The following is a 115,343-nucleotide window of genomic DNA, read 5'->3' on the forward strand; positions in this document are numbered from 1 at the left end:
CGCGTCTTCCAGGGCCGACTGCGTCATGTACTCTTCCATGGCGTCGTCGTCTTTGATGTATTGCTCTTGCTTGCCTTTCTTGACCTTGTACAGCGGCGGCTGAGCGATGTAGATGTAGCCACGCTCGATCAGCTCCGGCAACTGACGGAAGAAGAAGGTCAGCAGCAGGGTACGGATGTGCGAACCGTCGACGTCAGCATCGGTCATGATGATGATGTTGTGATAACGCAGCTTGTCGATGTTGTACTCGTCGCGGCCGATGCCACAGCCCAGCGCGGTGATCAAGGTGCCTACTTCTTGCGAAGAGATCATCTTGTCGAAACGCGCCTTCTCGACGTTCAGGATCTTGCCCTTCAGCGGCAGGATAGCCTGGGTGCGGCGGTTACGTCCCTGCTTGGCGGAGCCGCCAGCAGAGTCACCTTCCACAAGGTACAGTTCGGACAGGGCAGGGTCTTTTTCCTGGCAGTCAGCCAGTTTGCCCGGCAGGCCGGCGATATCCAGCGCGCCTTTACGACGGGTCATTTCACGGGCTTTACGCGCCGCTTCACGCGCACGAGCCGCGTCGATCATCTTGCCGACGACCAGTTTGGCTTCGTTCGGGTTTTCCAGCAGGAAGTCGGAGAAGTACTTGCCCATTTCCTGTTCGACCGCGGTCTTCACTTCGGAAGAAACCAGCTTGTCTTTGGTCTGGGAGCTGAACTTCGGATCCGGTACTTTCACCGAAATAATCGCGGTCAGGCCTTCACGGGCATCGTCACCGGTGGTCGCGACTTTATGCTTCTTCGCCAGACCTTCAGCTTCGATGTAGGTGTTCAGGTTACGCGTCAGTGCGGAGCGGAAACCCACCAGGTGAGTACCGCCATCGCGCTGTGGAATGTTGTTGGTGAAGCACAACAGGTTCTCGTTGAAGCTGTCGTTCCACTGCAGGGCGATTTCAACGCCGATGCCGTCTTCACGCTGGATGTTGAAGTGGAACACCTGGTTGACCGCAGTCTTGTTGGTGTTCAGGTATTCAACGAACGCACGCAGGCCGCCTTCGTACTTGAACAGCTCTTCCTTGCCGCTGCGCTCATCCTTGAGGACGATGCCGACACCGGAGTTGAGGAATGACAGTTCACGAATCCGCTTGGCCAGGATGTCCCAGCTGAAGTGGATGTTCTTGAAGGTTTCAGCCGATGGCTTGAAGTGGATCTGGGTGCCCGTGGTTTCGCTCTCGCCAACGATTTTCATCGGCTCTTGCGGAACACCGTGGACGTAAGTCTGTTCCCAGATCTTGCCGCTGCGGCGAACGGTCAGGATCAGTTCTTTGGACAGTGCGTTCACTACCGACACACCTACACCGTGCAGACCGCCGGATACTTTGTAGGAGTTGTCGTCGAACTTACCGCCGGCGTGCAGCACGGTCATGATGACCTCGGCTGCCGAAACGCCTTCTTCTTTGTGCACGTCTACCGGGATGCCACGGCCGTTGTCGCGAACGGTGATGGACTCATCCGGGTGAATGATGATGCTGATGTCGTCGCAGTGGCCGGCGAGAGCTTCGTCGATCGAGTTATCGACCACTTCGAACACCATGTGGTGCAGACCGCTGCCATCGTCGGTGTCACCAATGTACATACCGGGACGTTTGCGTACGGCATCCAGGCCTTTCAGCACTTTAATGCTCGTTGAGTCGTACGTATTTTCTTCGCTCAATGCCTTCACTCCCGATGGTCGTGGGTCTGGGTGATACGGCCCTGTTCCACGTGGAACAAAGCGACTGGCGTTTCCGTCTGCCAGCCTTCCCTCAATAATTCGTGATCTACACAGGTGATAAAGACCTGGCAGCGTAAGTCTTCCAGCAAGCGGCAAAGCGCGCGTCGGTGGTGCTCGTCCAATTCGGACGGCAAGTCATCCACCAGATAAATACACTGTCCGCGTCGGGCCTGGCTCACCAGGTGTCCTTGGGCAATCCGCAATGCACAGACCACCAATTTCTGCTGACCCCGGGACAAGATGTCCGCGGCATTATGTGCGCCCAGTCTGAGACGCAAATCAGCGCGTTGTGGTCCGGCCTGGGTGTGACCCATTTGCTGGTCCCGTTGAAGGGACCCAGCGAGTACGGCACTCAGTTCGCGGTCTTTGTCCCAGCCTCGGTAATAGCTGAGGGTCAAGCCTTCAAGCTCGACCAGTTCGCTCAAGGTCTGTTCAAAGACTGGTTTCAAGGCTTTGATGTAAGCGCGGCGGTATTCATCGATTTCAGCGCTGGCCTGGCACAGTTCCCTGTCCCAAACCGCTTGCGAAACGGCGTCAAGTGTACCATGTCGCAGCCAAGAGTTTCTCTGGCGCAGCGCCTTCTGCAAGCGCTGCCAGGTGGACATGAATCGCGGTTCCACATGGAATACGCCCCAGTCGAGAAACTGTCGGCGAATCTTCGGCGCGCCTTCAAGCAAGCGGAAACTGTCAGGGTTGATCAGCTGGAGTGGCAGGATCTCCGCCAGTTGCGCCGCGCTTCGGGCGTTCTGGCCATCGATGCGGATCTGAAATTCGCCCTGACGGTCGCGTGAAATACCTAACGCGCTGTGTCCACCCTCAGCCAATTCAACCTGGCCAAACACCGTACACGCCAATTGCTCGTACTGGATGACCGGCAACAGACGGCTGCTACGAAACGAACGGGCAAGCCCCAGCAGATGAATGGCTTCCAGAACACTGGTTTTGCCGCTGCCGTTGGCGCCGTAAAGAATGTTGATTCGGGGGGAGGGGGAGAAGGTCACCGGGTGCAAATTGCGCACCGCGGTGACCGAGACGCGACTTAGCGACATCTAGCTTCTGCTGAACATGATTACAGGCGCATCGGCATGACAACGTAAGCCGAGTCGTCGTTGTCGGATTCCTGCACCAGCGCACTGCTGTTGGAATCGGACAGGATCAGGCGAACTTGCTCAGTGGTCATCACGCCCAGTACGTCGAGCAGATAGCTGACGTTGAAGCCGATTTCGAGATTGCCGCCGTTGTATTCAACGCCCACTTCTTCTTCCGCTTCTTCCTGCTCCGGGTTGTTCGCCTGGATTTTCAGCTGACCGTTAGCCAGTTGCAGACGGATGCCACGGTACTTCTCGTTGGACAGAATCGCAGTACGGCTGAAAGCTTCACGCAGCGCCTGACGGTCGCCGAGTACCAGCTTGTCTCCGCCTTTTGGCAGAACACGCTCGTAATCCGGGAATTTGCCGTCGACCAGTTTCGAGGTGAAGGTGAACTCGCCGGTGGTCGCGCGGATGTGGTGCTGACCCAGGACGATGCTGACGATGCCGTCCGGTTCGGTCAGCAGGCGTGCCAGCTCAAGGATACCCTTGCGCGGAACGATGACCTGATGGCGATCCGGCTGACCGATATCGGCCTGCATCGAACACATGGCCAGACGGTGACCGTCGGTGGCAACAGCACGGATGATCCCGGCAGAAACTTCAAGCAGCATACCGTTCAGGTAATAACGAACGTCCTGCTGGGCCATGGCGAAGCTGGTACGTTCGATCAGACGACGCAGTTTGCTTTGTTCCAGGCTGCAGGTCAGCGAGCCCGGGCCTTCTTCCACTGTCGGGAAATCATTGGCCGGCAGGGTCGACAGCGTGAAGCGGCTACGACCAGCCTTGACCACCAGCTTCTGCTCATCGACCTTGATGTCGATCAGCGCATCGTTCGGCAGGCTCTTGCAGATGTCCATCAGCTTGCGCGCAGGCACGGTGATGGAACCTGGGTCTGCCGGCTCTTCAAGTTGCACACGACCGACCAGCTCGACTTCCAGGTCAGTACCGGTCAGCGACAATTGCTGGCCTTCGACAACCAGCAGCACGTTGGAGAGCACCGGCAAGGTCTGTCGGCGCTCAACGACGCCTGCGACCAGTTGCAGGGGTTTCAACAGGGCTTCGCGTTGAATGGTGAAATGCATGGTCTAGTCCCTTGCCTTAATAAGCTGCGCTGGTGTTCATCAAGTGGTCAGTGTACGCAGCAGGTTCTTGTAGTCCTCGCGGATGTCCGCGTCGGATTCCTTAAGCTCGTTGATCTTGCGACAGGCGTGCAAAACAGTCGTGTGGTCGCGGCCGCCAAACACATCGCCGATTTCCGGCAGGCTGTGGTTAGTCAACTCTTTGGACAATGCCATTGCAACCTGACGCGGACGTGCGACCGAGCGTGAACGACGCTTGGACAGCAAGTCGGAGATCTTGATCTTGTAGTACTCGGCGACTGTGCGCTGAATGTTATCCACAGAGACCAGTTTGTCTTGCAGCGCCAACAAGTCTTTCAGGGATTCGCGAATCAGCTCGATGGTGATGTCGCGTCCCATGAAGTGCGAGTGGGCGATCACGCGTTTCAGCGCGCCTTCCAGCTCACGGACGTTGGAGCGAATACGCTGGGCAATGAAGAACGCCGCGTCATGTGGCAGATCGACTTTGGCCTGGTCGGCCTTTTTCATCAAGATCGCCACGCGGGTTTCCAGCTCCGGCGGTTCGACGGCAACCGTCAGGCCCCAGCCAAAGCGGGATTTCAAACGCTCTTCAAGGCCTTCGATTTCTTTCGGGTAACGGTCACTGGTGAGAATGACCTGCTGGCCACCTTCAAGCAGGGCGTTGAAGGTGTGGAAAAACTCTTCCTGCGAACGTTCCTTGCGGGCGAAGAATTGAATGTCATCGATGAGCAACGCATCCACCGAACGGTAGAAACGCTTGAACTCGTTGATGGCATTCAGTTGCAGCGCCTTGACCATGTCGGCCACGAAACGCTCCGAATGCAGGTAAACGACCTTGGCATTCGGGTTTTTCTTTAATAGGTGATTACCCACAGCGTGCATCAAGTGGGTTTTACCCAAGCCGACGCCACCATAAAGGAAAAGCGGGTTGTAACCGTGCTTGGGATTGTCTGCCACCTGCCAGGCCGCGGCCCGGGCCAGTTGGTTCGACTTACCTTCGACGAAGTTTTCGAAGGTGAAGGTGCGGTTCAGGTAACTGGTGTGCTTGAGCGCGCCTTCGACCTGCACCGTGCGTTGCTCGGAGCGAACCGGAGCTTGCTGCGAACTGGCGCCGGCCATCGGGTCGAAGCTGTCACGAGACGGCTCTTCATTGATCTCGGCCACTTTTTGCGTCGCACGCTTGGTCGGTGCGTTGGCAATCGATGCTGGCGCCGGAGCGCTGACAGGTGCTTGAGCAGCTTGAGCCTGAGATGCAGCGGCAGCCAACGGCGCGTTAGGCGCAGCTCGCGGTGTCGAACTGCGTTTGCTGCCTATTAATAAGGACAGCACCGGCGCCATGCCGTTGCCATGCTCATCCAGCAGTTCAAGAACACGGCCCAGGTACTTTTCGTTGACCCAGTCGAGAACAAAGCGATTCGGTGCGTAGACACGCAACTCGTCGCCTTCGGCTTCGACCTGTAGTGGACGGATCCAAGTGTTGAATTGTTGGGCAGGCAGCTCTTCGCGCAAAAGCTCCACGCACTGCTGCCAAAGTTCCACTGACACGGATATCCCCTAAGTTGAAAGCCGGTGAGGCAAAAACAAGCGGCCATTGTAACGACCAGACGCCGACTTATCCACACGAGGTGGAGCACTGACCGAGAAGAATCAACGTTTTATACGCAAAAAAGACGACCAGCGGTCTGTGCATAAGCTCTGTGGATAACCGGGTCTAAGGTCGTTGCACAAGTGGGGGGGAAACTCGGTGGATAACCAGCCTGTGGATAACAAGCTGTTTCACACACAGGTTATCCGACAGCGCAGCACAGGCTGCCCCCTGTTTTCCACGGTAGTTGTCATTCTCTGTACAGCCCGTAGTAGAAGGCCTGAAGGCACTTATCCACAGATGACCGCCTGCCTAGCTTTTATAAGCTTTACAGAAAAGCTTTAAATAATTCCTTTCTTATTTCTATTTCTAACGAGGGGTTAATCACGAACAAAACCTCTGGAGATCTATTTATAAGGAAACGCTGGTTGGAAATTGACCTAGAGGCTTGCTTTCTCTAGAATCCCCGGTCTCTTAAAACGGGGGCCATTCCGGCCCGTTGTGGACGAACCAGGTAACACGACAATGAAACGTACTTTCCAACCAAGCACTATCAAACGCGCTCGTACCCACGGTTTCCGTGCTCGCATGGCTACCAAGAACGGTCGTGCCGTCCTGTCGCGTCGTCGCGCCAAAGGTCGTGCGCGTCTGGCAGTTTGATAATCCGGCACTGGAGGTGAGTCAGGACTTCAGTCGGGAAAAGCGTCTGCTTACTCCCCGGCATTTCAAGGCAGTCTTTGACTCCCCTACCGGCAAGGTTCCGGGGAAAAATCTCCTGCTCCTTGCGCGCAACAACGATCTTGATCACCCCCGTCTCGGGTTGGTTATCGGGAAAAAGAGCGTAAAGCTCTCCGTCGAGCGCAATCGCCTCAAACGTCTGATGCGCGAATCGTTCCGTCTGCACCAGGATTCACTGGTCGGCTGGGACATCGTTATCGTCGCGCGCAAAGGTTTGGGTGACGTAGAAAACCCCGAATTGATTCAGCATTTCGGCAAACTCTGGAAGCGTCTGGCACGCAGCACGCCAGTACCAGCAGTCAAAACCGAAACTGTAGGGGTAGACAGTCCCGATGCGTAAACTGGCACTCGTTCCGATCCAGTTTTATCGCTATGCCATTAGTCCCCTGATGGCCAACCACTGTCGCTTCTACCCCAGTTGTTCCTGCTACGCGTTAGAGGCCATAGAAAATCATGGTCTTCTGCGCGGTGGCTGGCTGGCCTTTCGTCGTTTAGGTCGCTGTCATCCGTGGAATCCCGGTGGTTATGACCCGGTTCCACCTATCCCTACCTCCCGTTCTTCTTCGATGGCCGAGTAATCATGGATATCAAACGCACGATCCTGATCGTCGCCCTGGCAATCGTGTCCTACGTTATGGTTCTTAAATGGAACCAGGACTATGGTCAGGCTGCCCTGCCGACTCAGAATGTTGCTTCCAGTACTACCGCACCGGGTCTACCGGATTCGGCTACTGGCAATAATGCTTCTGTCAGTGACGACATTCCACGCGCCGCAAGCGATACCAGTGCTACAGCACCTGCTGAAACTCCAGTAGCTGCAAGCAAAGACCTCATCCAGATCAAAACGGATGTGCTCAACCTGGCCATCGATCCACAAGGTGGTGATGTTGCCCAGCTGACGCTGCCGCTGTATCCACGTCGCCAGGACCATCCGGAAATCCCGTTCCAGTTGTTCGATAACGGCAACGAGCGGACTTATCTGGCTCAAAGCGGTTTGATCGGCACCGACGGTCCGGACGCAAGTCCTGCCGGTCGTCCGGTTTACGCTTCGGAGAAGAAGGTTTATCAACTGGCTGACGGTCAGGACCAATTGGTCGTAGACCTGAAGTTCAGCAAGGACGGCGTCAACTACATCAAGCGTTTCACACTGAAACGCGGCCTGTATGACGTAACTGTTTCTTACCTGATCGACAACGAAAGTGCCAAGCCTTGGTCGGGTGCGATGTTCGCCCAGCTGAAGCGTGACGCCAGCTCCGATCCTTCTTCCAGCACTGCCACCGGCACCGCCACTTACCTGGGCGCCGCCCTGTGGACCAGTAACGAGCCGTACAAGAAAGTGTCGATGAAAGACATGGACAAGGCTCAGCTGAAAGAAACCGTCAACGGGGGTTGGGTTGCCTGGTTGCAACACTACTTCGTGACCGCTTGGATTCCGGCGAAGGGCGAAAACAATGTCGTCCAGACCCGTAAAGACAGCAAAGGCAACTACATCATCGGCTATACCGCCCCGGCATTGACGGTTGCGCCAGGTGCTAAAGCTGAAGTGAGCGCCGTTCTGTACGCCGGCCCGAAAAGCCAGGCTGTGCTGAAACAGTTGTCCCCAGGTCTGGAACTGACCGTCGACTACGGCATCCTGTGGTTCATTGCCCAGCCAATTTTCTGGTTGCTGCAACATATCCACGCCATCGTCGGCAACTGGGGCTGGTCGATCATTTTCCTGACCATGCTGATCAAGGGTTTGTTCTTCCCACTGTCGGCTGCCAGCTACAAATCCATGGCGCGCATGCGTGCAGTGGCCCCGAAACTGGCCGCGCTGAAAGAGCAACATGGCGATGACCGGCAGAAAATGTCGCAAGCCATGATGGAGCTGTACAAGAAAGAGAAGATCAATCCGCTGGGTGGTTGCTTGCCAATCCTCGTGCAGATGCCGGTTTTCCTTTCGCTGTACTGGGTTCTGCTGGAAAGCGTTGAAATGCGCCAAGCGCCGTTCATGCTGTGGATTACTGACCTGTCGATCAAGGATCCGTTCTTCATTCTGCCGATCATCATGGGCGCAACCATGTTCATCCAGCAGCAGTTGAACCCGACACCACCGGATCCGATGCAGGCCAAGGTGATGAAGCTGATGCCAATCATCTTCACCTTCTTCTTCCTGTGGTTCCCGGCTGGTCTGGTGCTGTACTGGGTAGTGAACAACTGCCTGTCCATCACTCAACAGTGGTACATCACTCGTAAAATCGAACGGGCTACCAAAGCAGCCGCTTGATTTACACTGTGGATAACCACTCAAAACGCCCCCTAGTGGGGCGTTTTGCTATCTGTCACTTTTGTCTGGATACCGGTTTATGAGCGTTCCTCGTGAAACCATCGCAGCCGTTGCTACCGCTCAAGGTCGCGGCGGTGTGGGCATCGTCCGTATTTCCGGGCCGTTGGCGAGCCTTGCGGCCAAGGCCATCAGCGGTCGGGAATTGAAACCCCGGTTTGCCCATTACGGCCCGTTCCTCAGTGAGAACGAAGAGGTGCTGGACGAAGGCATTGCGCTTTATTTCCCGGGGCCGAACTCCTTCACCGGCGAAGACGTGCTTGAACTGCAGGGCCATGGCGGGCCGATTGTTCTGGATATGTTGCTCAAGCGTTGTCTGGAACTGGGCTGTCGCCTCGCCCGTCCCGGTGAATTCAGCGAGCGCGCCTTCCTCAATGACAAACTCGACCTGGCTCAGGCTGAAGCCATTGCTGACTTGATCGAGGCGAGTTCTGCACAAGCGGCACGAAATGCGCTGCGTTCCTTGCAAGGCGCATTTTCCCAGCGTGTGCATAACCTGACCGAGCAGCTGATAGGCCTGCGTATCTATGTCGAAGCGGCCATCGACTTCCCTGAAGAAGAAATCGACTTCCTGGCTGATGGTCATGTCTTGGCCATGCTCGACAAAGTGCGCGATGAATTATCCACAGTACTTCGCGAAGCCGGGCAAGGCGCCTTGCTGCGTGACGGCATGACCGTGGTGATTGCCGGTCGGCCGAATGCCGGTAAATCCAGCCTGTTGAATGCTCTGGCGGGTCGGGAAGCAGCGATCGTGACCGAAATTGCCGGCACAACCCGGGACATCCTGCGCGAACATATCCACATTGATGGCATGCCGCTGCACGTGGTGGATACCGCGGGTCTGCGAGATACCGACGATCACGTGGAAAAAATTGGCGTAGAACGCGCACTGAAAGCCATCGGCGAAGCGGATCGCGTGTTATTGGTCGTCGATGCAACGGCGCCTGAAGCGTTGGACCCCTTCGCTTTGTGGCCGGAATTCCTCGAAATCCGCCCGGATCCAGCGAAAGTCACGCTGATTCGTAACAAGGCTGATCTGACGGGGGAAGCCATTGCCCTGGAAGTCAGTGAAGATGGCCACGTCACCATCAGCCTGAGTGCCAAGTCTGCTGGCGAAGGCCTGGAGTTACTGCGCGACCATCTGAAGGCCTGCATGGGTTACGAGCAGACGTCGGAAAGTAGCTTCAGCGCACGCAGGCGTCACCTTGAGGCCCTGCGTCATGCCAGTGCATCCCTTGAGCATGGCCGCTCGCAATTGACCCTGGCCGGTGCTGGCGAGCTGTTGGCCGAGGATTTGCGTCAGGCGCAGCACTCGCTGGGTGAAATCACCGGTGCATTCAGCTCCGATGACCTGTTGGGACGAATCTTTTCCAGCTTCTGCATCGGTAAATAACCCTTTCGTTGTTCACAGACAGGCCATTCGCGCCTGTCTGTCCCCTCTTTTTTAAAAAATCGTCCCTCAGTGCCGAGCAGATAATGTCTGCTTGAGCGGTTTTCCTTCGCCCGGAATTAACCCGATACGCGCTTTTCTGTGGATTAAGCCCTGTGAATAACTGCCACTAAGGGCAGTTGATAACAGGGCCTGAAAACTGAAGATAACCACCTCTGTGGATAACCCCCCCTTTCATCCACAGGCTTAAACCGGTTATCCAAGGGGCTCTTGGCCACATGACCACAGGGTTTTAAATCTCTGTACACATTGATAATAAAGGCCTGTAGCGATCTATCCACAGAAAGGTGGCTCAGTAGAAATAAACATAAAAACAAAGATTTAATAAATTTCTCTCTTTTTAATTTCTATAACCCCGACTTCTCCACAGCTGGTTAAATTTTGTGCAAAGGGTTCTTTAGGAAGGGCGAAGTCCCTATACTTGTCGACCAGGTCCAGAAACCTGAGCTCAAACTATTCCTGATTACCTAACTGAAGCAGGCACGAGGTGCGTGGTGGATTTCCCTTCCCGTTTTGAAGTGATCGTCATCGGCGGCGGTCATGCCGGTACCGAGGCAGCACTGGCCTCAGCACGTATGGGTGCGAAAACCCTGTTGCTGACGCATAACGTGGAAACCCTCGGAGCAATGAGTTGCAACCCCGCCATTGGCGGGATCGGTAAAAGCCACCTGGTTAAAGAAATTGACGCCCTTGGCGGCGCAATGGCCATGGCTACCGACAAAGGTGGTATTCAATTTCGCGTGTTGAACAGCCGCAAAGGTCCGGCCGTACGTGCAACTCGCGCCCAGGCAGACCGGGTTCTGTACAAGGCCGCTGTCCGCGAAGCATTGGAAAACCAGCCGAACCTGTGGATATTTCAACAAGCCGCTGACGACCTGATCGTCGAACAGGAACAAGTGCGCGGTGTCGTCACCCAAATGGGCCTGCGTTTCCTCGCGGATTCCGTGGTGTTGACCACTGGCACCTTCCTCGGCGGACTTATCCACATCGGCATGCAGAATTACTCCGGCGGTCGTGCCGGTGATCCGCCATCGATCGCCCTGGCTCGCCGTCTGCGTGAATTGCCACTGCGTGTGGGTCGTTTGAAAACCGGTACGCCGCCGCGTATCGACGGTCGTTCTGTGGATTTCTCGGTAATGACCGAGCAAGCAGGCGATACGCCGATCCCGGTGATGTCGTTCATGGGTTCCAAAGAGCAACACCCGAAACAGGTGAGCTGCTGGATTACCCACACCAACAGCCGGACCCACGAAATCATTGCAGCGAACCTCGATCGTTCGCCGATGTATTCCGATGCGGGATTGATCGAAGGCATCGGTCCGCGTTATTGCCCGTCGATCGAAGACAAGATCCACCGCTTTGCCGACAAGGAAAGCCATCAGGTCTTTATCGAGCCGGAAGGTTTGACCACCCACGAGCTGTACCCGAACGGGATATCCACATCCCTGCCGTTCGACGTGCAATTGCAGATCGTGCAATCGATCCGCGGCATGGAAAACGCACACATCGTGCGTCCGGGCTACGCCATCGAATACGACTATTTCGACCCGCGTGACCTGAAATACAGCCTGGAAACCAAAGTGATTGGCGGGCTGTTTTTTGCCGGTCAAATCAACGGCACCACCGGTTACGAAGAAGCCGGCGCCCAGGGTTTGCTGGCCGGCGCCAACGCAGCACTGCGTGCACAGGGCAAAGATGCCTGGTGCCCGCGTCGCGACGAGGCGTACATCGGCGTATTGGTCGACGACCTGATTACGCTCGGAACCCAAGAGCCGTACCGGATGTTCACGTCTCGTGCCGAATACCGCCTGATCCTGCGCGAAGACAACGCCGACCTGCGTCTGACCGAAAAAGGTCGCGAGCTGGGTCTGGTCGATGACGCGCGTTGGGCGGCGTTCTGCAAGAAGCGCGAAAGCATCGACCTGGAAGAGCAACGCCTGAAAAGTACCTGGGTTCGCCCGGGCACCGAGCAGGGCGATGCGATTTCCGAGAAGTTCGGTACGCCGCTGACCCACGAATACAATTTGCTCAACCTGCTGAGCCGTCCGGAAATCGACTACGCTGGTCTGATTGCCGTGACCGGTGGGGGCGCAGAAGATCCACAGGTCGCCGAACAGGTCGAAATCAAGACCAAGTACGCCGGTTACATCGACCGTCAGCAGGATGAAATCGCACGCCTGCGGGCCAGCGAAGACACCAAACTGCCTGTGGATATCGATTACACGAACATTTCCGGTCTCTCCAAAGAGATCCAGAGCAAGCTCGGCGCGACCCGTCCTGAAACCCTGGGCCAGGCGTCACGTATTCCGGGCGTCACCCCGGCAGCCATTTCGCTGTTGATGATTCATTTGAAAAAACGCGGCGCGGGCCGTCAGTTGGAGCAAAGCGCTTGAGTTCGTTGGTCACCTCGCAACACGCCGAAGAGTTATCCACAGGTGCTCGCCAGCTCGGTGTCACACTGACAGAAACCCAGCACGCGCAGCTGCTGGGTTATCTGGCCCTGTTGATCAAATGGAACAAGGCCTACAACCTGACCGCCGTGCGCGATCCGGACGAAATGGTCTCTCGCCATCTGCTCGATAGTTTGAGCGTCATGTCGTTCATCGAAAACGGTCGCTGGCTGGACGTTGGCAGCGGTGGTGGCATGCCGGGCATTCCGTTGGCCATCCTGTTTCCCGAGTCGCAAGTGACCTGCCTGGACAGCAACGGGAAGAAAACCCGCTTCCTGACCCAGGTCAAACTCGAACTCAAACTGGATAACCTGCAAGTTATCCACAGCCGCGTCGAAGCTTTCCAGCCTGCACAGCCATTCAACGGGATTGTTTCCAGGGCGTTCAGCAGCATGGAAAACTTCAGTAACTGGACTCGCCACCTCGGCGATGCCGATACGCGCTGGCTGGCAATGAAGGGCGTTCATCCGGCCGATGAGCTGGTAGCATTGCCGGCAGACTTCCACCTCGATAGCGAACACGCCCTGGCCGTCCCTGGTTGCCAAGGCCAACGCCATCTGCTGATACTGCGCCGCACGGCATGATTGGGAACACAAGCAAGAATGGCTAAGGTATTCGCGATTGCGAACCAAAAGGGTGGTGTGGGTAAAACCACCACCTGCATCAACCTCGCAGCTTCCCTGGTCGCTACCAAGCGTCGGGTGCTGCTGATCGATCTCGATCCACAGGGCAACGCCACCATGGGTAGCGGTGTGGATAAACATGGTCTGGAAAACTCGGTCTACGACCTGCTGATCGGCGAATGTGACCTGGCCCAGGCCATGCACTACTCCGAGCATGGTGGTTACCAGCTGTTGCCGGCCAACCGCGACCTGACGGCGGCCGAAGTGGTTCTGCTGGAAATGCAGATGAAGGAAAGTCGCCTGCGCAGTGCATTGGCGCCAATCCGTGAAAACTACGATTACATTTTGATCGACTGCCCACCGTCGTTGTCGATGCTCACGCTGAACGCACTGGTGGCCGCCGATGGGGTGATTATCCCCATGCAGTGCGAATACTTCGCGCTCGAAGGTTTGAGCGACCTTGTGGATAACATCAAGCGCATCGCTGAACTGCTTAACCCGAATCTGAAAGTCGAAGGCCTGTTGCGGACCATGTACGACCCGCGCCTGAGCCTGATGAACGATGTGTCCGCGCAGCTCAAGGAACACTTCGGCGAGCAGCTTTACGACACCGTGATTCCGCGCAACATTCGCTTGGCTGAAGCGCCAAGTTATGGGATGCCGGCGTTGGCGTACGACAAGACTTCACGGGGCGCCATTGCCTACCTGGCCTTGGCGGGCGAAATGGTTCGCCGCCAGCGCAAAAACTCACGCACCGCCGCCGCTCAGGCAACTTAAGGAATCCCCATGGCCGTCAAGAAACGAGGTCTCGGACGTGGACTGGATGCACTGCTGAGTGGTCCGACTGTCAGCTCGCTGGAAGAACAAGCGGTACAAGCTGACCAACGTGAGCTGCAGCACCTGCCCCTGGACCTGATCCAGCGCGGCAAGTACCAACCCCGCCGGGACATGGATCCTCAAGCGCTGGAAGAGTTGGCGCAGTCGATCAAGGCCCAGGGCGTGATGCAGCCGATCGTGGTTCGCCCGATCGGCAGCGGTCGCTTCGAAATCATTGCCGGTGAACGCCGCTGGCGCGCCAGCCAGCAGGCTGGCCAGGAAACCATCCCGGCGATGGTTCGTGATGTGCCGGATGAAACGGCCATTGCCATGGCGCTGATCGAGAACATTCAACGCGAAGACCTCAATCCGATCGAAGAAGCCGTCGCGTTGCAGCGTTTGCAGCAGGAATTTCAGCTGACTCAGCAACAGGTTGCGGAGGCGGTGGGCAAATCCCGCGTGACCGTGGCCAACCTGCTACGCTTGATCGCGTTGCCGGAAGTTATCAAAACCATGCTGTCGCACGGTGACCTGGAAATGGGTCATGCGCGTGCTTTGCTCGGTTTGCCGGAGAATCAACAGGTAGAAGGGGCGCGACATGTTGTCGCACGGGGGCTGACGGTGCGCCAAACTGAAGCACTGGTTCGCCAGTGGTTGAGTGGCAAACAGGAGCCTGCCGAACCGGTAAAACCGGACCCTGATATAGCCCGACTCGAACAGCGCCTGGCCGAACGCCTAGGCTCTGCGGTGCAGATTCGCCACGGTAAGAAGGGGAAAGGGCAGTTGGTCATTGGTTACAACTCCCTCGACGAACTGCAAGGTGTGCTTGCGCACATTCGTTGAAACATTTCCTCATGTAGCGTGCAGTCGGAAATCACTACCTGACAGTTGAATAGGGGCTGAACCGCCCCTATACTCTGCGCGCATTTTGTCGGCACAAATTATGCCAAGTTATTGATTTCTGGCAGCCGACCATTGGAGAGAAAACGTGATGGAAAGACGCACGCCAAACCGCTTGCCGTTCCATCGCCTGGCAGTTTTTCCGGTGTTAATGGCTCAATTTGTCGTTTTGCTGATTGCTGCTTTGGCGCTTTGGCAATGGCATGGAGTCGTTGCCGGGTACTCAGGACTTTGCGGAGGCCTGATAGCCTTGCTTCCCAATGTTTATTTCGCTCACAGGGCATTTCGGTTTTCCGGCGCCCGAGCAGCTCAAGCCATTGTCCGGTCATTTTATGCCGGCGAGGCGGGCAAACTGATTTTGACGGCAGTGCTCTTTGCATTGACGTTTGCAGGTGTGAAGCCATTGGCGCCGCTAGCTGTATTCGGCGTCTTCGTGTTGACCCAACTGGTCAGCTGGTTCGCGCCCCTGCTGATGAGAACAAGACTTTCGAGACCTTAGGGCGTTTGAGGCAACCATGGCAGAAACAACCGCTTCGGGCTATATCCAGCACCACTTGCAGAACCTGACTTTCGGTCAGCTCCCAACTGGCGGGTGGGGTTTTGCCCACACCGCAGCAGAAGCCAAGGAAATGGGCTTCTGGGCTTTCCACGTCGATACCCTCGGCTGGTCGGTCGCGTTGGGTCTGATCTTCGTTCTTCTTTTCCGCATGGCGGCAAAGAAAGCGACTTCCGGTCAGCCTGGTGCTTTGCAGAACTTCGTTGAAGTATTGGTCGAATTCGTCGATGGCAGCGTGAAAGACAGCTTCCATGGCCGTAGCCCGGTGATTGCACCGCTGGCACTGACCATCTTCGTCTGGGTGTTCCTGATGAACGCCGTCGACCTGATCCCGGTCGACTGGATTCCTCAGCTGGCCATCCTGATTACCGGCGACCACCACATTCCGTTCCGTGCAGTGTCGACCACTGACCCGAACGCGACCCTGGGTATGGCCCTGTCGGTGTTCGCGCTGATCATTTTCTACAGCATCAAGGTCAAGGGCATCGGCGGCTTCATCGGCGAACTGACCCTGCACCCGTTCGGCAGCAAGAACATCTTCGTTCAGGCCCTGCTGATTCCGGTGAACTTCCTGCTGGAGTTCGTGACGCTGGTTGCCAAGCCAATCTCGCTGGCACTGCGTCTGTTCGGCAACATGTACGCCGGCGAACTGGTCTTCATTCTGATTGCTGTGATGTTCGGCAGCGGTCTGCTCTGGCTTAGCGGCCTGGGCGTAGTTCTGCAGTGGGCGTGGGCTGTGTTCCACATCCTGATCATCACCCTGCAGGCGTTTATCTTCATGATGCTGACCATCGTTTACCTTTCGATGGCGCACGAAGAGAACCATTAAGACCAGTCTCGACTAGTCTGATGTCCCACTCGGTCAAACGAGTGGGTGCCCGAACAGGGCTATGAAACGATTTGTTTTACCGCTTTAAAATCTAAAAAACCTAAACCATACGACGTAAAAGTCGGGAGGAAAGATGGAAACTGTAGTTGGTCTAACCGCTATCGCTGTTGCACTGTTGATCGGCCTGGGCGCACTGGGTACCGCAATTGGTTTCGGCCTGTTGGGCGGCAAGTTCCTGGAAGGCGCAGCGCGTCAGCCAGAAATGGTTCCAATGCTGCAAGTTAAAATGTTCATCGTTGCCGGTCTGCTCGACGCCGTCACCATGATCGGTGTTGGTATCGCTCTGTTCTTCACCTTCGCGAACCCATTCGTTGGTCAACTCGCTGGCTAATTACTCGAACCTTCGAGTAGTTGGTGTGATGTGTAACGAACGAGCGAGGTGTTGGCGTGAACATTAATGCAACCCTGATTGGCCAGTCCGTTGCGTTCTTCATTTTTGTACTGTTTTGCATGAAGTTCGTGTGGCCTCCGGTCATCGCGGCTTTGCACGAACGTCAGAAGAAGATTGCGGATGGACTGGACGCTGCCGCCCGAGCAGCTCGCGACCTGGAATTGGCCCAAGATAAAGCGGGTCAACAACTGCGCGAAGCTAAAGCTCAGGCAGCCGAAATCATTGAGCAAGCCAAGAAACGCGGTAACCAGATCGTTGAAGAGGCTGTTGAAAAGGCCCGTATCGACGCTGACCGTGTGAAGGTTCAGGCTCAGGCCGAGATCGAACAGGAACTGAACAGTGTCAAAGACGCGCTGCGTGCCCAACTGGGTGCTCTGGCCGTCGGCGGCGCCGAGAAGATCCTGGGTGCCACAATCGATCAAAACGCGCACGCGGAGCTGGTAAACAAACTGGCTGCTGAAATTTAAGCGAGGGCGATCATGGCAGAATTGACCACGTTGGCCCGACCTTACGCTAAGGCAGCCTTCGAGCACGCCCAGGCCCACCAGCAACTGGCCTCTTGGTCAGCCATGCTCGGCCTGGCTGCAGCAGTGTCGCAAGACGACACCATGCAGCGCGTGCTCAAGGCCCCGCGACTGACGAGCGCAAACAAGGCCGCCACGTTTATTGACGTGTGCGGCGACAAGTTTGATGCCAAGGCACAGAACTTCATTAACGTCGTTGCCGAAAACGACCGTCTCCCGCTGTTGCCGGAGATCGCCGCTCTGTTTGACCTGTACAAGGCCGAACAAGAGAAGTCGGTAGACGTTGAAGTCACCAGTGCTTTTGCATTGAACCAAGAACAGCAAGACAAACTCGCCAAGGTTCTCAGTGCACGACTCAACCGGGAAGTGCGCCTGCAAGTTGCGGAGGATGCCGCCCTTATTGGTGGTGTCATCATTCGCGCCGGCGACCTGGTAATCGATGGTTCGATTCGCGGCAAACTCGCGAATCTTGCCGAAGCATTGAAATCTTGAGTTTGAAGGGGCAGCAGAGCAATGCAGCAACTCAATCCTTCCGAAATAAGTGAAATTATCAAGGGCCGCATCGACAAGCTCGATGTGACCTCCCAAGCCCGTAACGAAGGCACTGTCGTCAGCGTATCTGACGGTATCGTGCGGATTCACGGTCTGGCCGACGTAATGTACGGCGAGATGATCGAGTTTCCGGGCGGCGTCTTCGGTATGGCTCTCAACCTGGAGCAAGACTCTGTAGGTGCCGTTGTATTGGGCGCATACCAGACTCTGGCTGAAGGCATGAGCGCCAAGTGCACCGGCCGTATCCTCGAAGTTCCGGTTGGTAAGGAACTGCTGGGTCGCGTAGTCGACGCACTGGGTAACCCAGTTGATGGCAAAGGTCCGCTGAACAACACCTTGACCGACGCGGTCGAGAAAGTTGCTCCAGGCGTGATCTGGCGTAAGTCGGTAGACCAGCCTGTACAGACTGGCTACAAGGCTGTCGATGCCATGATCCCTGTCGGCCGTGGCCAGCGTGAGCTGATCATCGGTGACCGTCAGATCGGTAAAACCGCTCTGGCGATCGACGCGATCATCAACCAGAAAGACAGCGGCATTTTCTGCGTCTACGTAGCCATTGGTCAGAAACAATCGACCATCGCCAACGTGGTTCGCAAGCTGGAAGAGAACGGCGCACTGGCTAACACCATCGTCGTGGCAGCGAGCGCTTCGGAATCTGCAGCACTGCAATTCCTGGCACCGTACTCCGGTTGCACCATGGGTGAATTCTTCCGCGACCGCGGTGAAGACGCGCTGATCGTTTATGACGATCTGTCCAAGCAAGCAGTGGCTTACCGCCAGATTTCCCTGCTGCTGCGCCGTCCACCAGGCCGTGAAGCTTACCCAGGCGACGTGTTCTATCTCCACTCCCGTCTGCTGGAGCGCGCATCCCGCGTTTCGGAAGAATACGTAGAGAAGTTCACCAACGGCGCAGTGACCGGCAAAACCGGTTCCCTGACCGCACTGCCGATCATCGAAACCCAGGCTGGCGACGTTTCCGCGTTCGTTCCGACCAACGTGATTTCCATCACCGACGGTCAGATCTTCCTGGAATCGGCCATGTTCAACTCCGGGATCCGTCCTGCTGTGAACGCCGGTGTTTCGGTATCCCGTGTGGGTGGTGCCGCTCAGACCAAGATCATCAAGAAGCTCTCCGGTGGTATCCGTACCGCTCTGGCTCAGTACCGTGAACTGGCGGCATTCGCCCAGTTCGCTTCTGACCTGGACGAAGCGACCCGTAAGCAACTTGAGCATGGTCAGCGCGTTACCGAGCTGATGAAGCAGAAGCAATACGCACCTATGTCGATCGCTGACATGGCGCTGTCGCTGTATGCCGCTGAGCGTGGGTTCCTGACTGACGTCGAAATCGCCAAGATCGGCAGCTTTGAACAAGCGCTGATTGCTTTCTTCAACCGCGATCACGCCGAATTGATGGCGAAGATCAACGTGAAGGGTGACTTCAATGACGAAATCGATGCTGGCATGAAAGCCGGTATCGAGAAGTTCAAGGCCACCCAAACCTGGTAAGCCGCAGCGGGAGCCGCAAGGCTCCCGCTTGCTAACCTGATAGGTGTTACATGGCAGGCGCAAAAGAGATTCGCAGTAAGATTGCGAGCATCAAAAGCACGCAAAAGATTACCAGCGCCATGGAAAAAGTGGCGGTCAGTAAAATGCGCAAGGCACAAATGCGCATGGCTGCTAGCCGTCCTTACGCGGAGCGCATCCGCCAGGTTATTGGTCATTTGGCCAACGCCAACCCGGAATATCGCCACCCGTTCATGATCGACCGCGAAATCAAGCGCGTCGGTTACGTCGTGGTGAGCAGTGACCGTGGTTTGTGTGGTGGTTTGAACACCAACCTGTTCAAGGCCCTGGTCAAGGACATGGCGGTAAACCGCGAAAACGGCGTCGAGATCGATCTGTGTGTAGTGGGTAGCAAGGGTGCGGCTTTCTTCCGCAACTTCGGCGGCAACGTCGTAGCAGCTATCAGCCACCTGGGTGAAGAGCCGTCGATCAATGACTTGATCGGCAGCGTCAAGGTGATGCTGGATGCCTACCTGGACGGCCGTATTGATCGCCTGTCCGTGGTGTCCAACAAGTTCATCAACACCATGACGCAAACGCCTACCGTGGAGCAGTTGATTCCATTGGTGGCAACCCCGGATCAAGGCCTCAAGCACCACTGGGACTATCTCTACGAACCGGATGCCAAAGAGCTGCTTGACGGCTTGATGGTCCGTTACGTGGAGTCGCAGGTCTACCAGGCGGTGGTCGAGAACAACGCGGCTGAACAAGCTGCGCGGATGATCGCGATGAAGAACGCTACCGACAACGCCGGTGATTTGATCAGCGATTTGCAGCTGGTCTACAACAAGGCGCGTCAGGCTGCGATCACCCAAGAGATCTCGGAAATCGTCGGCGGCGCTGCCGCGGTTTAACGGTTCAAATATTCAGAGGATCCAGCTATGAGTAGCGGACGTATCGTTCAAATCATCGGCGCCGTTATCGACGTGGAATTCCCACGCGACAGCGTACCGAGCATCTACAACGCGCTGACTGTACAAAGCGCGGCCGCAACCACTCTGGAAGTTCAGCAACAGCTGGGCGACGGCGTGGTTCGTACCATTGCGATGGGCTCCACCGAGGGCTTGAAGCGTGGTCTGGACGTCATCGACTCCGGCGCAGCCATTTCCGTACCGGTCGGTAAAGCGACTCTGGGCCGGATCATGGACGTTCTGGGCAACCCGATCGACGAAGCTGGCCCGATCGACACCGACGAGCGCTGGGGCATTCACCGTCCTGCGCCAACCTTCGCAGAACAAGCGGGCGGCAACGACCTGCTGGAAACCGGCATCAAGGTTATCGACCTGGTTTGCCCGTTCGCCAAGGGTGGTAAAGTCGGTCTGTTCGGTGGTGCCGGTGTAGGCAAAACCGTAAACATGATGGAACTGATCCGTAACATCGCCATCGAGCACAGCGGTTATTCCGTGTTCGCCGGTGTGGGTGAGCGTACTCGTGAGGGTAACGACTTCTACCACGAGATGAAGGATTCCAACGTTCTGGACAAAGTGGCACTGGTTTACGGTCAGATGAACGAGCCGCCGGGTAACCGTCTGCGCGTAGCACTGACCGGCTTGACCATGGCCGAGAAGTTCCGTGACGAAGGTAACGACGTTCTGCTGTTCGTCGACAACATCTATCGTTACACCCTGGCCGGTACTGAAGTATCCGCACTGCTGGGCCGTATGCCTTCCGCAGTAGGTTACCAGCCGACCCTGGCCGAAGAGATGGGTACTCTGCAAGAGCGTATCACTTCGACCAAAAACGGTTCGATCACCTCGATCCAAGCGGTATACGTACCTGCGGATGACTTGACTGACCCGTCGCCAGCGACCACCTTCGCCCACTTGGACGCCACCGTCGTTCTGTCCCGTGACATCGCTTCCCTGGGTATCTACCCAGCGGTCGATCCACTCGACTCGACTTCGCGCCAGCTGGACCCGAACGTAATCGGCCAGGACCACTACGACACCGCTCGCGGTGTACAGTATGTTCTGCAGCGTTACAAAGAACTGAAGGACATCATTGCGATCCTGGGTATGGACGAGCTGTCGGAAGCCGACAAGCAGTTGGTAAACCGTGCTCGTAAGATCCAGCGTTTCTTGTCGCAGCCGTTCTTCGTGGCTGAAGTCTTCACCGGTGCTTCGGGTAAATACGTTTCCCTGAAAGACACCATTGCTGGCTTCAAAGGCATCCTCAACGGTGACTACGACCACCTGCCAGAACAAGCGTTCTACATGGTCGGCGGCATCGAAGAAGCGATCGAGAAAGCCAAGAAACTGTAATCCCGGCGCCCGGAAACGGGCGCTAATTTAGGTTGAGGCAATCAGATGGCTATGACAGTCCATTGCGATATCGTCAGCGCGGAAGGAGAAATCTTTTCCGGTCTGGTCGAGATGGTGATTGCGCACGGTGCACTGGGTGATCTTGGTATCGCCCTGGGTCACGCGCCGTTGATCACTAATCTCAAGCCGGGCCCGATCCGCCTGGTCAAGCAGGGCGGGGAAGAGGAGGTGTATTACATCTCCGGTGGTTTCCTCGAAGTTCAGCCGAACATGGTCAAGGTTCTTGCCGACACCGTGCAACGTGCTGTCGACCTGGATGAAGCCTCCGCTCAGGAAGCCGTCAAGGCTGCCGAGAAAGCCCTGCATGAGCGGGGCGCGGAATTCGACTATGGTTCTGCTTCCGCACGTCTGGCCGAGGCTGCAGCACAGCTGCGCACCGTCCAGCAGATCCGCAAGAAGTTTGGCCGCTAATAGGCCATCACTTGTTGCGCGATTGATTAAAAAGGGTAGCCTCGGCTACCCTTTTTTCTTTTCCGACGTTCATAACCTGGTCGCAGCCGCTGACCACCCAGGATTGGTAGCCAGTCATGTCACTTGAAATCGTTATTCTCGCTGCCGGCCAAGGCACGCGCATGCGTTCGGCGTTGCCGAAAGTTCTGCACCCGATTGCCGGCAACTCGATGCTTGGCCATGTTATCCACAGCGCCCGCCAACTTGATCCACAGCGCATCCATGTGGTGATCGGCCATGGCGCTGAAGCCGTACGTGAGCGCCTGGCGGCGGATGACCTGAATTTCGTCCTTCAGGACAAACAATTGGGTACCGGTCATGCCGTGGCTCAGGCTGTGCCGTTCATTGAGTCCGATACCGTACTCATTCTCTACGGCGACGTGCCGCTGATTGAAGTCGACACCCTGCAACGCCTGCTCAAGAAAGTCGCGCCGCAACAACTGGGCCTGTTGACTGTCGAGCTGGACGACCCGACGGGCTATGGCCGCATCGTCCGCGATGACGCTGGCAAGGTCACGGCAATCGTTGAGCAAAAAGACGCCAACGAAGCCGAGCGTGCGATCACTGAAGGCAACACCGGGATTCTCGCCCTGCCTTTCGCCCAACTGGGTAGCTGGATGAGCCGTCTCTCCAACAACAATGCCCAGGGCGAGTATTACCTGACTGACGTGATCGCCATGGCGGTCAACGATGGTTTGGTGGTCGCCACCGAGCAGCCGCACGACGCCATGGAAGTGCAGGGCGCCAACGACCGCAAGCAACTTTCCGAACTCGAGCGTCACTATCAATTGCGCGCCGGCCGCCGTTTGATGGCCCAAGGCGCGACCCTGCGCGACCCGGCTCGTTTCGATGTGCGCGGCGAAGTCACCGTTGGCCGCGATGTGCTGATCGACATCAACGTGATCCTCGAAGGCAAAGTCGTCATTGAAGACGACGTGGTGATCGGCCCGAACTGTGTGATCAAGGACAGCACCCTGCGCAAAGGCGTGGTGATCAAGGCCAACAGCCATATCGAAGGTGCGATTCTGGGCGAAGGCAGCGATGCAGGCCCATTCGCACGCCTGCGTCCGGGCACTGTCCTTGACGCGCGCGCGCATGTGGGTAACTTTGTTGAACTGAAGAACGCTCACTTGGGCGAAGGCGCGAAGGCCGGTCACCTGACTTACCTGGGTGATGCCGAGGTCGGCGCGCGCACCAACATTGGCGCGGGCACCATCACGTGCAACTACGACGGCGCCAACAAGTGGAAAACCGTGCTGGGTGAAGACGTTTTCATCGGTTCCAACAATTCGTTGGTAGCGCCTGTGGATATCTCTTCCGGTGCGACCACGGCGGCCGGTTCAACCATTACGCAGAATGTGGATAACGCACAATTGGCGGTAGGTCGGGCACGGCAGAAGAATATCGACGGCTGGAAGCGGCCGGAGAAGGTCAAGAAGAGCTGAGTTATCCACAGCCCTTCTAAACAACAAAATCGCAGCCTGAGAACGGCCTTCAGAGCCCTCACCTCAAGCTGCGATTTTTTTTGGTTATACACAGGCCTTTTTATCCCAACACGCTTGACGAAGTTTCGCCGATAGGTTTTGATTGCTTCCGTTATCTTTCGAATCGAAACTTACTAAGCCATGTCGAAGCGCAATACACCCCAACGCCGCCACAATATCCTCACCTTGCTCAACGAGCAGGGCGAAGTCAGTGTGGACGAGCTGGCAAAACGCTTCGAAACGTCGGAAGTTACGATTCGCAAGGATCTGGCGGCGCTTGAGAGTAATGGCCTGCTGCTACGTCGTTACGGCGGAGCGATCACCATGCCTCAAGAATTGGTGGCTGACATCGGCCAACCTGTCTCCAAATACAAACAAGCCATTGCTCGCGCCGCGGTCACGCGGATTCGCGAGCATGCGCGGATCATCATCGACAGCGGCAGTACCACGGCGGCCATGATCCCGGAACTCGGTCAGCAACCAGGGCTGGTGGTGATGACCAACTCGTTGCACGTGGCCAATGCCTTGAGCGAGCTTGAGCACGAACCGGTGCTGTTGATGACCGGCGGCACCTGGGACCCGCATTCCGAGTCCTTTCAGGGGCAGGTCGCTGAGCAGGTACTACGCTCTTACGACTTTGATCAGTTGTTTATCGGTGCCGATGGCATCGACCTGGTCCGCGGTACGACCACCTTCAACGAATTGCTGGGGCTCAGCCGGGTCATGGCCGAAGTCGCCCGTGAAGTCGTCGTGATGGTGGAGGCCGATAAGATCGGCCGCAAAATCCCCAACCTGGAACTGCCATGGAGCAGCGTCCATACCCTTATTACCGATGATCGCTTGCCGCTGGAGGCACGCGATCAGATTCAGGCCCGCGGCATCAATTTGATTTGCGCGGCTGTCAGTCAGGAGAAATAGCATGTGTGGAATTGTCGGCGCAGTCGCAGAACGTAACATCACCGCCATCTTGCTCGAAGGCCTCAAGCGCCTGGAATACCGTGGCTACGACAGCGCCGGTGTGGCGGTCTTCACCAACGATGAGAAACTCGAGCGCATGCGTCGTCCGGGCAAGGTCAGCGAGCTGGAACTGGCACTCGAGGCCGAGCCTCTGGTCGGTCGCCTCGGCATCGCCCACACCCGTTGGGCCACCCACGGCGCGCCGTGCGAGCGCAACGCCCACCCGCATTTCTCCGGCGACCTGGCCGTGGTGCACAACGGCATCATCGAAAACCACGAAGCCCTGCGTGAACAGCTGAAAGCCTTGGGTTATGTGTTCACCTCGGACACCGACACCGAAGTCATCGCTCACCTGCTGAACCACAAACTCAAGGATTTGCCCGACCTGACCGCGGCCCTCAAAGCCACCGTCAAAGAGTTGCACGGTGCTTACGGCCTGGCGGTCATCAGCGCCAAGCAGCCGGATCGCCTGGTCGCCGCTCGCAGTGGTAGCCCGTTGGTGATTGGTCTGGGCCTGGGTGAAAACTTCCTCGCTTCCGACCAATTGGCCCTGCGTCAGGTCACTGACCGTTTCATGTACCTGGAAGAAGGCGATATCGCCGAAATTCGCCGCGACAGCGTGCATATCTGGGACGTTGACGGCAAAGCTGTCGAGCGCGAAACCGTGCAGTACCGCGACGGTGCCGAAGCCGCCGACAAGGGCGAGTTCCGCCACTTCATGCTCAAGGAAATCCACGAGCAACCGTCTGTTGTTCAGCGCACCCTCGAAGGCCGCCTGAGCCCGAACGGCGTGCTGGTACAGGCATTCGGTCCACAGGCTGCCGAGCTGTTCGCCAAAGTGCGCAACGTGCAGATCGTTGCCTGCGGCACCAGCTATCACGCCGGTATGGTTGCCCGTTACTGGCTCGAAGAGTTGGCCGGGATCCCGTGCCAGGTCGAAGTTGCCAGCGAATTCCGCTACCGCAAAGTCGTGGTGCAACCCGACACGCTGTTCGTGACCATTTCCCAGTCCGGCGAAACCGCCGACACCCTGGCTGCCCTGCGCAACGCCAAGGAACTGGGTTTCCTCGCGAGCCTGGCGATCTGCAACGTAGGCATCAGTTCGCTGGTGCGTGAATCCGACCTGACCCTGCTGACCCAGGCCGGTCGCGAAATCGGCGTGGCCTCGACCAAAGCCTTCACCACTCAATTGGTAGGCCTGCTGTTGCTGACCCTGTCCCTGGGGCAGGTTCGCGGCACTTTGGCCAAGGGCGTCGAAGCCACATTGGTCGAAGAACTGCGCCGTCTGCCAACCCGTTTGGGCGAAGCCTTGGCCATGGACAGCACCGTGGAGAAAATCGCCGAGCTGTTCGCCGAGAAAAACCACACGCTGTTCCTCGGCCGTGGTGCGCAATTCCCGGTAGCGATGGAAGGAGCCCTGAAACTCAAGGAAATCTCCTACATCCACGCTGAAGCCTACCCGGCTGGCGAACTGAAACACGGTCCGTTGGCGCTTGTGGATAACGACATGCCGGTGGTGACTGTGGCGCCGAACAACGAGCTGCTGGAGAAGTTGAAATCCAACCTCCAGGAAGTCCGCGCCCGTGGTGGCCAGTTGATCGTCTTCGCAGACGAGAAAGCCGGCATGACCAATGGCGAAGGCACGCACGTTGTGCACATGCCGCACATCCACGACATCCTGTCGCCGATCCTCTACACCATCCCGCTGCAGTTGCTGTCGTACTACGTTGCTGTGCTGAAAGGCACGGACGTTGACCAGCCGCGTAATCTGGCGAAGTCGGTGACAGTGGAATAAGTTATCCACAGGTGACCGAAACCCTTAAAAATCGCAGCCTACGGTTGCGATTTTTTTTATCTGAATAAAGGACATGCCCCATGGACCGATTCCAGGAAATGCAGGTCTTCGCCGCCGTCGCCAAGGCGCAAGGTTTCTCGGCGGCGGCGCGAATTCTGGGGATGTCGGCGGCGAGCGTCACCCGGGCCGTCGCGGCACTGGAGCAGCGCATTGGCACGCAGTTGATCACCCGTACGACCCGCAGCGTGCATTTGAGCGAGGCGGGGCAGCGTTATCTGGACGACTGTCGCAGGATTCTCGCCGAGGTGCAGGAAGCGGAGGATTCGGCGGCGGGGAGTCATGCACAACCCCGTGGGCAATTGACGATCACCGCGCCGGTATTGTTTGGAGAGTTGTTTGTCACGCCAGTGATGGTTGATTACCTGGCGCAGTACCCTGAGGTCTGCATCAATGCGCTGTTGCTTGATCGCGTGGTGAGCATCACGGAAGAGGGCATCGATGTGGCGGTGCGCATCGGCGATTTGCCCGACAGTAATCAGCATGCGATCCGGGTCGGCGAGGTACGGCGGGTGATTTGTGGTTCGCCAGCGCTGATCGCGGCACATGGCCGGCCCTTGCATCCGCAGGAACTGGTACAGGCGCCGATTATTGCAACATCGGCCACGGGCCAATTACGTAACTGGCCCTTCCTTGAAAATGGCGAACCGCTGTCGGTGCGTACGGAGTCTCGGCTGGTGGTCACCGCCAATCAGGCTGCCATCACGGCCGCCTGCCTGGGGCTGGGGTTTACCCGCGTGTTGTCGTATCAGGTCGCGGGAAAGGTGGCGGCGGGTGAGTTGCAAATCATCCTGTCTGAATTCGAATTGGCGCCGTTGCCGATTCACGTGATTTATCAGGGCGGGCGCAAAGCGCCAGCGCGAGTGCGCAGTTTTGTCGACTTCACGGTGAAGGCCTTGCGCGAGCATCCAGCCTTGAAGAACGAGGCACTATTGCTCCAGCTGAAATAATGGATTGCATTTGCTGGTTATTCTATTGTTTCGGTAGCAGGCGGAAGATGGCAACCCATCGGCGCCGACTCTTTCCAAAGGGCGCCTCCACCCAGCGGAGTCGACCATGCAAGCCATCAAACTCTACAACTTCCCACGCTCTGGCCACGCTCACCGTGTGGAGCTGATGCTGTCCCTGCTGCAATTGCCGACAGAGCTAGTCTTTGTCGATCTGGCCAAGGGGGCGCACAAGCAGCCGGATTACCTGGCGATCAACCCGATGGGTCAGGTGCCTGCCATCGATGACCAAGGCGTCGTGTTGGGCGACTCCAATGCGATCCTGGTGTATCTGGCGCAGAAGTATGGCAACGGTCGCTGGCTACCGACTGATCCTGTCGGCGCTGCCAAGGTTCAGCGCTGGTTATCGATTGCTGCCGGGCCGATTGCCTTTGGTGTGGCCAGAGCCAGGTTGATCACCGTGTTCGGCGCGTCCTACAACGCTGAAGAAGTGATCGCCAATTCCCACGCTTTGCTGAAAATCATCGATCAGGAACTGTCTGCCACGCCATATCTGACGGGGAGCGAGCCGACCATCGCCGACGTCTCGGCCTACAGTTATATCGCCCATGCGCCGGAAGGCAATGTCTCGCTCGACGACTACCCCCACATCCGTGCCTGGCTGGCGCGCATTGAAGCCCTGCCAGGGTTTGTCGGCATGCCACGCACGGTGGCCGGCCTGCAAAAAACTGCCTGATGTTCACGGCCCGATCCGCTCGGGCCGTTCACGATGCGCCATGGGCGCAGGGGAGGAGCCGTTATGGAACATTCACCTTGGCACGCCGGCGAGAAACAGTTGCAGGCTCATGTGGGGGTTGCCGAGCGAATGGAGGCGTTCGGACGTAAGGTGATTCGCAGTCAGATGCCGGATCAGCACCGCACGTTCTATCAGCAACTGCCTTTCATGCTGTACGGCGCCGTTGATGTCGAAGGCAACCCCTGGGCCAGCATTCTTGAAGGGCAACCGGGTTTCGCTCATTCCCCCGATCCATCGCTGTTGCAGTTCGACCACCTGCCGGGCGCCGATGACCCTGCGCAGCTGCAAGACGGTGCTGCCATCGGTTTGCTCGGTATTGAGTTGCACACCCGGCGCCGCAATCGCCTCAATGGCCGAGTCAGCGCCGTTACGGCCAGCGGATTCGGCGTCACGGTGGAGCAATCGTTCGGCAACTGCCCGCAATACATCCAATTGCGCCAGTTTCGTTCGGTGCCCTTGGCGGACCCTTCGAGTCGCGTTGCGCAGCACCTGACTGAACTGGATGATGCGGCCAGGACCATGATCGTCGACGCCGACACATTCTTTGTCGCCAGCTACGTGGACGTCGATGGACAGCGTTCGGTGGATGTTTCTCACCGGGGCGGCCAGGCCGGTTTCGTACAGGTGGAAGGGAATCGCCTGACGATCCCTGACTTCGCCGGCAACCTGCATTTCAATACGCTGGGCAATCTGCTGGTCAATCCTCGCGCCGGTTTGTTGTTCATCGATTTCAATTCTGGTGACCTGCTGCACCTCAGCGGGCGTACCGAAATCATCCTCGACGGCCCGCTAATCGAAGCCTTTCAAGGTGCCGAGCGGCTGTGGACCTTCGAAGTCGAGCACGTGGTGCGCCGGCCTGCAGCGCTGGCTTTGCGCTGGCGCTTTGACGGCGTATCGCCCACCAGTCTGCTGACCGGCACCTGGGCGCAGGCCAATGCACGCCTGCAAGCCAAGGCTTTGGGCGATCATTGGCGGTCGCTGCGGGTGGCGCGAATCGAACAGGAAAGCCACCACATTCGTTCGATCTACCTGGAGCCTGCCGATGGCGCCGGATTGCCGGTGTTCCAGGCCGGGCAGCATTTACCTTTGCGGTTCAACATTGACGGTGACGTGCATATCCGCACGTACAGCCTGTCGAGTGCGCCGTCCGATGACTTTTTCCGTATCAGTGTGAAGCGTGACGGATTGGTGTCATCGCACCTGCATGAGCGGATTCGTGTCGGTGACGTGCTGGAAGCCCGTGCGCCTCAAGGGCATTTCACCGTGGCACCGCATGAGCGGCGCCCGCTGGTATTGCTGGCCGCTGGCGTGGGCATTACGCCGCTGCTGTCGATGGTGCGTGAGGTGGTTTATCAAGGCCTGCGCACGCGGAGCATCCGCCCGACCTGGTTCATCCAGAGCTCGCGAACCCTGGCCGATCAACCATTCCGCCCTGAACTGAACCGCTTGCTCGACGGGCTCGGCGACGCGGTGCGAGTCCTGCGTCTGCTCAGTCAGCCGGAGCCCGAGGCGCGCGAAGGGGAAGATTTCGACCTGACCGGTCGAATCGACGCCGACCTGCTCAAGAACGTGCTTGAGGTGGAAGACTACGATCAGCTGGATTTTGTCCTCTGCGGCCCAGGAGCGTTCACCCAGGCGATGTACGACAGCTTGCGTGACATGGACATCCGCGATTCAAGGATTCACGCCGAGACCTTTGGGCCGTCGACGTTGCGCCGGGTAGCCGATCCGGATGCAGTGATCATCGAGCAACCACCGGCCGCCACGACGTCAGTACCGGTGGTGTTCGAGCGCTCGGCCAAAGAGGCGCGCTGGAAACCCGATAGCGGCAGTTTGCTGGAGTTGGCTGAAAGCCGTGGTTTGCGCCCGGAATTCAGCTGCCGTGGCGGTTCCTGCGGGACCTGCAAGACGCGCCTGATCAGCGGCGAAGTGACTTATCCACAAGTGCCGGCAGAAGTGCCCGGCGCTGGAGAGGTACTGATTTGCTGTGCGGTGCCGGCGCAGGGTTCGAAGCCGCTGGTGCTGGATCTGTAACCCCAGGTCCTGCGGCTCAACCCCTGTGGGCGCCGGGCTTGCCTGCGATGACGGTTTAACATTCATGTTGACTGACACGCCGCCATCGCGGGCAAGCCCGGCTCCTGCAGGAAAGCAGTCAGGCGTAAGACAGGGATTTTTCCTCAAGCAGCTCTTCGTACAATTCGGTCCATTTGCGACCCATGTCGTCGGCTGTGAATAACTGCCGATACCGGGCCTCAGCCTTCACGCCCATTTCTGCCGCACGTGTCGGGTTTTCCCACAGCGTGCGCATCGCTTCACGGAAGGCTTGTGGATGACTTGGAGGCACCACCAGCCCGGTTTCATTGTGGATGTTGATGTAACTGGTGCCGGTGCCGATCTCGCTGGAAATCATCGGCTTGCCGTACATCGCACCTTCCAGCAGCGAAATGCCGAACGCTTCAGAGCGCAAATGCGACGGGAACACCACGGCATAGCTCAGCTGCAGCAAGGCCACTTTATCCTCATCACCCAAACGTCCCAAAAAGTGCAGGTTCTGCAAACCCAGTTTTTTGGCCTGAGCATGCAGTTCAGCTTCCAGGGGGCCGGCGCCGACGATCACCACCGGATAATTCAGCCCCTGCATCGCTTCGAGAAGAATGTGCAGTCCTTTGTAGTAACGCATAACGCCGACGAACAAGAAGAACTTGTCGCCCAACTGTCGACGCCAGCGGTCAGTGCGCTCCATTTCAGGCTGTGGATAACCTGCCTTGTCCAACCCATAGGTGATTACCCGGGTTTTTTCGCGGTAATCCTGAAGAATTTCACTGGTATGAAAGTAGTTGGGTGAAGCGGCGACGATTCGATCGGCGCTGTCCAGAAACCGGCGCATCAAGGGTCGATACAGTTTGAGTAAATGACGCTGGCGAATGATGTCCGAGTGGTAACTCACTACGCAGGGCTTTTTGGTTGCGCTACAAAAATGCACCAGATCCATGAATGGCCACGGGAAGTGGTAGTTGACCACGTCGGCCTCTGCCGCCAGCTCACGAAATTGCTTGAACACACTGTAGGAGAAGCCGGTGGACGCCAGTTGAAAGTCCATTCTGGCCTGATGGACCTGATGTTCACGGATCTGGATCACGCCAGGTGCCGGGTTGTTACTCAAGGTCAGGACAGTGCTGTCGACCCCATGTCGCGCGCCGCTTTCGCACAACTGAAAAATGACCTGTTCGATACCGCCCATGGAGTCGGGCAAGTAGGTTTTGTAAAAGTGCAATACACGCATATCAGTCTCCCATAACCTGACGGTAGGCTCGGGCCGTGACCTTCGCGCAACGCTTCCAGGAAAAAAGCTTCGCTTGTTGCAAACCGGCGTCGCGGCATGCCTGCCAGTGAATGGGGTCGTCGATCAACCGGTTCATGGCATCGCGTAAATGGTCTGGATTATCCGGCTCGATGTAGTTGCCAGCGGTTGCAGCGACCTCCGGCATGGCCGAATGGCGCGTCAGAATGACCGGCGTTGCGCTCGCCATGGCTTCAAGAACGGGCAGCCCGAACCCTTCGTACAGCGAAGGAAAGATCAATGCCCGGGCACCGGCCAGCAGTTGCGCCAGATCTTCATCCGGCAGATACCCGAGCAGGCATACGTCGCCTGTGGCCAGGGCTGTGCGCAATTCTTCACTGAACTGCTCGTGTTGCCAGCCGGCCATACCGACGATCAGCAGCGGAAAACGCTGACGCACCGCCTCCGGCAACAAAGCGTGGGCGCGCAGGGCGAGGGTCAGGTTCTTGCGCGGTTCCAAGGTGCCGACGCAGAGGAAATATTCCCGCGCGACGACGCCATGGGCCTTGAGAACGGCGTCGATGGCCTCGGGAGTCCGTGGGTGGAAACGCGCCGCTGCACCCAGTGGTGCGACGACAAACCGCTCGGCTGGCAGCCCGAAATGCGCCTGGGCTTCGTCGGCAATAAACTGCGAGTCGGTAAGAATCAGGCTCGCCTGGCGTACGCCGTCGGCCAGCCGCCGTTCAATTTCCCGCAAACGCGCGGGCGGCTGTGTGTCGGGGTAGTGCAGGTGAGTCAGGTCATGCAGAGTGATGATCGTCGGGCCGTCGAACGACAGCGGCCACAAACTTGGTTCGTGGTAGAGGTCGATGGATTGCGCGCGACCTTGATCGAAGCGTTTCTGCTCCAGCCAGCGCCGGGCCTGATAGGCCCCTGGAATCTGGCGCAGCAGCGGCGTCAGTCGCGAATAACCGGGCATGGCCGCTTCCGGCAGAGCTGAGCTCCAACCCCAGCCATGAAACAGCGCCAGTTCGATATCCGGCTCATCGGCTAACGCGTTCGCCAGTTCGGCGACGTAGTGGCCAATGCCGGTACGCGGAGCCTGGAGGATCCGGGCATTAAGGGCAATTCGCATGTTGCCTCTCTGTCATGACCGGCGCTTCTACAAGATTGTGCAGGGTTCGTTCGGCCAACTGGGCACTCGCTTCACGCCAGCCGATCCAGCGCCAGTGCGCGACGTCGCGGGTGGCCGGGAATTGACCGCTGCGCTCGAAATCCACGACCAGGTCGCACAGGCTGTGTGGCTCGGCCAGATCGAAGTACGCCATGAACTCGCCACCGATTTCGCGAAAGACCGGAATATCGCTGCCCATGGCCGGCAGTCCGCGCTGCATGGCTTCCACCAGTGGCAGGCCGAAGCCTTCGACATACGATGGAAACACCAGTGAGCTGGCGTGGCTGTAGGCGTGTTCGAGGCTGGTGTCACTCAGGTCGTTGAACATGAACAGACGCTGGTTCAGTTGCGGGTGATTGCGTACCCGCGCGAGCAGGGCGTCGCACTTCCAGCCGATTCGACCGGCAATGCACAACCGGGCCTTGGAGCCCGCCGCCCAAGCCAATTCGAAAGCGTCCAGCAGGTAATCATGGTTCTTGCGCGGCTCGATAGTACTGACCATCAAGAACACCGGTTCCGGTGTTTCAAATAGCCGGGCAAGGCGCGGTTCCACAGCCGCGGTTGCTTCGCTGAGGTCGAGTTCGGAACCAAGGTGGAAATAGTCGAACCACAGCTCATTGGCCTTGGCAGGACCGAGACGGCGCTGTAATTCCTCACGCACCTGGTCACGCACCGTGGCAGAAATTGCCATGTAGCCATCGGCCGTTCGGGTGATCCAATCGAACCATTCATTGAAAACCTGGACTAGCCGGGTGTCGTAGAACTGCGGGTGAGTCAGGGGAATCAGATCGTAGACCACCGAAATGATGCCCACGCCTTCACGTTTCAGCTGTTCGGCAAACGGGAAAAAGTCGGTATGCCAGGACGAGTCCAGCAACACCAGTTGATCCCCTGGCTGATGCAGCAACGGCGTGCAGCGTTTGGGCAGTTGATACTGGTTGATGCCTTCGATCACCCGCAGTGGAATGCTGAAGCAGGTGATCGCCGTCAAACGGTAGGCCACGTGCAGCAAGCGTTTGATCACTCGCGAGTGGCTGCGGTTATGCAGGCGTTGGTGCAGTTGCCAGATACGGTGAGCCAGGCGTTCCAGGCGTCCACCGAAGGTCATCAAGTGATCGAAAATCGGGATGTTCAGCGCGCCGAGCATCAGTACTCGATAGAGCTTGCCTTTGAGCATCACTACCGGGATGCAGTCGACACCATCCACCGATTCCGGCAATTGATTGACGACGTTGCGCACCACTCGCTGGATGCCCGAGTTGACCTTGGGGTGCTGGAAAACGTGGGTGCATTCCACCAGAAGGCGCGTCATGGTGTGTTTTCCGGCATCAGCGTTTCAACGGAGCGGGTGATGGTGGTTTTCGCCCCCAGCCACGAGCAGCCCACGAAGTCTTCGTGGCGGTTATTGATCACGTGGAACACCAGACCGTAGTCCCGCCATTCGAAATTGCGGTCCAGGTGCGAATCCAGACGGGACAGACTCAGGGCCACCGAATAGTTACCCTTGCCCAGTCCCATGATGAAAGCAAAGCGGTAGGTCACGCGCTCCCCGGCCTTCAGATCATTCAGCGCCTGGTCCTGGCGATGGGTGTTGATGCCGTACATAGCCTGGCCCAGGCGATCCTTGATCATAAAGCCCAGCACCAGCCGCTCGATGTCCTGGCGGATTTCGACGTCCACCTCCAGCACCACCGGCTGACCGACTTCCGCCGCATCGATGGACCGTTCGTGCTCGTCCAGCAAGCGCACCCGCAAAATCCCGGCTTCACCGGTGCCTGAAATAGTGCTGACCTGGCCGCCTGAGAGCATTTCCTGACGCACCGTCTGGCCTTCACGCTCGGCGAGTAGCGCGTTGTAGTAATCCATGACGGCTTCGGGTGTGCTGTGCATGGCCATCCGTCCCTTTTCCAGGAGGATCGCCGAGTCGCAGATCGACTGAATTGCCGAGCGGTCGTGGGACACGATCAACAGCGTGGTACCGGCTTTGCGGAAGCTGCGGATGCGGTCGAAACTTTTGTGCTGGAAGTAGGCGTCGCCCACTGACAGTGCTTCGTCGACGATCAAAATGTCCGGTCGCCGCGCGGTGGCCACGCTGAATGCCAGGCGCATCTGCATGCCGCTGGAATAGGTACGCACGGGATGATCGATGGCGTCGCCGATTTCCGCGAAGCGTTCGATCTCGGGCATCAATGCTTCGATTTCTTCGACTTGCATGCCCAGCAGTTGGCCGGCCATGACCGCGTTCTGCCGGCCGGTGAAGTCCGCATGAAAACCCATGCCCAGTTCCAGCAGGGCGGCGACGCGGCCTTCGAGCTGGATGCTGCCGCAGGTAGGTTGGGTGGTGCCGGTGATCATTTTCAGCAGGGTGCTTTTGCCCGCGCCGTTGACCCCGACGATGCCCACGGACTCGCCGGGCGCAATTTCGAAGGCCACGTCTTGCAGCACCCAGTGCTGGCGATGACGGATCGGCGAAAACGGGATCAGCCATTCAGCCAGTCGGCTCCAGCGATTGGGGTATTGCTTGTAGGCCTTGCCCAGGCCGGTGACGCGTATGTGCCCCATCAGAGTTCATCCACCATTTCACCGACCCGCTGACGGAACAACCGCAGCCCGATCACGCAGAACACCGTGCCGCTCACGAATATTGGCAGCAGAGAACTCCAGACCGGCCATTGGCCGTAAAGGAACACATTCTGATAGCTGGTAATCAGATTGGTCAGGGGATTGAGTTGCAGCAGGCGTTGTACCCATTCCGGCAGGATGCTCATCGGATACACGATCGGCGTCAGCCAGAACCAGAATTGCAGGCAGATGGCGAAAAATTGTCCGACATCGCGAAAGAACACATTCAATACACCCAGAATCATCCCCAACCCGGCACAAAACATAACCTGCAAGGCCAAAAGCGGAATAAGCGCCAGCAGCGCCATGCCGGGCAGTCGCCCGCTAATCAGCAGAAAGCCGATGAACAAGCCGATGATGATCGCGAAGTTGATGCCGGCGTTGAACAACACGATCACTGGCAGGCAGATCCGCGGGAAGCTGATTTTCTTCAGCAGGTTGGCGTTGTCGAGAAACATGTTCTGACTGCGCACGGTGATTTCTGCGAACAACCCCCACGTCAGGAGGCCGGCGCAGAGGTAAACGCTGTAGGCCAAACCGTCATCCACCCCTGGCAAACGGGCGCGCATGATGTGGGAGAAGATCACTGTGTAGACGATGATCATCGACAGCGGGTTAAGCACGGTCCACAGGGCACCGAACAACGAATTTCGGTAACGCGCCTGGAATTCTCGCTTGACGCTACCGAGGATGAATCCCCGATAGCCCCACAGCGAGCGGTACAAAGAAAGCAGCATTCAAACCGTCCTGCCGTATTGGTCTTCGAAGCGGACGATATCGTCCTCTCCCAGGTATTCGCCGCTTTGCACTTCGATGATCACCAGGTCAATCACGCCGGGATTTTCCAGGCGATGCCTGTGGCCGGCGGCAATGAACGTTGATTCGTTCTTCGCGACCAGATGAGTACCGGTGCCGTTGTTGGTGACCTTGGCCATGCCTTCGACCACCACCCAATGTTCATTGCGATGGTGGTGCATCTGCAGCGACAACTTACCACCGGGCTTGACCACGATGCGTTTGATTTTGAAGCGAGGGCCTTCTTCGAGCACGGTGTAGGTGCCCCACGGCCGGCTGACCGTACGGTGCAGGCGATAGGCTTCGTGCTTCTTGTCCTTGAGCTGCTTGACCACCCGACGCACGTCCTGCGCGCGATCGGCGTGGGCGACCAACACGGCGTCGGCGGTGTCGATGATGATCAGGTTATCCACACCCACGGCCGCTACCAACCGTTCTTCGCTCTGGACAAAGTTGTTGTGGCTGTCGATGAACACGGCATCGCCGCTGGCACGGTTGTTTTGTGCATCGGCAGGCACGAGTGCGGCCACTGCGCCCCAGGAGCCGATATCACTCCAGTCGAATCGGGCGGGCACCACGACCACTTTGTCGGAGTGTTCCATCAGCGCGTAGTCGATGGAGATGTCGGTGATCTCGGCGAACAACGCCGGGGACAATTCCTGTTGCAGGCAACCGACGGTTTCCACCGGGCTACTGGCCGCCATGCAGGTTTTCGTCTGCTCGAGCAACTCGGGGGCGTGGATCTGCAATTCGGCCAGCACGGTGGCGATCGAGAAGCAGAACATCCCGGAGTTCCACAGGAAATGGCCGCTCTCCAGGTAATGTGTCGCGGTTTGCAAATCAGGTTTCTCGACGAAGCGCTGCACTTTGGCCGCGCCTTTTCCGTCCAGCGCAGCGCCGGTTTCGATGTAGCCGAAACCGGTATCCGGCGCGGTCGGCACCACGCCGAAGGTCACCAGGAAACCCTCCCTGGCCAGTGCCACGGCGTGTTCCACGGCGGTCTTCAAAGCATCTTCGTTGAGGATCAAATGGTCGGCGGGCATCACCACCATGATCGCTTCATCGCCGTGCAGGGCTTGCAGTGACAGGGCGGCGGCGGCGATGGCCGGGGCCGTGTTGCGGCCCGTCGGCTCCAGCATGAAGTGCCCGCGATGACGGCTGAGCTGCGCCTCCTGATAGTGATCCTTGCTCTGGAAGTAGTAGTCGCGGTTGGTCACCGTGACGATATCGCCCCAGCCATCGAGCAGGCCGGCGGCCCGCCGATAGGTTTTGCCCAGCAGCGACTGACCGTCGGGCAAGGTCATGAACGGCTTGGGATGGCCCTCGCGGGACACCGGCCACAAGCGCGTACCGGCACCGCCGGAGAGAATCACGGGAATCAGCATGGCCTACTCCTTGGCGACGCGTTTCATGTCCGCATCCATCATCATGCGGATCAAGGTATCCAGATCGGTCTTCGGCTTCCAGCCCAGTACGCGCTGGGCTTTGGCCGGGTTGCCCAGCAGCACTTCCACTTCGGCCGGGCGGAAAAACGCCGGGTCGATTTTCACGAAGTCGCGGTAGTTCAGGTCGACGTGTTCGAAGGCGATCCGGCACATTTCGCGCACGGTGGTGGTGATGCCGGTGGCGACCACAAAGTCATCAGGCTTGTCTTGTTGCAGCATCAGCCACATGGCTTCGACGTAGTCGCCGGCAAATCCCCAGTCGCGTTTGGCGTCGATGTTGCCCAGGCGCAGTTCCTGCTGTTTGCCCTGCTTGATGCGGGCAGCGGCGTCGGTCACTTTGCGGGTCACGAACTCGATGCCGCGCAGGGGCGATTCGTGGTTGAACAGGATCCCGCTGCTGGCGTGCAGATTGAAACTTTCGCGGTAGTTCACGGTGATCCAGTGGCCATACAGTTTGGCCACGCCGTACGGGCTACGCGGATAGAACGGAGTGTTTTCGTCTTGCTGCTCGGCCTGGATCAGGCCAAACATTTCGCTGGTGGACGCTTGATAAAAACGCGTGTGCGGACTGAATTGGCGAATGGCTTCGAGCAGGTGAGTCACGCCCAGGCCGTCGACGATACCGGTGGTGACGGGTTGGTCCCAGGAGGCGGCGACAAAGCTTTGCGCCGCCAGGTTATAGACCTCGTCCGGGGCTGACTTGATGACCGCGCGCTGCACCGAGCAGGCATCGGCCATGTCGCCGTCCAGGTAAACGATGTCGCCCTCGACGCCCATTTCACGCAAGCGCCAGCGTGAATCGCTGCTGCGCCGCGCCACCAGGCCGTGGACTTTATACCCCTTGTCGAGCAGCAGTTTGGCCAGATAAGCGCCGTCTTGGCCGGTGATCCCTGTGATCAGTGCACTTTTAGTCATTCTTGTCGTACTCGCTTCTCCCAGTCGGACAGGATCGCCCGCAGGGATTGTTGTGTTGTGATTTCAGGCGTCCATCCTGTGGTCTGGGCAAGCTTGGCATGGCTGCCACAAACGCGACGCTGATCTGCGCGACGAAGGCGCGCGGGGTCTTGAATCAATTGCATGTCGACCTGGGCGAGGTCCCCCAGTTGTTCGATCAAACTGCGAATGCTCTGCTCGTGTCCCGAGCAGATGTTGTAGACCTGTCCCGGCACGCCCTTTTCCAGCAGCGCCAGGTAGGCCGAAATCACGTCGTCAACGTCGAGAAAATCGCGCGTGACGTCGATGTCACCGACTTCCAGTTGCGGCGCTTGCAAGCCTTGTTTGATTCGGCTGATCTGCCGGGCTGCGCTGGCGATGGCGAAGCTTTCATTCTGGCCGGTGCCAATGTGGTTGAACGGACGGGCAACCATGACCGGCCAGCCTTCGCTCAGGCCCCATTGCAGGCTAAGGAATTCCGCCGACAGTTTGCTCACGGCATAGGGATTGCGCGGGCAGGGTGGCTGTTGTTCGGTAATGGGCAGGTCGGTTTCGATGACCTGGCCGTAGACGTCGCCAGAACTGATGTACAGAAACGTCCCGGTGAAACCGCGGGCCTTCAGGGCTTGCAGCAGGTTCAGGGTGCCGAGCAGGTTGATGTTGAGCGTGCGCGCCGGATCGCGGAAGGCTTCGGGGACGAAGGTCTGGCCGGCCAGGTGAATGACTGCATCGGGCATCTCGGGCCACAGGCCTTCGAGGCTGCCGGGCTCGGCGAGATCGTAACGGGAAGCGGCAGGCAGAAGTGTCCATGCCGAGGCATCAGCGTTCAGGCGAGATTGGATGTGTTGTCCGACGAACCCACTCAGACCCGTCACGAACAGACGCTTTTTCAAACAGCAGCCCCTTGGTCATTCATTTCGTCCGTTTCCCCACAGGCTTTATGGAGATGTCTGACAGACCGGGTGGATGGGTTGGTCGAAAGACAGGAGAAATGCATTGTTGTAGTTGTTTGGTATCCAATCTGTGCCAATTGCTCATCAATTTCAACAGGTCCAACCGTGACTGGTCAGTTCTCGTTAGCGTAGGCTGATTTATTCTCGCCGGGCGGTTCACGAATCCTCGACGGATGTGTTTAGAATGCCCCTCGTCACGATTATCCAGTGTTCGTGCGGGTTGCTCCCGGACCCCACGAGACTGACCATTAAAACAAGAACGTAGACGAGCAAAAAGACGATGGACGACGACCGGCAAACACCGGCGCTCTGTTGGCTTTGCCGTCATAGAGTGGGGCTGCCGGGATGGCGGTTTCATCGTGGGATGCCATGAATTTCATTCTTTACTCGGACGTCAACGACAGCTCGATCAGTCAGAGCCTCGGTCGTCCCGAATACAGCTACTACTTCGTGCTCAAGGCGTATCGCCCGGTGCTCGAAAGCCTTGGGCGCGTGCACATGGTGTCCTCCACCGCCGAGGTCGATCCCCTCTACAAACAACTGCTGGCCGCTGGCGAGGACAGTCTGTTCCTGTCTTTTACGCCGCCACAGAAAACCCCGAACGACCTTGAGTGCCCGACGATCTGCGTGGTGGCCTGGGAGTTTGATTCGATTCCCGATGAGCAGTGGGACAACGACCCGCGTCAGGACTGGACGCAAATGCTCGCGCGTCAGGGCCGGGTGATCACGCTATCCACTCATACCGCCCGGGCGATTCGTCGGTCCATGGGTGAGGACTTCCCGGTGCTGGTGTTGCCGACGCCGTTGTGGGAAAACTTTGCGGCCATTCGCAGCCAGCACACCAGCGTCCCGGTGAACACCGGTTCGACGCTGGACATCAAGGGCTGCATTTTCGATTCGCGTACCCTCGGGCTCAGCGCCGATGCGCTGATTCCGTCGCCGCCCACGGCCGAGGAACTCGCGGCGCTGGAAGCGTTGAAGCCGCCGCCACTGACACTGAAACGCCGCTTGGTCATTGCCCGGCATTACCTGCACATGTGGCGCCGGGACATGGGCAAAACGCTGCCGGTTCCATTGCCTCGCACGCACTATCTCAGCCAGTGGTACTGGGAAGGCATCCGCGATTTGCTCTCCGATGCAGCGCATGCTCGAGTGGCCGAATACCTGCCAGCCATCGCCGGCCCGCTGACAATGGCTGTGCCAGAACCTGAACCGCGCAATTGGCCAGACACCACCTCTTTGGTAGAAACCCGGGTCGATGGCGTGATCTACGTCACCGTGTTCAACCCGCGTGACGGGCGCAAGAACTGGCATCACTTGATCACCGCATTCTGCTGGGCCTTTCGTGAAACGTCTGACGCCACGCTGGTGCTGAAGATTACCCAAAGCGACCTGTCGTCTTACTACGACGAGCTGATGACCTTGCTCGCGCAACTCTCGCCATTCGCCTGTCGGGTGGTGGTGATGCACGGTTACCTGGACGATCCGCAATACGCCCGGCTTTACGCAGCGGCCAGTTTCTACGTCAATGCCTCGCGCTGCGAAGGGCTGTGCCTGCCGCTGATGGAATTCATGGCCAGCGGCAAACCGGTGATCGCCCCGGATCACACGGCCATGGAAGATTACATCGATGAGCGCGTGGCCTTTGTGGTCAAGTCCAGCGAAGAACTGACCATCTGGCCGCAGGACACCCGGATCATCTACCGCACCCTGCGCTATCGACCGGACTGGGGTTCGCTTAAAACAGCCTACGAAAACAGCTACCGGATGGCCAAGGCGCAACCGCAGGACTATCGGCGCATGTCCCAAGCCGCCGTCGAGCGTATGCACGACTATTGCGCTTTCGCCCCGGTGCAAAAGCGCCTGGCGGACTTTTTCGGGCTTGCGCCACAGGGCTCGCCGGCAGCGACCGCAACGGATAACGCCGCATGCTGATCATCATTCATTCGGAAACCAACCAGCACACCATCGCCCAGAACCTGGGCCGTTCGGAATACAGCTACTACTTCGTGCTCAAGGAGTACCGGCCCGTGCTGGAAAGGCTGGGGCGCGTGGTGGAAGTCCGCGACCCGCAGACTGAAGTTGATGCCTTGTACCGGGAGTGTCTGTCCCGAGGCGAAGACTGCGTGTTTCTGTCGTTTTCGCCCCCTCATCGCACGCCGGTCAATCTTGCTTGCCCGACGCTGCCGGTGTTCGCGTGGGAGTTCAGCACCATCCCCAACGAGCCCTTTGCCGGTGACCCGCTCAATGACTGGCGCACGGTGTTGCGGGCAGCAGGTGCGGCGATTACGCATTCCAGCTACACCGTGACGGCAGCGCGCGAGGCGATGGGCGCCGACTATCCGATCGTCGCGGTGCCGGCTCCGGTGTGGGACCGGTTTGCCGAGCGCGGCGCGCAATTGCAGCGTCAGCCCTTGGCCAGCCAGGTGCGATTGAAGATCAAAGGGCTGCTGGCCGACAGCCGCGAACTCGACTTGCGAGCCTTCGGGCCTGCGTCATCGCGCGAAGGCGTAGGCATCGACTTCGAGGCCCCGCCACGTGAACACGAGTTGGTTCTGGACGGCGTGATCTACACCTCGGTGTTCAACCCCGGCGACGGGCGCAAGAACTGGGAAGACATGCTCAGTGCTTTTTGCGTGACGTTCCGCGAAGTGGATGACGCGACACTGGTGCTCAAACTGACCCACCACGATGCCGAAGCCGCGCTGACCGACATCCTTCACCACCTGTACAAAAACCAGTCCTATCGCTGCCGCATCGTGCTGATTTATGGCTACCTCGCGGATGCGGATTATGAGCGTCTGGTGCAGGCGACCAGTTACGCAGTCAACACGTCCTACGGCGAGGGCCAGTGCCTGCCGCTGATGGAGTTCATGTCCTGTGGAAAACCGGCGGTGGCGCCACGGACCACGGCGATGATCGATTACCTGGATGTCGACAATGCGTTCCTCATCGAGTCCACGGACGAACTGACCGCCTGGCCGCATGATCCGCGCCGGGCGTTCCGGACATTGCGATACGTCACCAACTGGTCGTCGTTGTGCCGCGCATACCGGACAAGCTACGACGTCGCCAGGAACGACCCTGAACGTTATGCGCAGATGTCCGCGCACGCCGTGGCCAGCCTCAAGGCATTCTGCAGCCAGGCCACTGCCGAGCAGCGCCTGAAGGCCTTTTTTGCCCGGCTGTTCGAAACCCGCGCCGTGGAAACCCCCGAGGCATGATCCGCGCATTGGTCAGACGTTTCTTTCCTGAAGCGAAGCCAGAACCCGCGCCGTTGCTGGTTGAGCCCACCCGTGTGTCGCCAAGAGAAGTCGGTTTGCATGATGCGATGCATGACGGCTGGTTTTCAGGTGACAGTGGCGAACTGCTCAAGGGGTTTGCCATTACCGCCGACGACACCTTGCTGGACGTCGGCTGTGGCGAAGGGGTCGCCACCTTGTTTGCGGTGCGCCAAGGCGCGTCGGTGATCTTCACCGACAGCGAACATGACAAGGTCCGCGACCTGGCCCGGCAAGTGGAGACGCAATCGGATAAAGCCAATCTCGGTCTGGTCAGCAACAGCCTGCCATTGCCGCTGGCGGACGGTTGCGCGAGCAAAGTGGTGTGCATGGAAGTGCTGGAGCATATCGATCAACCGGAGCCGTTCATGGCCGAGTTGGTGCGCATGGGCCGACCTGGTGCGTTGTACCTGCTCAGCGTTCCGGCACCGGTGGGCGAACATTTGCAAAAGGGCATCGCCCCGGCGAATTACTTCCAATCGCCCAATCACGTACACATTTTTACCCCGGAACGCTTTGCCGCACTGGTGGAGGACGCGGGGCTGGTGATCGAGCATCGTCAGGCCACCGGGTTTTTCTGGGTGATGGGCATGATCTTCTTCTGGGCCAGCGAGCGGGCTGCCGGTCGGGATCTGGGCGGCGCGGTGCGTGACCGCATTCAGGCGCCGTACCCGCCGCTGATGGAAAGCTGGGCGAAAACCTGGCAAGACTTGCTGGCGCAACCCGACGGTTTGGCGATCAAGCAGATGCTCGATCAGTTCATGCCCAAGAGCCAGGTGATCATTGCGCGCAAACCGGTGAATGCCGATGCAGCGTCCAGGAGGACGGCATGAGTAATGACAAACGGATCATGGACATCGAGTTGTTGCGCGGTATCGCGGTACTTGGCGTGCTGTTTCATCACCTGCAAGACAGCCTCTTTGCAGCCTCGGTGCCGTTGCTGCAAACCATTACCGCGTTCGGTCAGCCGTGGTGGGGCGTCGATCTGTTTTTCGCGATCTCGGGATTTGTCATCGCGCGCAGTTTGATCCCGGCGTTGCAAGGGTGCAGCACCCGTCAGGAGTACTGGCAGCAGACGCGTAATTTCTGGCTGCGCCGAGCCTTTCGATTGTTGCCGTCGGCCTGGTTGTGGCTGGTGCTGATGTTGCTGGCGTGCCTCTTTCTCAACCGCTCCGGTGCGTTCGGTACGCTGCACGCCAACGTGCAGGCGACGCTGGCCGGTGTGGCGCAATACGCCAACTTCCGCTTCGCCGACAGCTTCTATCACTACGAATACGGCACCAGTTTTGTGTACTGGAGCCTGTCGCTGGAAGAGCAGTTCTACCTGCTGTTTCCGCTGCTGATCCTGGTCTGCCGCAAGCATCTGGTCTGGGCGTTGCTGGCGTTGGTCGCGGTGCAGATTTTCACGTTGCGCACACCGATCCTGATGGTGGTTCGCACCGATGCGCTGGCCCTCGGCGTGTTGTTGGCGATGTGGAGTGCGCAGCCTTCGTACCGGCGCTGGGAACCGACGTTTCTGCGTCGCCCCTGGGCTGGCGTATTGGCGTTGATCGTGCTGTCGCTGGCGCTCAGTTTCATGGCGACTGATCGCTTTACCTTTACCCAATACCGCATCGGCGTGATTGCCGTGTTGTGCGCGGTGCTGGTTTGGGTCGCGTCTTACAACCGTGATTATCTGCTGCCTCGAGGCCTGCTGAAAAATGTCATGACGTGGGTCGGCAGCCGGTCTTACGGGATTTACCTGATCCACATCCCGGCCTACTTGCTGGTGCGTGAATTCACGTTCCGCTTACAGGCTGCCGGGCTGCCCAGCCCGGCGGGCCATCCGGTCCTGACGTTGCTGATGGCGGGCGGCCTGATCGTGCTGCTGAGTGAACTCAACTACCGCTACATCGAAATGCCCATGCGCAACCGCGGCGCCTCGCTGGTCAAACGCCTGAGCACGTCCCGAACAGCCGTCCCATCCTCTGGAGCTACCTCATGCTGAGCCTTTTGAAGAAACTCACGGCGGGCACGCCCGCTCCCGCGACGCCTGCGGCAGACAAGGTCGAGAAAGTCGACCCGTACATGCTCGGCCTGCACGATGCGATGCTCAGTGGCTGGTTCAATCAGCAAACCGGCGAGCTGTTCACCGGGTTCCCGGTGAGCGCCGAAGACACGCTGCTGGACGTGGGCTGTGGTGACGGCGGCAACGTGCATTTCTGCGGCATGCGCGGGGCGAAGATCATCATCGCCGACATCGACGCGGCCAAGGTCGAAGCCACCCGCCAGCGCCTCGGCGATACCCCGGCGCGCGATGTTGAATGTCATGTCACCGACTGCAATCCGCTGCCGATTGCCGACGCCACCGCTACCCGTGTGGTGTCCACCGAAGTCATCGAGCATGTGGACGATCCTGCGCAGTTCCTCGCCGAACTGGTGCGGGTCGGCAAGCCGGGGGCGCTGTATTTGCTCAGCGTTCCGCACCCGAGCTCCGAAGACCTGCAAAAGGACATCGCCGCGCCGGAGTATTTCCAGAAGCCCAACCACATTCGCATCATCAGCGAAGAGCAGTTCAAGGCGATGGTCAGCGATGCCGGCCTGGAAGTGCTCAGCCACAGCCAGTACGGGTTTTACTGGTCGATGTGGATGTTGCTGTTTTGGGAAGCCAAGGTCGACTTCAGCAATGCCGACCACCCGTTGCTCAACCACTGGGCCGACACTTGGCAAGCGGTGCTGGCGTCCCCTCGCGGCGCACAGATCAAACAGGCGCTGGACGCGGTCGTGGCGAAAAGTCAGGTGATCATCGCCCGCAAGCCGATGGTGTAGACGCCCAGGTAGCCGCAGCCTACGGCAGCTGCTACAAAGGTCGGTTTTGGCTCAAGGGTTTCAATGGTGTTTTCCCCGCGTTTGATCGTCTGGCTGACGGTGCTGATGCTGCTCAACGGCTGCGAGCAACACGACGTGCCGCCGCTCGATCAACAACTCTACGTCTGGCAACGGCAATGGACGCCCGCCCATGACGCGGCCCTGCGCGACAGTCGTGGGGACTTTTCGACGTTACGGGTGTTGGCCTTACAGGTGTTTCCCAAGGACGGCTGGCGTCGTGCACGGGTCGATGCGGCGTTGCTTAAACGCGATGATCGGCCGCTGATCGCGGTGATTCGCCTGGATGGTCAGCTCCAGTCGTTGGACCAGGATGAGGTCACTGCGCAAATCCAACAGCTGCTCAGCGACTGGCAAGGCCAGGGGCTGACGCTGTCTGGTGTGGAAATTGACCATGATGCGGGGAATGCCCGGCTAGCGGCCTATCGAGCATTTCTAACGCACCTGCGCGCGGCTTTACCGACCACATTACCGCTGAGCATCACGGCGCTGCCGGCCTGGCTGGACAGCCCCGAACTGCCGGCGCTGTTATCGACCGTCGACAGCAGCGTGTTGCAGGTGCACGCGGTGAGCGATCCTCGGCGCGGGTTGTTCGACCCGGATCAGGCACGAAAGTGGGCCAAGGGCTGGGGGCGCGTCACGACGAAGCCTTTCTATCTGGCACTCCCGGCCTACGGCGTGGCCTTATTGTCCGGCGCCAGTGGTGCGCCGGTGGTGGAAAGCGAAGTGCCGGTGGGACGTGGCGGCGAACGCCGTGAACTGCTGGCTGATCCATTGCAACTGCGCACACTCGCCATGGATTTACGCGCCGATCCGCCGGCTCATCTGGCCGGCCTGATCTGGTTTCGCCTGCCGCTGGCGGGCGACCGTCGGGCCTGGAGTTTGACAACCCTGGCTGCGGTGGCACGCGGTGACGCACTCGACAGCCGCTTGAGTGTGAAACTTAGTGCGCACGACGGCCTCTATGACATCAGCGTCAGCAACCAGGGCAACCTCGACAGCCCGTGGCCCGAACGCGTGACCCTGGCCGCGCAGGGTTGTGACGGCGCCGATGCGCTGGCCGGTTACGCGTTGCAACAAAGCCCCGATCTGCTTACCTTCACCCGCCTTAGCGACGGCCGAATAGCCGCCGGTGGGCAGCGTGCAATCGGTTGGGCACGCTGCACAAAAATTGATCAAGGAGGTTCGAATGTTTCCCCGTAACTGGCCCCGCCATCTGCTCTGCCTGAGCCTTAGCCTGCCGCTGGGTTCGGCGCTGGCCTGCGGGCCGGACTTCCCGATGCGCCTGCTGGATAACCGCAGCCAGTCATTGGCGGAGCTGCCGGAAGGCAACTTCCAGTTTGAAGTCAATCGACTCGGGCATGCGATCGCGGGGCTCAAGAATGTCGCGCAGTCGCCCTACAGTATGGAGGCGACGGATTACGCAGCGCAGCGGGACACCGCTGAGCAGACCGGGCTGACGGCGGAACAGCAAGCGCTGGTGAAACAATTGCGCAGCCTGCCGCAGGCGCATCAGGTCGAAGAACAAGGTGCGAGCCTGCCGGCCGAGCTCAAGCTGTATCTGGCGGGCGCTGCGGCATTCAGTGCGGGCGATCATCGTTTGGCTGCCGAATACTTCGAAAAAGTGCTGGAGCTGCCGGCCGATCAACGCGCCTTGCGCAGCACCTGGGCCGCGTATTCGCTGGGCCGGACGCTGTTTGCCATGAGCGCCGAGGTGGACGCATCACCCGATCGGCTGGCGCAGTCGCGCAAGGCGTTCGAGCAAACCCGTCAGCTGAGTATCGATGGCTTCAGCGATCCGCTGGAACTGGGTGTCGCCAGCCTCGGCGAAGAAGCTCGGGTGGCCCGTACCGCTGGCGACTGGGACAGCGCCATCGAACTCTACGCCACGCAAAACCTGCACGGCTCGGCGGTGGGTTACACCTCATTGAAGCTGCTGATGGCCGATCTGCTGGCGATGCCTGACGATCAATTGACCGCGTTGCTCAAAGGTAAACCGGTACAACAACTGGTCACCGCGTCGTTGATCAGCCGCCTGGGCTGGTCATTTGGTGATCAACCACCCAACGAATTGAAACTGATCAAACTGCTGCAAAGCAGCACCCGCGGCAGCCTGGATAACGCGGATCGACTGGCCGCGATGAATTATCAACAAGGCGATTACGCGAGCGCCAAGGCCTTCCTGGAACACGCCGGTGACGGCGGCCTGGCGTGGTGGTTGCGGGCGAAACTGGCGTTGCGCGATGGCGATAAAACCGCGGCGGCTGCGGCGTATGCGAAGGCGGCTCAAGCGTTCCCGCAGAATGAATCGTGGGGTGAGCGTCGCACGCCGGACTACGATTACGAAACGCTTCAGCCCAAGTGTCGGGTCGAAGGCGAAAGCGCAATTCTGGCGCTGCAACGCGGGGATTATCTGCAAGCGTTCGATCAGTTGTATCGCAGCCAAAGCCTCTACTGGTTCGATGCCGCGACGGTGGCCGAACGGGTGCTGACCGTCGATGAACTCAAGCATTACGTCGACACTCAGGTGCCCAAGCCACCGCCATTGACCCAGCAGGACCGTGACAACTACGTGCCACTGCCGGTGGCGGCGAAACTGCGAAATCTGCTCGGCCGTCGGTTGTTGCGCGAAGAGCGTTACGACGAAGCGCTGGTGTACTTCGACAATCCTGATCTGCAGAAGAAAGCCCGGTTGTATGCGCAACAGCGTCAATTGGCTGATGCAGCATGGTGGCCGACCAAACGCGCCGCCGCCCTGTTCAATGCCGCCTGGACGGCGCGCGAGTGGGGCATGGACATTCTCGGTTACGAGATGGCCCCGGACTACGCCACGTTTGGCGGCAATTACAGCCTCGAAAACACTGAGCTGAAGGTCGGACCGTTAGTGGCTGAAGGTGAAGTCCGGCGCCAGCAAGCCAGTGCCGCCAAACCTGACGAGCGCTATCACTATCGGTTCGTGGCCACGGCATTGGCCAGTCGCGCCGCTGATAACTTGCCGCACACCAGCCAGGCGTTTGCGGCGGTGCTGTGCGCGGCGGCGGGCTGGAACAGCAGCCTTGAAGAGCAAAGTGCGCTGTACCAGCGCTATGTAAAAGAAGGACCTTATGTGGATTGGGCGGTGGATTTTGGTCACCAGTGCCCTTATCCCGACTTCGAAAACGCCAGCAAGCGATATGTAACCCAGGCCACTGACGCAACGCGTTCCGTACTGCGGCCCTACAAGTGGCCGCTGCAGATCGGCGGTGTCGTCGGCGTGACGGCGGTGGCATTGCTGTTGATCAACCGTCGCCGTCGTCGGACGCGGTAAGGCTTACGCTTGTTGCACAAAGGTCAGGCGCACTGCGAAACCGATCAACAGGCTGCCAAACAGCCATTGCTGGAGTCGCTGGGCCGAAGGACTGCGTTGCAGCCAACGGCCCAGTGCCGCGCCGACCAATGCGTAGGCGCTGTCGAAGAGGAAGCCGATACTGACCAGCACCATGCCCAGGATCGCGAATTGCCTGAGGACTGAACCGGCGTGTGGATCGATGAACTGTGGCAGCAGCACCGAACAGAACAGCAACGCCTTGGGGTTGAGCAAATTGGTGAGCAGGCCGCGCTGAATCGACGCCGACCAGCGCGGTTTTACTGCCGTCGTTTCGGTGCCGTTCAGGTTCGGCAGCATCGTCGTCCGCAGACATTGAATACCCATCCACAGCAGATACGCGGCCCCGGCCAGACGTACCACATCGAACGTCCAGGGCGCCGCTTTGAACAATGCCGCCAACCCCAACGCGGCCAACGCCACATGGCAGCCACGGGCAATCCCCAAGCCCACCGCCGTCGCCAATGCCGCTCCTTTTCCCTGACGGGCGCCGGTTTGCAACAGCAGGATCATGTCCGGCCCAGGCAACAAATACACCACCGCCAATGCCATGAAAAACAGCCAGAGTCCTGCCATGTTGCGCCCCTTTCGTTGTCGATTCGGTAGGGCCAGTCTAGGACGCAAGGGCAGGGCAGGTGGTTGCGAAGTCAGCTTCTAAAGCATGGAAAATTGGCATAACCTGCTGCTTTAACATGATTGAACCATCAGGATCTGCCGAACCATGAAACTGGACGCCTACGACCGCAAGATCCTCGCGGCCCTGCAACGGGACGGTCGACTGAGCAATGTGCAATTGGCTGACGAAATCGGTTTGTCTGCCTCGCCCTGTTTGCGTCGAGTGCGGATGCTGGAAGAGGCCGGGGTGATTCGCGGTTATCAGGCGAATCTGGATCGCGATGAAGTGGGGCTAGGGCTGACGGTGTTTGTCGGGGTCAAGGTCGAGCGTCACAACGACGAGCAAGCCGAAGCGTTCCGTGTGGCGGTAACGGCGTTGCCGGAAGTGATTTCGGCGTTTCTGGTGTCTGGTGAATCGGATTTTTTACTGCAGGTGGTGGTGCCGGATTTGCGTGGGTATGACCGCTTTCTCACCGAGAGGCTGCTGAAGTTGCCGGGTGTGAGCGATATCCGCAGTAACTTTGCGATTCACACGGTGAAGACGCCCGGGGCGTTGCCGTTGGGGCATCTTCCGCTTTAGACCGCATCGCCCCCATCGCGAGCAGGCTCACTTTTACACGGTTTTGTGAACGCCACAAATCAACTGTAGGAGTGAGCCTGCTCGCGACAGCGGTAGACCGGATAACGAAAACCTACAGCCTTACATCTGCGTCGCCATCCCCTCCACATTCATCGCCGCCTGACGCAACGCCTCCGACCGTGTCGGGTGCGGATGGCACGTCAGCGCAATGTCCTCGGCCGAGGCGCTGAATTCCATCGCCACGCAATACTCGCCAATCATTTCACTGACGCTCGGGCCTACGAGATGCACGCCGAGAATTTCGTCCGTGCGTTCATCGGCCAGCACTTTGGCGAAGCCTTCGGTTTCGTGGTTGATCTTGGCCCGGCTGTTGGCAGTGAACGGGAATTTACCGACCTTGTACGCGCGACCTTCGGCCTTGAGCTGCTCTTCGGTCTTGCCGACGCTGGCCAGCTCCGGTTTGGTGTAGACCACGCTGGGAATCAGGTTGTAATTCACTTCGCCGGCCTTGCCGACAATCTGTTCCACGCAGGCCATGGCTTCGTCTTCGGCCTTGTGGGCGAGCATCGGCCCGGACGTGACGTCACCGATTACCCACACGCCAGGCGCTTCGGTGCGGTGACCCTTGTTGGCGAGCATGCCGCGCTTGTCCGTGACGAGGCCGACGTTTTCCAGACCCAGGCCTTGGGTGTACGGCCGGCGCCCGATCGACACCAGCACGTAATCGGCCTCCAGCCATTCGGCGGTGCCGCCGGCCGCCGGTTCAATGCTGAGCTGAACACCGCTCGCCGTTGACGTGGCGCTGGTGACTTTCGAACTCAACTTGAAGGTGATGCCCTGTTTGCTCAGCGAGCGCTGCAGGGTTTTGCCAGCCTCAATGTCCACCCCCGGGCAGATGCGATCGAGAAATTCGACTACCGTGACTTGAGCACCCAGGCGCCGCCACACGGAGCCCAGTTCCAGGCCAATGACGCCGGCACCGATCACCACCAGGTGTTTGGGCACCTCGGCGAGCGACAGCGCCCCGGTGGAATCGAGAATGCGTTGGTTATCGATGTCGACGCCCGGCAGGGGAGTGGGCTCGGAGCCGGTGGCGATGATGATGTCCTTGGCGCTCAGCTCGGTCTTGCCGCCGGCACTGTCGGTGACCGTGACTTTGCCCGGCCCGTCGATGTGGCCCCAGCCCTTGATCCAGTCGACTTTGTTTTTGCGAAACAGAAACTCGATGCCCTTGGTCAGCCCGGTAACGCTTTCATCCTTTTGTTTCATCATCTGGGCGAGGTTGAGGGTGGGTTTGACGTCGATGCCCAGGTTGGCGAATTCCGCGCCCATGGCCGCGTCGTAGAGTTCGGAAGCGTGCAACAGCGCCTTGGACGGCATGCAGCCGACGTTCAGGCAAGTGCCGCCCAGGGTCGCGCGACCTTCGACGCAGGCCGCTTTCAAGCCCAGCTGGCCGGCACGGATCGCGGCGTTATAACCACCGGGGCCACCGCCCAGAATCACGACGTCGTAGCTGCTCATGGATGTACTCCTGAAGTGAAGGGATCGGGCTGGTTAACCGTAGTAGTTGATAAAAATTACGAGCGTAATATGAGCGTTTATCGCAGTTTCGGTCAAGGCTTCAGCCTAGCGACAGGTTCCGCGCCTTTAGATAACAGGATTTAGTACAAAAATTTCACTGCTTTCGTTATATCGTAACGAAACGCGATGTCCGCATTGAATAAGCACTGGGGTGGTATGCAAGTCGATCTCGAAGTCGATGGCGCGCAGGTAGCAGGGCTGCCGCGCTTTCAGCAGGCGCTCTTTCAGGGGCGGCGATTGCGCCAGTTCGCCATTGGCCTGAGTGCTTTGGCTGCGGCCGGGCTGGTGCTGGCGTTGTTTGTCGGGTTGTTTGCGCCGCAGTCATTGTGGGGCGCGTTGTTGGTGAGTCAGAGCGCCGCTTTACTGGTGCTGGTCGCCGGTCTGCAATCCGCCTGGTGGGTGACCCGGTGGCGAACGCAGGCGATGGACCCGCCGCTGTCCGTGGTCGTGGTCGAAGAAGCCGTTGCACCGCAAGGGTGGTATGAGCGGCTGCTGGAGCGACTCAGTCAGGGCTCGATGAGAATGCTTGGCCAGATCGGCGCGCCAACGCTCTGGCTCGGCGGTTGGGCGCTGTTGACGTTGTTCAGCATCAGTCAGTTCTGGAACCTCGCATTACCGCCCGCCGCGCTGGGGTTATCGGCCAGCGTCGGCGCGGCGCTGGCATTGCTGCTGGCGTTTGGTCTGCTGGTGGTCGAGCGGCAACTGGCCCAGGAAAACATCGCTCAATGGCCCGAAGCCGGGCCGTTGGCGCAATTGACGCGGGTGGCAATCATTTGCCTGGTGATCGGCGCGTTGTGTCTGTTGTTCGCCAGTGAAACCTCGGTCTGGCCGGTGCGATTGGCGGTGCTGATCGGTTTGCTGCCGGGGCTGGTCGCGGTCGAGTTGCTACTGCGTGCGGTGTTGTCGCTGTTCAGCCCGAAGCGTGAACAACTGGAACCGACGTTGCTGGCGCGCAGTTTTGTCGCCGACATGCTGCGCTGGCCGCCGCAACCGCTGCTTGCGTTGCAACACGAACTGCACAACCGTTTTGGCATCGACTTGCGGCAGATCTGGGCCTTCACTTACATGCGCCGGGCGTTTTTGCCGGTGCTGGCGGTGATTGCCTTTGTCGGCTGGTCACTTACCGGTATTCACGAAATACCGTTGCAAGGGCGAGGCATCTACGAGCGTTTCGGCAAACCGGTGGAGGTGTTTGGACCTGGTTTGCACGCTGGTTTGCCGTGGCCGTTGGGGCGCGTGCTGAATATTGAAAATGGCGTAGTTCACGAGTTGGCTACCAGTGTTGGCGAAGCGTCGACACCGGTCGTGCCCGAGCCTGCCGAAGGCCCGGCGCCGGCGATTGCCAATCGGCTATGGGACGCCAGCCACGTGAACGATAAATCCCAGGTCATCGCCAGCAGTCGCGCCGACAAACAGAGCTTCCAGATCGTCAACATGGACGTGCGTTTTGTCTATCGCATCGGCCTGACCGATCAAGCGGCGCTGGCGGCCACCTACAACAGCGCGGACGTGCCGACGCTGATTCGCAGTACCGCCAGCCGGATTCTGGTGCATGACTTTGCCTCGCGAACCCTCGACGGTTTGCTCGGCGAGGACAGGGTAGGGCTCGCTGAAGAGATCGGCCGGGCAGTGCAGGCTGACTTGCGGAAACTCAATAGCGGTGTGGAAATTCTCGCCACCGTGGTCGAGGCGATTCACCCACCGGCCGGCGCCGCCAATGCCTATCACGGTGTGCAGGCTGCGCAGATTGGCGCGCAAGCCTTGATCTCGCGGGAACGCGGTGCGGCTGCGGAGGCGACCAACCAGGCGCAACTGCAGGCCAGCATTGCCCGCGACCAAGCGACCGCCAGCGCGCATGAAATCAACGCCACGGCCCAGGCGGCAGACCTGAAATTCAACGCCGAACGGAAAGCTTACGCCAGCGCCGGCCAAGCCTTTGTGCTCGAACAATACCTCAGCCAACTGAGCCAGGGCCTGGCCAACGCCAAGCTGCTGATTCTTGATCATCGTCTGGGTGGCAGCAGTAATGCGCCGACCATCGACCTCCGTACATTCACGCTGCCGGCTGATCCTGCGTCGCCGCGTACGAGCGCCCAGCCAGGAGCTACCCATTGAGCCAGTCGCACACACACGATCACGATGACCACGCCGGCCACGATCACGGCCATGGCGGACATGGGCATCACCACGGGCACCACCATCATCACCACGGCGATCCACAAGAAGCCGGCCCGTTCCCATGGCGGCGCATGGGCTGGGCGGCGTTGCTCGTGGCGTTTGCCATCGCTGCCGCCAGCCTGGTCCAGGTGCGCTCGGGGGAGGCCACCGTGATCACGCGCTTCGGCAATCCATCGCGAGTATTGCTGGAGCCGGGTCTTGCCTGGCGCTGGCCGGCACCGTTTGAAGCGGCCATTCCTGTCGACTTGCGGCTACGGACCACTTCCAGTGGTTTGCAGGATGTCGGCACCCGCGACGGTTTGCGCATCATCGTTCAGGCCTACGTGGCGTGGCAGGTGCAGGGCGATCCAGACAACGTGCAACGCTTCATGCGCGCCGTGCAAAACCAGCCGGATGAAGCGGCACGGCAGATCCGCACGTTTGTCGGCTCCGCGCTGGAAACCACGGCCAGCAGTTTTGACTTGGCAAACCTGGTTAATACCGATGCGAATCAAGTGCACATTGCCGACTTTGAGGCGCAACTGCGGCAGCAGATCGATCAGCAATTGCTCACCACTTATGGCGTGCGCGTGCTGCAAGTCGGCATCGAACGTTTGACCCTGCCGTCGGTAACGCTCACTGCCACGGTTGATCGCATGCGCGCCGAGCGTGAAACAATTGCGACCGAACGCACCGCAATCGGCAAGCGTGAAGCTGCGCAAATCCGGTCCGCTGCCGAGCGGGATGCGCGAATTGTGCAGGCCGATGCAACGGTAAAGGCGGCTGACATCGAAGCTCAATCGCGGGTCGAAGCAGCACAGATTTACGGCCGTGCGTACGCCGGATCTCCGCAGCTCTACAACTTGCTGCGCTCCCTCGACACCTTGGGCACCATTGTTTCGCCGGGCACCAAACTGATATTGCGCACCGATGCCGCGCCGTTCCGGGTGTTGGTTGACGGCCCGCAGACCCTCGAAAACAAGTCCGGGTCGCAGCCATGAGTTTAGTTCCACGTGGAACACATGAGTTAAGCAGTCCCTGGATTCAGGCCGGACGCCTGGCTTTTCTGGCGCTGTATGCCGTAACGGTTCTGGCTGCATTGGCTTGGGCGTTCTCCAATGTGCGGCAGATTGATCCACAGAATCGCGCAGTGGTTCTGCATTTCGGGGCGCTGGATCGCATTCAGAATGCCGGTTTATTACTGGCGTGGCCGCGACCGTTTGAGCAGGTGGTTTTACTGCCCGCCGCTGATCGGGTCATAGAACGCCGGGTGGAAAACCTGTTGCGCAGTGATGTCGCCTTGCAGGCTGATCGCGTGGCCACGTTCGCCACACCGCTCAGTGATGCACTCGCCGGGTCCGGCTATTTGCTGACGGGTGATGCCGGCGTGGTGCAACTCGATGTGCGGGTGTTCTACAAAGTCACCGAGCCCTATGCGTTCGTGCTGCAAGGTGAACATGTGCTGCCCGCGCTGGATCGGTTGGTCACCCGCAGTGCCGTGGCCCTGACCGCCGCGCGAGATCTGGACACCATTTTGGTGGCGCGTCCGGAGCTGATCGGCGCCGACAATCAGGCTGCCGAACGCCGTGAACGTCTGCGCGGTGATCTGGTGCAGGGCATCAATCAGCGGTTGGCCGAACTGAGGGCAACAGGGCAGGGCTTGGGCATCGAAGTCGCCCGAGTCGACGTGCAATCGAGTTTGCCCGGCCCTGCGGTTAACGCCTTCAACGCGGTACTGACCGCGAGTCAACAAGCCGACAAAGCCGTGGCGAACGCACGTACCGAAGCCGAGAAGGCAACCCAGGCCGCTAACGAACAAGCGGATCGAACGTTGCAAGTGGCCCATGCCCAAGCCAGCGAACGACTGGCAAAAGCGTCTGCCGACACCGCCACCGTCCTGAGTCTGGCCACGGCTCAACAGCAGGGCACCGACCCGCAAATGCTGCTGCGTATTTACCGCGAACGGATGCCGAAAATTCTTGGTCAGGCCGGTTCCGTGACCACGGTTGATCCGAAAGACGATTCCCGCCTGATCATTCAGGGAGCTGCACAATGACCGCGCAATCCGCCGCCGCACCGAGCATGTTGTCCTCGGCCGAACAACGCAGCGCCGCTCGCCAACTGACGCTGGCCATGCTCGCACTGGGCTTGCTCGGGCTCGGTCTGATCTGGCGCTGGCTGTCACCGGAACAGACCGGCGTCAGTCAATTGCTGCTTGGCTTTGCTTCGCTGTTGGTGGCCGTGCCGGTCATGCGTTCGGCGTGGTACAGCCTGCGTTACCCCAGCTTGCACGGGATCACCGACCAGTTGATCGCACTCGCCATGCTGGGTGCCTGGGCCACGGGTGATCTACTGACCGCCGCGTTGTTGCCGATCATCATGATCTTCGGCCACGTGCTGGAAGAGCGTAGCGTGATCGGTTCTCAGGAGGCGATTCATGCGCTTGGCAAACTGACCCGCAGCCATGCGCGCAAGGTGCAGTTGGATGGTTCGATCCTCGAAGTCGACAACAGCACCCTCAAGGCCGGCGATCTGGTCGAGGTGCGGGCCGGTGATCGCGTACCGGCGGACGGTCGGGTGTTGTCCGGTCAGGCGAGCCTCGATACCGCTTCGATTACCGGGGAATCGGTGCCGATGGAAGCCGCCGTGGGCATGCCGGTGTTCGGCGGTGCGATCAACCTCGATGGGCTGCTGCGCATTGAAGTGACCCGCACCGGCAACGAGTCGACCCTGGGTAAAGTAATCGCGCTGATGCAAAGCGCCGAGCGTTCCAAGCCGCCGATTACTCGTTTGTTGGAGCGTTACGCTGGCAGCTACATGGTGTTGGTTCTACTGCTGGCGGCAGTGACGTGGTTTGTCACCAATGACGCTCAGGCAATGCTCGCGGTGCTGGTTGCGGCGTGTCCCTGTGCACTGGTGTTGTCGGCACCGGCAACGGCCATTGCCGGGGTGGCGGTGGCGGCGCGGCACGGCATTCTGATTCGCAGTTCGGCGTTCCTTGAAGAGCTGGCGGACCTCACTTCGCTGGTGGTCGATAAGACGGGTACGCTGACGTTCGGCACCCTGCGCCTGCAGTCGATCGACAGTCCGCTGGAAGACCGCAGTCATGTTCTGAAACTGGCCGCCAGCCTCGGATCCGCCAGCAGTCATCCGGTCAGTCGTGCGCTCGCCGGGCTGGTCACGCAGGAGCATTTCCTGTTGCTGTCGGACATCCATGAGCGCCAGGGATTGGGCGTGGTAGCGATGACTGAACAGGGTGAGGCCGCCCTCGGTCGTCCGGAGTTGTTCGCGCAATTGGGCATTGCCACGTCGGCGGTTCCTGAGCACGACGGTCCGATTGCCGGGCTGGCGCTTAAAGGTGAATTTCTCGCCTGGCTGTTACTGGCCGACAGTGTCAAACCCGAGGCGCGATTTGCCCTGAATGAGTTGCGAGAACTGGGCCTGGGTCGGCAGTTGCTGCTCACCGGGGATCGGCAGAGCGTCGCGCATACGCTGGCCCGCGATGTCGGCATCAGCGATGTCGAGGCGCAGGCGTTGCCGGAGGACAAGCTTAATCGCGTGCTCAAGGAAATCGGCAGCGGCTTTCGGCCGATGGTGGTCGGGGACGGGATCAACGACTCCCTGGCGCTCAAGGCCGGTGTCGTCGGTGTGGCCATGGGCGCGGGTGGGGCGGACATTGCGCTGGCCTCGGCTGACATTGTATTGATCGGCAGCGATCTGCGTCGGCTCGGCACCTGTGTGCGTCTGAGTCGCCAATGTCGCCAGACCTTACAGGTCAATGTGATCATCGGTTTGGGCTGGACCCTGGCGATTGTGGCCTTCGCTGCGTTTGGCTGGCTCGGTGCGGCGGGCGCGATGATTGCGGCGTTGCTGCATAACTTGAGCACGTTGCTGGTACTGGGCAACGCTGGGCGTTTGCTGCGTTTTCAGGAGCCTTTGCTCAAGCTCAAAGACGAGAGTTGAACGATCTGAATTTTTTTTGCATGCCTCTGTAACGCCGTTGGGGCCGCGCTCTCTAGTGCTGTGTCGGGACTGAACAACGTTCCAGCCGACAACCCTGACGATCACCGAGGATACAAAAATGAACTTCAAATCCGCTACCGCTGGTGCCGCTCTCGCCTTCGCCGCTGCAACCTTGTTTGCCGGTGTTGCCACGCAGGCCCAAGCCGCCGACGCGGCTCAGGTTCACTGCTACGGCGTGACTTCCTGCAAAGGCATGAACGATTGCAAAACCGCAGAAAACGCCTGCAAGGGTCAGGGCGTCTGCAAAGGGCACGGCTTCAAGGCGATGACTCAGGCCGAATGCATGAAAGCGGGCGGCAAGGTCGGCGAATAACCGACCGCCGCTTGGCGCCGCAGTGGCTACCCATGGCCACTGCGGCTTTTTTGCGAGGAGTCCGCAAATGTCTGCATCCCTTCCTTGTCTGGGTTATGGCCTGGGTTTGCGCAGTGCCTACTACCAACAGATTCTTGATCAGTCGCCGGCCGTGGACTGGTTCGAAGTTGTCTCCGAAAACTTCATGGTGCAGGGCGGCAAAGCCCTCTACTACCTTGATGCCATCGCCGAGCGTTATCCGCTGGTGATGCATGGTGTGTCGCTGTCCATTGGCGGGCCGCATGCTCTCGATCCGGGCTATCTGCAACAGCTCAAACGGCTGGCTGATCGCGTCAAACCGGCGTGGATTTCCGATCACTTGTGCTGGAGCCGTGGCAACGCCCATCAGTTGCATGATTTGTTGCCATTACCGTACACCGAAGAAAGCCTGTATTACGTGGCAGGTCGAGTGCGCCAGGTGCAAAACGTTTTGCAGCGCCCCTTGGTATTGGAGAACGTCTCCAGCTATGTGCGCAGTGCCGGCGATGATTTCAGCGAGTGGGAATTTCTTCGCGCCTTGAGTCAGCTGAGCGATTGCGAGCTGTTGCTGGACGTCAACAATGTCTATGTCAGCTCACGCAATCATGGCTTCGATCCGTGGACCTTCATTCAAGGTTTGCCGGCGAACAGGATTCGCCAGCTCCACCTGGCCGGCCATAGCGATTACGGCGATTACGTCATCGACACCCATGACCATCCCGTCAGCGATCCGGTCTGGGCGCTTTACCAACGAACCCTCGATTACCTCGGTCCTGTTGCTACGCTGCTGGAGCGCGATGACCATTTTCCGCCGTTTGCAGAACTGCTCACTGAACTGCAAAAAGCCCGGGAGCTGGGCGAGAGCGTGCTGGCCCGGAGGCACAAATGCGCCTGAACGAATGGCAACAGTCCTTTGAGCGTTACCTGTCGGGAGAGTCTTCGGTAGCTGACTTGGCGCTGGGCTCAAGCCTGATGGGTGGCCCGACGCTGGATGTCTGCACGGGGCTGGCGATTTATCACAACGCTTACCAAGCCCGGCTGCAGGAAGTGCTGCGCGGCGACTATCCCGCAGTCCTTAACTGGCTAGGTGACGACGAGTTCGAACGGCTCGCCACCACGTACATCCGTCAAAATCCCTCGGCTCACTACAGCCTTCGCTGGTTCGGCGAAGGCTTCAAAGCGTTTATTCGCCAGCACTTGGTGCAAGAGCAAAGTGCACCACTGGCCGAACTCGCCGCTCTGGAGTGGGCTTTCACGCTGGCATTCGATGCGCCACCGGGAACGCCGTTGACGATGCAGGACATGGCGGAGCTGGCGCCGCACGACTGGCCGACGCTGCGAGTCAGCCCCAGTCCTTCGCTGCAATGGCTTGAATGTGCTTTCAACAGTGTGGCGCTTTGGCGATCAGCCAAGGATGAAACGCAGTTCCCTGGCAGTACGGGACTCGACGCTCCCAGCGTTGTGGTGATCTGTCGAAATGATCTGGTTTGCCACTATCGAAGCCTGGAACCTGAAGAGGCCAACGCTCTAAAAGGACTGTTTGAACAGGGATGGAATTTTGCTGAACTGTGCTCCGAATTGACAGTCATCTATGGAGAGGGCGCACCACTTCAAGCTGTGACCTGGCTCAAGCAGTGGATTCACGATGGTTGGTTGCAGCGTGGCAAATCATAGAAGTCGGCTATTAATTCGATAGCCAGCTAATTTTCCAGGATGGTCTACCCTCACATCAGACGTCTGAAACCAGGGGAACACTCCATGCTCGCGCATCTTCCACCGGCCTTACAGAATCTGCAGCTACCGCTACGCCTGCGACTCTGGGACGGCCATGAATTCAATCTGGGGCCGACGCCCAGCGTCACGATTGTGGTCAAGGACCCACAAATGGTTACCCAGTTCACCCATCCAAGCCTGGACGCGCTCGGAGCGGCGTTTGTCGAGGGTAGACTTGAGCTGGAAGGCTCCATCAGCGACGTTATCCGCGTCTGCGATGAGTGGAGTCAGGCGATGCTGGACGAAAACGACGACAATCAGCCGGTTCGTACCGTCCACGACAAGGAAACCGACGCCAAAGCCATCTCCTATCACTACGACCTGTCCAATGCGTTTTACCAGCTGTGGCTCGACAGTGACATGGCGTATTCCTGTGCGTACTTCGAGACCGGTAGTGAAACCCTGGAGCAGGCGCAACAAGCCAAATTCCGTCATTTGTGCCGCAAGTTGCGGTTGCAGCCGGGTGAATATTTGCTGGACGTCGGTTGCGGTTGGGGCGGACTGGCGCGGTACGCGGCGCGGGAGTTCGGCGCCAGGGTATTCGGCATTACGCTCAGCAAAGAACAACTCGCCCTGGCCCGTGAACGCGTGAAAGAGGAAGGTCTGGAGGATCTGGTCGAGCTGCAACTGCTCGACTACCGCGACCTGCCTCAAGATGGGCGCTTCGACAAAGTGGTCAGTGTCGGCATGTTCGAACACGTCGGCCACGCGAATCTGGCTGAGTACTGCAAAACCTTGTTCGGCGCGGTGAAAGAAGGCGGCCTGGTGATGAACCACGGGATCACCGCCAAACACACCGACGGCCGTCCGGTGGGACGCGGTGCCGGCGACTTCATTGAGAAATACGTGTTCCCCAACGGCGAGCTGCCGCACCTGTCGATGATCTCGGCCGAAATCAGTGAAGCAGGTTTGGAGATCGTCGACGTCGAGAGCTTGCGCCTGCACTACGCGCGTACCCTGGACCACTGGAGTGAACGCCTGGAAGACAATCTGGAAGCGGCGTCCAGGCAAGTGCCGGAGCAGGCCCTACGGATCTGGCGGCTGTACCTGGCGGGATGCGCTTATGCGTTTGCCCGGGGCTGGATCAACCTGCACCAGATCCTCGCGGTCAAAGCCCACCCCGATGGCAGCCATGAATTGCCATGGACCCGCGACGACATCTACAACCCTTAGAGAATCGGTGAAATAAGCCGGGCGACCCGCATGCCGATCTGTTGCAGGCGGTGGGTCTCCCGGCTTTCTTCCTTGGCGATTTCATGGGCCTGATTGAAGTCTTCGTTGAGCATCTGCTCCACCTCGGCGGCAAACGCGCTGTCGACCGTCAACAACATCACTTCGAAGTTAAGCCGGAACGAGCGGTTGTCCAGGTTGGCACTGCCGATGGCGCTGATTTCATTGTCGATCAATACCACTTTCTGATGCAGGAAACCGGGCTCGTAGCGGAACACCCGCACCCCCGCGCGAACGGCCTCGAAGGCATAGAGGCTGGAGGCGGCATAGACGATACGGTGGTCCGGACGCGAGGGCAGCAATAGACGCACATCGACACCGCGCAGCACTGCCAGCCTGAGTGCGGCAAACACCGCTTCGTCGGGGATGAAGTAGGGGCTGGTGATCCACACCCGCTCGGTCGCGGCATGGATGGCTTCGACGAAGAACAATGAACAGGTTTCGTAGGAATCCGCCGGGCCGCTCGCCAGCAATTGGCAAAGCACGCCGTCGTCCGGATACACATCCGGCAGGATCAGCGGCGGCAACGACCGTGCAGCCCAGAACCAGTCTTCGGCAAAAGACTCCTGCATGCAGGCCACCACCGGACCGCGGACTCGAACATGGGTATCTCGCCAAGGCGCGAGCGGTGGTTTCTCGCCCATGTATTCGTCGCCAACGTTATGCCCACCCACGAATCCCAGGACACCATCGACCACCACGATCTTGCGATGGTTGCGGAAATTCACCTGGAAGCGATTGAGCCAGCCACTGCGAGTGGCGAACGCTTTGACTTCGACGCCGGCATCGCGCAACGGTTGCACGTAGCTGTGGGGCAGGGAGTGGCTGCCAATGCGGTCGTACAGCAAGTAAATTGCGACGCCTTCGGCCGCTTTTTCCAGCAGCAGGGTTTGCAGGCGTTGGCCGAGACGATCATCGTGGATGATAAAAAACTGAATCAGCACGGCTTCTTTCGCCTGGCTGATAGCCTCGAAAATCGAATCAAAGGTGGCTTGGCCATTGATCAACAAATGCACTTCGTTGTTCGCCAGGCACGGCATGCGGCCCAGTTTCGGCATCGCCCGCAACGACGCGTAGGCGTTGGAAGCACGAGCGGTCAGCGCCTCCTCGACCCAGGGGCGCCAGTTGAGCTCGGAGATGGCTTTGCGCATCTCTTCGTTGGCCTGGCGCCGCGCCTTGATGTAGCCATCAAAGGTACTGCGGCCGAAGACCAGATAGGGGATGAGCGTGAGATAAGGAATAAACACCAACGAAAGCGCCCAGGCAATCGATCCCTGGGCGGTGCGGACGGTGAGCACGGCGTGAATGGCAGCAATCAGGCCCAGCGTGTGAAGCAGTGCAATGGTGTAGCCGAAAATGTGCGGTCCAAAGTAATCCATGGGGCAGCCTTGCTCCTGAAGATTCAGTGCTTAACAGACCATGTTCCGTGCAGAATGTCGCTATTTAATTGGCCCATGAACCGAAGCCGATGCCCGGCGTCTAACGGCCACAACTGATCAGGAGTTACTCGATGAACGTTCGTCTGCTGGGTTTGGCCATGGCTGTTGGTTTGTCACTTCCGGTGGCGGCTCAGGCACAGATGCTGCAACCGGGGTTATGGGAATTGACCACCAGCAACATGAAGGTCGATGACCAGAACCTGCCGGACTTGCAACTGATCCTCGGGCAGTTACAGAGCCAGATGACCCCGGAACAGCGCGCACAATTGGAGAAACAGGGCATCACCATGGGCGGCAAAGGGATTCGGGCGTGCCTGACACCGGAGCAGGTGAAGACCGACAATATTCCACTGACCGACCCGCAATCGGGCTGCAAGCAGGAAATCACTGATCGCTCTGGTAACCAGTGGAAATTCCGTTTCAGCTGTCCGAAAGCGCAAGGCGCCGGTGTGGCTACTTTCCTCAGCGACCGTGAGTTTACCACCAAGGTCAACGGCACTTTCAACGCTACCGGCATTAATCAAAAGGGCAGCCTGGAAAGTCGTGCCGTGTGGCTGGGACAGGATTGCGGAACGGTCAAGCCCCGCGCTTAAGACCTTCGTCGTTACGCCCGCTCCCTACACGCTTGTGCGGGAGCGGGCTTGATTCAGCCACTGACACGCTGCCTCAATACCCATCCTGCCGAAATCCTCGCCCGCACCGCTGCGCAAACTGACGAACTCTCCTTCCTGTTCCTTCTCGCCCACGACCATCAGGTACGGCACTTTTTGACCGTGCTCACGAATCTTGTGGCGGACCTTTTCATGGCGCAGATCCACATGGACGTGCACACCGCTTCGGCGCAATGCCTCGGTCACCGACTGGACATAACTCGCCTGGCGCTCCGCCATGCTGACAATCATGACCAGGGGCGGTGCTCGCCAGCTGTCCAGTTCCTGTTGGCAAGACCAACACGTGCCGTAGACCCGTTGTTCAGACGTACCGCTGATGTAGTCGAGGGAAAACGCCTGCAACACCTTCGTGGCTGGAACCTGTGGGCCTGCCGTTAAATGCTCGAAGTCTCCCAGGCGGTATAGCGACCGTCGATCTTCTGCCTTCGAGGCTCGGCGGCGGATTGAGTGGTTGGTCGCGGCCAGCAGCTGCATGCGGGCTTCGATCAGCGGCAGGTCGTCGCGGGTTAACGATTGATTGAGGGTAAACCCGCAGAAGAAACCATCCCCCAGCGCCGACCCGGCCTGCAGCTGAACATGGGGATGAAGTTGCTTGACCGCCATCGCCAGTATCAATGCACAAGAGCGTCGAAGAATCTCCAGGCCATCGGGTTCTTGAGGCGTGACGATGTTGACCCGAGCATCGCCTCTGATCACGTATTCGCAGTCCACCAACACGCCGTCCACCCGACCGGCCACCGCCGCTTTGGCCAGCGCGGGGCTGATGCTCGCGGCGAGTTCGTACACGGACAATGGCTGATCGTATTCACGCAATGAACCATCGGGCAGGCGGATCTGAATCATGGTGATGCTCTCGAGTGCTTCTGTATTACGCGCTAGCGCATAAACCGTAATGGTAATCCCTGACAGTTGTCATTAAGACGTTTGTCGTGCCAGGCAATTTGCCCGGACACCAGCGTGGTGCTGACACTGTGACGAAAACGCTGCCGGGCGAAAGGCGTCCAGCCGCATTGAGACAGGATGGGCTGCTGGGAAACGGCAACGCCATCGGGTTCGGATTTGATCAGAACGAGGTCGGCCCAATAGCCCTCGCGCAGATAACCGCGGTCGGGGATGGCGAACAAATCGGCTACGCGGTGACTGGTCTTGGCCACGAGGGTGGTTATCGGCAGGACTTTGTCAGCCATTAATTCCAGCAACGCGGGCAGGGCGTGTTGCACCAGCGGCAGGCCGGAAGGAGCCTGATGATAAGGCTGTTGTTTCTCCGCCCACGTGTGCGGCGCGTGGTCGCTGCCGATCACATCGAGTCGATGGCTGTGCAGTGCCTGGCGCAATGCATCGCGGTCGGCTTGAGACTTGATGGCCGGGTTGCACTTGATCAGATTACCGAGGCTGGAGTAGTCCCGATCATCGAACAGCAAGTGGTGCAGGCACACTTCGGCGGTAATGCGTTTGTGGGCCAGCGGCTTGTCTTCAAACAGCGCCAGTTCGCGGGCGGTGGTCAGGTGCAACACATGCAATCGCGAGCCATGCCGCTTGGCCAGGTCCACGGCCATCGAGGACGAGCGAAAGCACGCCTCGGCGTTGCGGATCAATGGATGGGCGGCCGCCGGAATGTGTTCGCCGAACAGGTCTCGAAGGTTTGCGTCGTTGGCCTCGATGCTGGGCGTGTGCTCGCAATGGGCCAACAGAATCGTCGGCACTTGGGCGAATAACCGCTCCAGAATCCGAGGATCATCGACCAGCATGTTGCCCGTGGAGGCGCCCATGAACACTTTGACGCCGGCCACTTCGCAAGGGTTGAGCGCTGCGATGGTGTCGAGGTTGTCATTGCTGACGCCGAAATGGAAACCGTAATTGGCCACTGAACTGATCGCCGCGCGCCGCTGCTTGTCAGCCAGGTCTGCGAGGGTCAGAGTCGCCGGACGGGTGTTGGGCATGTCCATGAAACTGGTGATTCCCCCAGCCACCGCGGCCCTCGATTCCGTGTAGAAACTGCCCTTGTGCGGTGCGCCGGGATCGCGAAAGTGCACTTGGTCGTCGATCATTCCGGGTAGCAGCCATTGACCGTCGGCATCGATTTCCACGTCGGCATTTTCACCCTGGATGCTGCTGGCGATCTTCACGATTCGACCATTGCTGACCAGCAGATCTCCCTCGAACTCACGGCCTTCGTTCACCAGCCGGGCATTGCGAATCAGCACACTGGTCATGGTCAGAACTCGTTTTGCAGCGCTTTGTAACCGCGCACCAGGTCGACGTTGGTGCGCGCCACGTCTTCGGAAAACTCCGAGGCGCTGACGCTGACAGGGGGGAACTGCGACAGGTCGGTGTTCGGTCCGATGCGGGTGGTGGAGGGGACGTAGAAGTCATCGGGCAAGTCGCGACCGTCGACCACCGAGTTATGCCGCACGACGCAACCATCACCGACCGCGCAATTGAACAGCACACTGTTGAAGCCGATGAACACCCGGTCACCCACGGTGCAGGGGCCATGCACAATGGAGCGATGGGCGATCGAACTGAACTCGCCGATGGTGACGGCGGCGCCGGACTTGGAATGAATGACCACACCGTCCTGGATGTTCGAGTTGGCGCCGATGGTGATCGGCTCCATCTCACCGCTGGCGTCTACTTCGTCGGCGCGAATCACCGCGTAAGGACCGACGAAGACGTTCTCTCCAATCAGCACTTTGCCGCAAATGATGGCGGTCTTATCTACGTAGGCGGACTCCGCAATTTGCGGCAAATCCCCTGAAGGGTTCTTGCGGATCATGGTTTGCTCAACGCTTGGTAGAGGGTGTTGAGGTTGTATTCGAACAGCCCGGCAAAGGTGCTGGCCGGCCCGGTGGCGGCGAGTGCATCGGAGTACAACGTGCCACCGATCTGCGCGCCGCTTTCATCGGCAATCTGTTTCAGCAGGCGGGCGTCCTTGATGTTTTCCATGAACACCGCTTTGACCTTGGCTTGGCGAATCTGGGTGATCAGTGCAGCGACTTCAGCGGCCGACGGTTCACGTTCGGTGGACAGTCCTTGCGGTGCCATGAAGTCGATCCCGTAGGCCTGACCCAGATAGCCGAAGGCGTCATGGGAGGTGACGATTTTTCGATTGCCCGGCGGCAGGGAGCCGAGCTTGGCCTTGGCTTCGGCAAGCAGGGCGTAGATCTGTTTCAGGTAGGCCTGACTGTTGCGTTGGTAGTCGGCGGTGTTCGCCGGGTCGGCGGCGATCAACGCTTTGGTGATGTTGGCGATGTACAGTTCGGTGTTCGCCAGGTTGTGCCAGGCATGAGGGTCAGGAATGGTCTCGCCGTCTTCATCCAGCGAGCGCGGAATGACACCGTGACTCGCACTGATCACCGGCGCCTTGGTTTCGGTACTGGTCACCAGACGGTCCAGCCATGGCTCAAAACCCAATCCATTCTTGATGATCAGCTTGGCCCTGAGCAGTGCCTTGGCGTCATCCGGCGTCGGCTCGTAGGTGTGGGCGTCGGCGTCCGGACCGACCATATTGGTGATCTGGATATGCTCGCCGCCGACCTGATGGGTCATGTCGGCGAGGATGCTGAAGCTGGTGACCACCTGAAGTTTTTCCGCCGCAGACAGCGACATCGACAGCATCAAACTGAACAGTACGAGTAGAGCGCGCATCGGGCAACACCTCATTGGGATGTGAGCAAAGGCGGGCGGCGCAATAAACCGTGCACCGGCCCCAACACCACGGACAACAGATAAAAACCACCGGCCACCAGCACAATCGCCGGACCGCTGGGCAGCGAGTAGAAGAACGACAGCAGTAATCCGAGCCACACCGAGAGGCAGCCGAGCACGGCGGCGATGGCAATCAACACCGGCAAACGGCGGCTCCAGAAACGAGATGCGGCGGCGGGCAACATCATCAGACCGACCACCATCAGCGCGCCGATAGCCTGGAAACCGATCACCAGATTCAGCACCACGAGCGTCAGGAACACACCGTGGGCCAGCGGTCCGAGACGGCTGACGGTTTGCAGAAAGAGCGGGTCGAGGGTGTCCAGCAACAGCGGTTTGTAGATCAGGCCCATGGCGATCAGGCTGAAGCCCGAGACCCACAACATGCCGGTCAACGTCGGGCCATCGACCGCCAGTGCGGAACCAAACAACAGGTGCAAAAGGTCCAGGCGCTTGCCGGCAATGCCCAGGATCAGCACTCCGCTGGCGAGGGAAATCGGGTAGATCGCTGCCAGACTGGCGTCTTCTCGCAAGCCGGTACGACGGGTGATCCATGCGGCCAGTCCGGCCATGCTCAGGCCTGCGCCCAAGCCACCAAACGTCAATGCCGGCAAACTCAATCCCGCGAACCAGAAGCCGAGCGCGGCGCCGGGCAATATGCCGTGAGCGACGGCATCGCCGATCAGGCTCATACGTCGCAAGATCAGAAATACCCCCAGCGGAGCCGTGCTGCAGGCCAGGACGAGTCCGCCGATAAGTGCCCGACGCATGAACACAAACTCGTGGAAGGGCTGCCAAAGCTGAGTGGCTGCGAGCATCAGGCCACCTGCGTTTGTGGTTGTTGGCGGATCAGTTCGGTACTAGGCCCGAGTAGGCAGCCGCTGCTGTTGATCAGCAGTGTGTGTGGAATGTGTTGGCGAACGGCGGCGAGGTCATGGCACACCACAACCAGGGTTCGACCCTCGGCATGCCATTGGTGGATATGTTTCCAGAGCAGCGATTGACCGAGTTCGTCGAGCGCCGCGTGCGGTTCATCGAGCAACAACAAGGGCGTTTGCGCAAGGCTCAATCGGGCGAGCAGGGCGCGTTGCAGTTCTCCTCCGGACAAGGCCATCAAAGGGCGTTGCTCCAGACCGCTGAGGCACCAATCTTCCAACACTGTTTTCAGGCGTTGGCTGCGCAGTTCGGGCGATTGCTTGCTACCCCAAAAACCGGCGGCTACCAACTCTTGGAGACTGATAGGAAATTGCCGGTCCAGGTGTTGTTGCTGAGGGAGGAAGGACAGCGAGCCCTGGCGTGGAACATCGAGGAAGATTTTGCCTGTGAGTGGTTTTTGCAATCCTGCGATGACTTTCAGCAAGCTGCTTTTCCCCGACCCGTTGGCACCGATCACGGCGGTCAGGCTTCCCTTGGGCAATTCGAAATCCACGGGAGGTGTGAGTGGCTGGCCGGGGGCGCCCCAGCGCAATGCCTGGCAACGGATCATGCAGCCTCCCAATTCCAGCGGCTTTCGGCAACGGCATCATGGGCGTGCAGGCTTTCGGCGTGGACGACCCGGACGTGAAAGGCGTGGATGCCGGGTGCGCGTTTCAGGGCGAGGTTCAGGCGTCGCGCAGCGTCTTCGCAGAACATCAGGTTCTGACCATTGGCCAAGGCGAAGGCTTGTTCATCGGCGCGCTTGACCGCGGTTTGTACGGCAGTACCGAGAGCGGCTTCGGCGTTGTTGATGAGGGTGATCAGTGGCAGGTCATCCAGATAATCGTCCAGACGCACGCTCAAATGTGCGGTGCTGCGTTGGCTATGGGGCGTCGCAACGATGCCTTTTGTGGAACCGAGCCATGCCAATACATCGGCGTGTTGCAGCGACTGGTTGGCAAAGTCATCGACGAATTGCTGCTGAATCAACTGCCGGGACAGTGCCGCTGAACACGGGCAAGTTGAGGAATAAGCAACGCCGATTTTTAGTTCCACGTGGAACATCGCGTTTTTCAATCGCGCTTCAATGCTCACCGGGTAGCTTTTCCAACCGGCCAACGGGCTGATTAACGCTGGCCTTTTGAGCAGCAAATCAGCGTGAATTTTTAAGTAAGCGTTGCGGGACAGTCCTTCATGGCTGTCGAGAAAACTTTGCAGGATTCGTCGCAACAAGGTCGGTGTCAGGTTTTCCTGCTCGAGCATTTCCAGCGCCAGATACAACCGCGACATATGAATACCGCGTGCCTCTCCGTCATCGAGGCTCACGCCCGCATCTGCTGTTGCGCTCAGGCGTTGGCCATCGAACAGAACAGGAAGAGCAATGCCGCACATGCCCACCCAGTCGAGTGGCAGAGCTTGGCGAGAGGCTTGCGCGGCGATATCCGGCAGAGTCAGCGCATTCATGAGCAGGTCCATCGTGGGAATCGATTGGGCATGTTATGTTATTACATTAAATTCGACTACGCCTTTTTCTCGAGCGGTCCTCTTCATGCACAGACGTCACTTGCTCAACCTGATTCTGGCCAGCGCAGCCTTCGCGTTGCCCTTTGGTGTCTCGGCCACGCAAATTCGCAACGCACGGTTGTGGCGGTCGGATGACAAGCTGCGATTGGTGTTTGATCTGAGCGGGCCGGTGCACTACAAAACCTTTTCACTCAGTTCGCCCGAGCGGCTGATCATTGATCTGAGTGGCGCCAACCTCAGTGGCGATTTCAGTCAGCTATCCCTCGCCAATACGGTGATCCACTCGATCCGCTCCGGGCATTTTGGTCTGGGGGATACGCGAATCGTCCTCGACCTCAGCGGCCCGGTGCAGCTCAACAGCTTTTTGCTCCCGCCGCAGGAGGGGCAAGGCCATAGGCTGGTGCTCGATCTGAAGTCCGCTACGTCATTGCCCGTTGCTGTGCCCTCAGAGGTGATCCAGGACACGGCGCACGCCAAACGCGACATCATCGTGGTGGTCGACCCTGGTCATGGCGGGAAAGACCCTGGCGCGGTCGGCGCCAAGGGGGAGCGAGAGAAAGACGTGGTGTTGTCCATCGCTCAGCTGCTGGCCAAGCGTCTAAAACGCGAAAAGGGCTTTGACGTGAAGCTGGTGCGCAACGACGACTTTTTTGTTCCGCTGCGCAAACGGGTAGAGATAGCGCGCAAGCACAACGCCGACATGTTCATCTCGGTGCATGCGGACGCAGCCCCGCGTCTTACGGCTTCCGGTGCTTCGGTGTATTGCTTGTCTGAAGGCGGGGCGACCTCGGCCACGGCGCGCTTCATGGCACAACGTGAGAACGGCGCGGATTTGCTGGGCGCCACTCGTTTGCTCAATCTCAAGGACAAAGACCCGATGCTCGCCGGGGTCATTCTCGACATGTCGATGAACGCCACCCTGGCCGCCAGTTTGCAGTTGGGCAGTACGGTCCTGGGCAGCCTGGCGGGGATCACCACGCTGCATCAAAAGCGCGTGGAACAAGCAGGATTTGCGGTGTTGAAGTCGCCGGACGTGCCGTCGATCCTGGTGGAGACCGGCTTCATTTCCAACGCTCGCGACAGTCAGCGACTGGTCACCGCACGTCATCAACAGGCCGTGGCGGACGGTTTATTCGAAGGGTTGCAGCGCTATTTCCAGAAAAATCCGCCCGCCAACAGCTACATCGCCTGGCAACAAGCGCAGAAAAAAACGCAGGTCTAGCAGCCGGTAATCCGGCTGCAGGTGAACTTGGCGCTGCTGCCACCCGAACTGGAGAAGCGATTGATGGTGGTCCAGCCCACCCGACGGTTGTAGCCAACCCAGGCCTCGCCGTCGGAAGCGATGCCGGTGAAAAAGGTCAGTTGCCCGTAGCGGCTGTTGGTCTGTGCCCAGTAGCGCTTGCCCGCCATTTCGAAGCCGCGCAGATAGATCGTGCTGCCGACGGTGTTGACGCTGTAGGCGTTGCCGTCGACATCCACGCAGGCCAGCAGATTGGCGCTACGGGTGCATTGGGCCAGGCTCGGAATCTGCGCCCAGGCCTGTGTGGCCATCAGCAGCGAAACACTCATCAGCGCCAGTTTCAGGGCAATACGCATGGGATTTCTCGGGGACTGGACGGCCTTTAGCATCGGTCGCTTTGGTGCCATGGGCAAGAAGAGAGTGGCTTGATTGTGTTGTTATACTATAACATTTAAAAAAGCCCGACTCTGCGACCGGGCATCCTTGTGAGGAATATCTGATGCCCAATCGTCTACCCGTGACCGTCCTCTCGGGCTTTCTCGGTGCCGGAAAAAGTACGCTGCTCAACTACGTCCTGCGCAATCGCGACAACTTGCGGGTCGCGGTCATCGTCAACGATATGAGCGAGATCAACATCGATGGCAGCGAGGTCCAGCGTGATGTCAGCCTGAACCGCGCCGAAGAGAAACTCATCGAAATGAGCAACGGCTGCATTTGCTGCACCTTGCGCGAAGACCTGCTCGAAGAAGTCAGCAAACTCGCCAGGGACGGGCGTTTCGACTACCTGTTGATCGAATCCACCGGCATTTCCGAACCGCTGCCCGTGGCGGAAACCTTTACCTTCCGTGATGAAGAAGGGCAAAGCCTGGCCGACATCGCGCGGCTCGACACTATGGTCACCGTGGTGGATGGCATGAACTTCCTGCTCGACTATCAGGCCGCCGAAAGCCTTGCGTCCCGTGGCGAAACGTTGGGTGAGGAGGACGAGCGTTCGATCACTGATCTGTTGATCGAGCAGATCGAATTTGCCGATGTCATCCTGATCAGCAAGATCGACTTGATCAGCCGCCGCGAGCGCGAGGAGCTGATTGCGATTCTTCAACGCCTCAACGCGCAGGCAGACATCATTCCCATGGTCATGGGCGAAGTGCCCCTGGAAAAAATCCTCAATACCGGTCGCTTCGACTTTGAAAAAGCCGCTCAGGCGCCGGGCTGGTTGCAGGAATTGCGTGGCGAGCATGTGCCGGAAACCGAGGAATATGGCATCGCCTCGACTGCTTACCGGGCCCGCCGCCCCTTTCATCCGCAACGCTTTTTCAGCTTCATCGACCGCCCTTGGGTGAACGGAAAACTGCTGCGCTCCAAAGGGTTTTTCTGGTTGGCGAGTAAGCCCATGGACGCGGGCAGCTGGTCCCAGGCGGGGGGCTTGATGCGTCATGGTTTTGCGGGGCGCTGGTGGCGATTTGTGCCGAAAACCCAGTGGCCGCAGGATGAAGAAAGTACCGCCGGGATCATGGAGAACTGGACCGCCGCCACCGGCGATTGCCGCCAGGAATTGGTGTTCATCGGCCAGAACATCGACTTCGCACAACTCACCGCCGAACTCGATGATTGTCTGCTGACTGAGGCCGAAATGGCCTTGGGTGTCGACGGTTGGCGATTGCTGCCAGATCCGTTTGGCCCCTGGCACGAAGAGGTCGCCGCCTGATGTTGGCGCCGAGTTTGAAGCGGCGTTCGGTCGTTCATCCTGTCCAGGGCGAAACGCCGCAAACGCTCGCGAGAATCCTCGATGACGAGGTAAACCTCGCCGTTTGGCAGCGCCAGCTTCCGGTGCATATCAACGATTTCGGCCAGTTGTTGCTGTCCCTCAACGTACCGTTAGCCGAGTCGCTGGTTGTGGAGCTGCCCAGCGATGACGCCGAACCCAATCTACACGGGTTGGCGGCTGGGTTCAGCGATCTGCACGGGTATGAGGACTTCATTGCCGACGTGTCGTGGCTGGTCAGCGCGTTTGCCTGTTTGTTAGGCGCCCAGCGCATCGGCCTGCGTTTGCGGGCGCTGGACAAGGCCATGTGCCCGCGTTTCCACGTCGATCATGTGCCGGTGCGGTTGATCACTACGTACTCCGGTATCGGCAGTCAGTGGCTGCGAGAGGGCGTGATGGATCGTCGCCAATTGGGTAAGCCTGAGGCTGAGCCTGTAGAGGATTCGCTGATCGAGCAGGTCGCCTGCGGGGACGTGGCGCTGTTCAAGGGCGAGAAGTGGCACGGCAACGAGGGTTTCGGCCTGATTCACCGCTCGCCGCAACTCGCTTCGGCTGAGCGTCGATTGATCCTGACCCTAGATTGGCTCGGCTAACGCCTCAAGGCGTGAGCCAGCTGCCTTGGCTCTGCGCTTCGCAAAACGGCTTCAAATAGGCCGCATCGGTGGCTACGCCGTAATAGTGAATGTCCTGCCGGTAAGGCATATTGGCGACTTGAGCGTTGCTGCACACCCCGAAGGCGCCGGTTGGGCATTGCTCAACATACTGCACGTCGACGGTCTGCCCGGCCAGATTGGGCTGGCAGAAGCCGTCGGCGAAGAGCTTTTCCGGGATATTGCGGTTTTGCTGGCAGACTTTCACGTCCAATCTCGCGGATGTGGTATGTACCACGCAGGCTTGGGCGAACACCTCGCTGGAACATAGCGCCAGCAGTAACGACAATCCCATCAACCGCATCTTTTACCTCCTCAGAAAACACCGACCATGTTGCAGAACATTCCCACTCACGTCATTGCCGGTCCATTAGGTGCCGGCAAAACCAGCCTGATCAAGCACCTGTTAACGCAGCGGCCGGTCGGCGAGCGTTGGGCGGTGTTGATCAACGAATTCGGGCAGATCGGCCTCGACGCTGCGCTGCTGACCTCGGACGCCGATGGTATCGCACTGGGCGAAGTGGCCGGCGGCTGTTTGTGTTGCGTCAATGGTGCGCCGTTTCAGATCGGGCTTGGGCGCTTGCTGCGCAAGGCCAAGCCGGATCGGTTGTTCATCGAACCCTCTGGCCTCGGCCATCCGGCCCGGCTGCTTGAGCAGTTGAGTGAGGCACCATGGGTCGGTGTACTGGCGGTACAACCCTGCGTACTGGTGCTGGATGCCTATGCGCTCGCGGCTGGCAAACCGCTGCCTGCGGCGCAACAGGAGACATTGAACAGCGCCGGCTTGTTGGTGTTGAACAAGGCGGAAGATCTCGACGCCGATGATCGCCAGCGCATCGCCGCGCCGTTACTGCCGCGTCCTCTGTACTGGACGCAGCACGCTCAGTTGCCATTGAGCCACTTGCCGGGACTCCAGGCTCAGGCCTTAGCGGGTGTGGATAACTTCATCGTGCCCAAGGGGCTGGCGCAACTGCCGGCCATCTGGACGGATCCCGCGCTGCCTATTTGCTTGAGTCAGGAACAGGAGGGTGGCTGGAGTATCGGCTGGCGTTGGCACCCGAGCCAGAGGTTCGACGTGGCGCGCATCGGGCTGTGGCTTGAAAGCCTGTCCTGGCGGCGGGCGAAGCTGGTTATCCACAGCGTCGACGGTTGGGTGTCGGCCAATGCTTTGGATAATTCGGTACTGGAGTGGAAGCCCAGCGAATGGCGCCAGGATTCGCGGATAGAACTGATTTTCAACGAGCCGCAGGAAGTGGATTCACTGCAAAGCGCCCTGGCTGACTGTCGGTCGAGTTAAGGGCGCCACTTGGTGTGTTCTTGCCGCCACTGGCTCAACTCGATCACCTCGGCGCGAGGCTTCACCACATCGACGATCGCAGGCGTGTCGTCGAACGGCATCGGGTAGGGCGCCAGTTCGATCTGCGCGCTGTGGGCGCCGAATTGGGTGATGGTGCCGTTGTGGCGGGTTTCGCCGGTCACGGTGAACTCAAAGTTGTACACGCGAGCCAGGCGCCGCCGGCCGTTGGCATCTTTGATGAACGCGATCTTTTTCAAGGCCACGTTGCCGTCCAGCAACTCGATGCCGAGCTTGGCGCAATGCTGTTTGACCCGCTCCAGCGCACGCTCGCGCAAGCCGTGGTTGTGCCACAACCACGCGCCACCGGTGGCGAGCAACATCAGCACGAAGATATTTCCGAGGGTCAGCATCAACAGGTTGCTCCAACTAGATGGTGTCAGCTTAACTGCGTCTCTGGTCTGTCGTACAGGCTGCTTTTCGTCGCATACTGCGCGGCTTGAATTTCAATCGTTTTACGGAAAACTCACCGCATGAAACGTACGCCCCATCTGCTCGCCATTCAGTCCCACGTGGTGTTCGGCCACGCTGGCAACAGCGCCGCGGTTTTCCCGATGCAGCGGGTCGGGGTGAATGTCTGGCCGCTCAACACCGTGCAGTTTTCCAACCACACCCAATACGGCCAGTGGACGGGTGAGGTGCTGGCGCCGCACCAGATCCCTGAGTTGGTCGAAGGTATTGCCGCGATTGGCGAGCTGGGCAACTGCGATGCGGTGCTGTCCGGTTACCTGGGCAGTGCGGCTCAGGGCCGGGCGATCCTGACCGGCGTGGCGCGCATCAAGTCGATGAACCCCAAGGCGCTGTATTTGTGCGACCCGGTGATGGGCCATCCGGAGAAGGGCTGCAGCGTTCCGGCTGAAGTCAGCGATTTCCTGCTGGAAGAAGCGGCGTCGGTGGCTGACTTCATGTGCCCGAACCAGTTGGAACTGGACAGCTTCTCTGGACGCAAACCGCAGTCACTGTTCGACTGCCTGGCCATGGCGCGAGCGCTGTTGGCGCGTGGGCCTAAGGCGGTATTGGTCAAGCATCTGGATTACCCCGGCAAACCGGCGGATGGCTTCGAGATGTTGCTGGTGACTGCCGAGGGCAGCTGGCATCTGCGGCGTCCGCTGCTGGCGTTTCCGCGTCAGCCGGTGGGCGTGGGCGACCTGACGTCCGGGCTGTTCCTGGCGCGGGTGTTGTTGGGCGACAGTCTGGTCGCTGCGTTCGAGTTTACGGCCGCAGCGGTGCATGAAGTGTTGCTGGAGACTCAGGCCTGTGCCAGCTATGAGCTGGAACTGGTGCGGGCGCAGGACCGGATTGCTCATCCGCGGGTGCGGTTTGAGGCGACGGCGATCAGTCTTTAATCCGCGTTGCTCGCCCCCACAGTGGATTTGCGAACGACACAGATCCAATGTGGGGGCGACGGTGCGACCTGCTCGCGATGACTATCTAAAACAGGTCAAAGCCCTCAGGCATCACCCTTGATTTCCTGATAGCGCTTTTCCAGCTCCTGACGAATCTGCCGACGCTGCTGTGCCTGGATGAAGCGGCGCTTTTCTTCGCTGTTGTGCGGTTGCAAAGGCGGTACGACCGCGGGTTTTCGGTTGTCATCCACCGCGACCATGGTGAAAAAGCAGCTGTTGGTGTGGCGCACCGAGCGCTCGCGGATGTTCTCGGTCACCACCTTGATGCCCACCTCCATGGAGGTGTTGCCGGTGTAGTTGACCGACGCCAGAAAGGTCACCAGTTCGCCGACATGAATCGGCTCGCGGAAGATTACCTGGTCCACCGACAGCGTCACCACGTAGCGACCGGCATAACGGCTGGCGCATGCATACGCGACTTCGTCGAGGTACTTGAGCAAGGTACCGCCGTGGACATTGCCAGAGAAGTTGGCCATGTCGGGGGTCATCAATACCGTCATCGACAGTTGTGCGTTTCCGGGTTCCATAGCGTTCTCACGGTTCAAGGCAGAATTTCAGGGGCGCACCTCTGCGGGTGCCTTGTCAGCTTTTCAAAACCAACAGTTATCGGGACGCCGGGCAGCTGGCTGCCGTCACGCCTGTTTCGATCTGTTTCCATATATTGCACCGCCTTTGCGGCACAAGTCCCGGTGTTAACCTCCAAAAGTCCCCGCTTAAGGAGCACACGCCATGCATGCCATCAGTTTCATTCAGGATTTGGCAGTGATCATGTTGATCGCCGGCGTGGTGACCGTGCTGTTCCATCGCTTCAAGCAGCCCGTGGTGCTGGGCTACATCGTCGCCGGTTTCATCATCGGCCCGCACACGCCGCCGTTCGGGCTGATCCACGACGAAGAAACCATCAAGACCCTCGCGGAGCTCGGGGTGATCTTCCTGATGTTCTGCCTCGGTCTGGAATTCAGCCTGCGCAAGTTGTTCAAGGTCGGCGCGACGGCGTTCATCGCGGCGTTCCTTGAAATCGTGTTGATGATCTGGATCGGCTACGAGATTGGTCGCTGGTTTGACTGGAACACCATGGATTCGCTGTTCCTCGGCGCGATCCTGGCGATTTCCTCGACCACCATCATCGTCAAGGCACTCAACGACCTGAAGATGAAGAACGAGCGTTTCGCGCAGTTGATCTTCGGTGTGCTGATCGTCGAAGACATCCTGGGCATTGGCATCATTGCGTTGCTGTCGAGCATCGCCGTCAGTGGCACGGTCAGCTCTGGCGAAGTGTTTTCCACAGTCGGCAAGCTTTCGCTGTTCATGATTGTTGCGCTGGTCATCGGGATATTGCTGGTGCCGCGGCTGTTGGCTTACGTGGCCAAATTCGACAGCAACGAGATGCTACTGATTACCGTTCTGGGACTATGTTTCGGTTTCTGCCTGCTGGTGGTGAAGCTGGAATACAGCATGGTGCTCGGTGCGTTCCTGATTGGCGCGATCATGGCCGAGTCTCGACAACTGTTGAAAATAGAGCGCCTGATCGAGCCGGTTCGCGACTTGTTCAGTGCGATTTTCTTCGTCGCCATCGGCCTGATGCTGGATCCGATGATCCTGCTGCAATACGCCTGGCCAATCGCCGTGATCACCGTGGCGGTGGTGCTTGGCAAGATGCTGTCCTGCGGACTCGGGGCATTTATCGCCGGCAATGACGGGCGCACCTCACTGCGCGTGGGGATGGGGCTTTCGCAGATCGGCGAATTTTCTTTCATCATTGCGGCGTTGGGCATGACGTTGCAGGTGACCAGCAACTTCCTCTACCCAGTCGCCGTGGCGGTTTCGGTGATCACTACGCTGCTGACTCCGTACCTGATCCGCGCGGCCGATCCGTTGTCGATCAAGCTCGCCGCCGTGATGCCGCAACGGCTGGGAAGGGTGTTCGGGATGTACGGCGAATGGCTGCGCAGCATTCAACCGCAGGGCGAGGGCGCGCTGCTGGTGTCGATGATTCGGCGGATTTTGTTGCAGGTGGGGGTTAATCTGGCGCTAGTGATTGCGATTTTCTTCTCGGGGGCGTTCTTCGCCGAGCCTGTGTCCGCGTATCTGCAAGACTGGATCAGCGACCCGAGTTGGCAGAAAGCATTGATCTGGGGGGGCGCGTTGCTGGTGTCGCTGCCGTTCCTGATCGCCGCCTATCGCAAGCTCAAGGCGCTGTCGTTGTTGTTGGCAGAGATGGGCGTGAAGCCGGAAATGGCCGGACGCCACACGCAGCGAGTGCGTCGGGTGATCGCCGAAGTGATCCCGATCCTCTCGCTGCTGGTGATTTTCCTGCTACTGGCAGCCTTGTCGGCCAGTATTCTGCCGACCAACAAGTTGCTGGTACTGATCATCGTGGTCGCTGCCGCCGTGGCAGCATTGCTCTGGCGCTGGTTCATCCGCGTGCATACGCGGATGCAGGTGGCCTTGCTCGAAACCCTGGACAACCACAATGATGCACCCGGTCACTGAGACCTGCGCCAGCTGCTACAAAGTCTGGATAGGCTAAATCAGCTTTCCAGCCAGACGTCCCGCGCCCAGTGCCACACCGATTCCCAGGTTTCTTCGGCGATCAGTTCTTCTTCGGCCTGCCACAGCACCACCGTGCCGTCTTCTTCAACGAGGTAATAGTCATCACCGTCCTGGCAGATCGGGATCATGCTGCGGTCAACGCCAGCGTCCCAGGCGTTGGCGGCAACGTCTGGCAGGTAGGTGTGGGATTGCGGGTCGGTGACAGTCACCGGTTCCAGGCTGCCGTAGACCACGTCGCTGACGGTCAGCAAAAATTCTCTGAAGACGAACGGAATGTCGATGAACAGTTGTTCTTCGATTTCCACGATTTGATCTTCGTCGGGCAGCTCCAAGGGGACTGGTACCGGTTCGTTGGCTTCACGCAGTTGTTCGATGATTTCTTCCACGTCCGGGATCCTCTTGCTTGATGGCGCGGTTTAGTTGGGGCGGTTTATACAGTAGCTCGCTATAGATGCAACCGCGAAATAGAAAACCCCAGCCGAGGCTGGGGTTTTTATTACAACACGCTTAACGCTGTGGGGGATCAGCCGTTCTGGCGGATACCGGCCACCAGCCAAGGCTGGTTTTCGCCTTGTGGACGTTCCATGTTCCAGCTTTCGCTGAACACTTCGCCCTGGTCGAAACGTGAAGTCTTCGACACGCCGCTGAAGGTCAGGGTGGCGATGGTCTTGTCGGCACGATCATCCACGCCGTCCAGTTGAACATTGAGGTTATCAATGTAGGTGGACTGGAAACCGTCGCCCAGGTCAGCACGTTCGCGCTTGAGGAACTCGAGCATTTGCGGGGTCACGAACTCGGCGATCTTGTCCATTTCGTTGGCGTCCCAATGCTGTTGCAGGGACTGGAAGTGGTTGCGAGCCGCTTCAATGAAGTTCTTTTCATTGAACCAGGCCGGAGCATTGATGACCGGACGAGCGGCAACCGGTGCAGCCGAGCCGCCGAAGATCGACCCCCCCGCAGGCTTCTGGTCGAACACTTCACGCTGCATTGGCGCGTGGCCAGCGGGAGCCATGTGCTCCTGCTGCTTGCGACGACGAGCGGCGATGAAGCGGAAGACCAGGAAGGCGATGACCGCCATGATCAGGATGTCGAAGATCTGCATGCCCTGGAAGCCGCCGCCCATGAACATGGAGGCCAGCAGGCCACCGGCAGCGATGCCGGCCAGAGGGCCGAGCCAGCGCGAAGCACCGCCAGCCTTGGCCGCAGTGCCCGCGGCACCGGCAGCACCAGCGGTCGCCGCAGCGCCGCCCATGCCTGGAGAAGAAGGCGCCATTTGGCTGGTCTGGTGGGTCGGCGCAGCGCCGACGCTTTTGCCGCCACCAAAGCGCTTGGCGTTGGCGTCGAGGCTCATCGTCAGGCCGATGCACAACGCCATGGCGATGCTAAGAAAACGTTTCATAAAGGGTAATCCCATTTGTGGATGGCACGCGCGCCATGTTGCACAGCTGAAGTGTTACTGGCTAGCGGCAGAGTGTTTCGGGCTTTTGCCTGACAGGTTGCGTTCAGCTTCAGTCAGCGCAATAAGGCCTTTTGAGTTCGGTCCGTAGGACGAGTGGATAGCTTCAGTAGGATGGATGCCTAGCGGCGCAGCGCCAGCATGATCACACCGGCCGTGATCAGGCCGATTCCACCCCATTGGCGCAGGTCGAGTTTTTCGCCCAGCAGGATCACGCCGAGCACCGCCACCAGCACCACGCTGAGCTTGTCCACCGGAGCGACCAGCGAGGCCGGCCCCCGTTTCAGCGCGCGGAAGTAGCAGATCCACGAGGCGCCGGTGGCCAGTCCCGACAGCAGCAAGAACAGGTAGCTCTTCGCCGAGATCGATCCTAATGATTGATATTGGCCCGTGGCGTACAAAATCAAGGCCAGGCTGACCAATACCACTACGGTGCGCAGCAGGGTGGCAAAGTCGGAATTGACGTTTTCGATACCGATTTTGGCGAAGATCGCGGTCAGGGCGGCAAACACCGCCGACATCAGGGCCCAGAACGTCCAGGAAGAAAAGAAGCCTGAGCCCATTATTTCGCGCCTTACAAGATCAACCTGCTGGGGTGGGGGGGGGAGCACAAACCCTGTGGGAGCGAGCCTGCTCGCGAAGGACGCACCACGGTTTATCAGATACACCGCGGCGCTTTCATTCGCGAGCAGGCTCGCTCCCACAGAAAAGCTATTAAACAGCTTCCAGCTTCGCGTAACCCAGCATCAGCCACTTGCTGCCTTCGCTGAAATTCACCTGCACCCGCGCCTGCGCACCGGAACCCTCGAAGTTGAGGATCACGCCGTCGCCAAAGATCGAGTGCCGTACAGTCTGACCCAGGCTGAAGCCGGTATCCGGAATCTCGCTGCCGCTGAACAGGTTGCTGCCGCTCATCGATTGATTGCCACCGAACGGACGGCTGACACTGTTGGACAAACGCACTTCCTGGATCAGGCCTTTAGGCACTTCCCGTACGAATCGCGAGACCTTGTTGTAGGTTTCGCTGCCGTACAGGCGTCGGGTTTCAGCATAGGTCATCACCAGATTCTGCATGGCCCGGGTGATGCCGACGTAGGCCAGACGGCGTTCTTCCTCAAGACGGCCGGGTTCTTCCAGGCTCATCTTGTGCGGGAACAGGCCTTCTTCCATGCCTACCAGGAACACGTAAGGGAATTCCAGGCCCTTGGCGCTGTGCAAGGTCATCAACTGAATGCTGTCTTCGTGCTCTTCGGCCTGAGTATCACCGGCTTCCAGCGACGCATGGCCAAGGAATGCCGCCAGCGGCGTCAGGTCTTCGTCTTCTTCGGCGTTTTCGAAGTTGCGCGCGGCGCTGACCAGTTCCTCAAGGTTTTCTACCCGAGCCTGGCCTTTCTCGCCTTTTTCCGCCTGGTGATAGGCGATCAGCCCGGATTGCTCGATGACCGTTTGGGTCATCAGGTGCAGGGGCATTTCCATGCACTTGGCAGCAAGGTTCTCGATCAACTCGATAAAGGCACCGAGCGCGCCGGCAGCGCGACCGGTCAGGCCTTTATTGGCGACCAGCAGGCGCATGGCTTCCCACATCGACACATCGCTGTGACGGGCGTGGTCGCGGATGGCTTCGACGGTTTTCTCGCCGATGCCACGGGCCGGGACGTTGATCACCCGCTCCAGCGCCGCATCGTTGCCTCGGCCTTCCAGCAAACGCAGGTAAGCCATGGCGTTCTTGATTTCTGCCCGCTCGAAGAAGCGCTGACCGCCATAGATGCGGTACGGAATGCGCTCACGCAGCAGGGCTTCTTCCAAAACGCGCGATTGGGCGTTGGAGCGGTACAAAATCGCGATATCGCTGCGAGCCAAGCCGGTTTTCAGCGCGCTTTCAATGGTTTCCACCACGTAACGTGCTTCATCGTGTTCGTTGAACGCAGCGTATAGATTGATCGCTTCGCCTTCGCCGCCATCGGTCCACAGCTCTTTGCCCATGCGCCCGGTGTTATTGGCGATCAGGGCGTTGGCGGCCTTGAGAATTCCGGCGGTGGAGCGGTAGTTCTGCTCCAGGCGAATGGTCTCGGCATCCGGAAAATCATCGGAATACTGATAGATGTTCTCGATTTTTGCGCCGCGCCAGCCGTAGATCGACTGATCGTCGTCGCCCACCACCATCAGGCTGTCGCCGCCCTTGGCCAGCAGACGCAACCAGGCGTACTGCACGGCGTTGGTGTCCTGGAACTCGTCCACCAGGATGTGGCGGAAGCGTTTCTGATAATGAGCCAGCAAACCCGGGTGGTCGCGCCACAGATCGAGGGCACGCAAGAGCAATTCGGAGAAATCGATCACACCCGCGCGCAGGCAGGCAGCCTCGTAGGCCTCATAAATGCTGCGCATGGTCGCCAGGAACATATCGCCGCTGGCTTGAATATGTTGCGGACGCAGACCTTCGTCTTTCTGCCCATTGATGAACCACTGGGCCTGGCGGGCGGGCCAGCGTTGTTCGTCCAGTCCTAGCTCGCGTATCACTCGCTTGACCAAGCGCTGCTGGTCATCGCTGTCGAGAATCTGGAATGTCTGGCTCAGCCCGGCCTCCTGCCAGTGCGCCCGCAGCAAGCGGTGCGCCAGGCCGTGGAAGGTGCCGACCCACATGCCGGCGGGGTTGAGCCCCATCAGCTGCTCGATGCGCTGACGCATCTCGGCCGCGGCCTTGTTGGTGAAGGTCACCGACAGGATTGAGTGCGGCGAGGCGTTTTCGACCTGGATCAACCAGGCGATACGGTGCACCAGCACTCGGGTTTTACCGGAACCAGCACCGGCCAGGACCAACTGACGACCCACGCGGGCAGCTACGGCCTGGCGTTGGGCGTCGTTGAGGGAGTTCAGCAGAAGGGAGAGATCATCGCGCATCGGGGCATTCTAGGGTGCGCCGCCACACCGGGCAAACCGAGCTTTGCATTAGCCGATGAAAGATGCACGGAGGACGACCGGTCAGTCACTGGCTGCAGGCGTTGGCGGGCCGCGCTCCAAGGGTTTTGGCGGGGCGTCGGAGGGCTGAAATATTGTCGAATTTATGATCCGGGGCAGTTTGGTAAGGGCATTGGCTTGTGTATGCTCCGTCGACGTTTCGGGCTCATGCTCATCATTATAAGAACAAGAACATTGCCTATGACCCTCAGCATCGACCTGTCGGGCCCCACGGTGGAGCCGCGGGTCATCCGCAAGCAGTACGCCATGGAAATGGCGGTCGAACGCACGCGCCTGCTTTATCAGGGGTCACTGCTGCCCACGTTATTCATGTTGATCAATGGTCTGGTCTGCGCCGGTTTGCTCTGGAGCCCGCAGCGCTATTTCCTGGTCAGCGTCTGGATGGTGTGGCTGCTGTCGCTGGTGGCGTTGCGGGTGATTCAAGTCGCGGCCTTCGATTCGGCGATTCCCAACCGCCAGGCACATCCGATCTGGCGCCGCATGTTTTTGCTCGGCTCTGGCCTTACCGGCCTGACCCTGGCCGGTGCCGGTATTGCGTTGGTGCCCGCCGACAATTTCATGCAGCAAGCGTGGGTGTTCGGCCTGATCGGCGCCGCCGCACTTTCCGCCAGTGTTGCCTACGCGGTCAGCCTGCCGGCATTCCTGTCCTTTACCTTGCCCTGCCTGTTACCGGCCATTGCCTATTTATTCTGGGGCGGCGACGCACAGGATCATGGCTGGGGCTGGTTCGGCCTGATTTTGTTGGGCGCGCTCAGCGTGATTGCCTGGCAGGTCAATCGGTTGATCGACAGCGGATTGCTGCGTCGTTTTCAGAATCAGGCGCTGATCGAGCATTTACAGCAAGCGCAAAGCTGTAGCGATCAGCTCAATCACGAGTTAGCCAAAGAGATCGATCACCGTCGATGCGCCGAAGAAAAACTGCGTGAAGCCCAGGTCGAGCTGGAAAACCGTGTTGCCCAGCGCAGCCTGGAGCTCGACGTCGCCAACCAGGCCTTGAGCAAGAGTGAAGCGCGACTGGCGTTGGCGTTGAAGGCCAGCGAACTCGGGCTGTGGGACTGGAACCTGCAAACCGATGAAGTCCATCACACGCAGATCCAGGAATTGTTCGGCCTCGCGCCGGAATATGTGACAGCCATGCTTCGCCACCTTCGCCCGCGGTTGCACCCCGAAGACCTGCCGGCGCTGAAGCGCGCGTTGATCGAGCATTTGAAAGGCCGCAGTGAGGATTACCAGATCGAATACCGCGTGCGGCATGGCGACGGTCACTGGGTCTGGATCGAGGACCGTGGCCGGGCTGTCGAGCGAAGCAAAACGGGTCGGGTGATCCGCATGGTCGGCACCCGTCGCGACATCAGCGCGAGCAAAGTCCAGGAAGAACAACGCCAACTGGCGGCAACCGTGTTCGAAGCCGCCAGCGAAGGCATCGTGATTTTCGACCCCGATTACGCCTTGATCGCCGTCAATCAGGCCTTCAGTCGAGTCACCGGTTATGACATCGACGACATGCTGGGGCGCAACGTCGTCGAACTCCCCTGCAGTCGCGATGCTCGCCGCCACTACGGCGCTATCCATCAGGCGCTGGAGCAGCACGGGACATGGCAAGGCGAATTGGTCGAGACCCGTAAAAACGGCGAGCTCTATCCGCAATGGTTGCAACTGAACGCAGTTCGCGATTCCCGAGGAAATGTCAGCCATATTGTCGGCTTCTTCGCCGATCTATCGGCTCGCCGCGAATCCGAAGAACGCATGCGCTACTTGACCCACTATGACGAACTGACGGGCCTGGCAAATCGCTCGTTGTTCCGGGAACGGTTGCGCGAGGCCCATCAGCGGGTGCGCCAGGGCGGACGTAGCCTGGCGTTGCTGCACATCAACCTGGACCGTTTCAAACTGCTCAATGACAGCCTCGGGCATGACGTCGCCGACCAACTGCTGCAGAAAATGTCCCGGCGCCTGGTCAACGCACTGCCAGAGGCCGACACGATCGCCAGGCTTTCCGGCGACGAATTTGCGGTGCTGTTTGATACCTACGGCAACCTGTCGAGCCTGGCGCGGGTGGCGACGCGGTTGTCGACCAAGTTGCGTTTGCCGGTCTCCGTCGATGGCCATGAACTGGTGATCAGTGCGTCCATGGGCATCAGTATGTTGCCGGACAACGCGCGGGAAATTTCTGCGTTGGTCAGTCAGTCGAACATGGCCATGCAGCACGCTAAACACTTGGGCGGCGACAACTTCCAGTTTTATACCGAAAGCCTGCAAGCCAGCACCCTGGAGCGTTTGCAGCTGGAAAACCAGCTGCGCAAAGCCATCGAAGAAAAGCAGCTGAAAGTCTTTTACCAACCCAAACTTTGCCTCGCCACGGGCCACTTGAACGCCGCCGAAGCGCTGGTGCGCTGGGATCATCCGACCATGGGGCGGGTGCCGCCGGGGGACTTTATCGGTCTGGCCGAGGAAACCGGGCTGATCGGCCCAATCGGCGAGTTCGTGCTGCGCCAGGCTTGCTGGCAAGCCTGCGAGTGGCAGCGGCAGGGGCTGGAGCCGATCCGGGTGTCGGTCAACCTGTCGGTGCATCAATTGCGTCAGGGCAAACTGGTCAGCCTGGTGCGCCAAGTATTGGAAGAAACCGGCCTGGCGCCGCACTACCTGGAGCTGGAACTGACCGAAAGCCAGTTGCTGGACAGCGTCGAGCACATCATTGCGACCTTCCAGCAGCTGCGGGATCTGGGGGTGAAGTTGGCGATCGACGATTTTGGCACCGGGTATTCGTCCCTGAGCTACCTCAAACGAATTCCGGTGGACTACGTGAAGATCGATCAGGCGTTTATCCGTGGGTTGGGGGAGGGCACTGTGGATGCGGCCATTACCCGGGCGATCATTGCGATGGCGCATGGTTTGTCGCTGAAAGTGGTGGCCGAAGGCGTGGAGCGGCAAGAGCAGCTGGAGTTTTTGAAAGCCGAGTGCTGCGATGAAGTGCAAGGCTATTTGATCAGTCGGCCCGTTGAGGCTGATGAACTGGCCAAGCTGTTACAAAAGGACGCGAACCCCTCGTAGGGGCTACATGGAGCGTATGAGGCGTGGAATGGGGGCATCGAGTTACGCATTGAGCAGGCAAAAAGCGAATTCTTGTAGTATAACTACAAGCTTGCTACATCCCCGGCAACTGCCAATAACAAAGAGTCCAGCCCTTTGAATCTGCTGCAACACATCGCCCAGTCACGCCACCTCTTACGCAAGTCGGAGCTCAAGGTCGCCGACCACGTGCTGCTTGATCCTGCGGCGGTGATGCACAGCTCCATGGCCGACCTGGCCCACAGCGTCGGCATCAGCGAGCCGACCATCGTGCGCTTTTGTCGCGCCATCGGTTGTTCCGGTTTTCAGGATCTGAAACTCAAACTGGCGCAGAGCCTGGCCGCCGGTGCCAGCTTCGGTCAGTTTGCCATCCATGAAGACGATTCCGTTGCCGACTACAGCCTGAAAATCTTCGACACCACCCTGCACACCTTGATGGAGGTTCGCGAGAAACTCGATCCGGTGGAGTTGCAGCGGGCGGTCTCGCTCATGTCCCAGGCCCAGCGCGTCGAGTTCTATGGCTTTGGCGCATCGGGTGCAGTGGCGGCCGATGCCCAGCACAAATTCTTTCGTTTGCTGCTGACCGCGGCGGCGTACTCCGACCCGCACATGCAAGCGATGTCGGCCGTGACGTTGAAGCCGACTGATGTGGCGATCTGTATTTCCCAGTCCGGGCGCTCCAAGGATTTGCTGATCACGGCCAACCTGGTGCGTGAAAGTGGCGCCTCGCTGATCACCTTGTGCCCGAGCCAGACGCCGCTGGCCGAGCTCTCGACCGTCAACCTGGCGATCGATGTGCATGAAGACACCGAAATCTATACCCCGCTGACCTCGCGTATCGCTCACCTGGTGGTGATCGACGTGCTGGCGATGGGCGTGGCCATGGCGCGCGGCCCGAGCCTGGTCAATCACCTCAAGAGCGTCAAGCGCAGCCTTCGCAGCCTGCGGCTGTCGCCCAAGTCGGTGAAAGCGCTGGATGATTGATTCTGCTGGAATTGTGGCGAGGGGGCTTGCCCCCGTTCGGCTGCACAGCAGCCGCAAAGATTTTGGGGCCGCTTCGCGACCCAACGGGGCGATGCGGCGTTCCGACAAGCCCCCTCACCACACAGTAACCTTCATCTCTCTGTAACCCACCCGCCGCCAAACCGTCATCCCCCGCGCCTATCTTGAAACTCCCGTAATCGCCTTGGGAGACTCGAAATGGCCCAGCCCTACGAAGAACGCAACAGCGCTGCCAAAACCCGTCGTCAGCAAGAAGATCAGCGTCGCATGGAATTCCGTCGCGCCATTGAAGATCGCTGCGAACGTCGCCAACTGCTGGCCGAGATCGGTGATTTTCCAGAGCTGGAACTCAATTACTGGCAGGCGGCACCGACAACTTCCCGTCGAAACGCTCAACCAGCGCGCTGATCTGCACCCGCTCACTGCGGATAAACGCAAGGAATGCGTGCGCCACGGGTGACAGCCTTTTTGCCTTGGCTTGCACCAGGCACCAGCTGCGGTAGAGCGGCAACTCTTCGACCGGCAATTCAATCAAGCCGCCGGTCGCCAACTCAAGGTTCAGGGCGTGACGCGTCAACAGCGCTACGCCCAGACCCGCCAGTACACATTCACGCTGGGCTTCGGCTGATGAGACCTCCTGGGTCTGGTTGAAGTGCACACGCTTCTCCTTGAAATACTCTTCGCACGCCAGTCGCGTCCCGGAACCGGATTCGCGCATCAGCAGGGTGTAGGGCTCAAGGTCTTGCAGGCGCAGTGGCCCCATGTGGCACAGCGGATGATCCGGTGGTGCAACCGCGACAATCGGGTTGTTGAGGAACGGCAGGAATTCCAGCCCCATGTCTTGCGGCACCATCGACATGATCACCAGGTCATCGCGGTTATCGGACAGACGACGAATCACTTGGCCCCGATTGACGACCGTCAGTTGCAGATTGACCTCGGGATGCTGGCGCTTGAACGCGGCAAACAGGTGCGGCACGAAATACTTGGCGCTGGACTCCACCGCCAGTTTCAGCTGTCCTTGCAGAGAGCCCTGCATGTCCGAAAGCTGCATGTCGAGGTTTTCCAGGCGCCCGAAAATATCCCGGCTGGCGCGCTGGAGTGCTTCGGCGGCCTCAGTCATGTAGAGTTTTTTGCCGACGTAATCGAACAAGGGCTGACCAATCAGCTCTTCAAGTTGCCTGATCTGTAGGCTGACGGCCGGTTGTGTGAGCGACATTTCGTCGGCTGCCCGACTGTAGGACCGCAAATCACAGACTTCATTGAAAATCTGCAATTGACGCAATGTCATACGCATCAATGACTTACGCATTATCTAGTCGCTCTCGGCACGGGCTGATGCCACGACTATAAGTCTTTACTTATGCCTAACCCAATAATTATTCATTTTTGTTAATCCCTTACGAGGGCTAGTGTGGGCCTGCGACTGAATTGAAACATTTGGTCACGCGTCGACCTGGTCTAGCAGGTCGTGGTTACCACCGGCTCAAGGGAACCTCCAAAAGTGATAAAAAAGATCCTGATCGCCAACCGTGGTGAGATTGCCGTACGAATCGTGCGTGCCTGCGCCGAGATGGGCATTCGCTCGGTCGCGATCTATTCCGACGCCGACCGTCATGCCTTGCATGTGAAGCGCGCGGACGAGGCCCACAGCATTGGTGCCGAGCCACTGGCCGGTTACCTGAATGCGCGAAAACTGGTGAACCTGGCCGTGGAAACCGGTTGTGATGCGTTGCATCCCGGCTACGGATTTCTCTCGGAAAACGCTGAACTGGCTGATATCTGCGCAGAGCGCGGCATCAAGTTCATTGGTCCATCGGCTGAAGTCATTCGCCGCATGGGCGACAAGACTGAAGCCCGCCGCAGCATGATCAAGGCCGGCGTGCCGGTCACGCCGGGCACCGAAGGCAACGTCGCGGACATCGCCGAAGCCTTGCTCGAAGGCGACCGCATTGGTTACCCGGTGATGCTCAAGGCAACCTCCGGTGGTGGTGGTCGTGGTATCCGTCGCTGCGACAGCCGCGCAGAACTCGAACAGGCTTTCCCTCGCGTGATCTCGGAAGCCACCAAGGCATTTGGTTCGGCGGAAGTGTTCCTGGAAAAGTGCATCGTCAATCCAAAGCACATCGAAGCGCAGATTCTCGGCGACAGCTTTGGCAACGTGGTGCACCTGTTCGAGCGTGATTGCTCGATCCAGCGCCGCAACCAGAAACTGATCGAGATCGCCCCGAGCCCGCAACTGACCCCTGAACAGCGCGCCTACATCGGCGACCTGTCGGTGCGTGCAGCCAAGGCCGTGGGTTACGAGAACGCCGGCACCGTGGAGTTCCTGCTCGCCGAGGGCGAGGTGTACTTCATGGAGATGAACACCCGGGTGCAGGTGGAACACACCATCACCGAAGAAATCACCGGCATCGACATCGTGCGTGAGCAGATCCGCATCGCGTCCGGCCTGCCGCTCTCGGTGAAACAGGAAGACATCCAGCACCGCGGTTTCGCGTTGCAGTTCCGGATCAACGCCGAAGACCCGAAAAACAACTTCCTGCCGAGCTTCGGCAAGATCACCCGTTACTACGCGCCCGGCGGTCCCGGCGTGCGGACCGACACGGCGATCTACACCGGTTACACCATTCCACCGTTCTACGATTCGATGTGCCTGAAACTGGTGGTGTGGGCGCTGACCTGGGAAGAGGCGATGGACCGTGGCTTGCGTGCCCTCGATGACATGCGTCTGCAAGGGGTCAAGACCACCGCCGCGTACTACCAGGAAATCCTGCGTAACCCGGAATTCCGTAGCGGCCAGTTCAACACCAGCTTCGTTGAAAGCCACCCTGAACTGACCAACTACTCGATCAAGCGCAAACCCGAAGAGCTGGCCCTGGCCATCGCTGCCGCCATCGCCGCCCACGCAGGCCTGTGAGGAATATAACAATGACCAAGAAGATTCACGTAACCGACACCATCCTGCGCGACGCCCATCAATCGCTGCTCGCTACCCGCATGCGCACCGAAGACATGCTGCCGATCTGCGACAAGCTCGACAAAGTCGGCTACTGGTCGCTGGAATGCTGGGGCGGCGCGACGTTCGACGCCTGTGTACGTTTCCTCAAGGAAGATCCGTGGGAGCGTCTGCGCCAACTGCGCGCGGCGCTGCCTAACACACGCCTGCAAATGCTCCTGCGCGGCCAGAACCTGCTGGGCTACCGCCATTACAGCGACGACGTGGTCAAAGCTTTCGTCGCCAAGGCCGCGGTCAACGGCATCGACGTGTTCCGCATCTTCGACGCCATGAACGACGTGCGTAACCTGCGCACGGCCATCGAGGCAGTAAAAGCAGCCGGCAAACACGCTCAAGGCACCATCGCTTACACCACCAGCCCGGTGCACACCATCGACGCTTTCGTGGCGCAAGCCCGACAAATGGAAGCCATGGGTTGCGACTCGGTGGCGATCAAGGACATGGCCGGCCTGCTGACGCCATACGCCACGGGCGAACTGGTCAAGGCGTTGAAATCCGAGCAGTCGCTGCCAGTGTTCATTCACTCGCACGATACCTCTGGCATGGCCACCATGTGCCAACTGAAGGCTATCGAAAACGGCGCCGATCACATCGACACCGCGATCTCCAGCTTCGCATCCGGCACTAGCCACCCAGGCACCGAATCGATGGTCGCCGCCCTTAAAGGCACCGAATTCGACACCGGCCTTAACCTGGAACTGCTGCAAGAGATCGGCCTGTACTTCTACGCCGTGCGCAAGAAGTACCACCAGTTCGAAAGCGAATTCACCGCCGTCGACACCCGTGTCCAAGTCAACCAGGTACCGGGCGGGATGATTTCCAACCTGGCCAACCAGTTGAAAGAGCAGGGCGCGCTGAATCGCATGAGCGAAGTGCTCGCTGAAATCCCGCGCGTTCGCGAAGACCTCGGCTTCCCGCCGCTGGTAACCCCGACCTCGCAAATCGTTGGCACCCAGGCGTTCTTCAACGTGTTGGCTGGCGAGCGCTACAAGACCATCACCAACGAAGTGAAGCTCTACCTGCAGGGCGGCTACGGCAAGGCGCCGGGCACCGTGAACGAACAACTGCGTCGCCAGGCCATTGGCAGCGAAGAAGTGATCGACGTGCGTCCAGCCGATCTGCTCAAACCGGAAATGTCCAAACTGCGTGCTGAAATTGGCGCCGTGGCCAAGTCCGAAGAAGACGTGCTGACCTATGCGATGTTCCCGGATATCGGCCGCAAGTTCCTCGAAGAACGCGCTGCCGGCACCCTGACACCTGAAGTACTCCTGCCGATTCCCGAAGCCGGCGGCGTGGCCTCGGTCGGTGGCGAAGGCGTGCCGACCGAGTTCGTCATCGACGTCCACGGCGAAACCTACCGCGTCGACATCACCGGTGTCGGCGTCAAGGCCGAAGGTAAGCGTCACTTCTACCTGTCCATCGACGGCATGCCGGAAGAAGTGGTGTTCGAACCGCTCAACGAATTCGTCAGCGGCGGCAGCAGCAAGCGCAAGCAAGCCACCGCGCAAGGCCACGTCAGCACCACCATGCCGGGCAACATCGTCGATGTGCTGGTCAAGGAAGGCGACACTGTGAAAGCAGGGCAAGCCGTGCTGATCACCGAAGCGATGAAGATGGAAACCGAAGTCCAATCGGCCATCGCTGGCAAAGTCACCGCCATCCACGTGGCCAAGGGCGATCGGGTGAATCCGGGCGAAATCCTGATCGAGATCGAAGGCTGATTTAACAGCCTCGATACAACGCTTTAAACCTCGGGGGGGCATGTGCTCCCCTTTTTTTTGCCGCGTATTTGTGACGATTAGAAATTCATCCGCCATTGGCCGGTGACGCCATGACTCCGGCTTTCCGTGCCGACGTCCCCGTTAAGACTGACGCCCAAGGTATGTCTGGCTGACAATCCCAGGTCCAGCCCTGCATCGACGCTCAGGTTGTTACGGTCCAGTAGCGCACCGGAAACGGTGTAGTTTCGACCGCCCGTTGCCAGTTGTTGGCGAGTGTCGCTGGTGACATCACCGTAGGTGTGTTTCCAACTGGCACTGAATCGCGGCGTCAGTTGCATGCCGTTGTCCAGCGCATTGGTTTTCGCTGCGCGCAGACCGAACGTGCTGCTCAGGTTGTTCTGGGTCTGGCCGTGAACTTTCAACGCCGCTGCACCACCTTTTTCCGTGTAGGTGTCACGCTGATAGCGTTCGTAGCCAAGGCTGGCGAACGGTTCGATGCTGACATTGGCTCGCCCCAGGTTGTAACCCACTTCAGCGAAGGCTTGTTGGGTGTTGGCGTCGTAACGGCCTTCAGGGCGATCGCTGAAACCATTGAAGGCCACCCGGCGCTTGGTGTTGCCGTCGTGATTGCCATAGGTCGCGCCCACTCGCAGCGACATGGGGCCGTTCTGGCGCAGGGCGTAGGCGCCCAGATACCAGCTGTCGAGACCGCCATCGAGGTCGCGACTGTCGAGGCGTGTTTCGGCTTTACCGCCCATCACACCGATACGCCATTCATCATCGATGCCCCAATCGGCGCCCAGGACCAAGCCTTGGGTGGAGTGTTTCAGTGGCTCAAAGTCACGGTCCAGTGTGCCGCCATGCCCTAACGCTTGAAGCCAGACCCGGCCATTGTCTTCGCTACCCGCTGCCAGGCTTGGTGCGTTCCTGCGGTTGCTGCCTTTGTTGTAGGTGCTGGTGCTGCCCGGTTGGCGCATGGCCGAGAGCACGGTAGTGCCCACCGGGCTGGCGCTGGCGAGCGTTGCCTTGGCGAGGTTGGCGGTACTGCCGCCGGCCAGTTGTTCAATGGCCTGAGCTGCGGTTGTTTTATCGCTACCCAGCAGCGCCACGACTGCGGCATTTGCAGTGTGCGATGGCGAAGGTGCTGCGGCGCCGGGAGTTGTCGCTTGTGAGGTTGAGGCGGTGACGGGGGTACCGATGTTCTCGGCGGGATTCAGGGGCGCAGCAATTGGGGCGGTATCGTCCGGTGACGTCTGAGTTGGTTCAACGCCCCTTGGCTCCTCAAGACTTCCTCCAAATTGCCGTCCGTTTTCTGAGTCCGCGACGCTCTCGATAGGCACATCGTTTCGAATCAAGACCAGATCGACTGTCCTCTCACTGTATTGGACATCGGGTTCCAAAAAGGCAAGGTTGTTGATCACGTTGCCAAATTTGCCTTCGACGTTATTGGCCACAAGAATGCTGTTTTCGCTGACTAACGGGTAGTTACCGGGCGCTGCAACAATGTTCAGTGTGGCGCCACCGAGAATGGCGGTGCCATCGACTAATATCGTTTCACTTTTGCGATCGGCGCTGACCTCGTAGAGCAGTTCGGCAGTATTGGAAAGCTTCAGGTCACCCTTAACTTTTGGCGCGCCGTGGGATTCGCCCACCGAAAATTTTCCGTTTACCTCCAGCGAACCCGTGCGACCTCTACCCGCAAAAGCCCCTTTCTCGTGAATAAACACGTCGCCTTCGATCGCCCCAGAGTTACTCAGGGTGCCACCTGATAGCACCGTCACCCCGCCGCCAATCCTGCCGTTATTGACGAGAGTACCCTGGGTCAACGCACCTCCCCGGATGTCACTCTCGTTTACCAGTGTTGCTTTGGGGCGTACCAAGGCACCTGCGGTGAAATCACCACTGGAACCGTTCAAGGTCCAGGTGCTTCGTTTGAGCTCCAGGCCGTCGAAATTGCGGCTGTCGCCTAACGTGCCACCGCTCGCTGTATCGAGTTGTAGAAAATTGGTGCCACCACCACCGTCAACCCATCCGGTGATACTCCCGCGACGGGACAAAGTGACCAGATCATTGTCATCGCTGAACGTTCGATTGATACCGTCCTCTGCGTTGCCGATAGTGGTCTTTTTGGTGTCAGGGTCTTTGATGAATGCATCGAGCGCTGCCAAGACCTGATCTGGCGTTTCAAGCGCAGGGAGAGTGCTTTCGGCAGGACTTTGTTGGGCAAAAATTTCAGTGCAACCCAACGCAAGCGCAATGGCTAGCGCCAGATGATGTGGTCGGTATTTGTGTTGAACAGACATTGAATTTGGCCTCAATTGAAAGGAGACCAAACTCTAAGGAGAGCGCTTCGATACCGATGTCAGCCCGTTCCGGAGGGTTTGCAGGTGGCGTCAGAAGCTCGATGCAGAAAATCCGCCGCTGGTGGGACGCAGCGGTTTTTAACGCTTGGGACCGATGACCTTTTCCTACGATAAATCGAGACGCTTCCCGCAACACCCTCTCAGAAACTCATCTGCCATTGTCCGATCAACCCGTGGTTACGGCTGTTGTTGCCGATCTCGCCGCTATAGCCGATGCCCACCGAGTGGCGAGCCGAAATGCCCAGATCCAAACCAGCCTCCAGCACCAGGCTGTCTCGATCCAGCGAGCTGCCATCCACACTGAACGCCGTGCCACCTACCACAAACGCCTGACGTGTCGAACTGCTGACATCGCCATAGGTGTGCTTCCAGCCGGCGGTCATGCGTGGGGTCAGGCTCATGCCATTGTCCAGAGTATTCAGATGCGCCAGGCGCAGGCCAAAAGTGCTGTTGAAGTTGTCTTGGGTTTGTTCGTCGACTTGAAGCGAGGCAGAACCGCCTTTTTCCTGATAGCTGTCGCGGTGATAACGCTGGTAGCCAAGACTGGCGAAGGGTTCGGCGCTGAGACGGCCGCTGCCCATTGCATAGCCGAACTCGGCGAAGGCCTGTTGGCTATCGGCGTCGTAATCGCCTTTCGGTCGGTCGCTGAAGCCGTTGAAGGCAACGGTGCGTTTGCTTTCACCCTGGTGACCGCTGTACGCCGCACCGAGGCGCAAGGCGAACGGGCCGCTTTGACGTGATGCATAGACGCCGGCGTGCCAGCTTTCGACATTGCCATCGACACCCGTGGCGTCAAGATCTGTCTTCGAGTAACCGCCAAGCACCCCCAGGCGCCAGTGCGGATTGAGCGCCCAATCGACCCCGAGCACGCTGCCTTTGGTGCGTTGCTCCAAACCGCTGCTGCCATGCTCGCCATCGAGCTTGCCGTAACCGCCAATGGCTTGCAGCCACAGCCGACCCTCGGCGTTGGGATCATTGAGGTTGCGGGCTTCGAGCGGTACGCCGTTGGCGGCCAGTACCGGGGTGTCACCTTGATCGAGGCCGACCAGCAATCCCGAACCGCCGCCCATTTGTTGCATCGCCGACAGCATGCTGCTGCCGATCTGGCTGCTGGCTCCGAGCGTCGCGCTGGTCAGGTTGGCGTTGCTGGCGCCGGACAGTTGCTCGATCGCGTTGCCAGCCGTGGCGTTGGTGGTGTTGAGCAAGGCGTTGTAGAGCGCGTTGTTGTTGCCCATCGACGCCAGGCTGTTGGCGGCGTTGCTGCTGTTGTTGGTCACCGCGAATTCGTTGAAGGCGACATCGTTGCGGGTGTAGGTCAGGTCGATCTGGGTCGGCGTGTAAGCGAGCGTTGGCGTGAGGAACGCGTAGTCGCTGGTGACCTTGCCGAAGCTGCCGCTGATGCTTGCGGCTTGCAGCACGGTGTATCGGCTTTGCCACGGATACGTGCCGCTGCCGGGATTCACTGCCAGGGTGGCGCCATTCAGAGTGGCCACGCCACCGACCTTGATCGGCGCGCTGCTACCCTCTGCGTTGACGCCATAAGCCAGGGTGGAGCCACTGCCCATGGTCAGGTCATGGGTGATGGTCGCAATGCCGAGTTGGGTATTGGTGCGCAAGGTCCCGTTGACCTGCAAATTACCCACCGAACCGCCGCCGGCATACACACCGCCTGCATCGACGGTCACGGTCCCGGCGATTACGCCCTGGTTGATCAGCGTGGCGCCGTTGCGTATAGCGCCGCCGTCGCTGAAATCACCGGTGCCGGTCAAGGTCCAGGCACCTTGCTTGACCTCCAGCCATTCGAAGTTGCGGCTCGAGCCGAAGCTGCCTCCCCGCGCATCGTCCATCAGCACGCGGTCGTAACCGCTGCCGCCGTCGACCCCACCGACAAAACGGCTGCCATTGCGCAAAGTCAGGCTGTCGTTGCCGCCGCCCAGGTCCAGCGCCAGGCCGTTGCTGCCGCTGATCGTGCCGCCGTTGATCACGCTGTCATTGAACTCGCCGACAAATTTCACGCCGAACCCATCGAGGCCTTGAATCGTGCCGAAGTTTTCCAGCGTGGTTGCCGCCACGCCCGAACCGCCGCTGCCATCGTCCACCAGAATCGCGCTGTTGGCGCCGCTGATCAGCGCCCCGTTGGCGTTCAATACATAACCGCCGCCCAAGGCGATGCCTTCACTGCCGTTGGCGAAACCACCCTTGTCCACACCGCCCGCGCCCACACCTTGAACGGTGCCGTAGTTTTCGATGTGCGCGAGTTTGTCGATGTCCACGCCATCGCCGTCACCGTTCGGTTGCAGGCCCGAGTAAGCGCCGGTGATGGTGCCGTGGTTGATCACTGTGCCGTCGCCATCGGAGCCATACCCCGAGCCGTTGCGACCGGTGACTGTCCCGTAGTTGAGGAGCGTGGCGCCGAGGTCGGTGGTGATGCCGTGACGGCCACCGGAAATGCTGCCGTAGTTGGTCACTGTCACGCCGGTTGCAGTGTCGATATCGATACCGTCGAATTTCTCGTCAGCAGTGTGCGAGTCGCCGGTGGAAATCTCGCCGTAGTTGGTAATCGTCGCGTTGGCGCCGGTCTTCATACCGTCGCTGGCATCCCCGCGAATCAACCCGCCCGCGCGGTTGATGATCGTCGTTTTGATGCCCGCGCTGCGCAATGCATCCAGATCCAGCCCTTGCCCGGTGGTGGAGCGGATGATGCCGCTGTTGTCGATCAACAGACTGCCGCTGGCGAAGTTGCTGTCGATGCGCAGCGCGTCGTTGAAGCCAAGGATTTGCCCGCCAGCGCGGTTGTAAATGCTGTAGTTGCGCGCTTGCGTCAGGTCGCCGCTGCTGTCGATCGCCCGGCCGCCAGTGGAAATAATCTTGCCTGCGTTATCGATCACCACGCCGACGCCGCTGGTGCCGTCCTTCAGGCTCACCGTCTTGCCAGCGTTGGTGATGCTGCCCGGCGCCGAAATCTTCAACGTGTCGCTGCCGCCCAGCGTTTGCGCTGTCGTGGTGGGCGTGTCGATCTGCACGTTTTTGAAGGGGACGGCGAGGGTGTCGGTGCTGATCAGCAAAGCGATGCTGAACGCGAGGCGCTGGGGCGAGAAGGGCATGAGGGGACAGCCTTTTTGTTATAAGCGGGCTGTGTTGTATAGCGGATGGTTTTTACAGAATGATGTCTGGTGACAAATGCATTCTTTTGCGTTTTTTCGGGAGATGGAGACATCTGTAGGCAATTAAATGCAAATTTAGGGTTTTTGGTTCAGGCGTACACGCAATTTGTGGCAAGGCAGCAAGCTCCCTCGCCACAAATCGTCAGCGCTTACCCGCGGCACTCGGCAAGCGTTTTCACCTGCCCCGACCCCGTCTGATTCTCATCGCTCAACCAGCGCTCAAACCCCGCGCCAATCGCCGGCCATTCCGAGTCCAGAATCGAATACCACGCGGTATCGCGGTTCTGTCCCTTCACCACCATGTGCTGACGGAACACCCCCTCAAAACTGAAGCCCAGACGCTCGGCCGCGTATTTGGAGCGGGCGTTGCCGTTATTGCATTTCCACTCCAGGCGCCGGTAGCCCAGGGCAAAGGATTCCTTGGCCAGCAAGTAAACGGCCTCGGTGCTTTTCGGCGAACGCTGCATCGGTGCGCCGAAGGTGACGTGGCCGATTTCGATGCGACCTTGGGCCGGGACGATCGACATCAGACTCAGGAGGCCCTGTACATCACCGCTGGCACGGTCGATCACGCTGAAGAAATACGGATCGCTATTGGCCGCATGGTTGTTCAGCCAATCGTTGAACGCGCTACGTTCCGGGAAAGGCCCGTACGGCAAATAGTCCCAGAGTTTCGGATCGGCGCCGGGGCCTTGCAAGGCCTTGAACAGACCCTCGGCATGACGGGCCGGGTCGAGTTTTTCCAGGCGAATGAAGCGCCCTTCGAGGGTTTGAGCGGTGGGCGCCGGGACGCCTTTCCAGTCCGCGAGTGATGTCGACATGTTGTTCTCCTTGAACCTTAAAGGGCTTTGCGAAACTGGATGTAACCGGGGCGTTCGGCGATGCGCTCGTAGAGCTGGATCGCGGTGGCGTTGGTTTCGTGGGTCAGCCAGTGGACTTTGCAGCAACCATCCGCTTTGGCGGTGGCATAGACGAACTCGATCAGTTTGCGGCCAACGCCGGTGCCGCGGGTGTCTGGCGCTACCAGCAGGTCTTGAAGGTAGCAGGAATTTTCGATGCTCCAGTTCGATCGATGGTAAATGAAGTTCACCATGCCGACCGCTTTGCCATCGCTCCACGCCAACGCCGAATGCGTCGTTTCAGTCGGGTCGAGCATGCGTTGCCAGGTGCTGTCAGTGACCGCCTCGGGCAATTCGGTGTTGTAGAAGCGCAGGTAGGCTTGCCACAGCGGCAGCCAGGCGGCGTGATCGTCGGCGCTGACCGGGCGGATTTCAATCTGACTCATGTTCATGTCCTTAACGCATCAAGTGGGCGAGGGCCTGATCGTGCACATCGGGGCTGGAGACAAGCCCCTCGCGCACACCGGCGATGTCTTCGGCGCTGCGGTTCTGGCTGAGTTTGCGTTTGCCTTCCAGGCGCTGGATCGGCAGGGCAAACCCGACGATCGCCTTGAGCATGCCGTCGATGTAATCAGCGGGAGCATCGGCGACCTTCCAAGGCAGGGCTCGGCCGGCTTCGTGACGATCAGTCAACGCGCTGACCAGGTTGAGCAAGCGCTCGGCATCGGTGAACACGTCGGCGGTGCCGTAAGCGTGTACCGCGACGTAGTTCCAGGTCGGCACGACTTTGCCGTGCTCGGCTTTGCTCGGATAAAACCCCGGGCTGACGTAAGCGTCGGCACCGGCAAAGATCACCAGCGCTTCAGCGCCGCTCTGCAATTCCTTCCACTGCGGATTGGCCCGGGCGAAGTGGCCGTAGAGGGTGCCATTCGGGCCTTCGTCAGGTTTGAACAGCAGCGGCAGATGGCTGGCTTGCAGGCCTTGATCGCCGTGGGTAACCACCATGGCGAGGCGGGTGACGAGGAGCTGCTGGCGCAGGTCATCCAAATCTTTGATGGCAAAGCTGCTGGGGTTGTACATGGAAATATCCCTTGGCGAATGCCTCCATCCTAGGCAGGCTATTGGTCTGTTGTAAGAGCCATTAATGACCAATTTCACAGGTCCATTGCCATGACCGATGCGCCGCTTTCCTTGTCGTTCAACCCTGCCGGTATCGAACTGGATCGCCGTCAGGGCCTGAGTCGTCAGCTCTACCAAGCCTTGCGCGTGCGCGTGCTGGACGGACGACTGGCCAGCGGCACGCGATTACCGGCCAGTCGCGATCTGGCAGCGGCACTGGCGATTTCTCGCAACAGCGTGGTGCGAGCCTACGATCAGCTCTATGCCGAAGGCTTTATCGAAGGGCGTGTGGGTGACGGGACTTACGTTGCTCAACTGCCCCAGGCCTCGATCCCTGCCAAAAAATTATCCACAAAAGTATCCACAGGGTTGTCAACAGGGTTACCCACAGCCTTATCCACAAATTGGCTGGATTTACCTGTGGTTTCATCCAGTAAAGTTATCCACAGCGGTGCGTTGGGGCGCGTTGAAAAGAACCATTTGGCCCTGCCGCCGAGTGGGCCGCCGCGTGCATTTCGGGTGGGTGTCCCGGCATTTGATCTGTTTCCTTTCGAGGTCTGGGCCAAGCTGAATGCGGCTTTCTGGCGTAAACCGGATTTACAGCAGCTGTGTTATGGCGATCCGGCGGGTGATGAGCGTCTACGTGGAATGATTGCCGCGTATTTGCGCAGTTCACGCGGCATGCAGTGTTCGGCTGAGCAAATAGTGATCACCAGTGGCGCGCAGCAGGGGATTAGCCTTTGTGCACAGCTGTTGGTAGAGCCCGGCGATGGGGTGGCGATCGAGAATCCGGGGTATCGGGCGGCGGGTCATGCGTTCGCCGTGGCGGGTGCGCGACTGCACGGGGTGGCGGTGGACAGCGAGGGGATTAATTGCCGCGAATTGGCAGCGATCGAGGCGTGTCGCCTGGCGTATGTCACGCCGTCGCATCAATACCCGACCGGGGTGGTGATGAGCCTGGCGCGACGTCTGGAATTGCTGGCCTGGGCCGAGCGCACTCAGGGCTGGATTGTCGAGGATGACTACGATGGCGAATACCGTTACAGCGGCGCGCCATTGGCGCCGTTGGCGGCACTCGACCGACAGGGGCGGGTTTTGTACGTCGGGACGTTTGGCAAAGTCGCCTTCCCGGCGCTGCGCCTGGGTTACCTGGTGTTGCCGCCAACGCTGGTTCAGGCGTTCTCGCAACGGCGGGCGGTGGACGTCCGGCATTCCGAGGTCAGTACCCAAGTGGTCATGGCCGAGTTCATGGCCGCCGGGCATTTCCAGCGGCATATTCGCCGCATGCGCCGGGCGGCCCTGAGTCGGCGTAATACCGTACTGGCCGGTTGGCCGCAGAACATTCCCGGCATCGGCAGTCTGCCGAGTGTCGCGGCAGGGCTGCATCTGACGGTGGCGGTCGACTCACGGGCCCGCGAGCGCGAGCTGGTGGAACAGGCGGCGAGCGTCGACGTCGAGATCAATGCCCTGAGCGGCTATTGGCTGCCGGATTCGACAACACCTATGGACCAGCGCGCGGGTCTGGTCCTCGGTTTCGCGGCGGTGCCCGAGGCGGCCATCAGCGCCGCGCTCGGGCGGCTGGAACAGGTCTGGCGTCCTTAGCTGGCTGCTGCGGTGTTTGCCTGGGGTTCCAGGTCCAGGAACAGTTTTCGTAGCGCAGGATCCTCTAACTTTCTGAACACCCCATCGATGGGTTCGAAGGTGGTCAACGCTTGTTGCTGGTCCAGCGGCAGCGTTTTCAGGTAGTCATCTGAAACTTTCAAATGGGCCGCGGTGGGTGCATTCGCCGGACTCGACAGCGTCTCGTAATGGAAATGCGCTACCCACAACGGCTGATTGCGGGTCTTGTCGACAATCCGGTACTCCTGGAAATAGTCGCCGAGCCCTCGGGTCTGGATACGCCCTCGTCTGTCGCGACTGAGGTCGAGCTGGCCGTTTTCATGCATCCATTTGAAAGTGCTCTGGGTCGGTTTGCGCCGGGTGTAAAGATCGGCGCGAACGGTCACACCTTCTTTGCGCAGACGACTGGCCCCATCACGTAACTCGCGGCTCAGCGTGGCAACCGGAAAAGAGAATGCGTTGTCTTTCCTGCCGTTGATCACGGCTTGATCGACGCTGCTGGCCGCTTGCTCAAGTTTCAAGGCCTGCTGATCGAACACATCCTGAAGATCGGCCGGGATGCGCCTTGGGCGCAACGCGTCCTTACGGGTGCGTTCGATGAATGGGGCCGTGTCCAGGTTCAGCTCGATGCCGGCCTCGATCGTTCCGGCGTCATCCAGCACTGGAGCGGGTTGCTGATAAACGGCGGGGGTAAACGACCTGAGCGGATCTTCCGTGGTTTTTTCCGGTTCGTTTTTATCGGGATCGCGGGGCCGGGTCTTGCGTACTTTGATCAGTTGTCGTGACGAACTCGGTTGCATTCGTTGTACAACAGGCTGCGTGGGCAAGGGTTCCGGCTCGGGCAGCAACGCCTGTAACCGGTTTTGTGCGAGCTGCGCGAATTCGTCGATGAGCGATTGCACATGATCGAGCCTGGTTTGTTTGACCAGTCCAGGGTACGTGCCAGGCAATTCCTGAATGCGCTGATCAGCGTCGGCAAATGTCTCCACGAGACTGTTCAATTCCTCGATTTGCGCCTGCACATCGGAATGTTCGCCTTCGCCTTTCATCAGGTCCGCCATGTGAATCGCCGCCTTCGCGGCGCTCATTGCAATATGCCCCACCGCGGCTCGAGCCTGCTGCATCAGGGGGCTGGCCTGTTCATCGAGGCACAGCTCCTGCGACATGCCGATCTCGTTGGCCTTGATATCCAGCACGGTAAAGGCAGGCGCGAGTTTTCTGATTTGCATGGCGCGCTCAATGCCAGGGCGTCCCGCTACGTGCATGTCCTCGAGTGTCGACGAAAACAGGGTCAGCCTTTCAATCATCTCCTCACCGATGTCTGATGCCTTCTGCACATTGTCGACGAGCGATTGCCTGGCAACGGGTTCGTTTTCGTTGCCTTGGGTCAGGACACGGGTGGCCTGACTGTATTCGGATCGTTTCAGCACAAACCACAAGGACAGATTCTTCTCCAGCACCACGCTCATGCGAAGCAAGTCTTCCCGGTAGTTTTCCGTCCCCCCGAGGGTGCGCCATTCGCGTAGTTGTTCGAGTGCCTGGCGATACTCGTCGATCGTTTTATCCAGTTTTTCCATGTACATCGTCGTCCGCTGATCGTAGTTTCCGGCGTTGGCCTGCGTGATGCCGTCATGTAACGTTTTCAGCTCGGTTTCCTTGGTGTTTTCCTGGCTTTTGAAGGCGCTCAGGATCTCCCCCAACGTGTCTTTGCGCTGTTCGTCAGCTGCTTCCTGATGGCGGCTGACCGCATTTCCGGCCCCGCCTCGCAACCGCAGACGCAGGTCGAGCACCCATTGCCCGTGGCCGTTATCCCTCAGCATCGGACCGTTTCGTTCCGGCTGATCCGGGTAAACGATATGGATTTCATCGTCGCCTTTGACGTCGACGTAAAACCACCGATCACCCACCTGTGCGTAGTTGCGGAAGTTATGTTGGTAAAAATGCGGAGGGGCTTCTTTAACTTTCGTCACGTTGGCGCTGGCAATATCCGGAGCCGTGACTGTGAGCGTGTCCAGGTAAGCGCCCAGAGCGGTCGGTGTTCGGCGTGGAACCGAGCCGGTCAGCTCCAGGGAGGAAAGGTGACTGGGTGGAAGGTCCGGAGGCAGCGGGACGGGATTGAGCGTGACGGCGACGGCCTCATGGGGTTCTGGCGATTTTCGCTTCGGCACCTGTTCGATCCGGGGCTTGCTCGAAAGCCTCCTGCGTCGCATCACGGCGTGATGGCTGAGAATAATGCCGATCGCCAGCAGAATGTCCGACACCGACGTCCATTCGATGAAGCGGTCATCCTGGTCATGGGCGTCGAGTGCCTGTTGAATCTGGTTGATGGTTTGCCAGACCCAGACGGCTGTGCCGACCGCACCGCTAAGAACATTCGAAGCGACGTTGAAGAGCGCCCAGCCGCTGTCCTTCAACACACTCCAGCGTCGTTCGGCGTTGGATCGCGATTGTCGGTCGGCGAGGTTGACCAGCATCCGCGCATTGCTTTTGAACAGCGCAGACAGAATGTCGCCGGTGACCTCGACGCTTTCGAAAACCACACGCCCGAACTTGTCTGCGCGCTGCAATGGATTGACGATCTGTTCCGCGATCAGCCACGGCGAGGGCAGTCCGGTGGGAAATACAGACTGGGCATATTCAAAGCTCAGGTGTTTGTCGGGCAACCACGCCAGCACCGTATCCCTGAGGTCACCGGGTTGGTGCAGCGCATATAAAAGGTTTTGCCTTGAGGGGAATTGCAGCAGAGGTGCATCGAGCATTGGCCGATAGAGCAGGCAAGGCCCGCTGTGTGCATTTCGTGGGCTTATGATGAACATGTTGTCCACGGTGTCGCTGCTGCTGACCAAGCGATGTTGCGGCGTCATTGTGAGCGGGTAGAGGGCGACGGTACTGGTGGCGACCTCGGGATCGAGCAGCTCGCAGACGTAGCGGTATCCGCGTTCGTCCACACCGGTTTCAGGCTTGAATCTGGCTTCTAATGCCTGCAGTGGCAGCAAAATGCGTAATTGATCGCGATAGAAGTTTTCCTGGCGTCGGGAGGCGATCGGGTCCTCCAGCAACGTGGGTTTGATCAGTTCGGGGTAAGCCTTGCCGATGTCCACTCGCGCTGACACGGTGGTGAGAAATTCAACGGTCAGCCAATCCGGAACGGTCTCCCCGTCCTTGAAAAATACGGTCGCCATGTAGGGCGCCTGGTTCTCCAGCGCGAAGTCGGCCAGCGTTTCAATGCGTTGGTCGAAGGGGTTGGGGAGGGTGAAATTGTCGGCGGTAAAACTGTGGGTGATTTTGATCCGCAGATCATCCAGTGGAAGATTCGCGGCACCGACCGCCCGTGGATCCGCGATGATCGCTTCACGCATCAGCCGCTGGGCATAGTCGGTGACGGACGGGATCTCAGTGTTGGCCAATTGGCTGTCCGGTTGACGGTACAACTTGCCCAGTGCACTGATGTAACGGCCGTAATCTTGAATGTCCTGGGAGGCGGCGCTGCGCAACCAGTCGGGAATTGCGCTGTTCAATTGCAGGAATCGTGCTTTTTCGTTGGGGTCGAGTCCGGTTTCGGGTTCGGCTTCATCTGCCGGGGCCTCAATAAACCGCAAGGAGTCAATGGCATCCATTTGCGAGGAGACCAACGCCCACGCCATGTGGTCGAAGATGTTGCCTTCCGGCTCGTAAAACCGCCACGTCAGATCGCGTCCTGACCGTTGTTCTGCCAGGCGTGCGGGAAGCGAGTTACCCAATTCTTCCATTGAACTGAACGACTCATACGCGCGCTCGATGGTGTACATCACCAGCAATGGGCGCTTGCGAAATGTGGCCTTGAGCACCAGCGCACCGCCGATCAACAGATGTTGGGTGATGTCATTCTCGACGGTATCGATATCGAGAAGGCACGCCTGAATGGCGGAAAATTCTCTGTTTACATTTTTACGGGTGGTTTTGTCCGGGGCGTTGAACACTTCCCGGGCCATCGCGCATTCATCGGTGTCCCAGCCTTTGACCTTCTGCACGTTCAACGCCTTGCGCAGCGTGTCGGACAGCTCCTGCCAGCGGGGGATTGCATGCCCCTTGGCATTCCAGAACTCGAGTTGCCGTGCTTGAGACTCGATGAACAGGATCGTCGCCAGGTCATTGAGCATCTTTGCAATGTCCTCGATGCAGACCGCGAGATGAACCGGGTTTTTGCTGTCCGGCTCAAGGGTGAGGAAATGCTCGCCTTCGAGGTAGTTGGCCGTCGTTCCATACAGGCCCTGGCGCATCAGTGCCAGGGTCAGTGATTCGAACCCGGTTGGGCCCGCCTCGACATGGTCGTCCACCATGAGCCATCGGGGGGTGCCGACGAAGGCGTTTTCAGGGTCGATCTGCAATTCTGGCCAGGCTGCTTCCATCGCTTGGCGCAGCAGGTGCGAAGCCACGTTGCTGAGCGTGGGGCCGTGGCTGGTCAGGCTCACCAGGTCACTGGTTTCCAGCAAAGGGGCCGAGTCATGTTGAGGCAGAGAAATGTTGTTGCTCATGGCGGATACCTCGGCGCAATGACGAGGCCGGGAAAGCCTCTGGATGCATCGACAGTAATCAGGCATCGCCTACAGGGGGTGGTAGATAGATATCGCGGGGGAAAAAGACCCGCGAATGCGGGTCTCGGGTTCAGCACAAGATCAGGCTTACGACCCAGATGCCGAGGTCGGCACTTTTGCGAAGAACAGGGTGGTCGCCAGTTGCGGGCTGATTTCGCTGCGGTAGATCGAGATCGCCAGGAGATCGTCGTTGGCGTTGCGGGCCTCGGTTGCGCCGCCCAGCAGCCGTTGTTGCACTGTTTTCAGGTGGGCCGCGGTGAAGGTGTGTGCAGGCGAAGCGGGCTCCGAGTAGTGGAAGTGGGCATACCACAGAACACTTTGGTTGCTGTGATCGCGGACCTCATATTCCTCGAGATAGTCTCTTTTACGGCTTTTGAGCAAGCGTCGGCCGGGGGTCTTGACGATATCGACCTGACCTTCGCTTTGCAGCCAGCGGACGCGCTCCGCCGTCGGCGGCTGTAGTTTGGTCATGCTGATTCGCGTCAAGCGTCCCTGACTATAGAGTCTGGTGGCCCCGTCGTTCAGTTGCTTGGCCAGCGTCACGGCGGACCCCGAACCACCTTCGGTGGAATTACTGGCGGTCAGCGCATCTTCGATTGCGCTGGCGGCGTCCTGCAGTCGGTGAGCCTGCTGATGAAACATTTCCTCTATTTCCACAGGTATTCGTCGCGTGCCTTTGGAGTGGGCCTGCGTTCGACGAATAAACGCATCCAACCCCTCCAGCAATGCCTGGCCTTGAGCCGTGCTTGCACTCAAATCGGGTTGGCTAACGTCGAGGGGGGCCGGTCCAGGGGGCACTCTTTCAACCCAGACCCCCGGGGTCTTTTCGTGAAAGGTCGAGATGACTTTGCCGGTCAACGCCGAGGTCACGTCGATCAGTTCTGACCCTTGCGTCACGGAGTCGACACGTGGCTGGCCCACCACCGTACCTTTGTAGCGGGTCTTGATGATTCGCTTGGCGGGAGCGCTCGGCAGGCGGGAAGGGCCGGGTAGCGGCTCAAGTGCCTTGCGTTCGCGCAGCAAGCCGGCCAGTTGCTTCACGGTGCGCTGTTGAAAAACTTCGAGACGTTGGCGCATCACGTCGAGGGGGATTTGCAGGAACTGCCCGGGAAACTCCGTGGGCAGATCAACGATGCGCTGGTCAGTGATCGTGAGTTGCTCCACCAGGTCGCTGAGTCCATCGATGCGCTCCGGCAAGTGCAGCACCTCTTCGTCAGCGGCCAGGTCCAGTGACGCCTGAATCGCGAGGCCTGCATTTTCGACAATGCTCTCCAGTGCCTGGCGCGCTTCAGGTGCGGGTTCAACGCTGTTGTCGAGGCACAACTCTTGACCGAGTGTGATCTGGAACAGTTTGAGGTCCAGCAAATCGAACGACGGCATGTTGGCTTTGACGTCGCGGATCACTTCGATGGCTTCTTTGCCGAGCAGGTTCAGTTGCTCGAAGCACGCATGCGCAGTCTCGATTTTGTTGATGTAGCTGGCGGTCAACTCGCCCGTGAGTTGATGGGTTTGCCGGCCGGTCTGTGTGTTTTCCGTTGGCGGGTGGTCGAGAAGATCGAGGGAAAGGCGCATTTGATTGCCGAAAACCGGCTGCTGGTGAACGAACCATTTTTGCAGCAGCGAAAGCTGGAAATCCAGGCGGCTGATCATTGCTTTTCGGTAATTGGGAATCGCCTCGCGAGCATTGAAGGCTTTCATCTGTTCCATGTTGGTGCTCAGGAATGACATCTGCGCATCGAGCGTTTCAAGGTACAAGCGACGATGGGTGTCGGTGGCGGTAATCGCCTGCGCGTTTTTTTCCGCTTCCTTGAGTGCTGTCTCGCGGCTTTTGGTCTGGCGCTCGAACGCTATCATTTGCTGCTTCAGTTCAGCCTGGCGTTGCCGGTTTTGTTGCTCCAGCCGTTGTTTTTCCTTGCCCCCGGCCTTGAGCCTCAGCCGCGTATCGATAAACCATTCGCCCCTGGCATTCTTGACCAGCAAGGGCCCCGTGCGTGCGGGTGACCGGCTAGAGTCAATGATCTGCACATCGTCATTGTCGTTGAAGGTGACCTCGAACCATCGCTGGTCAACCTTCGCATACCACTTTCCCTTGAGTGAACTGAGGTGTTGGTGAGGGCCGGGCTCGCTGGAGGCGGCCATTCCTTTGGGTTCGGCGATGGCCAGTCCATCAAGCAAGACACCCAGGGATGATGACGGCAGCGCAGCGATTGCGTGCAGAGACGTCTCATGGGTGGATGGCAGTTGATCGAGGTCGGGCAGACGGGTGACCGTGAGGGTGTGGCCAGGTTTGCTTTCGGGTGTTACGGGTGGCGGCTCGACCTTCTCGGGCAACCGCGAGACGGGCTTGTTGCGAGTGGCAGCCCGATGGGCCAATACCATGCCGAGCGTCAACAGCAGATCGGTCAGGGCGGACCAGGCGAGTAAGCTGTCGTCGTTTTCTTCGGCATCGGTAATGTTCTGCAAGTCATCCATGATCTGCCAGATCCACGCGGCCACCCCGGCGGTGCGACCGAGGAAGGGCAGCGCGACATTGAACAGCATCCATGTGCCTTGCTTGAGCGTTGCCCAGCGAGCTTGTGCATTGGACACCGATTGATGGTCCGCCAGGGTAATCATGGCGTTGGCGTTGGCTTTGAACAACGCCGCCAGCGGCGCGTCATCGAGGGCCGTTGCACTGAGTGTCACCGTGCCCATCTTGCCCAGGGCTGAGGTGGGATCGACCAGCAATTGGGTCAGCGTCCAGACCGAAGGCAACTCACCGGAAAACACGTACTGGGAATAGTTGAAGCGTACATCGTCGGAGAGCCAGGCCAGGATCGATTGGCGAAGCGGTTTTTCGTGCTTGATTGCATACAGCAGATTGGCCTCGCTCGGGTACTGCATCAGCGAGGGGGTGAGCAACGGTCGGTAGAGCAGGCACGGTCCTCTATCGGTGAGTCGCGGACCGATGACGAACATGTTGGCGACTTCATCGCCTTTGCTGCCGGCGCGATCACCGGTCATAAAGGCCAGTGGTCGAATGACAATCTCCTGCCCGTTCACCCTGCGGTCGGCCGCGTTTTCCTGCATGACGGCATTGACGTACTGATAACCACGTTCATCAATACCCGCCTCGCCGCGCATCTTGTGCTGCAGCGCCTGCAAGGGCAGCTGGGTACGCAGATGGCGGGCGTAGAGCACCTGTCTTCGCTGCGCTTCTTGCGGATCATCAAGCAATTTTTGCTTGATCAGCGTCGGGTAAACCCCACCGATATCGACCTGCGTGACGAGCTTTTCAAGATAGGCAGGAGTCATCCAGACGGGCACTGCGTCGCCACTTTTGCAGTTCACCGTCTTGTTTCCCAGCGGAACGGCAATCAGGTTTTGCAGCGCCAGTTCGATCAGCGACAGCGTGGTGGTTTGCGTCTTGCCGGGTATCACGACAGCGCCCAGCACAACGACGCTGGTGATGCTGATTTCAATGTCTTGCAGATCCAGGTCCGCTGCCGCGGGATGATCCTTGATCATCTGCTCTTGCAAGGTTTGCAGCGCAAACGCCGGCAGTGACGAGATGCCTTCGTCGAAGGTTTTTCCAGCGTCCTGTTCCCGCAGCTGCGCCAGGTCCATCAAGTGTCGGCTGTAGCGGGTGAGGTCCGCCGACAAGGCGTTTTTCAGCCAGCCTGTCAGTAACCCCTGAACCTTGCTGAAGCGTGACGACGGCAGGGCTTCAAATTCAGTGAAGCTTTTTGCCGCGGCACTGATTTGTGGTGAACGTTTCGTGACAGAAGCGTGCTGAACCGCACTGAGTGCACCGATGGCTTCGACCTCGAGCGCAATCAGCGCGCAGGCCTGGTGGTGAAAGAAGTTGCCCTCGGGTTCATACAGTCGCCATTGCAGGGTTTGCTCGATGCTTGACGTTCCAAGGGGGGCGAACACTGTTTCACCCAATGCCGCAACAGAGTCATAACGCTTGAACCCTTCGGCAATCGAGTGCGTCAGCACCAGGGTCCGCTCGCCCAATGTGCCCACGAACACTGCGATATCCAGAACGCGCAGGTGTTCGCTGACCGCGCTCTCAACCCAATCGGTGTCGATCAGGCAGGCCTTGGTCAGGTACTTGTCCTGTGGCCGTGTGGCGCGCTCCGGATGAGCGAACACGGCCTGGGCCATGGCTTTTTCATCGGCATCCCAGTTCGAGGCGGGATCGGGGCTCCAGATGTCCTGCAGCGATTGCGCGAGCGAATGCCAGCGCGGCGTCGAAGGGCTTGTCTCCTGGTTCCAGTAATCAAGCTGCTGGTGCTGATAGGCGATGAACAGCTGGGGGGCGAGCGCGTTGAGCAGGCACCCGATGGCATCGATTTTCACCGGCAATTGAGCCAACGGTTCAGTGCCCGGTTGCAGGGTGAGGAAATGTTCTCCATCGAGGAGCGTCACCGTCGATCCCGACAAACCGAGTCGTACCAGCACATCGGTGAGCGATTCAAACAGGTCAGGGCCGGGCACGACGTTGTCGCCGGTATCGATCCAGGTCGGGGTGACGACCGTGGCAAGCGTCGGGTCAATCTTCAGCAGCGGATACAGCGCGTTGAGCGCAGGGCTCAGCGCGGTCGCGGCGACCTCTCTGATCGAAGGGCCGGTGACCAACTGGGTCAGTACCTCTTCTGCACTTGGGGCAACGGTTTCGGACATGCTCGTCTCCTGACTGAGAACGCGCCGCTGCTGATTGCGCCGCGCGGGATCAGTGGAAGGTATCGGGCGGCCCAAAGTGCCGGGTGGTACATAAATATCGCAGGCAAAAAAAGACCCGCGTCGCCGCGGGTCTTCGGTTTTGAGTCGGGTATCAGGTCCCGGACTTGATCTTGGTCCAGGCTCGTGTGCGCGCACGTTCGGCATCGCGCGGCAATGGTTGCAGGGTGTACAGCGTACCCATCGCCGTTTCGGTCGGGTACAGGTTCGGGTTGTTGCGGATCGCCGGGTCAACCAGTTCCGTGGCGTCCTTGTTCGGGTTCGGGTAACCGACAAAGTCGCTGACCGGCGCGATGACTTGAGGTTGCAGCAAGTAGTTGATGAAGGTGTAGGCGTCTTGCGGGTTCTTCGCGCCTTTGGGAATCGCGAGCATGTCGAACCAGATCGGTGCGCCTTCCTTAGGCAGGCGCATGTCGACGATCACGCCGTTCTTGGCTTCCTTGGCGCGGTTGGCTGCCTGGGAGAAGCTGCCGGAGTAACCGACCGCGACGCAGATGTCACCGTTGGCGATGTCGGCCATGTATTTCGAAGAATGGAAGTAGGTGATGTACGGACGGATTTTCATCAACAGGGCTTCAGCCTTGTCGTAGTCCGCAGGCTTTTTGCTGTTGGGGTCGAGGCCGAGGTGTTGCAGGGCCAGCGGCAGGATCTCCGACGGCGAGTCGAGCAGGGCGACGCCGCACTGCTTGAGCTTGCTGATGTTCTCTTCCTTGAAGATCAGGTCCCAGCTGTCCACCGGCGCGTTGTCGCCGAGAGCGGCTTTGACCTTGTCCGGATTGAAGCCGATCAGGATGGTGCCGTACATGTAGGGCACGGCGAATTTGTTGCCCGGGTCGTTGGCTTCGATCAGCTTCATCAGCTTCGGATCGAGGTGATTCCAGTTCGGCAGCTTGCTGCGGTCCAGCGGCTGGAACACACCGGCTTCGATCTGCTTGGCGAGGAACACATTGGACGGCACCACCACGTCGTAACCGGAGTTACCGGTCAGCAGCTTGGCTTCCAGCGCCTCGTTGGTGTCGAAAATGTCGTAGACCAGTTTGGTCTGGGTGTTCTGGGCCTTGAAGTCTTCCAGCGCCTTGGGGGTGATGTAGTCGAACCAGTTGTAGACGCGCAACGTTCGCTCTTCAGCGTGTGCAGCGCCACTGAGCACCAAGGCACCCAGGGCCGGAACGATAAAACGCTTGAGTCTGTTCATTGTTCTAATTCCTCATTGGGCGCTTTCAAAACCTTCGAGTACGTTCACGGCATTGATGCCGATTTCTTCTACCGCGTAACCGCCTTCCATCACGAACAGCGTCGGCTTGCCCAGACGCGCGATGCGCTCGCCCATGGCCAGGTAGTCGGGGCTGTCGAGTTTGAATTGAGAGATGGGATCGTCCTTGAACGTATCGACGCCCAGGGAGACGATCACAATGTCGGCGCCGTAGTTTTCGATTTCCTGGCAGGCCAGATCCAGCGCTGCACTCCAGGTGTCCCAACCAGAGCCGGCGGGCAGAGGATAGTTGAAGTTGAAGCCTTCACCCGCGCCTTCGCCGAGCTCGTCTTCATAGCCGAGGAAGAACGGGAACTCGGCTTCCGGGTGGCCGTGGATCGAGGTGAACAGCACGTCGCTGCGTTCGTAGAAAATCGATTGGGTGCCATTGCCGTGGTGGTAGTCGACGTCGAGGATCGCGACTTTTTTATGGCCCTGATCGAGGAACGCCTGGGCGGCGATGGCGGCATTGTTGAGGTAGCAATAACCGCCCATCAAATCGCTGGCAGCGTGGTGTCCCGGTGGACGGCACAGGGCGAAGGCACTGCGCGCGCCACGCTGGATTTGCGCCTGGGCAGTCAGCGCGACTTGCGCCGCGCTGTACGCTGCTTGCCAGGTACCGGCGGTGATCGGTGCGCCGCCGTCGAAGCTGTAATAGCCGAGTTGGCCATGCAGGCTGGTGGGTTTGATGGCGCGCAGGGTTCGGGCCGGCCAGGTGTAGGGCAGCAAGTCGCCATCGGTGTTGAATTCGGTCCAGCGTGCCCAGGCACCCTTGAAGAAGTCGAGGTAGTCGCGGCTGTGGATTCGCGCGATCGGGTCGAGGCCGAAATCCTGCGGCGCTTCGACCGGGCCGAGGTTCTGATTTTTTACGCGTTGCAACACATGGTCGGCACGCGACGGCATTTCGAAGCAGGGCTTGAGTTGCCCGTCTATCAATTCGCAACGGCCGTGGTGCAGGTGGTGATCGTCCGAGTAGATCGTCAGCATTTTCTTGTTCTCCGCAGGCTGATTCGGTTGAACACAGTCTTGCGGCAGGTGGCGTTGGAGAGAACGGCAGGAAAGGCCAAAAGGGGATGGATATGGCCAAAAAGTCTGACCGAAATTCGCCCCTTGATGGTGCGCTGCTCTTGAAACCGCTATCGCGAGCAGGCACCAAATTCCTCAAGGCCTGAACTGACTTGGCGCCACCCCACTCCAGCGCACAAACGCATGCCGAAAACTCGCGGTCTCGCTGAAGCCCAGTGCCTCGGCGATTCGGTAGATCGGCATCTGGTCTTCACAGAGCATTTGCTTGGCCTGCTCGAAACGCAGCTCATCGAGCAATTCCTGATAGCTGCACCCCGAATCCTTGAGGTGACGACGCAATGTCCGCGCCGAACAATTCATCTGCTCGGCCAACCCCTCAAGCCCCGGCGCTGCATTTAACTGGGCGCTGAGCAACTGCCGAATCCGCCCCAGCCACGCCTGGCGACCGGTGAACTCAGTGTTCTGTTTGCGGCAGCGTTCGGCCATGGCCTGATGGGTGATGGCATCGGCGAGCGGCAAGGGTCGGTCGAGCCAGTTGCGATCGAACGCAAACGCGTTGTCCCGCGCCTCGAAGCTCAACCTGCAAGCGAAATGTTCGGCGTAGGTGGCCTGATAGTCCGGCGCGGGGTGTTCGAAACGCGCGGCCAGCAGCGGCAGCGGATGACCGAGCAGGTCGTCGCAGATCACTTTCAACGACACCAGGCAGAATTCAGCATTGAACACCGCCATCGCCGGGCTTTCCCGGTAGTCCGCCGCGACGAACCAGACACGCTCGCCGTCGTCTTCCAGGCTCAGCTCGAAAAGTGTTCCCAACAGCGCCGGATAGCGCATCGCCAAGCGTAAAGCGTCACCGAAGGTGGCACTGGTGAGCAACGCATAACCCAGCATTCCGTAGCACGAAACGTGCATTCGCCGGCCCAGTTCCAGGCCGATGTCACGCTTGAGCGCGACTGCGTTGGCGCAGACTTGCATCTCCTGATTGGTGGTGATGCGCGTGTCCGCCCGGTTCAGGTCCGCCGCGCTGATGCCGCTTCCGGCGAGCAAGTCTTCGCTGGACAGGCCTTGGTCCTTGAAGGTGTTGAGCACCAGGGAGACGGCGTTGAGGGTGGTGAGGTGGGAGTGGAGCATGGGTGGCTTCCAGCCTTGGGGTGACCGGAACGCAGCAAGTTATATGCCGAGCTAAGAACCTGTAGGCGTGAGCCTGCTCGCGATGGCGTCGGCACATCCAGCATCGATCTGTCAGACATACCGCTATCGCGAGCAGGCTCGCTCCCACTGGGTTTTGTGTGGTGTCAGATGAGCTCGCCGCAGAGGTCGAGTTCTACGAGGCGACGCACTTCTGCGTTATCCAGCCCTGAACCCAACAACGCATGCAACTTGCCGAACGCCGCCTCGCGGGTCATGCCGCCACCCGACAGCACGCCAACGCCACGCAAACGGCTGCCGGCCTCGTACACATCCAGCTCAACACCACCTTCATGGCATTGCGTCACCGCAACAACCACAACACCCTTGTCCCGCGCCCGCTCCAGGCTGGCGAGAAACTCGGGGTTATCACTCGGGCCGGTGCCACTGCCGTAGCACTCCAGTACCAGACCCTGAATGCCGCTGGCGAACAAACCGTCAAGAATCTCAGCGCCGATACCAGGGAACAACGGCAGTACGGCGACTTTCGCCAGTTGCTTGGGCTGGTTATAGGTCAGCGATGTCGGCAGGGAAGCAGCTTTCACACCGCCACCCTGACGCTCAAGCCGCTTGAACGGATGGCGACCGAAACTGCGTACTTTCGCGCAACGGGTCGGGTCCAGCAGTTCGCCGTGGAAGTACAGATGAACGCCCGGCGCCAGGCCATGGCCAAGGGCAACCAGCGCACCGCTGAGGTTTTCCCAGGCATCGCTGTCGGTTACGCCGGCCGGCAGCATCGAGCCGGTGAAACACACGCGGGCATGCAGGCCGAGCCATTGAAAACTCATGGCCGCCGCGCTGTAGGCGAGGGTGTCGGTGCCGTGCAGGATCAGCACGCTGTCGCAGCCCTGTACATCAACAGCGTCGACCACGGCTTCGCGCAGTTGCTGCCAGTACGTCGGGGTCATGTTGGCGCTGTCAATCAGCGGCGACATCTCGCGAAAGCGCCACTGCGGCACCACCAGTTCAGGCTGACTGTGCAGGTATTCACGCATCCGCGCTTCGAAACCGGACGCCGGGGCCAGGCCGTGGGCGCTGGCTTGCATACCGATGGTGCCACCGGTGTAGAGCACCATGACGTGCTGGGCGGCAGGGTAGGTCGAGGAATTCATGGTGGTTCTCCGAGAACAATGAGTTCCTGTGGGAGCGAGCAAGTCGAATCGTCGCACCGTCGCTCCCACATGGGATACCGCACTTTAACCGATCAGCGTTGCGCTGCGGGTACGCCTTGTGGCTCGGCTTCAGCCTTGGTGGCCGCCGCTGGCGGGTTGGCCGGCCAGGCTTTCAGGTCCAGGTCCAGATCCGGGAACTTGCTCGAATCGAACACCGGGGTCTTGATCCCGGCAGCACGCTGGTCATCGTAGTCACGCAGGATGCGCATGCCGACCTTGAACAGCAGGAACAGCGCGATCAGGTTCACGAACGCCAGCAGGGTCATGGTGATGTCGGCGAAGGCGAACACGGTGCTCAGGTTTTCGATGGCGCCCCAGAAGATCAACACCAATACCAATGCGCGGTAGCCGATCAGCGCCTTGCGGTTTTCACCGATCAGGAAGCGCAGGTTGCTCTCGCCCAGGTAGTAGTTGTAGAGAATCGAGGTAAACACGAACAACGACAGGGCCACGGAAATGAACATCCGGCCCCAGTCACCAACGACCGCTGCCAGCGAGTTCTGGGTCAGGGCAATGCCGTCGCCTTCGAAGCCCGGGGTGTAGAAGCCCGAGAGCAGAATCAGCAGCGCGGTGCAGGTGCAGATCACGAAGGTGTCGAGGAACACGCTGAACGCTTGAACGACACCCTGAGCAACCGGGTGTTCGACCGACGCGACTGCCGCCACGTTAGGCGCACTGCCCAGGCCCGCTTCGTTGGCAAACACGCCACGCTTCACGCCCA

97 protein-coding genes (2 of these 97 cut by a window edge) are annotated in these 115,343 nt (G+C 59.2%); 54 read left to right on the forward strand and 43 right to left on the reverse strand.

The window, feature by feature from the left end; genetic code table 11:
- The 4 genes in view from gyrB to dnaA are tightly spaced (at most 39 nt apart) and all read right to left on the reverse strand, a layout consistent with a single transcriptional unit that may run on beyond the window.
- Positions 1 to 1,695, reverse strand: the 5' portion of a protein-coding gene (gene gyrB / locus D882_RS0127505) for a DNA topoisomerase (ATP-hydrolyzing) subunit B (RefSeq protein WP_027926201.1). It extends 723 nt beyond the left edge of the window; 1,695 of the gene's 2,418 nt are visible here — the first part of the coding sequence; the start codon lies at positions 1,693 to 1,695; the stop codon falls past the left edge of the window.
- 5 nt (positions 1,696 to 1,700) lie between these two features.
- Positions 1,701 to 2,804: a DNA replication/repair protein RecF gene (gene recF, locus D882_RS0127510; RefSeq protein ID WP_008007898.1), complete on the reverse strand. Its 1,104-nt coding sequence runs from the start codon at positions 2,802 to 2,804 to the stop codon at positions 1,701 to 1,703.
- 20 nt (positions 2,805 to 2,824) lie between these two features.
- Positions 2,825 to 3,928, reverse strand: a complete 1,104-nt coding sequence (dnaN, locus tag D882_RS0127515) for a DNA polymerase III subunit beta (protein ID WP_017341709.1) — start codon at positions 3,926 to 3,928, stop codon at positions 2,825 to 2,827.
- A gap of 39 nt (positions 3,929 to 3,967) precedes the next feature.
- On the reverse strand, positions 3,968 to 5,491 hold the full coding sequence (gene dnaA / locus D882_RS0127520; protein ID WP_027926202.1) for a chromosomal replication initiator protein DnaA: 1,524 nt from the start codon (positions 5,489 to 5,491) through the stop codon (positions 3,968 to 3,970).
- A 565-nt stretch (positions 5,492 to 6,056) separates the two neighbouring features.
- Here dnaA and rpmH point away from each other — a divergent pair.
- The 24 genes from rpmH (at position 6,057) to D882_RS0127630 (ending at position 30,147) form a co-directional block, all read left to right on the forward strand.
- Positions 6,057 to 6,191, forward strand: a complete 135-nt coding sequence (gene rpmH / locus D882_RS1000000132415) for a 50S ribosomal protein L34 (protein ID WP_003213577.1) — start codon at positions 6,057 to 6,059, stop codon at positions 6,189 to 6,191.
- A 16-nt stretch (positions 6,192 to 6,207) separates the two neighbouring features.
- Complete coding sequence (rnpA, locus tag D882_RS0127525) at positions 6,208 to 6,609, forward strand: ribonuclease P protein component (RefSeq protein WP_027926203.1); 402 nt, start codon at positions 6,208 to 6,210, stop codon at positions 6,607 to 6,609.
- The gene (gene yidD, locus D882_RS1000000132420) at positions 6,602 to 6,847 is read left to right on the forward strand and encodes a membrane protein insertion efficiency factor YidD (RefSeq protein ID WP_077430980.1); all 246 of its coding nucleotides are present in this window, start codon (positions 6,602 to 6,604) and stop codon (positions 6,845 to 6,847) included. Before rnpA ends, yidD begins: the two co-directional genes overlap by 8 nt.
- A gap of 2 nt (positions 6,848 to 6,849) precedes the next feature.
- On the forward strand, positions 6,850 to 8,535 hold the full coding sequence (gene yidC / locus D882_RS0127530; protein WP_027926204.1) for a membrane protein insertase YidC: 1,686 nt from the start codon (positions 6,850 to 6,852) through the stop codon (positions 8,533 to 8,535).
- A 79-nt stretch (positions 8,536 to 8,614) separates the two neighbouring features.
- On the forward strand, positions 8,615 to 9,985 hold the full coding sequence (gene mnmE, locus D882_RS0127535; protein WP_027926205.1) for a tRNA uridine-5-carboxymethylaminomethyl(34) synthesis GTPase MnmE: 1,371 nt from the start codon (positions 8,615 to 8,617) through the stop codon (positions 9,983 to 9,985).
- A gap of 551 nt (positions 9,986 to 10,536) precedes the next feature.
- Positions 10,537 to 12,435, forward strand: coding sequence for a tRNA uridine-5-carboxymethylaminomethyl(34) synthesis enzyme MnmG (gene mnmG, locus D882_RS0127540; protein WP_027926206.1), 1,899 nt, complete (start codon positions 10,537 to 10,539; stop codon positions 12,433 to 12,435).
- Positions 12,432 to 13,076 (forward strand): 16S rRNA (guanine(527)-N(7))-methyltransferase RsmG, encoded by a 645-nt coding sequence (gene rsmG / locus D882_RS0127545; protein ID WP_027926207.1) that lies wholly within the window; start codon positions 12,432 to 12,434, stop codon positions 13,074 to 13,076. Before mnmG ends, rsmG begins: the two co-directional genes overlap by 4 nt.
- Before the next feature lie 18 nt (positions 13,077 to 13,094).
- A complete protein-coding gene (locus tag D882_RS0127550; RefSeq protein ID WP_027926208.1) occupies positions 13,095 to 13,892 on the forward strand; it encodes a ParA family protein in 798 nt (265 codons plus the stop codon).
- A 9-nt stretch (positions 13,893 to 13,901) separates the two neighbouring features.
- Positions 13,902 to 14,774, forward strand: a complete 873-nt coding sequence (locus D882_RS0127555; RefSeq protein ID WP_008027541.1) for a ParB/RepB/Spo0J family partition protein — start codon at positions 13,902 to 13,904, stop codon at positions 14,772 to 14,774.
- 148 nt (positions 14,775 to 14,922) lie between these two features.
- Positions 14,923 to 15,330, forward strand: coding sequence for a F0F1 ATP synthase subunit I (locus D882_RS0127560; protein WP_027926209.1), 408 nt, complete (start codon positions 14,923 to 14,925; stop codon positions 15,328 to 15,330).
- 16 nt (positions 15,331 to 15,346) lie between these two features.
- The gene (gene atpB, locus D882_RS0127565) at positions 15,347 to 16,216 is read left to right on the forward strand and encodes a F0F1 ATP synthase subunit A (protein ID WP_027926210.1); all 870 of its coding nucleotides are present in this window, start codon (positions 15,347 to 15,349) and stop codon (positions 16,214 to 16,216) included.
- A 133-nt stretch (positions 16,217 to 16,349) separates the two neighbouring features.
- Positions 16,350 to 16,607: a F0F1 ATP synthase subunit C gene (gene atpE, locus D882_RS0127570; RefSeq protein WP_002555987.1), complete on the forward strand. Its 258-nt coding sequence runs from the start codon at positions 16,350 to 16,352 to the stop codon at positions 16,605 to 16,607.
- A 56-nt stretch (positions 16,608 to 16,663) separates the two neighbouring features.
- On the forward strand, positions 16,664 to 17,134 hold the full coding sequence (locus D882_RS0127575; protein ID WP_008027535.1) for a F0F1 ATP synthase subunit B: 471 nt from the start codon (positions 16,664 to 16,666) through the stop codon (positions 17,132 to 17,134).
- A gap of 12 nt (positions 17,135 to 17,146) precedes the next feature.
- A complete protein-coding gene (locus D882_RS0127580) occupies positions 17,147 to 17,683 on the forward strand; it encodes a F0F1 ATP synthase subunit delta (RefSeq protein ID WP_027926211.1) in 537 nt (178 codons plus the stop codon).
- A 21-nt stretch (positions 17,684 to 17,704) separates the two neighbouring features.
- A complete protein-coding gene (gene atpA / locus D882_RS0127585; RefSeq protein ID WP_027926212.1) occupies positions 17,705 to 19,249 on the forward strand; it encodes a F0F1 ATP synthase subunit alpha in 1,545 nt (514 codons plus the stop codon).
- Positions 19,250 to 19,299: 50 nt separating this feature from the next.
- Positions 19,300 to 20,160, forward strand: coding sequence for a F0F1 ATP synthase subunit gamma (gene atpG / locus D882_RS0127590; RefSeq protein ID WP_027926213.1), 861 nt, complete (start codon positions 19,300 to 19,302; stop codon positions 20,158 to 20,160).
- A 27-nt stretch (positions 20,161 to 20,187) separates the two neighbouring features.
- Positions 20,188 to 21,567, forward strand: coding sequence for a F0F1 ATP synthase subunit beta (gene atpD / locus D882_RS0127595; RefSeq protein WP_027926214.1), 1,380 nt, complete (start codon positions 20,188 to 20,190; stop codon positions 21,565 to 21,567).
- A 45-nt stretch (positions 21,568 to 21,612) separates the two neighbouring features.
- Positions 21,613 to 22,038: a F0F1 ATP synthase subunit epsilon gene (locus D882_RS0127600; RefSeq protein ID WP_027926215.1), complete on the forward strand. Its 426-nt coding sequence runs from the start codon at positions 21,613 to 21,615 to the stop codon at positions 22,036 to 22,038.
- Between the two features lie 116 nt (positions 22,039 to 22,154).
- Positions 22,155 to 23,522 (forward strand): bifunctional UDP-N-acetylglucosamine diphosphorylase/glucosamine-1-phosphate N-acetyltransferase GlmU, encoded by a 1,368-nt coding sequence (glmU, locus tag D882_RS0127605; RefSeq protein ID WP_027926216.1) that lies wholly within the window; start codon positions 22,155 to 22,157, stop codon positions 23,520 to 23,522.
- 180 nt (positions 23,523 to 23,702) lie between these two features.
- Entirely contained in the window at positions 23,703 to 24,479 is a 777-nt protein-coding gene (locus D882_RS0127610) for a DeoR/GlpR family DNA-binding transcription regulator (RefSeq protein ID WP_027926217.1), read from the forward strand.
- Between the two features lies 1 nt (position 24,480).
- Positions 24,481 to 26,313, forward strand: a complete 1,833-nt coding sequence (glmS, locus tag D882_RS0127615; protein ID WP_027926218.1) for a glutamine--fructose-6-phosphate transaminase (isomerizing) — start codon at positions 24,481 to 24,483, stop codon at positions 26,311 to 26,313.
- Positions 26,314 to 26,393: 80 nt separating this feature from the next.
- Positions 26,394 to 27,320: a LysR family transcriptional regulator gene (locus tag D882_RS0127620; protein ID WP_027926219.1), complete on the forward strand. Its 927-nt coding sequence runs from the start codon at positions 26,394 to 26,396 to the stop codon at positions 27,318 to 27,320.
- A gap of 106 nt (positions 27,321 to 27,426) precedes the next feature.
- Complete coding sequence (locus D882_RS0127625) at positions 27,427 to 28,053, forward strand: glutathione S-transferase family protein (protein WP_027926220.1); 627 nt, start codon at positions 27,427 to 27,429, stop codon at positions 28,051 to 28,053.
- 63 nt (positions 28,054 to 28,116) lie between these two features.
- Entirely contained in the window at positions 28,117 to 30,147 is a 2,031-nt protein-coding gene (locus D882_RS0127630; RefSeq protein ID WP_027926221.1) for a pyridoxamine 5'-phosphate oxidase family protein, read from the forward strand.
- Between the two features lie 118 nt (positions 30,148 to 30,265).
- On the opposite strand, the gene D882_RS0127635 is transcribed toward D882_RS0127630, so the two are convergent.
- From D882_RS0127635 to D882_RS0127670, 8 genes are read right to left on the reverse strand one after another with little or no spacing between them, the layout of a single operon-like run.
- Positions 30,266 to 31,396 carry a glycosyltransferase family 4 protein gene (locus D882_RS0127635; protein WP_027926222.1) on the reverse strand — a complete coding sequence of 377 codons (1,131 nt, stop codon included), beginning with the start codon at positions 31,394 to 31,396 and terminating at the stop codon, positions 30,266 to 30,268.
- Between the two features lies 1 nt (position 31,397).
- On the reverse strand, positions 31,398 to 32,528 hold the full coding sequence (locus D882_RS0127640) for a glycosyltransferase family 1 protein (RefSeq protein WP_027926223.1): 1,131 nt from the start codon (positions 32,526 to 32,528) through the stop codon (positions 31,398 to 31,400).
- On the reverse strand, positions 32,512 to 33,879 hold the full coding sequence (locus D882_RS0127645) for a glycosyltransferase family 1 protein (RefSeq protein ID WP_027926224.1): 1,368 nt from the start codon (positions 33,877 to 33,879) through the stop codon (positions 32,512 to 32,514). The genes D882_RS0127640 and D882_RS0127645 overlap by 17 nt, the downstream gene beginning before the upstream one ends.
- Entirely contained in the window at positions 33,876 to 35,129 is a 1,254-nt protein-coding gene (locus D882_RS0127650) for an ABC transporter ATP-binding protein (protein WP_027926225.1), read from the reverse strand. The genes D882_RS0127645 and D882_RS0127650 overlap by 4 nt, the downstream gene beginning before the upstream one ends.
- Positions 35,129 to 35,926, reverse strand: coding sequence for an ABC transporter permease (locus D882_RS0127655; protein WP_027926226.1), 798 nt, complete (start codon positions 35,924 to 35,926; stop codon positions 35,129 to 35,131). Before D882_RS0127655 ends, D882_RS0127650 begins: the two co-directional genes overlap by 1 nt.
- Positions 35,927 to 37,369, reverse strand: coding sequence for a mannose-1-phosphate guanylyltransferase/mannose-6-phosphate isomerase (locus tag D882_RS0127660; protein ID WP_027926227.1), 1,443 nt, complete (start codon positions 37,367 to 37,369; stop codon positions 35,927 to 35,929).
- Positions 37,370 to 37,372: 3 nt separating this feature from the next.
- Entirely contained in the window at positions 37,373 to 38,344 is a 972-nt protein-coding gene (gene gmd, locus D882_RS0127665; protein WP_027926228.1) for a GDP-mannose 4,6-dehydratase, read from the reverse strand.
- Positions 38,341 to 39,255, reverse strand: a complete 915-nt coding sequence (locus D882_RS0127670) for a GDP-mannose 4,6-dehydratase (protein ID WP_027926229.1) — start codon at positions 39,253 to 39,255, stop codon at positions 38,341 to 38,343. Before D882_RS0127670 ends, gmd begins: the two co-directional genes overlap by 4 nt.
- 429 nt (positions 39,256 to 39,684) lie before the next feature.
- On the opposite strand from D882_RS0127670, the gene D882_RS0127675 reads away from it, so the two are divergent.
- From D882_RS0127675 to D882_RS0127705, 7 genes are all read left to right on the forward strand, one after another.
- Positions 39,685 to 41,250, forward strand: coding sequence for a glycosyltransferase family 4 protein (locus tag D882_RS0127675; protein ID WP_256218497.1), 1,566 nt, complete (start codon positions 39,685 to 39,687; stop codon positions 41,248 to 41,250).
- Positions 41,244 to 42,539 carry a glycosyltransferase gene (locus tag D882_RS0127680; RefSeq protein ID WP_027926231.1) on the forward strand — a complete coding sequence of 432 codons (1,296 nt, stop codon included), beginning with the start codon at positions 41,244 to 41,246 and terminating at the stop codon, positions 42,537 to 42,539. The genes D882_RS0127675 and D882_RS0127680 overlap by 7 nt, the downstream gene beginning before the upstream one ends.
- Positions 42,536 to 43,429 carry a bifunctional 2-polyprenyl-6-hydroxyphenol methylase/3-demethylubiquinol 3-O-methyltransferase UbiG gene (locus D882_RS0127685; RefSeq protein WP_027926232.1) on the forward strand — a complete coding sequence of 298 codons (894 nt, stop codon included), beginning with the start codon at positions 42,536 to 42,538 and terminating at the stop codon, positions 43,427 to 43,429. Before D882_RS0127680 ends, D882_RS0127685 begins: the two co-directional genes overlap by 4 nt.
- Positions 43,426 to 44,583 (forward strand): acyltransferase, encoded by a 1,158-nt coding sequence (locus D882_RS0127690; protein ID WP_027926233.1) that lies wholly within the window; start codon positions 43,426 to 43,428, stop codon positions 44,581 to 44,583. Before D882_RS0127685 ends, D882_RS0127690 begins: the two co-directional genes overlap by 4 nt.
- Positions 44,577 to 45,404, forward strand: a complete 828-nt coding sequence (locus D882_RS0127695) for a class I SAM-dependent methyltransferase (RefSeq protein WP_027926234.1) — start codon at positions 44,577 to 44,579, stop codon at positions 45,402 to 45,404. Before D882_RS0127690 ends, D882_RS0127695 begins: the two co-directional genes overlap by 7 nt.
- 63 nt (positions 45,405 to 45,467) lie before the next feature.
- The gene (locus D882_RS0127700) at positions 45,468 to 46,664 is read left to right on the forward strand and encodes a DUF3142 domain-containing protein (protein WP_027926235.1); all 1,197 of its coding nucleotides are present in this window, start codon (positions 45,468 to 45,470) and stop codon (positions 46,662 to 46,664) included.
- Complete coding sequence (locus D882_RS0127705; RefSeq protein ID WP_027926236.1) at positions 46,651 to 48,768, forward strand: hypothetical protein; 2,118 nt, start codon at positions 46,651 to 46,653, stop codon at positions 48,766 to 48,768. The genes D882_RS0127700 and D882_RS0127705 overlap by 14 nt, the downstream gene beginning before the upstream one ends.
- 3 nt (positions 48,769 to 48,771) lie before the next feature.
- Here D882_RS0127705 and D882_RS0127710 read toward each other — a convergent pair whose 3' ends face one another.
- On the reverse strand, positions 48,772 to 49,401 hold the full coding sequence (locus tag D882_RS0127710; protein WP_027926237.1) for a LysE family translocator: 630 nt from the start codon (positions 49,399 to 49,401) through the stop codon (positions 48,772 to 48,774).
- Positions 49,402 to 49,546: 145 nt separating this feature from the next.
- Here D882_RS0127710 and D882_RS0127715 point away from each other — a divergent pair, with 145 nt between their 5' ends.
- The gene (locus tag D882_RS0127715; protein ID WP_027926238.1) at positions 49,547 to 50,020 is read left to right on the forward strand and encodes an Lrp/AsnC family transcriptional regulator; all 474 of its coding nucleotides are present in this window, start codon (positions 49,547 to 49,549) and stop codon (positions 50,018 to 50,020) included.
- Positions 50,021 to 50,140: 120 nt separating this feature from the next.
- On the opposite strand, the gene lpdA is transcribed toward D882_RS0127715, so the two are convergent.
- Entirely contained in the window at positions 50,141 to 51,541 is a 1,401-nt protein-coding gene (gene lpdA / locus D882_RS0127720) for a dihydrolipoyl dehydrogenase (RefSeq protein WP_027926239.1), read from the reverse strand.
- A 216-nt stretch (positions 51,542 to 51,757) separates the two neighbouring features.
- Between lpdA and hflK (D882_RS0127725) the strand changes: the two genes are divergently transcribed.
- The 8 genes from hflK (D882_RS0127725) to cfaB all read left to right on the forward strand — a co-directional run bounded on the left by hflK (D882_RS0127725) (position 51,758) and on the right by cfaB (position 61,058).
- The gene (gene hflK, locus D882_RS0127725; RefSeq protein ID WP_027926240.1) at positions 51,758 to 53,716 is read left to right on the forward strand and encodes a protease modulator HflK; all 1,959 of its coding nucleotides are present in this window, start codon (positions 51,758 to 51,760) and stop codon (positions 53,714 to 53,716) included.
- Positions 53,713 to 54,759, forward strand: a complete 1,047-nt coding sequence (gene hflC / locus D882_RS0127730) for a protease modulator HflC (protein WP_027926241.1) — start codon at positions 53,713 to 53,715, stop codon at positions 54,757 to 54,759. Before hflK (D882_RS0127725) ends, hflC begins: the two co-directional genes overlap by 4 nt.
- Positions 54,756 to 55,814, forward strand: a complete 1,059-nt coding sequence (hflK, locus tag D882_RS0127735; protein WP_027926242.1) for a protease modulator HflK — start codon at positions 54,756 to 54,758, stop codon at positions 55,812 to 55,814. The genes hflC and hflK (D882_RS0127735) overlap by 4 nt, the downstream gene beginning before the upstream one ends.
- Complete coding sequence (locus D882_RS0127740) at positions 55,811 to 57,721, forward strand: cation-translocating P-type ATPase (RefSeq protein ID WP_027926243.1); 1,911 nt, start codon at positions 55,811 to 55,813, stop codon at positions 57,719 to 57,721. The genes hflK (D882_RS0127735) and D882_RS0127740 overlap by 4 nt, the downstream gene beginning before the upstream one ends.
- A gap of 118 nt (positions 57,722 to 57,839) precedes the next feature.
- Positions 57,840 to 58,094: a membrane protein gene (locus D882_RS0127745; RefSeq protein ID WP_027926244.1), complete on the forward strand. Its 255-nt coding sequence runs from the start codon at positions 57,840 to 57,842 to the stop codon at positions 58,092 to 58,094.
- A 67-nt stretch (positions 58,095 to 58,161) separates the two neighbouring features.
- Positions 58,162 to 59,007, forward strand: a complete 846-nt coding sequence (locus tag D882_RS0127750) for a DUF692 domain-containing protein (RefSeq protein ID WP_027926245.1) — start codon at positions 58,162 to 58,164, stop codon at positions 59,005 to 59,007.
- Positions 58,998 to 59,786 (forward strand): DNA-binding domain-containing protein, encoded by a 789-nt coding sequence (locus tag D882_RS0127755; RefSeq protein ID WP_027926246.1) that lies wholly within the window; start codon positions 58,998 to 59,000, stop codon positions 59,784 to 59,786. The genes D882_RS0127750 and D882_RS0127755 overlap by 10 nt, the downstream gene beginning before the upstream one ends.
- A gap of 84 nt (positions 59,787 to 59,870) precedes the next feature.
- Positions 59,871 to 61,058: a C17 cyclopropane fatty acid synthase CfaB gene (cfaB, locus tag D882_RS0127760; RefSeq protein WP_027926247.1), complete on the forward strand. Its 1,188-nt coding sequence runs from the start codon at positions 59,871 to 59,873 to the stop codon at positions 61,056 to 61,058.
- Here the strand turns inward: cfaB and cls are convergent.
- On the reverse strand, positions 61,055 to 62,494 hold the full coding sequence (gene cls / locus D882_RS0127765) for a cardiolipin synthase (protein WP_027926248.1): 1,440 nt from the start codon (positions 62,492 to 62,494) through the stop codon (positions 61,055 to 61,057). The genes cfaB and cls overlap by 4 nt on opposite strands.
- A 131-nt stretch (positions 62,495 to 62,625) precedes the next feature.
- Between cls and D882_RS0127770 the strand changes: the two genes are divergently transcribed.
- Positions 62,626 to 63,147 (forward strand): DUF3617 domain-containing protein, encoded by a 522-nt coding sequence (locus tag D882_RS0127770; protein ID WP_027926249.1) that lies wholly within the window; start codon positions 62,626 to 62,628, stop codon positions 63,145 to 63,147.
- A gap of 24 nt (positions 63,148 to 63,171) precedes the next feature.
- On the opposite strand, the gene D882_RS0127775 is transcribed toward D882_RS0127770, so the two are convergent.
- Genes D882_RS0127775 through folE2 form a run of 7 tightly spaced genes read right to left on the reverse strand, consistent with a single transcriptional unit; the run spans position 63,172 to position 69,312 of the window.
- A complete protein-coding gene (locus tag D882_RS0127775) occupies positions 63,172 to 64,068 on the reverse strand; it encodes a His/Gly/Thr/Pro-type tRNA ligase C-terminal domain-containing protein (RefSeq protein WP_027926250.1) in 897 nt (298 codons plus the stop codon).
- Between the two features lie 32 nt (positions 64,069 to 64,100).
- Positions 64,101 to 65,438, reverse strand: coding sequence for a dihydroorotase (locus D882_RS0127780; RefSeq protein WP_027926251.1), 1,338 nt, complete (start codon positions 65,436 to 65,438; stop codon positions 64,101 to 64,103).
- 2 nt (positions 65,439 to 65,440) lie between these two features.
- Positions 65,441 to 66,001: a DapH/DapD/GlmU-related protein gene (locus D882_RS0127785; RefSeq protein WP_027926252.1), complete on the reverse strand. Its 561-nt coding sequence runs from the start codon at positions 65,999 to 66,001 to the stop codon at positions 65,441 to 65,443.
- A complete protein-coding gene (locus D882_RS0127790; RefSeq protein WP_027926253.1) occupies positions 65,998 to 66,873 on the reverse strand; it encodes a metal ABC transporter substrate-binding protein in 876 nt (291 codons plus the stop codon). Before D882_RS0127790 ends, D882_RS0127785 begins: the two co-directional genes overlap by 4 nt.
- Before the next feature lie 11 nt (positions 66,874 to 66,884).
- Entirely contained in the window at positions 66,885 to 67,751 is an 867-nt protein-coding gene (locus D882_RS0127795) for a metal ABC transporter permease (protein ID WP_027926254.1), read from the reverse strand.
- The gene (locus tag D882_RS0127800; protein ID WP_027926255.1) at positions 67,751 to 68,419 is read right to left on the reverse strand and encodes a metal ABC transporter ATP-binding protein; all 669 of its coding nucleotides are present in this window, start codon (positions 68,417 to 68,419) and stop codon (positions 67,751 to 67,753) included. Before D882_RS0127800 ends, D882_RS0127795 begins: the two co-directional genes overlap by 1 nt.
- The gene (gene folE2 / locus D882_RS0127805) at positions 68,416 to 69,312 is read right to left on the reverse strand and encodes a GTP cyclohydrolase FolE2 (RefSeq protein WP_027926256.1); all 897 of its coding nucleotides are present in this window, start codon (positions 69,310 to 69,312) and stop codon (positions 68,416 to 68,418) included. Before folE2 ends, D882_RS0127800 begins: the two co-directional genes overlap by 4 nt.
- Positions 69,313 to 69,397: 85 nt before the next feature.
- Here folE2 and D882_RS0127810 point away from each other — a divergent pair, with 85 nt between their 5' ends.
- The gene (locus D882_RS0127810; protein ID WP_027926257.1) at positions 69,398 to 70,594 is read left to right on the forward strand and encodes an N-acetylmuramoyl-L-alanine amidase; all 1,197 of its coding nucleotides are present in this window, start codon (positions 69,398 to 69,400) and stop codon (positions 70,592 to 70,594) included.
- Here D882_RS0127810 and D882_RS0127815 read toward each other — a convergent pair.
- Complete coding sequence (locus D882_RS0127815; RefSeq protein ID WP_027926258.1) at positions 70,591 to 70,968, reverse strand: hypothetical protein; 378 nt, start codon at positions 70,966 to 70,968, stop codon at positions 70,591 to 70,593. The genes D882_RS0127810 and D882_RS0127815 overlap by 4 nt on opposite strands.
- A gap of 143 nt (positions 70,969 to 71,111) precedes the next feature.
- Here D882_RS0127815 and zigA point away from each other — a divergent pair, with 143 nt between their 5' ends.
- Entirely contained in the window at positions 71,112 to 72,320 is a 1,209-nt protein-coding gene (gene zigA / locus D882_RS0127820; RefSeq protein WP_027926259.1) for a zinc metallochaperone GTPase ZigA, read from the forward strand.
- Positions 72,320 to 72,970 (forward strand): DUF1826 domain-containing protein, encoded by a 651-nt coding sequence (locus tag D882_RS0127825; protein ID WP_027926260.1) that lies wholly within the window; start codon positions 72,320 to 72,322, stop codon positions 72,968 to 72,970. Before zigA ends, D882_RS0127825 begins: the two co-directional genes overlap by 1 nt.
- 4 nt (positions 72,971 to 72,974) lie before the next feature.
- Here the strand turns inward: D882_RS0127825 and D882_RS0127830 are convergent, their stop codons facing one another.
- Complete coding sequence (locus D882_RS0127830) at positions 72,975 to 73,331, reverse strand: hypothetical protein (protein ID WP_027926261.1); 357 nt, start codon at positions 73,329 to 73,331, stop codon at positions 72,975 to 72,977.
- Between the two features lie 27 nt (positions 73,332 to 73,358).
- Here D882_RS0127830 and D882_RS0127835 point away from each other — a divergent pair, with 27 nt between their 5' ends.
- Positions 73,359 to 74,324 (forward strand): GTP-binding protein, encoded by a 966-nt coding sequence (locus tag D882_RS0127835; protein WP_027926262.1) that lies wholly within the window; start codon positions 73,359 to 73,361, stop codon positions 74,322 to 74,324.
- On the opposite strand, the gene D882_RS0127840 is transcribed toward D882_RS0127835, so the two are convergent.
- Positions 74,321 to 74,734: a DUF3301 domain-containing protein gene (locus D882_RS0127840; RefSeq protein ID WP_027926263.1), complete on the reverse strand. Its 414-nt coding sequence runs from the start codon at positions 74,732 to 74,734 to the stop codon at positions 74,321 to 74,323. The two genes, D882_RS0127835 and D882_RS0127840, sit on opposite strands and share 4 nt — an antisense overlap.
- Before the next feature lie 120 nt (positions 74,735 to 74,854).
- Between D882_RS0127840 and pdxY the strand changes: the two genes are divergently transcribed.
- Positions 74,855 to 75,727, forward strand: a complete 873-nt coding sequence (gene pdxY / locus D882_RS0127845) for a pyridoxal kinase PdxY (RefSeq protein WP_027926264.1) — start codon at positions 74,855 to 74,857, stop codon at positions 75,725 to 75,727.
- Positions 75,728 to 75,831: 104 nt separating this feature from the next.
- Here pdxY and D882_RS0127850 read toward each other — a convergent pair whose 3' ends face one another.
- Positions 75,832 to 76,314 (reverse strand): acyl-CoA thioesterase, encoded by a 483-nt coding sequence (locus tag D882_RS0127850; protein WP_027926265.1) that lies wholly within the window; start codon positions 76,312 to 76,314, stop codon positions 75,832 to 75,834.
- Between the two features lie 202 nt (positions 76,315 to 76,516).
- On the opposite strand from D882_RS0127850, the gene D882_RS0127855 reads away from it, so the two are divergent.
- Complete coding sequence (locus D882_RS0127855; RefSeq protein ID WP_027926266.1) at positions 76,517 to 78,280, forward strand: cation:proton antiporter; 1,764 nt, start codon at positions 76,517 to 76,519, stop codon at positions 78,278 to 78,280.
- A 38-nt stretch (positions 78,281 to 78,318) separates the two neighbouring features.
- On the opposite strand, the gene D882_RS0127860 is transcribed toward D882_RS0127855, so the two are convergent.
- The 4 genes from D882_RS0127860 to uvrD form a co-directional block, all read right to left on the reverse strand.
- On the reverse strand, positions 78,319 to 78,726 hold the full coding sequence (locus D882_RS0127860) for an SMI1/KNR4 family protein (protein ID WP_007943369.1): 408 nt from the start codon (positions 78,724 to 78,726) through the stop codon (positions 78,319 to 78,321).
- Positions 78,727 to 78,863: 137 nt separating this feature from the next.
- Positions 78,864 to 79,739, reverse strand: coding sequence for a Tim44 domain-containing protein (locus D882_RS0127865; protein ID WP_027926267.1), 876 nt, complete (start codon positions 79,737 to 79,739; stop codon positions 78,864 to 78,866).
- A gap of 179 nt (positions 79,740 to 79,918) precedes the next feature.
- Positions 79,919 to 80,359, reverse strand: coding sequence for an EamA family transporter (locus D882_RS0127870; protein ID WP_027926268.1), 441 nt, complete (start codon positions 80,357 to 80,359; stop codon positions 79,919 to 79,921).
- A 151-nt stretch (positions 80,360 to 80,510) separates the two neighbouring features.
- Positions 80,511 to 82,694: a DNA helicase II gene (uvrD, locus tag D882_RS0127875; RefSeq protein ID WP_027926269.1), complete on the reverse strand. Its 2,184-nt coding sequence runs from the start codon at positions 82,692 to 82,694 to the stop codon at positions 80,511 to 80,513.
- Between the two features lie 258 nt (positions 82,695 to 82,952).
- Between uvrD and D882_RS0127880 the strand changes: the two genes are divergently transcribed.
- The 3 genes from D882_RS0127880 (at position 82,953) to D882_RS0127890 (ending at position 87,251) form a co-directional block, all read left to right on the forward strand.
- Positions 82,953 to 85,823 carry an EAL domain-containing protein gene (locus D882_RS0127880; RefSeq protein ID WP_027926270.1) on the forward strand — a complete coding sequence of 957 codons (2,871 nt, stop codon included), beginning with the start codon at positions 82,953 to 82,955 and terminating at the stop codon, positions 85,821 to 85,823.
- 135 nt (positions 85,824 to 85,958) lie between these two features.
- Positions 85,959 to 86,825 carry a transcriptional regulator HexR gene (hexR, locus tag D882_RS0127885; RefSeq protein WP_008027445.1) on the forward strand — a complete coding sequence of 289 codons (867 nt, stop codon included), beginning with the start codon at positions 85,959 to 85,961 and terminating at the stop codon, positions 86,823 to 86,825.
- Positions 86,826 to 87,041: 216 nt separating this feature from the next.
- A complete protein-coding gene (locus D882_RS0127890) occupies positions 87,042 to 87,251 on the forward strand; it encodes a PA3496 family putative envelope integrity protein (RefSeq protein WP_027926271.1) in 210 nt (69 codons plus the stop codon).
- Here the strand turns inward: D882_RS0127890 and D882_RS0127895 are convergent.
- Entirely contained in the window at positions 87,193 to 88,155 is a 963-nt protein-coding gene (locus tag D882_RS0127895) for a LysR family transcriptional regulator (protein ID WP_027926272.1), read from the reverse strand. The genes D882_RS0127890 and D882_RS0127895 overlap by 59 nt on opposite strands.
- Positions 88,156 to 88,347: 192 nt before the next feature.
- Here D882_RS0127895 and D882_RS0127900 point away from each other — a divergent pair, with 192 nt between their 5' ends.
- Together D882_RS0127900 and oadA are read left to right on the forward strand one after the other, a co-directional pair.
- Entirely contained in the window at positions 88,348 to 89,763 is a 1,416-nt protein-coding gene (locus D882_RS0127900) for an acetyl-CoA carboxylase biotin carboxylase subunit (RefSeq protein WP_027926273.1), read from the forward strand.
- A gap of 11 nt (positions 89,764 to 89,774) precedes the next feature.
- The gene (oadA, locus tag D882_RS0127905; protein ID WP_027926274.1) at positions 89,775 to 91,583 is read left to right on the forward strand and encodes a sodium-extruding oxaloacetate decarboxylase subunit alpha; all 1,809 of its coding nucleotides are present in this window, start codon (positions 89,775 to 89,777) and stop codon (positions 91,581 to 91,583) included.
- 77 nt (positions 91,584 to 91,660) lie between these two features.
- On the opposite strand, the gene D882_RS0127910 is transcribed toward oadA, so the two are convergent.
- The 5 genes from D882_RS0127910 to D882_RS0127930 form a co-directional block, all read right to left on the reverse strand.
- Positions 91,661 to 93,886, reverse strand: coding sequence for an autotransporter outer membrane beta-barrel domain-containing protein (locus D882_RS0127910; protein WP_027926275.1), 2,226 nt, complete (start codon positions 93,884 to 93,886; stop codon positions 91,661 to 91,663).
- A gap of 200 nt (positions 93,887 to 94,086) precedes the next feature.
- The gene (locus D882_RS0127915) at positions 94,087 to 97,050 is read right to left on the reverse strand and encodes an autotransporter domain-containing protein (RefSeq protein WP_027926276.1); all 2,964 of its coding nucleotides are present in this window, start codon (positions 97,048 to 97,050) and stop codon (positions 94,087 to 94,089) included.
- A 209-nt stretch (positions 97,051 to 97,259) separates the two neighbouring features.
- Positions 97,260 to 97,931 carry a GNAT family N-acetyltransferase gene (locus tag D882_RS0127920; protein WP_027926277.1) on the reverse strand — a complete coding sequence of 224 codons (672 nt, stop codon included), beginning with the start codon at positions 97,929 to 97,931 and terminating at the stop codon, positions 97,260 to 97,262.
- 17 nt (positions 97,932 to 97,948) lie between these two features.
- Positions 97,949 to 98,395 carry a GNAT family N-acetyltransferase gene (locus D882_RS0127925; RefSeq protein WP_027926278.1) on the reverse strand — a complete coding sequence of 149 codons (447 nt, stop codon included), beginning with the start codon at positions 98,393 to 98,395 and terminating at the stop codon, positions 97,949 to 97,951.
- A gap of 10 nt (positions 98,396 to 98,405) precedes the next feature.
- A complete protein-coding gene (locus tag D882_RS0127930; RefSeq protein ID WP_027926279.1) occupies positions 98,406 to 99,029 on the reverse strand; it encodes an FMN-binding negative transcriptional regulator in 624 nt (207 codons plus the stop codon).
- A 90-nt stretch (positions 99,030 to 99,119) separates the two neighbouring features.
- Between D882_RS0127930 and D882_RS0127935 the strand changes: the two genes are divergently transcribed.
- Positions 99,120 to 100,670: a PLP-dependent aminotransferase family protein gene (locus D882_RS0127935; protein ID WP_027926280.1), complete on the forward strand. Its 1,551-nt coding sequence runs from the start codon at positions 99,120 to 99,122 to the stop codon at positions 100,668 to 100,670.
- Here D882_RS0127935 and D882_RS0127940 read toward each other — a convergent pair.
- Positions 100,667 to 104,647, reverse strand: a complete 3,981-nt coding sequence (locus tag D882_RS0127940; protein ID WP_177327631.1) for a dermonecrotic toxin domain-containing protein — start codon at positions 104,645 to 104,647, stop codon at positions 100,667 to 100,669. The genes D882_RS0127935 and D882_RS0127940 overlap by 4 nt on opposite strands.
- A gap of 102 nt (positions 104,648 to 104,749) precedes the next feature.
- Here D882_RS0127940 and D882_RS1000000132955 point away from each other — a divergent pair, with 102 nt between their 5' ends.
- The gene (locus D882_RS1000000132955; protein WP_177327632.1) at positions 104,750 to 104,965 is read left to right on the forward strand and encodes a hypothetical protein; all 216 of its coding nucleotides are present in this window, start codon (positions 104,750 to 104,752) and stop codon (positions 104,963 to 104,965) included.
- 384 nt (positions 104,966 to 105,349) lie between these two features.
- On the opposite strand, the gene D882_RS0127945 is transcribed toward D882_RS1000000132955, so the two are convergent.
- The 6 genes from D882_RS0127945 to D882_RS0127970 form a co-directional block, all read right to left on the reverse strand.
- On the reverse strand, positions 105,350 to 109,930 hold the full coding sequence (locus D882_RS0127945) for a dermonecrotic toxin domain-containing protein (protein ID WP_027926282.1): 4,581 nt from the start codon (positions 109,928 to 109,930) through the stop codon (positions 105,350 to 105,352).
- A gap of 151 nt (positions 109,931 to 110,081) precedes the next feature.
- A complete protein-coding gene (locus D882_RS0127950) occupies positions 110,082 to 111,182 on the reverse strand; it encodes a polyamine ABC transporter substrate-binding protein (RefSeq protein WP_027926283.1) in 1,101 nt (366 codons plus the stop codon).
- Between the two features lie 12 nt (positions 111,183 to 111,194).
- Positions 111,195 to 112,226, reverse strand: a complete 1,032-nt coding sequence (locus tag D882_RS0127955) for a histone deacetylase family protein (protein ID WP_027926284.1) — start codon at positions 112,224 to 112,226, stop codon at positions 111,195 to 111,197.
- Positions 112,227 to 112,400: 174 nt separating this feature from the next.
- Positions 112,401 to 113,393: an AraC family transcriptional regulator gene (locus tag D882_RS0127960; RefSeq protein WP_027926285.1), complete on the reverse strand. Its 993-nt coding sequence runs from the start codon at positions 113,391 to 113,393 to the stop codon at positions 112,401 to 112,403.
- 164 nt (positions 113,394 to 113,557) lie between these two features.
- A complete protein-coding gene (locus tag D882_RS0127965) occupies positions 113,558 to 114,562 on the reverse strand; it encodes an asparaginase (protein WP_027926286.1) in 1,005 nt (334 codons plus the stop codon).
- Positions 114,563 to 114,654: 92 nt separating this feature from the next.
- Positions 114,655 to 115,343, reverse strand: partial view of a sodium:alanine symporter family protein gene (locus tag D882_RS0127970; protein ID WP_027926287.1) — the 3' portion only. Its footprint extends 763 nt past the window's final position; only the last 689 of its 1,452 coding nucleotides appear in the window; its start codon lies off the right edge, out of view — the gene reads right to left on this strand; the stop codon is at positions 114,655 to 114,657.

Origin of the sequence: Pseudomonas sp. URMO17WK12:I12 (assembly GCF_000514395.1) — a bacterium.
Taxonomy (GTDB): domain Bacteria; phylum Pseudomonadota; class Gammaproteobacteria; order Pseudomonadales; family Pseudomonadaceae; genus Aquipseudomonas; species Aquipseudomonas mucoides.

Bases quoted from the DNA above. Each gene is read 5' to 3' on its own strand.
- cls (WP_027926248.1), bottom strand. From the start codon at position 62,494: ATGGATTACTTTGGACCGCACATTTTCGGCTACACCATTGCACTGCTT.
- D882_RS0127895 (WP_027926272.1), bottom strand. From the start codon at position 88,155: ATGCGTAAGTCATTGATGCGTATGACATTGCGTCAATTGCAGATTTTC.
- D882_RS0127815 (WP_027926258.1), bottom strand. From the start codon at position 70,968: ATGCGTATTGCCCTGAAACTGGCGCTGATGAGTGTTTCGCTGCTGATG.
- hflK (WP_027926242.1), top strand. From the start codon at position 54,756: ATGAGTTTAGTTCCACGTGGAACACATGAGTTAAGCAGTCCCTGGATT.
- D882_RS0127620 (WP_027926219.1), top strand. From the start codon at position 26,394: ATGGACCGATTCCAGGAAATGCAGGTCTTCGCCGCCGTCGCCAAGGCG.
- D882_RS0127780 (WP_027926251.1), bottom strand. From the start codon at position 65,438: ATGACCAGTGTGCTGATTCGCAATGCCCGGCTGGTGAACGAAGGCCGT.
- D882_RS0127550 (WP_027926208.1), top strand. From the start codon at position 13,095: ATGGCTAAGGTATTCGCGATTGCGAACCAAAAGGGTGGTGTGGGTAAA.
- D882_RS0127625 (WP_027926220.1), top strand. From the start codon at position 27,427: ATGCAAGCCATCAAACTCTACAACTTCCCACGCTCTGGCCACGCTCAC.
- D882_RS0127630 (WP_027926221.1), top strand. From the start codon at position 28,117: ATGGAACATTCACCTTGGCACGCCGGCGAGAAACAGTTGCAGGCTCAT.
- D882_RS0127945 (WP_027926282.1), bottom strand. From the start codon at position 109,930: ATGTCCGAAACCGTTGCCCCAAGTGCAGAAGAGGTACTGACCCAGTTG.
- D882_RS0127930 (WP_027926279.1), bottom strand. From the start codon at position 99,029: ATGTACAACCCCAGCAGCTTTGCCATCAAAGATTTGGATGACCTGCGC.
- D882_RS0127770 (WP_027926249.1), top strand. From the start codon at position 62,626: ATGAACGTTCGTCTGCTGGGTTTGGCCATGGCTGTTGGTTTGTCACTT.
- D882_RS0127685 (WP_027926232.1), top strand. From the start codon at position 42,536: ATGATCCGCGCATTGGTCAGACGTTTCTTTCCTGAAGCGAAGCCAGAA.
- lpdA (WP_027926239.1), bottom strand. From the start codon at position 51,541: ATGAGCAGCTACGACGTCGTGATTCTGGGCGGTGGCCCCGGTGGTTAT.
- cfaB (WP_027926247.1), top strand. From the start codon at position 59,871: ATGCTCGCGCATCTTCCACCGGCCTTACAGAATCTGCAGCTACCGCTA.
- D882_RS0127935 (WP_027926280.1), top strand. From the start codon at position 99,120: ATGACCGATGCGCCGCTTTCCTTGTCGTTCAACCCTGCCGGTATCGAA.
- D882_RS0127915 (WP_027926276.1), bottom strand. From the start codon at position 97,050: ATGCCCTTCTCGCCCCAGCGCCTCGCGTTCAGCATCGCTTTGCTGATC.
- D882_RS0127950 (WP_027926283.1), bottom strand. From the start codon at position 111,182: ATGAACAGACTCAAGCGTTTTATCGTTCCGGCCCTGGGTGCCTTGGTG.
- atpG (WP_027926213.1), top strand. From the start codon at position 19,300: ATGGCAGGCGCAAAAGAGATTCGCAGTAAGATTGCGAGCATCAAAAGC.
- D882_RS0127810 (WP_027926257.1), top strand. From the start codon at position 69,398: ATGCACAGACGTCACTTGCTCAACCTGATTCTGGCCAGCGCAGCCTTC.
- D882_RS0127865 (WP_027926267.1), bottom strand. From the start codon at position 79,739: ATGAAACGTTTTCTTAGCATCGCCATGGCGTTGTGCATCGGCCTGACG.
- D882_RS0127655 (WP_027926226.1), bottom strand. From the start codon at position 35,926: ATGCTGCTTTCTTTGTACCGCTCGCTGTGGGGCTATCGGGGATTCATC.
- hflK (WP_027926240.1), top strand. From the start codon at position 51,758: ATGCAAGTCGATCTCGAAGTCGATGGCGCGCAGGTAGCAGGGCTGCCG.
- D882_RS0127560 (WP_027926209.1), top strand. From the start codon at position 14,923: ATGGAAAGACGCACGCCAAACCGCTTGCCGTTCCATCGCCTGGCAGTT.
- D882_RS0127800 (WP_027926255.1), bottom strand. From the start codon at position 68,419: ATGATCCGTTGCCAGGCATTGCGCTGGGGCGCCCCCGGCCAGCCACTC.
- D882_RS0127830 (WP_027926261.1), bottom strand. From the start codon at position 73,331: ATGCGGTTGATGGGATTGTCGTTACTGCTGGCGCTATGTTCCAGCGAG.
- D882_RS0127965 (WP_027926286.1), bottom strand. From the start codon at position 114,562: ATGAATTCCTCGACCTACCCTGCCGCCCAGCACGTCATGGTGCTCTAC.
- atpA (WP_027926212.1), top strand. From the start codon at position 17,705: ATGCAGCAACTCAATCCTTCCGAAATAAGTGAAATTATCAAGGGCCGC.
- D882_RS0127890 (WP_027926271.1), top strand. From the start codon at position 87,042: ATGGCCCAGCCCTACGAAGAACGCAACAGCGCTGCCAAAACCCGTCGT.
- D882_RS0127675 (WP_256218497.1), top strand. From the start codon at position 39,685: ATGAATTTCATTCTTTACTCGGACGTCAACGACAGCTCGATCAGTCAG.
- atpD (WP_027926214.1), top strand. From the start codon at position 20,188: ATGAGTAGCGGACGTATCGTTCAAATCATCGGCGCCGTTATCGACGTG.
- D882_RS0127705 (WP_027926236.1), top strand. From the start codon at position 46,651: ATGTTTCCCCGTAACTGGCCCCGCCATCTGCTCTGCCTGAGCCTTAGC.
- D882_RS0127710 (WP_027926237.1), bottom strand. From the start codon at position 49,401: ATGGCAGGACTCTGGCTGTTTTTCATGGCATTGGCGGTGGTGTATTTG.
- D882_RS0127610 (WP_027926217.1), top strand. From the start codon at position 23,703: ATGTCGAAGCGCAATACACCCCAACGCCGCCACAATATCCTCACCTTG.
- D882_RS0127850 (WP_027926265.1), bottom strand. From the start codon at position 76,314: ATGGAACCCGGAAACGCACAACTGTCGATGACGGTATTGATGACCCCC.
- D882_RS0127660 (WP_027926227.1), bottom strand. From the start codon at position 37,369: ATGCTGATTCCCGTGATTCTCTCCGGCGGTGCCGGTACGCGCTTGTGG.
- D882_RS0127700 (WP_027926235.1), top strand. From the start codon at position 45,468: ATGGTGTTTTCCCCGCGTTTGATCGTCTGGCTGACGGTGCTGATGCTG.
- D882_RS0127835 (WP_027926262.1), top strand. From the start codon at position 73,359: ATGTTGCAGAACATTCCCACTCACGTCATTGCCGGTCCATTAGGTGCC.
- D882_RS0127690 (WP_027926233.1), top strand. From the start codon at position 43,426: ATGAGTAATGACAAACGGATCATGGACATCGAGTTGTTGCGCGGTATC.
- D882_RS0127795 (WP_027926254.1), bottom strand. From the start codon at position 67,751: ATGCTCGCAGCCACTCAGCTTTGGCAGCCCTTCCACGAGTTTGTGTTC.
- D882_RS0127925 (WP_027926278.1), bottom strand. From the start codon at position 98,395: ATGAGTCAGATTGAAATCCGCCCGGTCAGCGCCGACGATCACGCCGCC.
- D882_RS0127880 (WP_027926270.1), top strand. From the start codon at position 82,953: ATGACCCTCAGCATCGACCTGTCGGGCCCCACGGTGGAGCCGCGGGTC.
- dnaN (WP_017341709.1), bottom strand. From the start codon at position 3,928: ATGCATTTCACCATTCAACGCGAAGCCCTGTTGAAACCCCTGCAACTG.
- D882_RS0127775 (WP_027926250.1), bottom strand. From the start codon at position 64,068: ATGATTCAGATCCGCCTGCCCGATGGTTCATTGCGTGAATACGATCAG.
- D882_RS0127745 (WP_027926244.1), top strand. From the start codon at position 57,840: ATGAACTTCAAATCCGCTACCGCTGGTGCCGCTCTCGCCTTCGCCGCT.
- D882_RS0127645 (WP_027926224.1), bottom strand. From the start codon at position 33,879: ATGACGCGCCTTCTGGTGGAATGCACCCACGTTTTCCAGCACCCCAAG.
- D882_RS0127740 (WP_027926243.1), top strand. From the start codon at position 55,811: ATGACCGCGCAATCCGCCGCCGCACCGAGCATGTTGTCCTCGGCCGAA.
- D882_RS0127650 (WP_027926225.1), bottom strand. From the start codon at position 35,129: ATGGGGCACATACGCGTCACCGGCCTGGGCAAGGCCTACAAGCAATAC.
- folE2 (WP_027926256.1), bottom strand. From the start codon at position 69,312: ATGAATGCGCTGACTCTGCCGGATATCGCCGCGCAAGCCTCTCGCCAA.
- gmd (WP_027926228.1), bottom strand. From the start codon at position 38,344: ATGACTAAAAGTGCACTGATCACAGGGATCACCGGCCAAGACGGCGCT.
- D882_RS0127790 (WP_027926253.1), bottom strand. From the start codon at position 66,873: ATGCGCGCTCTACTCGTACTGTTCAGTTTGATGCTGTCGATGTCGCTG.
- pdxY (WP_027926264.1), top strand. From the start codon at position 74,855: ATGAAACGTACGCCCCATCTGCTCGCCATTCAGTCCCACGTGGTGTTC.
- D882_RS0127960 (WP_027926285.1), bottom strand. From the start codon at position 113,393: ATGCTCCACTCCCACCTCACCACCCTCAACGCCGTCTCCCTGGTGCTC.
- uvrD (WP_027926269.1), bottom strand. From the start codon at position 82,694: ATGCGCGATGATCTCTCCCTTCTGCTGAACTCCCTCAACGACGCCCAA.
- D882_RS0127635 (WP_027926222.1), bottom strand. From the start codon at position 31,396: ATGCGTGTATTGCACTTTTACAAAACCTACTTGCCCGACTCCATGGGC.
- D882_RS0127680 (WP_027926231.1), top strand. From the start codon at position 41,244: ATGCTGATCATCATTCATTCGGAAACCAACCAGCACACCATCGCCCAG.
- D882_RS0127955 (WP_027926284.1), bottom strand. From the start codon at position 112,226: ATGCTGACGATCTACTCGGACGATCACCACCTGCACCACGGCCGTTGC.
- recF (WP_008007898.1), bottom strand. From the start codon at position 2,804: ATGTCGCTAAGTCGCGTCTCGGTCACCGCGGTGCGCAATTTGCACCCG.
- D882_RS1000000132955 (WP_177327632.1), top strand. From the start codon at position 104,750: ATGCCCCTTGGCATTCCAGAACTCGAGTTGCCGTGCTTGAGACTCGAT.
- D882_RS0127840 (WP_027926263.1), bottom strand. From the start codon at position 74,734: ATGCTGACCCTCGGAAATATCTTCGTGCTGATGTTGCTCGCCACCGGT.
- D882_RS0127920 (WP_027926277.1), bottom strand. From the start codon at position 97,931: ATGTCGACATCACTCGCGGACTGGAAAGGCGTCCCGGCGCCCACCGCT.
- D882_RS0127870 (WP_027926268.1), bottom strand. From the start codon at position 80,359: ATGGGCTCAGGCTTCTTTTCTTCCTGGACGTTCTGGGCCCTGATGTCG.
- zigA (WP_027926259.1), top strand. From the start codon at position 71,112: ATGCCCAATCGTCTACCCGTGACCGTCCTCTCGGGCTTTCTCGGTGCC.
- D882_RS0127755 (WP_027926246.1), top strand. From the start codon at position 58,998: ATGCGCCTGAACGAATGGCAACAGTCCTTTGAGCGTTACCTGTCGGGA.
- D882_RS0127640 (WP_027926223.1), bottom strand. From the start codon at position 32,528: ATGCGAATTGCCCTTAATGCCCGGATCCTCCAGGCTCCGCGTACCGGC.
- yidC (WP_027926204.1), top strand. From the start codon at position 6,850: ATGGATATCAAACGCACGATCCTGATCGTCGCCCTGGCAATCGTGTCC.
- glmS (WP_027926218.1), top strand. From the start codon at position 24,481: ATGTGTGGAATTGTCGGCGCAGTCGCAGAACGTAACATCACCGCCATC.
- D882_RS0127695 (WP_027926234.1), top strand. From the start codon at position 44,577: ATGCTGAGCCTTTTGAAGAAACTCACGGCGGGCACGCCCGCTCCCGCG.
- D882_RS0127715 (WP_027926238.1), top strand. From the start codon at position 49,547: ATGAAACTGGACGCCTACGACCGCAAGATCCTCGCGGCCCTGCAACGG.
- mnmE (WP_027926205.1), top strand. From the start codon at position 8,615: ATGAGCGTTCCTCGTGAAACCATCGCAGCCGTTGCTACCGCTCAAGGT.
- D882_RS0127555 (WP_008027541.1), top strand. From the start codon at position 13,902: ATGGCCGTCAAGAAACGAGGTCTCGGACGTGGACTGGATGCACTGCTG.
- D882_RS0127750 (WP_027926245.1), top strand. From the start codon at position 58,162: ATGTCTGCATCCCTTCCTTGTCTGGGTTATGGCCTGGGTTTGCGCAGT.
- yidD (WP_077430980.1), top strand. From the start codon at position 6,602: ATGCGTAAACTGGCACTCGTTCCGATCCAGTTTTATCGCTATGCCATT.
- oadA (WP_027926274.1), top strand. From the start codon at position 89,775: ATGACCAAGAAGATTCACGTAACCGACACCATCCTGCGCGACGCCCAT.
- D882_RS0127825 (WP_027926260.1), top strand. From the start codon at position 72,320: ATGTTGGCGCCGAGTTTGAAGCGGCGTTCGGTCGTTCATCCTGTCCAG.
- D882_RS0127910 (WP_027926275.1), bottom strand. From the start codon at position 93,886: ATGTCTGTTCAACACAAATACCGACCACATCATCTGGCGCTAGCCATT.
- glmU (WP_027926216.1), top strand. From the start codon at position 22,155: ATGTCACTTGAAATCGTTATTCTCGCTGCCGGCCAAGGCACGCGCATG.
- D882_RS0127600 (WP_027926215.1), top strand. From the start codon at position 21,613: ATGGCTATGACAGTCCATTGCGATATCGTCAGCGCGGAAGGAGAAATC.
- D882_RS0127785 (WP_027926252.1), bottom strand. From the start codon at position 66,001: ATGATCCGCAAGAACCCTTCAGGGGATTTGCCGCAAATTGCGGAGTCC.
- D882_RS0127855 (WP_027926266.1), top strand. From the start codon at position 76,517: ATGCATGCCATCAGTTTCATTCAGGATTTGGCAGTGATCATGTTGATC.
- atpE (WP_002555987.1), top strand. From the start codon at position 16,350: ATGGAAACTGTAGTTGGTCTAACCGCTATCGCTGTTGCACTGTTGATC.
- atpB (WP_027926210.1), top strand. From the start codon at position 15,347: ATGGCAGAAACAACCGCTTCGGGCTATATCCAGCACCACTTGCAGAAC.
- D882_RS0127580 (WP_027926211.1), top strand. From the start codon at position 17,147: ATGGCAGAATTGACCACGTTGGCCCGACCTTACGCTAAGGCAGCCTTC.
- rpmH (WP_003213577.1), top strand. From the start codon at position 6,057: ATGAAACGTACTTTCCAACCAAGCACTATCAAACGCGCTCGTACCCAC.